The sequence below is a fragment of the Halorhodospira halophila SL1 genome (assembly GCF_000015585.1).
GTDB classification, from domain to species: domain Bacteria; phylum Pseudomonadota; class Gammaproteobacteria; order Nitrococcales; family Halorhodospiraceae; genus Halorhodospira; species Halorhodospira halophila.
The window spans coordinates 1010185-1122108 of record NC_008789.1 but is presented as its reverse complement, the minus strand read 5'-3'; the positions used below and the strand labels follow the sequence as shown (position 1 = coordinate 1122108).

Annotated in this window: 108 protein-coding genes and 2 tRNA genes (2 of these 110 cut by a window edge); 54 read left to right on the top strand and 56 right to left on the bottom strand. The window is 70.6% G+C overall.

Annotated elements, in window-relative coordinates; genetic code table 11:
• The 11 genes from fba to HHAL_RS05255 all read left to right on the top strand — a co-directional run.
• Positions 1-323, top strand: the final stretch of a protein-coding gene (gene fba, locus HHAL_RS05305; RefSeq protein WP_011813838.1) for a class II fructose-bisphosphate aldolase. 742 nt of this gene lie to the left of the window's left edge; 323 of the gene's 1065 nt are visible here — the last part of the coding sequence; its start codon lies beyond the left edge, outside the window; its stop codon occupies positions 321-323.
• A 69-nt stretch (positions 324-392) separates the two neighbouring features.
• A complete protein-coding gene (locus tag HHAL_RS05300) occupies positions 393-1034 on the top strand; it encodes a DUF502 domain-containing protein (protein ID WP_011813837.1) in 642 nt (213 codons plus the stop codon).
• A 137-nt stretch (positions 1035-1171) separates the two neighbouring features.
• Positions 1172-3847, top strand: coding sequence for a pyruvate dehydrogenase (acetyl-transferring), homodimeric type (gene aceE, locus HHAL_RS05295; RefSeq protein WP_011813836.1), 2676 nt, complete (start codon positions 1172-1174; stop codon positions 3845-3847).
• Between the two features lie 2 nt (positions 3848-3849).
• A complete protein-coding gene (gene aceF / locus HHAL_RS05290) occupies positions 3850-5220 on the top strand; it encodes a dihydrolipoyllysine-residue acetyltransferase (protein WP_011813835.1) in 1371 nt (456 codons plus the stop codon).
• Between the two features lie 100 nt (positions 5221-5320).
• Complete coding sequence (gene lpdA, locus HHAL_RS05285) at positions 5321-7102, top strand: dihydrolipoyl dehydrogenase (protein WP_011813834.1); 1782 nt, start codon at positions 5321-5323, stop codon at positions 7100-7102.
• A gap of 444 nt (positions 7103-7546) precedes the next feature.
• Positions 7547-8542, top strand: coding sequence for a ubiquinone anaerobic biosynthesis protein UbiU (ubiU, locus tag HHAL_RS05280; RefSeq protein WP_011813833.1), 996 nt, complete (start codon positions 7547-7549; stop codon positions 8540-8542).
• A 19-nt stretch (positions 8543-8561) separates the two neighbouring features.
• Positions 8562-9464 (top strand): U32 family peptidase, encoded by a 903-nt coding sequence (locus tag HHAL_RS05275; RefSeq protein WP_011813832.1) that lies wholly within the window; start codon positions 8562-8564, stop codon positions 9462-9464.
• A gap of 5 nt (positions 9465-9469) precedes the next feature.
• On the top strand, positions 9470-9934 hold the full coding sequence (ubiT, locus tag HHAL_RS05270; protein ID WP_011813831.1) for a ubiquinone anaerobic biosynthesis accessory factor UbiT: 465 nt from the start codon (positions 9470-9472) through the stop codon (positions 9932-9934).
• A 96-nt stretch (positions 9935-10030) separates the two neighbouring features.
• Entirely contained in the window at positions 10031-14863 is a 4833-nt protein-coding gene (locus HHAL_RS05265; RefSeq protein ID WP_011813830.1) for an NAD-glutamate dehydrogenase, read from the top strand.
• A 15-nt stretch (positions 14864-14878) separates the two neighbouring features.
• Positions 14879-15673 (top strand): alpha/beta fold hydrolase, encoded by a 795-nt coding sequence (locus tag HHAL_RS05260; RefSeq protein ID WP_011813829.1) that lies wholly within the window; start codon positions 14879-14881, stop codon positions 15671-15673.
• 70 nt (positions 15674-15743) lie between these two features.
• The gene (locus tag HHAL_RS05255) at positions 15744-18038 is read left to right on the top strand and encodes an NADP-dependent malic enzyme (protein ID WP_011813828.1); all 2295 of its coding nucleotides are present in this window, start codon (positions 15744-15746) and stop codon (positions 18036-18038) included.
• A 105-nt stretch (positions 18039-18143) separates the two neighbouring features.
• On the opposite strand, the gene HHAL_RS05250 is transcribed toward HHAL_RS05255, so the two are convergent.
• The 4 genes from HHAL_RS05250 to hemC are packed head-to-tail and all read right to left on the bottom strand — an operon-like array spanning position 18144 to position 22849.
• The gene (locus HHAL_RS05250; RefSeq protein WP_011813827.1) at positions 18144-19469 is read right to left on the bottom strand and encodes a heme biosynthesis HemY N-terminal domain-containing protein; all 1326 of its coding nucleotides are present in this window, start codon (positions 19467-19469) and stop codon (positions 18144-18146) included.
• Position 19470: 1 nt separating this feature from the next.
• Positions 19471-21129, bottom strand: coding sequence for a uroporphyrinogen-III C-methyltransferase (locus HHAL_RS05245; RefSeq protein WP_011813826.1), 1659 nt, complete (start codon positions 21127-21129; stop codon positions 19471-19473).
• Entirely contained in the window at positions 21126-21920 is a 795-nt protein-coding gene (locus tag HHAL_RS05240) for a uroporphyrinogen-III synthase (RefSeq protein WP_011813825.1), read from the bottom strand. The genes HHAL_RS05245 and HHAL_RS05240 overlap by 4 nt, the downstream gene beginning before the upstream one ends.
• Positions 21917-22849, bottom strand: a complete 933-nt coding sequence (gene hemC, locus HHAL_RS05235; RefSeq protein ID WP_011813824.1) for a hydroxymethylbilane synthase — start codon at positions 22847-22849, stop codon at positions 21917-21919. Before hemC ends, HHAL_RS05240 begins: the two co-directional genes overlap by 4 nt.
• A gap of 222 nt (positions 22850-23071) precedes the next feature.
• On the opposite strand from hemC, the gene argH reads away from it, so the two are divergent.
• Both argH and rsmA read left to right on the top strand, forming a co-directional pair.
• Positions 23072-24469, top strand: coding sequence for an argininosuccinate lyase (gene argH, locus HHAL_RS05230; protein ID WP_011813823.1), 1398 nt, complete (start codon positions 23072-23074; stop codon positions 24467-24469).
• Positions 24466-25263, top strand: coding sequence for a 16S rRNA (adenine(1518)-N(6)/adenine(1519)-N(6))-dimethyltransferase RsmA (gene rsmA / locus HHAL_RS05225; protein ID WP_011813822.1), 798 nt, complete (start codon positions 24466-24468; stop codon positions 25261-25263). Before argH ends, rsmA begins: the two co-directional genes overlap by 4 nt.
• A gap of 322 nt (positions 25264-25585) precedes the next feature.
• Here rsmA and pdxA read toward each other — a convergent pair whose 3' ends face one another.
• The 3 genes from pdxA to HHAL_RS05210 are packed head-to-tail and all read right to left on the bottom strand — an operon-like array spanning position 25586 to position 30263.
• On the bottom strand, positions 25586-26593 hold the full coding sequence (pdxA, locus tag HHAL_RS05220) for a 4-hydroxythreonine-4-phosphate dehydrogenase PdxA (RefSeq protein WP_011813821.1): 1008 nt from the start codon (positions 26591-26593) through the stop codon (positions 25586-25588).
• A complete protein-coding gene (locus tag HHAL_RS05215; protein WP_011813820.1) occupies positions 26590-27873 on the bottom strand; it encodes a peptidylprolyl isomerase in 1284 nt (427 codons plus the stop codon). Before HHAL_RS05215 ends, pdxA begins: the two co-directional genes overlap by 4 nt.
• A 5-nt stretch (positions 27874-27878) precedes the next feature.
• A complete protein-coding gene (locus tag HHAL_RS05210) occupies positions 27879-30263 on the bottom strand; it encodes an LPS-assembly protein LptD (RefSeq protein WP_011813819.1) in 2385 nt (794 codons plus the stop codon).
• 107 nt (positions 30264-30370) lie between these two features.
• Between HHAL_RS05210 and HHAL_RS05200 the strand changes: the two genes are divergently transcribed.
• The 4 genes from HHAL_RS05200 to HHAL_RS05185 are packed head-to-tail and all read left to right on the top strand — an operon-like array spanning position 30371 to position 34576.
• Positions 30371-31396: an aminoglycoside phosphotransferase family protein gene (locus HHAL_RS05200; protein WP_011813818.1), complete on the top strand. Its 1026-nt coding sequence runs from the start codon at positions 30371-30373 to the stop codon at positions 31394-31396.
• Position 31397: 1 nt separating this feature from the next.
• Positions 31398-32084, top strand: coding sequence for an N-acetylmuramate alpha-1-phosphate uridylyltransferase MurU (gene murU, locus HHAL_RS05195; RefSeq protein ID WP_011813817.1), 687 nt, complete (start codon positions 31398-31400; stop codon positions 32082-32084).
• 14 nt (positions 32085-32098) lie between these two features.
• Positions 32099-33529: a glutamate-cysteine ligase family protein gene (locus tag HHAL_RS05190; protein WP_011813816.1), complete on the top strand. Its 1431-nt coding sequence runs from the start codon at positions 32099-32101 to the stop codon at positions 33527-33529.
• 27 nt (positions 33530-33556) lie between these two features.
• On the top strand, positions 33557-34576 hold the full coding sequence (locus HHAL_RS05185; RefSeq protein WP_011813815.1) for a M14 family metallopeptidase: 1020 nt from the start codon (positions 33557-33559) through the stop codon (positions 34574-34576).
• A gap of 31 nt (positions 34577-34607) precedes the next feature.
• On the opposite strand, the gene lipB is transcribed toward HHAL_RS05185, so the two are convergent.
• The 11 genes from lipB to HHAL_RS05130 form a co-directional block, all read right to left on the bottom strand.
• Entirely contained in the window at positions 34608-35261 is a 654-nt protein-coding gene (gene lipB / locus HHAL_RS05180) for a lipoyl(octanoyl) transferase LipB (protein WP_011813814.1), read from the bottom strand.
• Positions 35262-35271: 10 nt separating this feature from the next.
• A complete protein-coding gene (locus tag HHAL_RS05175; RefSeq protein ID WP_011813813.1) occupies positions 35272-35538 on the bottom strand; it encodes a YbeD family protein in 267 nt (88 codons plus the stop codon).
• A gap of 2 nt (positions 35539-35540) precedes the next feature.
• Entirely contained in the window at positions 35541-36401 is an 861-nt protein-coding gene (locus HHAL_RS05170) for an aminotransferase class IV (RefSeq protein ID WP_011813812.1), read from the bottom strand.
• Between the two features lie 3 nt (positions 36402-36404).
• Complete coding sequence (locus tag HHAL_RS05165; protein ID WP_011813811.1) at positions 36405-37583, bottom strand: D-alanyl-D-alanine carboxypeptidase family protein; 1179 nt, start codon at positions 37581-37583, stop codon at positions 36405-36407.
• Positions 37584-37655: 72 nt separating this feature from the next.
• Entirely contained in the window at positions 37656-38714 is a 1059-nt protein-coding gene (locus HHAL_RS13445; protein ID WP_011813810.1) for a septal ring lytic transglycosylase RlpA family protein, read from the bottom strand.
• On the bottom strand, positions 38711-39694 hold the full coding sequence (gene mltB / locus HHAL_RS05155; protein ID WP_011813809.1) for a lytic murein transglycosylase B: 984 nt from the start codon (positions 39692-39694) through the stop codon (positions 38711-38713). The genes HHAL_RS13445 and mltB overlap by 4 nt, the downstream gene beginning before the upstream one ends.
• Positions 39695-39710: 16 nt before the next feature.
• Positions 39711-40841 (bottom strand): rod shape-determining protein RodA, encoded by a 1131-nt coding sequence (gene rodA / locus HHAL_RS05150; RefSeq protein ID WP_011813808.1) that lies wholly within the window; start codon positions 40839-40841, stop codon positions 39711-39713.
• On the bottom strand, positions 40838-42760 hold the full coding sequence (gene mrdA, locus HHAL_RS05145; protein ID WP_011813807.1) for a penicillin-binding protein 2: 1923 nt from the start codon (positions 42758-42760) through the stop codon (positions 40838-40840). The genes rodA and mrdA overlap by 4 nt, the downstream gene beginning before the upstream one ends.
• Positions 42761-42793: 33 nt before the next feature.
• Positions 42794-43285: a rod shape-determining protein MreD gene (gene mreD / locus HHAL_RS05140; protein ID WP_011813806.1), complete on the bottom strand. Its 492-nt coding sequence runs from the start codon at positions 43283-43285 to the stop codon at positions 42794-42796.
• Positions 43282-44163, bottom strand: coding sequence for a rod shape-determining protein MreC (gene mreC, locus HHAL_RS05135; protein ID WP_081432166.1), 882 nt, complete (start codon positions 44161-44163; stop codon positions 43282-43284). The genes mreD and mreC overlap by 4 nt, the downstream gene beginning before the upstream one ends.
• Positions 44164-44248: 85 nt before the next feature.
• On the bottom strand, positions 44249-45292 hold the full coding sequence (locus HHAL_RS05130; RefSeq protein ID WP_011813804.1) for a rod shape-determining protein: 1044 nt from the start codon (positions 45290-45292) through the stop codon (positions 44249-44251).
• Between the two features lie 120 nt (positions 45293-45412).
• Between HHAL_RS05130 and gatC the strand changes: the two genes are divergently transcribed.
• The 4 genes from gatC (at position 45413) to hslO (ending at position 49578) form a co-directional block, all read left to right on the top strand.
• Positions 45413-45700 carry an Asp-tRNA(Asn)/Glu-tRNA(Gln) amidotransferase subunit GatC gene (gatC, locus tag HHAL_RS05125; protein WP_011813803.1) on the top strand — a complete coding sequence of 96 codons (288 nt, stop codon included), beginning with the start codon at positions 45413-45415 and terminating at the stop codon, positions 45698-45700.
• 16 nt (positions 45701-45716) lie between these two features.
• Entirely contained in the window at positions 45717-47171 is a 1455-nt protein-coding gene (gene gatA / locus HHAL_RS05120; RefSeq protein ID WP_011813802.1) for an Asp-tRNA(Asn)/Glu-tRNA(Gln) amidotransferase subunit GatA, read from the top strand.
• 80 nt (positions 47172-47251) lie between these two features.
• Positions 47252-48691: an Asp-tRNA(Asn)/Glu-tRNA(Gln) amidotransferase subunit GatB gene (gatB, locus tag HHAL_RS05115; protein ID WP_011813801.1), complete on the top strand. Its 1440-nt coding sequence runs from the start codon at positions 47252-47254 to the stop codon at positions 48689-48691.
• Positions 48688-49578 (top strand): Hsp33 family molecular chaperone HslO, encoded by an 891-nt coding sequence (hslO, locus tag HHAL_RS05110; protein ID WP_011813800.1) that lies wholly within the window; start codon positions 48688-48690, stop codon positions 49576-49578. Before gatB ends, hslO begins: the two co-directional genes overlap by 4 nt.
• A gap of 6 nt (positions 49579-49584) precedes the next feature.
• Here the strand turns inward: hslO and HHAL_RS05105 are convergent, their stop codons facing one another.
• Genes HHAL_RS05105 through HHAL_RS05095 form a run of 3 tightly spaced genes read right to left on the bottom strand, consistent with a single transcriptional unit; the run spans position 49585 to position 51546 of the window.
• The gene (locus HHAL_RS05105) at positions 49585-50328 is read right to left on the bottom strand and encodes a HesA/MoeB/ThiF family protein (RefSeq protein WP_011813799.1); all 744 of its coding nucleotides are present in this window, start codon (positions 50326-50328) and stop codon (positions 49585-49587) included.
• Entirely contained in the window at positions 50325-51170 is an 846-nt protein-coding gene (prmC, locus tag HHAL_RS05100; protein WP_011813798.1) for a peptide chain release factor N(5)-glutamine methyltransferase, read from the bottom strand. Before prmC ends, HHAL_RS05105 begins: the two co-directional genes overlap by 4 nt.
• A gap of 25 nt (positions 51171-51195) precedes the next feature.
• The gene (locus tag HHAL_RS05095) at positions 51196-51546 is read right to left on the bottom strand and encodes a Trm112 family protein (RefSeq protein ID WP_242464033.1); all 351 of its coding nucleotides are present in this window, start codon (positions 51544-51546) and stop codon (positions 51196-51198) included.
• Between HHAL_RS05095 and clpX the strand changes: the two genes are divergently transcribed.
• From clpX to dksA, 3 genes are all read left to right on the top strand, one after another.
• A complete protein-coding gene (gene clpX, locus HHAL_RS05090; RefSeq protein WP_011813796.1) occupies positions 51545-52798 on the top strand; it encodes an ATP-dependent Clp protease ATP-binding subunit ClpX in 1254 nt (417 codons plus the stop codon). The two genes, HHAL_RS05095 and clpX, sit on opposite strands and share 2 nt — an antisense overlap.
• 89 nt (positions 52799-52887) lie before the next feature.
• On the top strand, positions 52888-53964 hold the full coding sequence (locus HHAL_RS05085; RefSeq protein ID WP_011813795.1) for a 3-deoxy-7-phosphoheptulonate synthase: 1077 nt from the start codon (positions 52888-52890) through the stop codon (positions 53962-53964).
• Positions 53965-54075: 111 nt separating this feature from the next.
• Complete coding sequence (gene dksA / locus HHAL_RS05080) at positions 54076-54510, top strand: RNA polymerase-binding protein DksA (protein ID WP_011813794.1); 435 nt, start codon at positions 54076-54078, stop codon at positions 54508-54510.
• Between the two features lie 27 nt (positions 54511-54537).
• Here the strand turns inward: dksA and prfA are convergent, their stop codons facing one another.
• Both prfA and hemA read right to left on the bottom strand, forming a co-directional pair.
• A complete protein-coding gene (gene prfA, locus HHAL_RS05075) occupies positions 54538-55629 on the bottom strand; it encodes a peptide chain release factor 1 (protein WP_011813793.1) in 1092 nt (363 codons plus the stop codon).
• Positions 55550-56899 carry a glutamyl-tRNA reductase gene (hemA, locus tag HHAL_RS05070; protein WP_011813792.1) on the bottom strand — a complete coding sequence of 450 codons (1350 nt, stop codon included), beginning with the start codon at positions 56897-56899 and terminating at the stop codon, positions 55550-55552. Before hemA ends, prfA begins: the two co-directional genes overlap by 80 nt.
• A gap of 241 nt (positions 56900-57140) precedes the next feature.
• On the opposite strand from hemA, the gene HHAL_RS12560 reads away from it, so the two are divergent.
• From HHAL_RS12560 to ychF, 8 genes are all read left to right on the top strand, one after another.
• Entirely contained in the window at positions 57141-58394 is a 1254-nt protein-coding gene (locus tag HHAL_RS12560; protein ID WP_049751458.1) for a tetratricopeptide repeat protein, read from the top strand.
• Complete coding sequence (lolB, locus tag HHAL_RS05060) at positions 58384-58995, top strand: lipoprotein insertase outer membrane protein LolB (protein WP_011813790.1); 612 nt, start codon at positions 58384-58386, stop codon at positions 58993-58995. The genes HHAL_RS12560 and lolB overlap by 11 nt, the downstream gene beginning before the upstream one ends.
• Positions 58988-59854 (top strand): 4-(cytidine 5'-diphospho)-2-C-methyl-D-erythritol kinase, encoded by an 867-nt coding sequence (gene ispE, locus HHAL_RS05055; protein ID WP_011813789.1) that lies wholly within the window; start codon positions 58988-58990, stop codon positions 59852-59854. The genes lolB and ispE overlap by 8 nt, the downstream gene beginning before the upstream one ends.
• Before the next feature lie 12 nt (positions 59855-59866).
• Positions 59867-59941 (top strand) — tRNA-Gln (locus HHAL_RS05050).
• A 57-nt stretch (positions 59942-59998) separates the two neighbouring features.
• Positions 59999-60937 carry a ribose-phosphate diphosphokinase gene (locus tag HHAL_RS05045; protein WP_041595063.1) on the top strand — a complete coding sequence of 313 codons (939 nt, stop codon included), beginning with the start codon at positions 59999-60001 and terminating at the stop codon, positions 60935-60937.
• A 25-nt stretch (positions 60938-60962) separates the two neighbouring features.
• Positions 60963-61592: a 50S ribosomal protein L25/general stress protein Ctc gene (locus tag HHAL_RS05040; protein ID WP_011813787.1), complete on the top strand. Its 630-nt coding sequence runs from the start codon at positions 60963-60965 to the stop codon at positions 61590-61592.
• Positions 61593-61599: 7 nt separating this feature from the next.
• Positions 61600-62184 (top strand): aminoacyl-tRNA hydrolase, encoded by a 585-nt coding sequence (pth, locus tag HHAL_RS05035; RefSeq protein WP_011813786.1) that lies wholly within the window; start codon positions 61600-61602, stop codon positions 62182-62184.
• Positions 62185-62253: 69 nt separating this feature from the next.
• Positions 62254-63345, top strand: a complete 1092-nt coding sequence (gene ychF / locus HHAL_RS05030; RefSeq protein WP_011813785.1) for a redox-regulated ATPase YchF — start codon at positions 62254-62256, stop codon at positions 63343-63345.
• A gap of 63 nt (positions 63346-63408) precedes the next feature.
• Here the strand turns inward: ychF and HHAL_RS05025 are convergent, their stop codons facing one another.
• Positions 63409-63756: an HPF/RaiA family ribosome-associated protein gene (locus HHAL_RS05025; RefSeq protein ID WP_011813784.1), complete on the bottom strand. Its 348-nt coding sequence runs from the start codon at positions 63754-63756 to the stop codon at positions 63409-63411.
• Between the two features lie 183 nt (positions 63757-63939).
• On the opposite strand from HHAL_RS05025, the gene HHAL_RS05020 reads away from it, so the two are divergent.
• The 4 genes from HHAL_RS05020 to HHAL_RS05005 all read left to right on the top strand — a co-directional run bounded on the left by HHAL_RS05020 (position 63940) and on the right by HHAL_RS05005 (position 68138).
• Positions 63940-64016, top strand: a tRNA-Met gene (locus HHAL_RS05020).
• A gap of 154 nt (positions 64017-64170) precedes the next feature.
• Positions 64171-65073, top strand: coding sequence for a class I SAM-dependent methyltransferase (locus HHAL_RS05015; RefSeq protein ID WP_011813783.1), 903 nt, complete (start codon positions 64171-64173; stop codon positions 65071-65073).
• A 79-nt stretch (positions 65074-65152) separates the two neighbouring features.
• The gene (dxs, locus tag HHAL_RS05010) at positions 65153-67021 is read left to right on the top strand and encodes a 1-deoxy-D-xylulose-5-phosphate synthase (protein WP_041595417.1); all 1869 of its coding nucleotides are present in this window, start codon (positions 65153-65155) and stop codon (positions 67019-67021) included.
• Between the two features lie 13 nt (positions 67022-67034).
• Positions 67035-68138, top strand: coding sequence for an RNA ligase (locus tag HHAL_RS05005; protein WP_011813781.1), 1104 nt, complete (start codon positions 67035-67037; stop codon positions 68136-68138).
• On the opposite strand, the gene HHAL_RS05000 is transcribed toward HHAL_RS05005, so the two are convergent.
• From HHAL_RS05000 to HHAL_RS04985, 4 genes are all read right to left on the bottom strand, one after another.
• Complete coding sequence (locus tag HHAL_RS05000) at positions 68135-68371, bottom strand: hypothetical protein (RefSeq protein WP_011813780.1); 237 nt, start codon at positions 68369-68371, stop codon at positions 68135-68137. The two genes, HHAL_RS05005 and HHAL_RS05000, sit on opposite strands and share 4 nt — an antisense overlap.
• An 85-nt stretch (positions 68372-68456) precedes the next feature.
• Positions 68457-69362: an MlaA family lipoprotein gene (locus tag HHAL_RS04995; protein WP_011813779.1), complete on the bottom strand. Its 906-nt coding sequence runs from the start codon at positions 69360-69362 to the stop codon at positions 68457-68459.
• The gene (locus tag HHAL_RS04990) at positions 69359-70825 is read right to left on the bottom strand and encodes an FAD-binding oxidoreductase (protein WP_041595415.1); all 1467 of its coding nucleotides are present in this window, start codon (positions 70823-70825) and stop codon (positions 69359-69361) included. Before HHAL_RS04990 ends, HHAL_RS04995 begins: the two co-directional genes overlap by 4 nt.
• A 16-nt stretch (positions 70826-70841) precedes the next feature.
• Positions 70842-72260 carry a phospholipase D-like domain-containing protein gene (locus HHAL_RS04985; protein WP_011813777.1) on the bottom strand — a complete coding sequence of 473 codons (1419 nt, stop codon included), beginning with the start codon at positions 72258-72260 and terminating at the stop codon, positions 70842-70844.
• A gap of 126 nt (positions 72261-72386) precedes the next feature.
• Between HHAL_RS04985 and irrA the strand changes: the two genes are divergently transcribed.
• The gene (irrA, locus tag HHAL_RS04980; RefSeq protein WP_011813776.1) at positions 72387-72830 is read left to right on the top strand and encodes an iron response transcriptional regulator IrrA; all 444 of its coding nucleotides are present in this window, start codon (positions 72387-72389) and stop codon (positions 72828-72830) included.
• Between the two features lie 46 nt (positions 72831-72876).
• Here irrA and gmk read toward each other — a convergent pair whose 3' ends face one another.
• The 3 genes from gmk to HHAL_RS04965 all read right to left on the bottom strand — a co-directional run bounded on the left by gmk (position 72877) and on the right by HHAL_RS04965 (position 76063).
• Positions 72877-73512 carry a guanylate kinase gene (gene gmk / locus HHAL_RS04975; RefSeq protein WP_011813775.1) on the bottom strand — a complete coding sequence of 212 codons (636 nt, stop codon included), beginning with the start codon at positions 73510-73512 and terminating at the stop codon, positions 72877-72879.
• Complete coding sequence (locus tag HHAL_RS04970; protein ID WP_011813774.1) at positions 73502-74383, bottom strand: YicC/YloC family endoribonuclease; 882 nt, start codon at positions 74381-74383, stop codon at positions 73502-73504. The genes gmk and HHAL_RS04970 overlap by 11 nt, the downstream gene beginning before the upstream one ends.
• Before the next feature lie 81 nt (positions 74384-74464).
• Positions 74465-76063 carry a methyl-accepting chemotaxis protein gene (locus HHAL_RS04965; RefSeq protein ID WP_011813773.1) on the bottom strand — a complete coding sequence of 533 codons (1599 nt, stop codon included), beginning with the start codon at positions 76061-76063 and terminating at the stop codon, positions 74465-74467.
• 192 nt (positions 76064-76255) lie between these two features.
• On the opposite strand from HHAL_RS04965, the gene rph reads away from it, so the two are divergent.
• The 9 genes from rph to ubiA are packed head-to-tail and all read left to right on the top strand — an operon-like array spanning position 76256 to position 85416.
• Positions 76256-76972 carry a ribonuclease PH gene (gene rph, locus HHAL_RS04960; protein WP_011813772.1) on the top strand — a complete coding sequence of 239 codons (717 nt, stop codon included), beginning with the start codon at positions 76256-76258 and terminating at the stop codon, positions 76970-76972.
• Positions 76969-77568, top strand: a complete 600-nt coding sequence (rdgB, locus tag HHAL_RS04955) for an RdgB/HAM1 family non-canonical purine NTP pyrophosphatase (protein WP_011813771.1) — start codon at positions 76969-76971, stop codon at positions 77566-77568. The genes rph and rdgB overlap by 4 nt, the downstream gene beginning before the upstream one ends.
• A 13-nt stretch (positions 77569-77581) precedes the next feature.
• The gene (hemW, locus tag HHAL_RS04950) at positions 77582-78808 is read left to right on the top strand and encodes a radical SAM family heme chaperone HemW (protein ID WP_011813770.1); all 1227 of its coding nucleotides are present in this window, start codon (positions 77582-77584) and stop codon (positions 78806-78808) included.
• A 36-nt stretch (positions 78809-78844) separates the two neighbouring features.
• Positions 78845-79216: a DNA-directed RNA polymerase subunit omega gene (rpoZ, locus tag HHAL_RS04945; RefSeq protein ID WP_011813769.1), complete on the top strand. Its 372-nt coding sequence runs from the start codon at positions 78845-78847 to the stop codon at positions 79214-79216.
• Positions 79217-79236: 20 nt separating this feature from the next.
• The gene (gene spoT, locus HHAL_RS04940; RefSeq protein WP_011813768.1) at positions 79237-81426 is read left to right on the top strand and encodes a bifunctional GTP diphosphokinase/guanosine-3',5'-bis pyrophosphate 3'-pyrophosphohydrolase; all 2190 of its coding nucleotides are present in this window, start codon (positions 79237-79239) and stop codon (positions 81424-81426) included.
• Between the two features lie 15 nt (positions 81427-81441).
• On the top strand, positions 81442-81834 hold the full coding sequence (locus tag HHAL_RS04935; RefSeq protein WP_011813767.1) for a RidA family protein: 393 nt from the start codon (positions 81442-81444) through the stop codon (positions 81832-81834).
• A 9-nt stretch (positions 81835-81843) separates the two neighbouring features.
• Entirely contained in the window at positions 81844-83919 is a 2076-nt protein-coding gene (gene recG / locus HHAL_RS04930; RefSeq protein ID WP_011813766.1) for an ATP-dependent DNA helicase RecG, read from the top strand.
• Positions 83920-83951: 32 nt separating this feature from the next.
• Positions 83952-84527 carry a chorismate--pyruvate lyase family protein gene (locus HHAL_RS04925; protein ID WP_049751456.1) on the top strand — a complete coding sequence of 192 codons (576 nt, stop codon included), beginning with the start codon at positions 83952-83954 and terminating at the stop codon, positions 84525-84527.
• 1 nt (position 84528) lies between these two features.
• A complete protein-coding gene (ubiA, locus tag HHAL_RS04920) occupies positions 84529-85416 on the top strand; it encodes a 4-hydroxybenzoate octaprenyltransferase (RefSeq protein WP_041595413.1) in 888 nt (295 codons plus the stop codon).
• Positions 85417-85425: 9 nt separating this feature from the next.
• Here the strand turns inward: ubiA and HHAL_RS04915 are convergent, their stop codons facing one another.
• Entirely contained in the window at positions 85426-86142 is a 717-nt protein-coding gene (locus HHAL_RS04915) for a ComF family protein (RefSeq protein WP_011813763.1), read from the bottom strand.
• 70 nt (positions 86143-86212) lie between these two features.
• Here HHAL_RS04915 and bioB point away from each other — a divergent pair, with 70 nt between their 5' ends.
• Genes bioB through bioD form a run of 5 tightly spaced genes read left to right on the top strand, consistent with a single transcriptional unit; the run spans position 86213 to position 90693 of the window.
• Positions 86213-87193, top strand: coding sequence for a biotin synthase BioB (bioB, locus tag HHAL_RS04910; RefSeq protein WP_011813762.1), 981 nt, complete (start codon positions 86213-86215; stop codon positions 87191-87193).
• Positions 87190-88398, top strand: a complete 1209-nt coding sequence (gene bioF, locus HHAL_RS04905) for an 8-amino-7-oxononanoate synthase (RefSeq protein ID WP_011813761.1) — start codon at positions 87190-87192, stop codon at positions 88396-88398. Before bioB ends, bioF begins: the two co-directional genes overlap by 4 nt.
• Positions 88395-89096, top strand: a complete 702-nt coding sequence (locus tag HHAL_RS04900; protein WP_011813760.1) for an alpha/beta fold hydrolase — start codon at positions 88395-88397, stop codon at positions 89094-89096. Before bioF ends, HHAL_RS04900 begins: the two co-directional genes overlap by 4 nt.
• 2 nt (positions 89097-89098) lie before the next feature.
• Positions 89099-89986, top strand: a complete 888-nt coding sequence (bioC, locus tag HHAL_RS04895; RefSeq protein ID WP_011813759.1) for a malonyl-ACP O-methyltransferase BioC — start codon at positions 89099-89101, stop codon at positions 89984-89986.
• A complete protein-coding gene (gene bioD / locus HHAL_RS04890; protein WP_011813758.1) occupies positions 89983-90693 on the top strand; it encodes a dethiobiotin synthase in 711 nt (236 codons plus the stop codon). The genes bioC and bioD overlap by 4 nt, the downstream gene beginning before the upstream one ends.
• Here bioD and HHAL_RS04885 read toward each other — a convergent pair.
• A complete protein-coding gene (locus tag HHAL_RS04885; RefSeq protein ID WP_011813757.1) occupies positions 90657-91121 on the bottom strand; it encodes a gamma-glutamylcyclotransferase family protein in 465 nt (154 codons plus the stop codon). The genes bioD and HHAL_RS04885 overlap by 37 nt on opposite strands.
• A 67-nt stretch (positions 91122-91188) precedes the next feature.
• Between HHAL_RS04885 and HHAL_RS04880 the strand changes: the two genes are divergently transcribed.
• Positions 91189-91818 carry a YbhB/YbcL family Raf kinase inhibitor-like protein gene (locus HHAL_RS04880; RefSeq protein WP_011813756.1) on the top strand — a complete coding sequence of 210 codons (630 nt, stop codon included), beginning with the start codon at positions 91189-91191 and terminating at the stop codon, positions 91816-91818.
• A 38-nt stretch (positions 91819-91856) separates the two neighbouring features.
• Here HHAL_RS04880 and HHAL_RS13440 read toward each other — a convergent pair whose 3' ends face one another.
• The 12 genes from HHAL_RS13440 to HHAL_RS04820 form a co-directional block, all read right to left on the bottom strand.
• Entirely contained in the window at positions 91857-92027 is a 171-nt protein-coding gene (locus HHAL_RS13440; protein WP_011813755.1) for a hypothetical protein, read from the bottom strand.
• Complete coding sequence (locus HHAL_RS04870) at positions 92024-92452, bottom strand: PilZ domain-containing protein (RefSeq protein ID WP_011813754.1); 429 nt, start codon at positions 92450-92452, stop codon at positions 92024-92026. Before HHAL_RS04870 ends, HHAL_RS13440 begins: the two co-directional genes overlap by 4 nt.
• 18 nt (positions 92453-92470) lie before the next feature.
• Positions 92471-93553, bottom strand: a complete 1083-nt coding sequence (zapE, locus tag HHAL_RS04865) for a cell division protein ZapE (RefSeq protein ID WP_011813753.1) — start codon at positions 93551-93553, stop codon at positions 92471-92473.
• Positions 93554-93561: 8 nt separating this feature from the next.
• A complete protein-coding gene (locus tag HHAL_RS04860; RefSeq protein ID WP_011813752.1) occupies positions 93562-94008 on the bottom strand; it encodes a hypothetical protein in 447 nt (148 codons plus the stop codon).
• Between the two features lie 9 nt (positions 94009-94017).
• Positions 94018-94944, bottom strand: coding sequence for a histone deacetylase family protein (locus HHAL_RS04855; protein ID WP_420842057.1), 927 nt, complete (start codon positions 94942-94944; stop codon positions 94018-94020).
• On the bottom strand, positions 94938-95624 hold the full coding sequence (locus HHAL_RS04850) for a spermidine synthase (protein WP_011813750.1): 687 nt from the start codon (positions 95622-95624) through the stop codon (positions 94938-94940). Before HHAL_RS04850 ends, HHAL_RS04855 begins: the two co-directional genes overlap by 7 nt.
• A gap of 76 nt (positions 95625-95700) precedes the next feature.
• Entirely contained in the window at positions 95701-96315 is a 615-nt protein-coding gene (metW, locus tag HHAL_RS04845; RefSeq protein ID WP_011813749.1) for a methionine biosynthesis protein MetW, read from the bottom strand.
• On the bottom strand, positions 96312-97460 hold the full coding sequence (metX, locus tag HHAL_RS04840; RefSeq protein ID WP_011813748.1) for a homoserine O-succinyltransferase MetX: 1149 nt from the start codon (positions 97458-97460) through the stop codon (positions 96312-96314). Before metX ends, metW begins: the two co-directional genes overlap by 4 nt.
• Before the next feature lie 67 nt (positions 97461-97527).
• Positions 97528-97833 (bottom strand): DUF167 domain-containing protein, encoded by a 306-nt coding sequence (locus HHAL_RS04835; protein ID WP_011813747.1) that lies wholly within the window; start codon positions 97831-97833, stop codon positions 97528-97530.
• An 88-nt stretch (positions 97834-97921) separates the two neighbouring features.
• Positions 97922-98500, bottom strand: a complete 579-nt coding sequence (locus HHAL_RS04830) for a YggT family protein (RefSeq protein WP_011813746.1) — start codon at positions 98498-98500, stop codon at positions 97922-97924.
• Positions 98500-99330, bottom strand: coding sequence for a pyrroline-5-carboxylate reductase (gene proC / locus HHAL_RS04825; protein ID WP_011813745.1), 831 nt, complete (start codon positions 99328-99330; stop codon positions 98500-98502). Before proC ends, HHAL_RS04830 begins: the two co-directional genes overlap by 1 nt.
• A 13-nt stretch (positions 99331-99343) precedes the next feature.
• Positions 99344-100030, bottom strand: coding sequence for a YggS family pyridoxal phosphate-dependent enzyme (locus HHAL_RS04820; RefSeq protein ID WP_011813744.1), 687 nt, complete (start codon positions 100028-100030; stop codon positions 99344-99346).
• Positions 100031-100191: 161 nt separating this feature from the next.
• Here HHAL_RS04820 and HHAL_RS12555 point away from each other — a divergent pair, with 161 nt between their 5' ends.
• Positions 100192-100974: a lytic transglycosylase domain-containing protein gene (locus tag HHAL_RS12555; protein WP_011813743.1), complete on the top strand. Its 783-nt coding sequence runs from the start codon at positions 100192-100194 to the stop codon at positions 100972-100974.
• A 22-nt stretch (positions 100975-100996) separates the two neighbouring features.
• Here HHAL_RS12555 and trxA read toward each other — a convergent pair whose 3' ends face one another.
• The 9 genes from trxA to gshB are packed head-to-tail and all read right to left on the bottom strand — an operon-like array spanning position 100997 to position 108557.
• Positions 100997-101857 (bottom strand): thioredoxin, encoded by an 861-nt coding sequence (gene trxA / locus HHAL_RS04810; RefSeq protein WP_011813742.1) that lies wholly within the window; start codon positions 101855-101857, stop codon positions 100997-100999.
• 23 nt (positions 101858-101880) lie between these two features.
• Positions 101881-103164: a dihydroorotase gene (locus HHAL_RS04805; RefSeq protein WP_011813741.1), complete on the bottom strand. Its 1284-nt coding sequence runs from the start codon at positions 103162-103164 to the stop codon at positions 101881-101883.
• Positions 103161-104147 carry an aspartate carbamoyltransferase catalytic subunit gene (locus HHAL_RS04800; RefSeq protein WP_011813740.1) on the bottom strand — a complete coding sequence of 329 codons (987 nt, stop codon included), beginning with the start codon at positions 104145-104147 and terminating at the stop codon, positions 103161-103163. Before HHAL_RS04800 ends, HHAL_RS04805 begins: the two co-directional genes overlap by 4 nt.
• Complete coding sequence (gene pyrR / locus HHAL_RS04795; protein ID WP_011813739.1) at positions 104144-104656, bottom strand: bifunctional pyr operon transcriptional regulator/uracil phosphoribosyltransferase PyrR; 513 nt, start codon at positions 104654-104656, stop codon at positions 104144-104146. Before pyrR ends, HHAL_RS04800 begins: the two co-directional genes overlap by 4 nt.
• Positions 104653-105081: a Holliday junction resolvase RuvX gene (gene ruvX, locus HHAL_RS04790; protein ID WP_011813738.1), complete on the bottom strand. Its 429-nt coding sequence runs from the start codon at positions 105079-105081 to the stop codon at positions 104653-104655. Before ruvX ends, pyrR begins: the two co-directional genes overlap by 4 nt.
• On the bottom strand, positions 105074-105652 hold the full coding sequence (locus tag HHAL_RS04785; protein WP_011813737.1) for a YqgE/AlgH family protein: 579 nt from the start codon (positions 105650-105652) through the stop codon (positions 105074-105076). Before HHAL_RS04785 ends, ruvX begins: the two co-directional genes overlap by 8 nt.
• A gap of 51 nt (positions 105653-105703) precedes the next feature.
• Positions 105704-106570, bottom strand: a complete 867-nt coding sequence (locus HHAL_RS04780; protein WP_011813736.1) for an energy transducer TonB — start codon at positions 106568-106570, stop codon at positions 105704-105706.
• The gene (locus tag HHAL_RS04775) at positions 106567-107616 is read right to left on the bottom strand and encodes an FAD:protein FMN transferase (RefSeq protein WP_011813735.1); all 1050 of its coding nucleotides are present in this window, start codon (positions 107614-107616) and stop codon (positions 106567-106569) included. Before HHAL_RS04775 ends, HHAL_RS04780 begins: the two co-directional genes overlap by 4 nt.
• Positions 107613-108557 (bottom strand): glutathione synthase, encoded by a 945-nt coding sequence (gshB, locus tag HHAL_RS04770; RefSeq protein WP_011813734.1) that lies wholly within the window; start codon positions 108555-108557, stop codon positions 107613-107615. Before gshB ends, HHAL_RS04775 begins: the two co-directional genes overlap by 4 nt.
• A 47-nt stretch (positions 108558-108604) precedes the next feature.
• On the opposite strand from gshB, the gene HHAL_RS04765 reads away from it, so the two are divergent.
• The gene (locus HHAL_RS04765; RefSeq protein WP_011813733.1) at positions 108605-111109 is read left to right on the top strand and encodes a FimL-related protein; all 2505 of its coding nucleotides are present in this window, start codon (positions 108605-108607) and stop codon (positions 111107-111109) included.
• Here HHAL_RS04765 and HHAL_RS04760 read toward each other — a convergent pair.
• The gene (locus HHAL_RS04760; protein WP_011813732.1) at positions 111106-111828 is read right to left on the bottom strand and encodes a 16S rRNA (uracil(1498)-N(3))-methyltransferase; all 723 of its coding nucleotides are present in this window, start codon (positions 111826-111828) and stop codon (positions 111106-111108) included. The genes HHAL_RS04765 and HHAL_RS04760 overlap by 4 nt on opposite strands.
• A gap of 42 nt (positions 111829-111870) precedes the next feature.
• A protein-coding gene (locus tag HHAL_RS04755; protein WP_011813731.1) for an adenosylmethionine--8-amino-7-oxononanoate transaminase crosses the window boundary here: on the bottom strand, positions 111871-111924 show its end. It continues 1305 nt past the right edge of the window; 54 of the gene's 1359 nt are visible here — the last part of the coding sequence; its start codon lies off the right edge, out of view — the gene reads right to left on this strand; its stop codon occupies positions 111871-111873.

The following is a 111924-nucleotide window of genomic DNA, read 5'->3' as shown; positions in this document are numbered from 1 at the left end:
TCGGCGGCGAGATCCCCGAGACCTACGGCGTGCCGGTCGAGGAGGTCCAGGAGGGCATCCGCAACGGCGTGCGTAAGGTCAACATCGACACGGACCTGCGCCTGGCCTCCACCGGTGCGGTGCGCAAGCACCTGGCCGAGAACCCGTCGAACTTCGACCCGCGTAAGTTCCTGAAGGCCTCCACCGAGGCCATGAAGGAGATCTGCAAGGCCCGCTACGAGGCCTTCGGTTCGGCGGGCATGGCCTCCAAGATCAAGCCGATCGCGCTGGAGACCATGGTCGAGCGCTACGAGTCCGGCGAGCTCGCCCCCAAGGTGAGCTGAGCCCGGAGCGGTCCCCAGTGCCTGGCCGGGGCGCCCTCGCGCCCCGGCGGGTGGGCGGGGAGGATCATCATGCGCAGGATTGGCGGGATATTCCTCAAGGGGCTGCTGGCCGTCCTGCCGGCAGTCGTCACCCTTTATCTTCTCTACTGGCTGATCATCACCGCCGAGCGGGCGCTCGGCAGCATCGTCCAGCTTGTCATCCCCGAGACCTGGTACCACCCCGGCCTGGGTGTCGCCCTGGCGGTGGCCGGCATCTTCGCCATCGGCGTGCTGCTCAATTTCTATCTCCTGCGCCGCCTGTGGGAGTGGTTCGAACAGATCCTCCTGCAGCTCCCGGTGGTCAAGACCATCTACGGCGCCGTGCAGGATCTCACCGGGTTCGTCTCCCGTGCCGAAGAGTTGGGTGACCAGGTGGTCACGGTGCCGCTGCCCGGCAGCGACTACCGGGTCCTCGGCGTGGTCACCCGCAGACAGTGGGAAGGCGTGGCCGAGGGGCTGGGCGACGAGCACACCATCGCCGTTTACACCCCGATGAGCTATCAGGTGGGTGGCTACACGCTGCTGGCGCCGGCCTCCGTGGTCGAGCCGGTGGACATGAGTGTCGAGGACGCCATGCGGTTTGCGGTGACCGCGGGCATGTCGACCCGCAAGAGCGCCTCCCTCGACGAACTGCTCGAGGACTCGGCACACGACCCGGGCAGGGAGGGGTAGGGCATAGGCGATAAGAACAACAATGCTCGCCCGTCTGCGGGGAATGCCCGGGGGCCCACAAGGCCGCCGGGTGCGGCCTGGCCACCCGCCGTGTCGCGCCCCGTGGGCCCCGGCGACTCTTAACCAGGAGGTAGACCATGCAATCGATACCCGAGTTGCGCGACGATCCGGATCCGGAGGAGATCCAGGAGTGGCTCGACGCCCTGGATGCGGTGATCGAACACGAGGGCCCCGAGCGGGCACAGCAGATCCTGGAGCACCTGGTCAGCAAGGGCCGCCGACGCTTGGGGCACCTACCATTCAAGGCCACGACCGGCTACATCAACACCATCCCCCGCCACCTGGAGGTCCGTCCGCCGGAGTACACCGATCACCACCTGGAGTGGCGCATCCGGGCGCTGGTGCGCTGGAACGCCATCGCCATGGTGGTCGCCGCTAACCGTGAGCACGACGGCATCGGTGGGCACATCGCCAGCTACGCCTCGGCCTGCACGCTCTACGAGGTCGGCTTCAACCACTTCTGGCGGGCCCCCAACGAGGAGCAGGACGGCGATCTGGTCTTCTTCCAGGGCCACTCGGCACCGGGCATCTACGCCCGCGCCTACCTCGAAGGCCGGCTCAGCGCCGAGCAACTGGCGGGCTTCCGCCAGGATGTCGACGGCGACGGTGTCAGCTCCTACCCGCACCCGTGGCTGATGCCCGACTTCTGGCAGTTCCCCACCGTCTCCATGGGCCTCGGCCCCATCCAGGCGGTGCAGCAGGCGCGCATGATGAAGTACCTCCACCACCGCGGGATTGAGGACACCAGCGGTCGGAAGGTCTGGTGCTTCATGGGTGATGGCGAGATGGACGAGCCGGAGTCCATGGGCTCCATCGGCCTCGCCGCCCGCGAGCAGCTCGACAACCTGATCTTCGTGGTCAACTGCAACCTGCAGCGTCTCGACGGTCCGGTACGTGGCAACGGCAAGATCATCCAGGAACTCGAGGGCGAGTTCCGCGGCGCCGGCTGGAACGTCATCAAGGTGATCTGGGGCTCGCGCTGGGACCCACTGCTGGAGCTCGACCACGAGGGGCTCCTGCAGCAGCGCATGGAGGAGGCCGTCGACGGCGAGTACCAGGCCTTCAAGGCGCGCGGCGGCGATTACACGCGCAAGCACTTCTTCGCCAAGGATCCAGAGCTGGAGAAGATGGTCGCCGGCATGTCGGACTACGACATCTACCGGCTCAACCGCGGTGGCCACGACCCGCACAAGGTCTACGCCGCCTACCACGCCGCGGTGAACCACACCGGGCAGCCCACCGTGATCCTGGCCAAGACGGTCAAGGGCTACGGCATGGGCGAGGCCGGCGAGGGGCAGAACATCACCCACCAGCAGAAGAAGATGGGCGAGAACGCCCTGCGCCGGTTCCGGGATCACTACGAGATCCCCATCCCCGACGAGCAGCTCAAGGAGACGCCCTTCTACAAGCCCGACGACGACGCCCCGGAGATGCGCTATCTCCACGAGCGTCGCCAGGCCCTGGGCGGCTATATGCCGGTGCGCTACGAACGGGCCCCGGCGCTCGAGGTGCCGGAGCTCTCCGCCTTCGACGCCCTGCTCAAAGACAGCGGCGAGCGGGAACTCTCCACCACCATGGCCTTCGTGCGCGCCCTGACGGTACTCACCCGCGACAAACAGGTCGGCCAGCGGGTGGTGCCCATCATCCCCGACGAGGCGCGCACCTTCGGCATGGAGGGGCTGTTCCGTCAGCTCGGCATCTACTCCAACGTCGGCCAGCTCTACGAGCCCGAAGACGCCGACCAGCTGATGTCCTACCGCGAGGCGCAGACCGGGCAGATCCTCGAGGAAGGCCTCGACGAGGCCGGGGCCATGTCCTCGTGGATGGCCGCGGCCACGTCCTACGCCAACCACGGCGTCAACATGATCCCCTTCTACATCTTCTACTCCATGTTCGGCTTCCAGCGCGTGGGGGATCTGTGCTGGGCGGCTGGGGATATCCAGGCCCGCGGCTTCCTCATCGGCGGCACCGCTGGCAGGACCACCCTCAACGGCGAGGGGCTGCAGCACCAGGACGGCCACAGCCACGTCCTCGCCTCGACCATCCCCAACTGCGTCTCCTACGACCCGGCCTTCGACTACGAGCTGGCGGTGATCGTCCAAGACGGGCTGCGGCGGATGTACGCCGAGCAGGAGAACTGCTTCTACTACCTGACCGTCTACAACGAGAACCACACCCACCCGGCGATGCCGGAGGGGGCCGAGGAGGGGATCCGCCGCGGCATGTACCTCTTCCGGGCCGGGCCCGAGAAGAAGGGGCCGCGGGTGCAGCTGATGGGCTCGGGCAGCATCTTCCGCGAGGTGTTGGCGGCGGCGGATCTGCTCGCCAACGACTTCGGCGTCCACGCCGACATCTGGAGCTGCCCCTCGTTCACCGAGTTGGCCCGCGACGGGATGGTCTGCGCCCGGGCCAATCGGCTCCACCCGGAGGCGGAGCGCCGCCAGTCCTACCTGCAGGCGTGCCTGGAGAGGTACAGCGGTCCGGCGGTCGCCGCCACGGACTACATGCGCGCCTACCCCGATCAGATCCGCCCCTACATCGGGCGCAAGTTCTGGTCCCTGGGGACCGACGGTTTTGGCCGCTCGGATACCCGGGAGAAGCTCCGGCGCTTCTTTGAGGTGGACCGCCACCACATCGCCGCAGCGGCCCTCTACGCCCTCGCCGATGAGGGCACCATCGAGGCCGCGAAGGTCAGCGAGGCCATCGGCAAGTACCAGCTGGCGGCGGATGCCCCGAACCCGTGGGAGGTGTGACCGTGGCGGAACAGGAGCTCAAGGTACCGGATATCGGCGGCTTCGAGGAGGTGGAGGTCATCGAGGTCCTGGTTGCGCCCGGCGACCGGATCGAGGCCGAGCAGTCGCTGATCACACTGGAGTCCGACAAGGCGAGCATGGAGGTGCCGGCCGAGGTCGGGGGCGAGATCCGAGCGGTGCATGTGGCCGTGGGGGATACCGTCTCCGAGGGGAGTGTCGTTGCCACCGTTGATCCTGTCGCCGAGCCGGCGGAACCGGCGACGCAGGCCGAGGCCCCGGCCGCCGCGGGTGGCCCGGCGGAGGAAACGGCCCCGTCGGCCGATGGCGGCGCGCCAGCGACCGCGGCCCCCGCCGCCGCGGCGCAACCGGCTGCCTCCGCGGGCAGTGGCGGGGGCGCTGCAGCCGGAGGTGTCGACGAGTCGCCGGCGATCGACCGCGACGGCCATCGCGCCGCCCACGCCAGCCCCTCGGTACGCCGCTACGCCCGCGAGCTCGGGGTCGATCTCTCCCGCGTGCAGGGCAGCGGGCGTAAGGGGCGCATCCGCCGTGAGGACGTGGAGGCCTACGTCAAGCAGGTGATGCAGGGCCAGGAGGCGCCGCCGGCTGGCGCCGCCGGTGCCCCCGCTGCCGAAGGGGCCGGCATCCCGCCGATCCCGGAGCAGGACTTCAGCCGCTTCGGCGAGGTGGAGCGCGTGCCGCTCACCCGTATCCAGCGCCTCTCGGGGCCGCACCTGCACCGGAGCTGGCTGAATGTCCCGCACGTGACCCAGTTCGACGAGGCCGATATCACCGAGATGGAGGCGTTCCGCCAATCTCTCAAGAAGGAGGCCGAGGCGCGGGGGGTGAAGCTGACCCCGCTGGCCTTCCTGGTCCGGGCGGCGGCCGCCGCCCTGGCGGAGTATCCGCGTTTTAACGCCAGCCTTTCGGCGGACGGGCAGGAGCTGATCCTCAAGCACTACTGCCACATCGGCGTCGCCGTCGACACCCCGGAGGGGCTGGTGGTGCCGGTGCTGCGTGACGCCGACCAGAAAGGCGTCCTGCAGATCGCCGAGGACCTCGGCACCCTCTCGGCCAAGGCCCGGGACGGCAAGCTCGGTCCGGCGGACATGCAGGGCGGCTGCTTCTCCATCTCGAGCCTCGGTGGTATCGGCGGTACCGCGTTCACGCCCATTGTCAACGCTCCGGAAGTGGCCATCCTCGGTGTCTCCCGGTCGCAGACCCGGCCGGTGTGGGATGGGCAGACCTTCCAGCCGCGGCTGATGCTCCCGCTGTCGCTCTCCTACGACCACCGGGTCATCGATGGCGCCATGGCTGCCCGCTTCACCAACTACCTGAGCCAGGTCCTCGGCGACCTGCGCCGGCTGGTGTTGTAGGCAGGCAATCGCTCAGGGGGCGCGGGGGCCGGTGGTCGCCCCCGCGCAAACCACGGCCGGCGCCCTGCGCCGGCGGTCTCGGTAAGGATTGGAGCACGGCATGGCTGAGCAACAGGTCAAGGTACCGGATATCGGCGGCTTCGAGGCCGTAGAGGTTATCGAGGTGCTGGTCGGCCCCGGGGATCGGATCGAGTCCGAACAGTCGCTGATCACGCTGGAGTCCGACAAGGCGAGCATGGAGGTGCCGGCCTCCGCCGCCGGCGTGGTCCGCGAGGTCCATGTGGCGGTGGGCGACACCGTCTCCGAAGGGGCGCCCATCCTGACCCTCGAGGCGGAGGCGGAGGCGGACGCGGCAGGTGGCAACGAGGAGCGCGCGGCGCCCCCGGGCGAGTCGGCCGAGGCGCCGTCGCCGGGTCCGGTCGAGCCGACCGCGCCAGCCCCGGCGGCGGCAGCTGCTGGCGCGCCGCAGGACCCGGACTGCGACGTGGTGGTCCTGGGGGCGGGGCCGGGCGGCTACAGTGCCGCCTTTCGGGCCGCCGATCTGGGCCTGAAGGTGGTGCTGGTGGATCGCTACCCGGTCCTCGGCGGCGTCTGCCTCAACGTCGGGTGTATCCCCTCCAAGGCGCTGCTCCACGCCGCCAAGGTGGTGGACGAGGCCGATCAATTCGCTGCCCACGGGATCGCCTTCGGCAAGCCGAAGATCGATCTGGAGCAGCTCAACGACTGGAAGCGCGGCATCATCAAGCAGCTGACCCAGGGGCTGGCGGGGATCGCCAAGCAGCGCAAGGTCGAGGTGGTCACCGGCGAAGCGGCCTTTGCCGACGCCCACCACCTGCACGTGTCGGGGGACGACGGCGCACGCACGATCAGCTTCCGGCACTGCATCGTCGCGGCCGGCTCGCGTCCGGCGATCCCGCCGTCGCTGGCGGTGGACGATCCGCGGGTGATGGACTCCACCGGTGCGCTCAAGCTTGAGGAGATCCCGGACCGGCTGTTGGTGGTCGGTGGCGGCATCATCGGTCTGGAGATGGCCTCGGTCTACTCCGGGCTGGGTAGCAAGGTCACCGTTGTCGAACTCTCCGACCGGCTCATGCCGGGAGCCGATCCGGACCTGGTCAAGGTGCTGCGCAAGCGCCTGGCCAAACGCTGTGAGGCGATCCACCTGAACACCGAGGTGACCGGGGTCAAGGCCAACAAGAAGTCGCTGACCGTCACCATGAACGGTCAGGACGCGCCGGAGAGCGACCGCTTCGATCGCATCCTGGTGGCCGTCGGCCGCCGCCCGAACAGTGACCGGATCGGGGTTGAGGCCGCCGGCCTGGCGCCGGGGGAGGACGGGTGCCTGAGCGTGGACGAGCACATGCGTACCGCGGTGCCGCATATTCACGCCGTGGGCGATATCGTCGGCCAGCCCATGCTGGCGCACAAGGCGGTGCACGAGGGTAAGGTGGCCGCCGAGGTGATCGCCGGCGAGAAGAGTGCCTGGGACGCCCGGGCCATCCCGTCGGTGGCCTACACCGATCCGGAGGTCGCCTGGGTGGGGCTGACCGAGGAGCAGGCGAAGGCCGAGGGGGTGGCCTACGAGAAGGGGGCCTTCCCGTGGGCGGCCAATGGCCGTGCGCTGTCGCTGGATGCCAGTGACGGTGTTTCCAAGATCCTCTTCGATGCGGAGACCGGGCGGGTGCTCGGCGGCGGCATTGTCGGCCCCGGCGCCGGCGATCTGATCGGCGAGATCGGTCTGGCCCTGGAGATGGGGGCGGACGCCCACGACATCGGTCTGACGGTTCATCCCCACCCGACGCTCTCCGAGACGGTGGCTATGGCGGCGGAGATGGCCAGCGGCAGCATCACCGACCTGCTACCGCCGAAGAAGCGCAAGTAGTCGCCCGTCGTCGCCCCGATTGCGGGGGGGCCGGGGCTGGTGCGGCGTGGTGGTGAGCGTCTCCGGTCCGGGGGTGCCCCGCTGGTGCGGCGTCGAACGAGCGCGCCCCTACGGGGTCCCCTGCGCTGCTCACCGGCGCGGGTCCGCTCGCTTAACTCGCGGCGCTGACGCGCCGCTCGGACAAAACCTCGCTGACCAGCGCGAACCGGTGAAGGTTCGCACTGCCCCCCGCGCCGGCTGCGCGGCTCGGCGCGCTCAATGACGCTGCACCAGCGGGGCACCCCCGGACCAGAGGGGCGTGTCGTTTCGGTGATTGGCTAGCGGCCCCCCCCGGGCGGGGAGCGTGCTGAGGGCAGGCAGCCTGGTAGCCGCGGTCAGCAGGCTTCGCTCAGGCCGGCGATCGGTTAGAATGCATCGGTTAGTCGGTGAGCGACGGAGGAACCCATGGAACTGCTCTGCCCGGCCGGTAACCTGACCGCCCTGCGCGCCGCCGTGGACAACGGGGCCGATACGGTCTACATCGGCTTCCGGGACGCCACCAATGCCCGCCACTTCCCCGGCCTCAACTTCACCCCGGAGCAGGCCGCGCGCGGGGTCGAATACGCCCACCAGCGGGGCGTACGGGTCCTTGTGGCCGTCAACTCCTACGTCCAGGCTGGCGGCTGGTCGCAGTGGCAGCGTTCCATCGACGAGGCGGCGCGTATCGGCGCCGACGCCGTCATTGTTGCCGACCTGGGCCTACTGGAATATACCGCCGAGCAGTGGCCGGATCTCGGCCTGCACCTCTCCGTCCAGGCCTCCGCCACCACCCCCGAGGCCCTCGACTTCTACAAACGGTGCTACGGGGTCAGCCGTGCCGTACTGCCCCGCGTGCTCTCCATCCAGCAGGTCGAGGCGCTGGCGGGCGACACCGACGTCGAACTTGAAGTCTTCGGCTTCGGCTCCCTGTGTGTCATGGCCGAAGGGCGCTGCCTGCTCTCCTCCTACGCCACCGGCGAGTCGCCCAACACCGTGGGTGCCTGCTCGCCGGCCTGGGCCGTGCAGTGGCAGGAGACCCCCGAGGGCCGCGAGGCGCGGCTGGGCGGGTTGTTGATCGATCGCTTTGCGCCGGACGAGCCGGCGGGCTACCCGACCATCTGCAAAGGGCGTTACGAGGTCGAGGGGGCCTTGGAGCACGCCTTCGAGTCGCCCACCAGCCTCGAGACCGCCGAGTTGCTGCCCCGGCTCAAGCGGGCCGGTATCCACGCGGTGAAGATCGAAGGGCGGCAGCGCAGCCCGGCCTACGTCGGCAAGGTGACGCGCATCTGGCGGCAGCTGATCGACCGTATCCCGGAGGCCGAGGGCGACTACACCCCGGATCCGGCGCAGGTGGCGGCCCTGCGAGAGTTCTCCGAGGGGGCGACCACCACCCTCGGTCCCTACGAGCGCAATTGGCAGTGACCGGCGAGAGGGCAAGCCGATGAAGATCGCGATCGGGCCGATTCTCTACCACTGGCCGGCCGCCGAGATCCGGCAGTTCTACGACGGGCTGCGCGGCCAGGTCGATACCTTCTACCTGGGGGAGACGGTCTGCGGCCGCCGCCGCGAGCTGCGCCCCGAGGACTGGATCGGATTGGGTCGCGAGCTGGCCGAGGAGGGCCACGAGGTGGTGCTCTCCACCCTGAGCCTGGTCGAGGCGCGCTCAGAGGCCTCGGTGGTTCGGCGGCTTTGCGACAACGGCGAGTTGCGGGTCGAGGCCAACGACTTCACCGCAGTCAGCGAACTTGAACGCCGGCGCCTGCCCTTCGTCGCGGGGCCGATCCTGAACCTCTACAGCGGACGGGCCCTGCGCGCCATGCAGCGGGCCGGCGCGGTGCGCTGGGTTCCCCCGATGGAGTTGCCCGGGGCGTCCCTGCGCGGGGTCCTGAGCGAACTCACGGAGCTCGGTGGCGAGACCATGGAGACCGAGGTGTTCGCCTACGGCCGTCAGCCGCTGGCCTTCTCCGCCCGATGCTTCTCGGCCCGTCACTACGATCGCCCCAAGGACGACTGCGGGTTCGTCTGTGGTCACCATCCCGAGGGATTGCCAGTCACCACGCGGGCCGGTGAACCGTTCCTGGTCATCAACGGCATCCAGACCCAGTCCTGGGGGTGTGCCAACCTGCTCCCGGCCGTCCCGGAGATGCAGCAGATGGGTGTCACCGCGGTGCGCCTGTCCCCGCGTCCAGGGGCGATGGATCAGGTCGTGGCCGCATTCCGCTCCGCCATCGCCGGCGAAACGGTGACGCTGCGCGAGCCGGAGTCGGCGCAGCAGTGCGATGGCTACTGGTGGGGCGATGCCGGACACACCCGAAAGGCCCTCGAGACGGGGATGGCGGAGTGATACAGATGAAAAGACCGCAATTCGATCAGGCCCTGCCGCTGCTGCTGACGCCGCTGCGCTTCGTGCCGGGGCCGGTCAATGCCGCGGTGGTGCCGGCGCTGCTGCAGCAGGTGCTGGCCGACGCCCTGGCCGACGGTGAGCTGGAGATCCTGGTCGACCGGACCCTGGCTCTGGAGGTCACCGATGCCCGGCTGGCCTATGGCTTCACTCTCCGCGATGGACGGCTGGCCACGGCCGACCCTGCCGGCGCGGATGTCACCATCCGCGGCGACGCTGCTGCCTTCCTGGCGCTGGCCGGTGGCGCGGCCGACCCGGACATGCTCTTCTTCCGGCGGCGGCTCAGCGTCGAGGGCGATGTCGCCCTGGGGCTGTCGGTGAAGAACCTCCTGGAGAGCTACGAGCCCCGTCATCGGCTGCCGGGCCCCCTGTGCCGGGCCCTCGAAGCGGCGGCTGCCCGGGTCAAGGTCTAGCCGGCCGGCTCTCTCTGGCCGCGCTCCCCCCCGAACCACTACAGTGGAGTGGCGGCCCCGCGAAGCGGGGCGGGGCTCGACCAGGGGGAGTAGGCGATGACGGGTGGTGGTGACTGGCAGCAGGACGGCAGCGACGACCCGCGTCGACACCTGCTCGGCCTGATCGGCAAGCGCTGGCCCCAGCAGCAGGCGGACGATCTGGGGCGGTTCCTGGTCCGCTACCACGCCCGAGTGGCCGCCGAGGATCTGGAGGATCGGACCCCCGAGGACCTCTTCGGCGCGGCCGTGGCCCACTGGCGCCTGGCCGGCCGTCGCTCGCCCGGCGAGTCGGCCATCCACGTCTACAACCCGGATCCCGAGCAGCACGGCTGGGAGAGCCGGCATACAGTGGTTGACCTGGTGGTCGACGACCGGGCCTTCCTGATCGACTCTGTGACCATGGCCCTGCAGCAGCAGGGGCTGACCATTCACCGGCTGTTCCATCCGGTGCTGGCGGTGTGGCAGCGCGAGCAGGGCGAGGGCGTCGATCCGGTGGACGATCCCGACGCCCCGCTGACGGCGTTCATGCACTTCGAGGTCGATCGGCGCACAGCCCCGGAGGAGCTCGAGCGCCTGCGGCAGCGACTGCAGGCGGTGCTCGCAGACGTGGCCACCGTGGTGGACGACTGGCGATGCATGCGCAGCCGGCTCCTGGCCGCCGCCGACGAGCTCCAGGAGCGTCCGCCGCCGGCGCTGGCCGCCGCCGAGCGGGCCGAGGTGGACGCCTTCCTGCGCTGGGCCGCCGAGCACCACTTCACGTTCATCGGCTACCGCGCCTACCGCCTCTGCCAGGGCGACGACGGTCTCTGCCTGGTGCCGGAGCCGGAAGGGGCGTACGGGATCCTGCGCGACGCCCCGGCCGACGTCTCGGTGCGTTTCGCGGCCCTCCCGCCAGAGGTGCAGCAGCGTGCCCTGGAGCCCGAGCCGCTGATCCTCACCCAGTCCAATTCGCGCTCGCCGGTACACCGTCCCGGGCCCATGGACTACCTGGGGGTCAAGCGCTTTGACGAGCAGGGGCGGGTGGTGGGGGAGCACCGCTTCCTCGGCCTCTACACCTCGGCAGCCTACTACCGCAGTGCCCAGGAGATCCCGCTCCTGCGGCGCAAGGTGGCGGCAGTCCTCCAGCGTGCCGGCTACCCGCCGGAGAGTCACGCCGGTAAGGCGCTGCTCAACATCCTCGAGACCTATCCCCGGGACGAGCTGTTTCAGATCGACGTCGACGAACTCGAGCGCATCGCCCGCGCTGTGCTGCACCTGCGCGAGCGCCCCCGGGTGCGCCTGCTGGTGCGCTACGACCCCTGGCAGCGCTTCGCCTCCTGCCTGGTCTACGTCCCCCGGGAGCGCTACGACACCGCCAACCGGCAGCGCATCCAGGGTTGCCTGGAGCAGGCCCTGGGGGCGCCGGAGAGCGATTTCAGCGTGCAGCTCGGTGAGTCGCTGCTGGCCCGGATCCGTTTCATCCTGCCGCTGCCGGGGCCCGGTGTGCCCGACGTCAACCTGCGGGCCCTGGAGCAGCGCCTGGCCGAGGCCGTCCGCTCCTGGGCGGACGGCCTCCAGGAGGCCCTGCAGGAGCGCCTGGGCGAGGAGCAGGGGAGCCGCCTGGCGCAGCGCTACGCCGACGCCTTCCCGGTGGCTTACCGGCAGACGGTGCCCACCCGTGTGGCGGCCCAGGATGTCGAGCGGGTCGAGCGCGTCAACGCCGGGGTGGGCCCGCAGATGGTCCTCTACCACCCCCTGGAGGCCGGTGACGGGGGGCTGCGCTTCAAGCTCTTCCACGGGGCCCGGCCGGCCAGCCTCTCCGACGCCCTGCCGGTGCTCGAGCACATGGGGCTGCGGGTGGTCGATGAGCAGCCCTTCGAGGTCCTAGCCGCCGACGCCCCGGTGTGCTGGATTCACGACTTCGGCCTGTCCTGGGAGGGGGCGGGCCGGTTCGATACCCAGTCGGTGGCCGAGCGCTTCCGCGACGCCTTCGCGGCGGTATGGGCGCAGGCGGCCGAGAGCGACGGCTTCAACCGCCTGGTCCTGGCTGCCGGTCTGGACTGGCGGGAGGTGGCCCTGCTCCGCGCCTACGCCCGTTATCTGCGTCAGATCGGCAGCGCCTTCTCCCAGGCGTACATGGCCGAGACCCTGGCCGCGCATCCGCGTATCGCCGCGCTGCTGGTGGCGCTGTTCCACGCCCGCTTCGACCCCGAGCGCGCCGACGCCGAGCGGGCCGCCGCCGAGGTAGTCGCCATCCGCGAGGCGCTGCACGGTGTGGCCAGCCTGGATCAGGACCGGATCCTGCGCCAGCTCCTGGCGGCGCTGGAGGCGACCGTCCGGACGAACCACTACGCCGTCCAGCCGGGCGCACCGCTGGCCCTCAAGCTGCGCCCGGCTGGCATCCCCGATCTGCCCCGGCCGGTGCCTTGGGCCGAGGTCTTCGTCTACGCCCCGGCCTTCGAGGGGGTCCACCTGCGGGGCGGGGAGGTTGCCCGCGGCGGTTTGCGCTGGTCGACCCGGCGGGAGGACTACCGCAGCGAGGTGCTCGGCCTGATGAAGGCGCAGATCGTCAAGAACGCCGCCATCGTGCCGGTCGGGGCCAAGGGCGGGTTCGTGGTCAAGGACCTCCCCGAGGCGGGGGCCGCGCAGCGTGAGGCGGTGCGGGCCGCCTATCGCGCCTACATCGACGCGCTGCTGCAGATCACCGACAACCTGCGCGATGGCCGGGCGGTGGCGCCGCAGGGCGTGCTGCGCCACGACGGCGACGATCCCTACCTGGTGGTCGCGGCGGACAAGGGTACGGCCAGCTTCTCGGATCTGGCCAACAGCGTCTCGGCAGCCCACGCCTTCTGGCTGGACGACGCCTTCGCCTCTGGAGGTTCGGCTGGCTACGACCACAAGGCGATGGGCATCACCGCGCGCGGTGCCTGGGAGTCGGTGCGGCGGCACTTCCGCGAACTCGGCCGGGATGTGCAGCGGGAATCGGTGACCGTGGTCGGCATCGGCGACATGTCCGGCGACGTCTTCGGCAACGGCATGCTCTGCTCCGAGCAGATCCGTCTGCTCGCCGCCTTTGATCACCGCCACGTCTTCATTGACCCGGAGCCCGACCCGGCCCGCGCCTACGCGGAACGCCAGCGGCTTTTCGCCCTGGAGGCGTCGAGCTGGGCGGACTACGACCCGGATCGAATCTCCGCCGGGGGCGGCGTCTATCCGCGCAGTGCCAAGTCCGTCTCCCTCTCTGCCGAGGCGTGCCGGGCGCTGGGGATCGAGACCGCCGAGCTGACCCCGGACGAGCTGATCCAGGCGGTGCTGCGCGCGCCGGTGGACCTGCTGTGGAACGGCGGTATCGGCACCTACGTCAAGGCCCGGGAGCAGAGCCATGCCGAGGTCGGTGACAAGGCCACCGACAGCGTTCGGGTCGATGCCCGGCAGCTGCGCTGCCGGGTGGTGGGCGAGGGGGGCAACCTGGGCTTCACCCAGGCGGCGCGGGTCGAGTACGCCGCCGCCGGCGGCCGGATCAACACCGACGCCATCGACAACGTCGGCGGCGTGGCCTGCTCGGACTACGAGGTCAACATCAAGATCCTGCTCAATGGCGCCCGCGACGACGGGGAGCTGACCGGCCGGCACCGGGACGCCCTGCTCGCCGAGATGACCGAGCAGGTTGCCGAGCGGGTGCTTGAGACCTGTCGCGCCCAGGCCGGTGCCCTGAGCCTGGCCGAGGCCGAGGCCCCGGCACGCCTCGATGAGCACGTCGAGCTGATGCGCCGGCTTGAGCGCGACGGCATCCTCGACCGGAGCCTGGAGGGGCTGCCCGACGACGAGGCGCTGGCGGAGCGGGCTGCCCGGGGGGTGGGGCTGCTGCGCCCCGAGCTGGCGGTCCTCCTGGCGTACGCCAAGATCGTCACCCAGCGCGAGCTGCGTGCCACGGCCCTGCTCGACGAGGCGTTCATGGAGCCGCTGCTGTTCGAGTACTTTCCGCCGGCGCTCGGCGAGCGCTATCCGGAGCGGATCCGTCGCCACCGCCTGCGCCGGGAGCTGATTGCCACCGCCGCCGCCAACCGGGTCGTCAACCGCATGGGCGAGACCTTCTGCGTCCGCATGGCGGCGCGTTCCGGCTGCGCGGTGGCCGAGGTGGTCCGCGCGTGGTACGTCGCCGAGGCCATGTTTGGTCTAGACACCGCCTGGGAGGGGGTTGAGGCGCGGGTCGACGACGTGGAGCACGCTGTGGTGACGGAGCGGCTCCAGGGGCTGCGCGACCTCCACGAGCACGCCACCCTGTGGCTGCTGCGTAACGCGGGGGCCGAGGTGGGCGAGGCGGGCGCTGCAGCGGCGGTGGCCCGGGTGCAACCGAGCCTGCAGCGGCTCAGCGAGCATCTGGTCGAGCTGTTGCCCGACGCCCAGGCTGACGCCCTGATGGCCGAGGGTCAGCGGCTGGAGCAGGCCGGTCTGCCGCCGGCGCTGGCTCGGCGCGTGGCGGCCCTGCCGGCGCTCTACCCGGCCCTGGACTGGGTCAAGGTCGCCGAGGCCACCGGGGCCGACGAGCTGGCCATCGCAGCCAGTTACTTCCAGCTGGTGGAGCGGCTCGGGCTGGCCGAGCTGCGCCATCGGCTGGAGCGGCTCGAGGCGCAGGATGGCTGGCAGGTGCGCTTCCGCGAGGGGCTGGTGGCGGATTACGATCTCCAGTTGCGTGGCCTGACGGCGCAGCTGGTGACCGCCCGCGGGGCCGATCCGGCGGCGGTCGAGCCTCTCCTGGACGAGCGCCGCGTGGCGGTGGAGCGGCTGCAGGCGGTTCTGACCGAGGTGCAGCAGGGCGCGGCGCCGGGGAGCGCCGTGCTGGCGGTGGCGGTCCAGGAACTCAAGGCGCTGGTCCAGGTGGGCGATGCCCGGCGTTTCTCCGAACCCTGAACGACACGAGGTCCTATGAGCGAACCGGTGCAACTCTCCCTGACCACCCGCGGCACGGGGGCGCCGCTGTTGCTGCTCCACGGGCTCTACGGCAGCAGTGGCAACCTCAACCGCTTCACGCGGCGCTTCGCCCACGACTATCGGGTGCTGGCCCCAGACCTGCGCAACCACGGCCGCTCGCCCCATCGGCCCGGCATGGATTACCCGACGCTGACCGAGGATGTCGTGGCGCTGCTCGACCGGGAAGGCATCGAGCGGGTGGCCGTGCTCGGTCACTCCATGGGCGGCAAGGTGGCCATGACCCTCGCACTGACCCGACCGCAGCGGGTAGCGGCCGTGATCGCTGCGGACATCGCCCCGGTGACCTACCAGCATAACCACGGCACGCTGATCGGGGCGCTGCAGCAGGTCGACGTGGCCGGCGCAGGCAATCGGCGCGAAGTGGATGCAGCGCTGGCGGCAGCGATCGACTCGCCGGCGGTGCGCCAGTTCCTCCTCACCAACCTGGTCCCCGCTGACGAGGGCGGCTACCGTTGGCGTATCCCTCTCCAGTTCCTCGCCGACGCGGTCCCGGATATTCAGGGCTTCCCGGAGCTGGAGGGCGCCTACGACGGTCCGGCGCTGTTCCTCTACGGGACCGCCTCCGACTACTTCGATCCCGATCGCCACCGGGATGCCGTGGCGGCGTACTTCCCGAAGGCCGAATACGCGGCTCTCGAGGGGGCGGGCCACTGGCTCCACGCCGAGCAGCCCGAGGCGTTCGCAGCTGCCGTGGAGCGGTTCCTGGCGCACGCCTATCCGGCGCGGTGACGCCACCACCCTGGCAGCAAGCCTGAAGCTCACCCTATACTGGGCTGATCCAATACCCAAGGGATTTTATATGTCCGACGACTTCAAAGAAGCCGCGCTCGAATACCATCGGCAGCCGACCCCCGGGAAGATCGAGGTCATCCCCAGCAAGCCGCTGGCCAACCAGCGTGACCTCGCCCTGGCCTACTCCCCCGGGGTTGCCTCGGCCTGCGAAGCCATCGTCAACGACCCGCGCGAGGCGGCCGCCATGACCGCCCGGGGCAACCTGGTGGCGGTCATCACCAACGGTTCCGCCGTGCTCGGCCTGGGTAACATCGGTCCACTGGCGTCGAAACCGGTGATGGAGGGCAAGGGTGTCCTGTTCAAGAAGTTCGCCGGAATCGATGTCTTCGACATCGAGGTCGACGAGCCGGACGCCGAGCGCTTCGTCGACATCGTCTCCGCTCTGGAGCCGACCTTCGGCGGCATCAATCTGGAGGACATCAAGGCCCCGGAGTGCTTCGAGATCGAGGAGGCCCTCAAGCGCCGGATGAACATCCCGGTGTTCCACGATGATCAGCACGGCACCGCCATCATCACTGCTGCGGCTATCCGCAATGGCCTGCGCGTGGTGGGCAAGCGGCTCGAGGACGTCACCCTGGTCTGCTCCGGCGCCGGTGCCGCGGCCATCGCCTGCCTCGACCTGCTGGTGGCCATGGGGCTGCCCAAGGAGCAGATCACCGTCACCGATCGCAAGGGCGTGGTCTACAAGGGGCGCAAGGAGTACATGGACCCGCGTAAGGAAGGCTATGCCCGGGAGACGGCCTCCCGCAGTCTGCGCGAGGTGATCGAGGGCGCGGACATCTTCCTCGGGCTGTCGGCACCGGGGGTGCTGAATGCCGAGATGGTCCACCTGATGGCCGATCAGCCGATCATCATGGCGTTGGCCAATCCGGTTCCCGAGATCCTCCCCGAGGAGGTGCGCGAGGCCCGGCCCGATGCGGTGATCGCCACCGGCCGCTCGGATTACCCCAACCAGGTGAACAACGTCCTCTGCTTCCCGTTCATCTTCCGCGGGGCGCTGGATGTGGGCGCCAGCGCCATCAACGAGGCGATGAAGATCGCCGCGGTGGAGGCCATCGCCGACCTGGCTACCGAGGAGTCGTCCGAGGAGGTGGTGGCAGCCTACGGCGGCCGGCCCTGGAGCTTCGGCCCCGAGTACCTGATTCCCAAGCCCTTCGACCCCCGACTGATCAGCCGCGTGGCGCCGGCGGTGGCCCAAGCCGCCATGGAGAGCGGGGTGGCTTGCCGGCCGATCGCGGACTTCGAGGCCTACCGCCTGCAGCTGCAGCAGTACGTGTTCCAGTCCGGGCTGGTCATGAAGCCGATTTTCGAGCGCGCCCGGGAGCAGCCCAAGCGGGTGGTCTACACCGACGGCGAAGAGGAGCGGATCCTCCGTGCCGTGCAGCTGGTGGTCGACGAACAGCTTGCGCGGCCCATCGTCGTCGGGCGCCGGCGCGTGGTGGAGAAGCGGCTGCGCCAGCTCGGTTTGCGGGTACAGATCGACGAGGATTTCGAGCTGGTCGACCCCGAGGGCGACCCCCGCTACCGCGACTATTGGCAGGCGTACTACCAGCTGATGGCCCGGCGCGGCGTGACGCCGGCCCGGGCGCGGACGGTGGTGCGTACCCGCAACACGGTCATCGGCGCACTGATGGTCCATCTAGGCGACGCCGACGCCCTGGTCGGCGGTATCGAGGGGCGCTATCAGCGGCAGATGCAGCACGTTCAGGACGTTATCGGCCGTCGCCGCGGGGTGCGCAACCTGGCGGCGATGAACGTGCTGATCATGCCCAAGGGGACCTTCTTCCTGGCGGACACCTACGTCAACCAGGATCCGAACCCCCACGAGATCGCCGAGATGACCTTGTTGGCTGCGGACGAGGTGCGCCGTTTCGGAACGGTGCCGAAGGTGGCGCTGCTCTCGCACTCGAACTTCGGTACCTCGTCGCAGCCCTCGGCGGAGAAGATGCGCCACGCCCTGGAGCTGATCCAGGACCGGGACCCGGCCCTCGAGGTGGAGGGCGAGATGCACGGCGACGCAGCGATCTCCGAGGAGGTGCGACGGCGCATCTTCCCCGATGCGCAGCTCGAGGGGGAGGCGAACCTGCTGATCATGCCGGGGCTCGACGCCGCCAACATCTCGTTCAACCTGCTCAAGGCGACCACCGACAGCGTCTCTGTCGGGCCGATCCTGCTCGGGACCGCGAAACCGGCCCACCTGCTCACCCCGTCGTCCACCGTTCGGGCCATCGTCAACCTCACCGCCCTGTCCGTGGTCGAGGCGCAGATGACCGATGCGGTGGAGCCGGAGAGGCATCCGTAGCGCCGACGCTAGCAGGCGGAGGTGCAACGAGAAAGGCCCCGGGCCGATAACGGCCCGGGGCCTTTTCTCATCCCCCGTCAGGGTGTCCGCCTGCAGGGCCGGGGGTCAGTCCTGGCGGGGCCGACCCTCGGTGTCCTCGTCGGCGGCGTAGTCGGTGGGGGGTGCGCTACTGTCGTCCTCGAGCCCCGGTGTGGCCGTCCGACCCGAAGCGGTCGGGCCCGGCAGACCGGGGAGGGCGTCGCTCCCGGCACCGGAGAGGTCCATGGCCAGCCGGTACGTGGCCCGGGCGCCGTCGTAGTCCCCCAGGTGCTCCTGGAGGGCGCCGAGGGTCCGCAGGTACTCCGGCCGGGCGGTCTGGTCCACGGCGGCCTGCAGGTAGTCCCGGCCCCGTTCCCACTGCTCGGCCTGCAGGGCCAGGACACCGGCGGCGTAGAGGGCCTTGGGGTCGTCCCGGTGGGCCTCGATCCAGCCCTCGGCCTTCTCCAGCCGGGCGGCGTAGGTGTCGATGTCATCCGCCGGCAGGCGCGCGTAGCGCTGGAGCAGGTCGGGGTTCCACTCCTTGTGCAGCTGCTTCTGGATGAGTTCCACGGCGCTTTGTACCTCACCCAGGGTGGTCAGCCCGTCCACGTAGGAGCAGATGACGTCGGGATCCTTGCGCAGGCCCCGGCTCAACTCACGCCAGGCCTCCTGCAGGGCTTGGGTGTCCTCGCCCGCGGCCTGGGCCAGTCGCTCGCGGGCGACCCAGCGGTTGAGCTCGGTGAGCTCGTTCTTGGGCAGGATCCCCTGGCGCTCGATGCGTGGCAGCAGGGGCTCCAGTCGCTCCCAGTCGCCCAGGGCCCGGCAGCAACCAACCATCAGCTCCAGGGCCCGGCGGTGCTTGGGTTCCTTGTCGAGAACGGCCGAGACGCTGGCCTGGGCCTCCTCCCACTGACCGGATTCGGCCTGCAGCTGCGCCTGGAGCAGCCGCACCGCCAGGTTGGCGTCGGGGCCGCTCTTCTCGGCCGTGGTCAGGTAGCCGTCCCGCACCTCCCGGGCGCCGCGACGCTGGGCGGCGATCGCGGCGGTCAGGTAGTTGACCAGCGGTGCCTCGCTGCGTCGGGCGCTATGCACCAGCTGCTGCTCGGCGGTGTCGTAGTCGCCCTCGGCAAAGCGCAGCAGCCCCGAGGTCAGCTCGGTGCGGGCCGACTCCTGTCGGCGCTGGCCCTGCCAGCTGCGCAGCCGGCGCGGCATGCTCCACAACCGCCCCAGGGCGGCCAGGGCCAGGTAGAGCAGGAGGACCAGAAGCCCCAGGACCACAGCGGAGAAGAGCAGGCTCATCTCCAGCCGCCACGGTCCGATGGAGAGCATCACGTAGCCCTCCTGCTGGTTGAAGTACAGCGCCGTAAGTACGGCACCGGCCAGGATCAGTAGGTAGATGAACAGGCGGCGCATGTCAGAACGGCTTCACTGGTTCAAGGAGGGGTTCGATATCCGGCAGGTCGTGCCGGATCGGCTCATCGGCCAGGTCGAGTAGCTCCTCCCTGGCCTCGGCGACGCGCTCGTCGTCAGCATCGAAGCGACGCTCCAGCCAGCTGGCGGCCCGCTCGAGCCCGTCGCGATAGCTCTCCTCGTCGCCGCTGTGCAGCGCCAGCAGGACGCTCTCCAGTTGCAGCCGCAGCCCCTCGCGCAGGAAGTACTGCTGCTCCGGGGTCAGGAGCTCTTCGAGTTCCTCCTCGTGCTGCACCCGGACCAGCTCGCCCAGGCCCTCGCGCAACCGGGTCCAGGCCCGGCTCAGGGCGCGCTGCCAGCCCTCTTCGGCCTCGTCGATCTCCGGGAGGTCCGGGGCGACGCCGTCGCCGGGCTCACCGGTGAGGGCGAGCTCGTCGATCTCGTCCATGCGCGCCGTGATGCGCTCGCGGATGCCGCCGATATCCGGGCCGGAGTAGTCCAGCAGGGTATCGATGGCCTCGCGGATGGCCTGACGCTCGGGGATGCTCTCGCCGCCGAGCTCGGCCAGCAGACCGTCGGCGCCGCGCAGGGCGGCCAGGGCCGAATCCACGTCGTGGTGGTGGCGCACACGGTGGATGGCGATCTGCGCCAGGTAGCCGGCCTCGGCCTTCAGCCAGCCTTCTTCCTCCTGCTCGCTGCGCGCACCGAGCCGCTCCATGTCCTCGCCGAGGCCCTCCTGCGCCGCGGCGAGCTCCTCGAAGCGCTCCTCGAGGCGGCCCTCAATCTCATCCATGCGCTCGCTGAGCCGGGTATCCAGGTCTGCCAGGGCGGCCTCGTCGGCCCCCTCGCCGTTGCCCAGTTCGTCGAAGCGGGCGGCCAGCTCCTCAACGCGGGACTCCAGCGAGGCCAGGCTCTCGGCGGTATCGTCGCTGGCCTGCTTGGCCGCCTCGACGTCCGCGGAGAGCGCTTCGAAGTCCTCCAGGTACGCCTCCAGGCGGGCGGCCGCTTCGGCCTGCTCGCGGGCCTTCTCCAGGGTGTCGTCGAGTTCGGCGTCGCGCTCCTCCTGGGCAGCGACACGCTCATCGAGCTCTTGCTGTGCCGCCTGCAGTTCCTCGTAGAGCTGGTAGCCGTAGACGCCGGCGGCCACGGTGCCGCCGCCGAGTAGCACGATGACGAACCACAGGGTAAAGCGGCTGCGGGGCTCGGGGGTGGAACTCAGCCGGCTGCCGCCGCCGTCCCCGCTGCCGGAGCCGGAGCCGGAGCCGGAGCCGGAGCCGGAGCTGGACTTGCTGCTGCCCGAATCCGTGTCCTTGCTCTCCTGGCCGGCCTCGCCCGCCTTGCTATCACTGCCCGACTCCTTGCTGGACTCGGCGGGCTTATCGGTGCCGGATTGCTGGTCGCTGCCGGAGCGCTCCGGGGGGGCGCTACTGTTTCCGCTCCCGCTGGCGTCGCCCTGGCTGTTCTGCGACTCGGTGGGGCGTCCGTCGTCGGTCCGCTCCTGGCCACTGGCGCTTCCGCCGCCGGGCGGCTGGGTGGACGGGGCACCGGGGCGGGCATCGCCGCGACGCGGGGTTTCGGCACTGCGCGGATCGGAGGGACTCTGCGCGCCGCGGTTCGGATCCTCCGGGCGACTCCGGTCCTCCGGACGGTTGGGGTTACTCATCTTCGCCTACTCCTGATCTCTGCCACGGCCCTGGCGGCGCGTGCGGTGGCCGCCGTGAGCTCTTCTTCCGCCGCGGTTGCCGCGATCTCGACATGTCCGGCGTGGGGGGCTGCCATGGTGGCCACGCGCTCGCCGATGACGACAACGCCGGCCCGGGCGAGCCACCGTCGGCCACGATCCCCGACCAGCTCCAGGAAGTTGTCCAGGACCTCGCCGCTGGTGGCGACGACGACCTGAACCCGATCGGCCTCGGCGGCCTCAAGGAGCGGGGCGGGGTCGGTCGATGGCCGGACGCGCCGATAGACTTCCAGAAAATCCACTTCCGCGCCACGGGCGCGGAGCGCCTCGGCGAGATACGGTCGCCCCCCAACTCCGCGAACTATCATGACACGGCCCGCGCTGATCCTGCCAAGATCTGTTTCCGCCAGCAGATCCTCGCTGGTGGCGCCGTGTCGGGGGTAAAGCACCTCCTCGATGCCGTTGCGACGAAGTGCCTCGGCTGTGCCCTGGCCGACGGTGGCGCAGCGGGCGTGGCCGGCGGGGCCCCCGGCGGCGCGGATGCGCGGTAGCCCATGGGCGACGGCGTTCTGGCTGACGAAGATCAGCCAGTCGGCGCAGGCGGCTCGCCGGGCCGCCTCCTGCCGCGCGGCATCTTCCGGTTCGGCGATGATATCCAGGGTGGGGAACCGCCAAACGCCGGCACCCGCCGCCTCCAGGGCGTGGACCAGACCCTCCGCCTGGTGGGTCGGTCGGGTGACGATAACGCCGGTACCGTCCAGGGGCTGGGTCATTGCTGCTCGGCGACGGCCTTGAGGATGCGGTCGGCACCGCGGGCGAGCAGATCGTCACCCAGCTGTCGGCCGAGGTTCTCGGCCTCCGCGGCGGGGCCGCGGATCTCGCCCCGGATGACCTCGCTGCCGTCGATGGCGCCTACCAGCCCCCGCAGGTGGACCTCATCGCCGTCGAGCTCCGCGTAGCCGCCGATGGGGACCTGGCAGCTGCCCTCGAGTCGGGCGTTCATGCCCCGCTCGGCGTTGATCCGGATGCGGGTGGCCTCGTGATTGAGCCCCTCGACGAGCTTCATCACCCGCTCATCGCCCTCGCGGCACTCGATGCCCAGGGCGCCCTGGCCCACCGCCGGCAGGCTCTGCTCCGGCGTGAGGCGTCCGGCGATGCGGTGGGTCAGCTCCAGGCGGTCGAGCCCGGAGGCGGCCAGGATGATCGCGTCGTAGACGCCGTCATCGAGCTTGCGCAGGCGGGTCTGGACGTTGCCGCGCAGGACCTCGATCTGCAGGTCGGGGCGGCGGTCCATGATCTGGCACTGGCGGCGCAGGCTGGCCGTGCCCACCCGGGCGCCGTGGGGCAGCTCATCCAGGTCGGAATAGTGGTTGGAGACGAAGGCGTCCCGCGGGTCGGCCCGGTCCGAGACGGCAGCCAGGTCGAAGCCCTCGGGCAGGCGCCAGGGGATGTCCTTCATCGAGTGCACGGCCAGGTCGGCCTCGCCGCGCAGCATGCCGTCCTCGAGCTCCTTCATAAACAGGCCCTTGCCGCCGATGCGCGCTAGCGGCTGGTCGAGGATCTCGTCCCCACGGGTGGACATGGGGACCAGCTCCACCTCCAGGCCGGGGTGCAGGCGCTGCAACTCGGCGGCAATGTGCTCGGCCTGCCACATGGCAAGCTGGGAACGGCGGGTGGCGATTCGCAGGGATTCAGCGGCCATTACGGTCCATCCTGACTGGTTAGACTCGGGGAAAAACACGCTAGAGTGTCGTCGCAATGCCGCCCCGTTTTCAACCTGTTGTCGCCGATCACGACGCCGCAGGGGGCGCGCCGAGCCGGCACTCGGCACTACAATGGCGAGCGCGCCGGCGGCCCCGTCGGGCGGGGTGGCCGACCATCGACCCGTTTTTGTCCACCAAACCATCGACCGTGAGCACCCGCTATGAGCCAGAATGACGCAGCCCCCGGCCAGCAGCTGTGGACCGGCCGCTTCACCGAGGCGACCGACGCCTTCGTCGAGCGCTTCTCGGCCTCCGTGCAGTTCGACGCGCGCCTCGCCCTGCAGGATATCCAGGGCTCCGAGGCCCACGCCCGCATGCTCGCCGCGCGTGGCGTGCTGACCGAGGCGGAGCGCGACGCCATCCTCCAGGGGCTGGCCGAGATCCGCCAAGAGGTGGTCGAGGAGCGCTTCCCGTGGTCGCCGCAGCTCGAGGATGTGCACATGAACATCGAGCATCGGCTGACCCAGCGCATCGGCGAGGCCGGCAAGAAGCTGCACACCGGCCGCTCGCGCAACGATCAGATCGCCACCGACGTGCGCCTCTTCCTGCGCGAGGCCATCGATACCATCCGTGCCGAGTTGGCCCGCTTCCAGCACGGGCTGGTGGAACTGGCCGAGCGCGAGGCCGACACCATCATGCCCGGCTTCACCCACCTGCAGGTGGCGCAGCCGGTGACCTTCGGGCACCACATGCTGGCCTGGTACGAGATGCTCGAGCGCGACCGCGACCGCCTGGCGGACTGCCGGCGGCGCCTGAACCAGTGTCCGCTCGGCGCGGCGGCGCTGGCGGGGACGTCGTTCCCCATCGACCGCGAGGCGACCGCCCGGGAGCTGGGCTTCGACGCGCCGACGCGCAACTCCCTGGACTCGGTCAGCGATCGCGATTTCGCCATCGAATTCTGTGCCGACGCCAGCCTGATCCTCGTCCACCTCTCGCGCATGGCCGAGGAGCTGGTGCTGTGGACCTCTCAGCAGTTCGGCTTCATCGAGCTGCCGGATCGCTTCTGCACCGGTTCTTCGATCATGCCGCAGAAGAAGAACCCGGACGTGGCGGAGCTGGTGCGGGGCAAGGCGGCCCGTGCCCAGGGCAGCCTGGTCCAGCTGCTGACCCTGATGAAAGGCCAGCCGTTGGCCTATAACCGGGACAACCAGGAGGACAAGGAGCCGCTTTTCGACGCCGTGGACACGGCGCGGGATGCGCTGACCGCCTTCGCCGACATGGTCCCGGCGCTGAGCGTCAACCGCGAGCGTTGCCGCGCGGCGGCCCGGGCCGGCTTCGCCACGGCCACCGACCTGGCCGACTACCTGGTCCGCCAGGGGCTGGCCTTCCGCGACGCCCACGAGGTGGTCGGCCGTGCCGTGCGTTACGCCACCGAAGCCGATCGGGATCTCGCCGAGCTCAGCCTTGAGGAGCTCCAGCAGTTCTCCACCGCCATCGGGGACGACGTCTTCGCCGTGCTCACCCTCGACGGCTCGGTCGCGGCGCGCTCCCACGTTGGCGGCACGGCGCCGGAGCAGGTCCGTGCCCAGGCCCAGGCGGCCCGGGAGCGCCTGGCTTGAGCCATCGCCCACGCAAGCGCTTCGGGCAGAACTTCCTCCGCGACCCGGCGGTCATCCAGCGTATGGTCACGGCCATCGCCCCGCGGGAGGGGGAGACGCTGCTGGAGATCGGCCCCGGCGAGGGGGCGTTGACCGAACCGCTGCTGGCGCGCCTGGGCACGCTCACCGCGGTGGAGCTGGATCGCGATCTGGCGCCCCGGTTGCAGGAGCGGTTTGCCCCGGCGCTGAGGGTGATCGAGGGCGACGCCCTGGCACTGGATCCGGCCGAACTGGCTCCGGCCCAGGGCCGGCTGCGGGTGGTGGGCAACCTGCCCTACAACGTCTCGACGCCGATCCTCTTCCATCTGCTCGCTGCGGCCGATGTCATCGAGGATCTGCATCTGCTCCTCCAGCGCGAGGTGGTGGATCGGATGGTGGCGCCGCCAGGGGGCAAGACCCGCGGGCGGCTGTCGGTGATGGTCCAATACCGGTGTCGGGTGGAGCGCTGTTTCAATGTGCCCGCCGGGGCGTTCTTCCCGGCGCCGAAGGTGATGTCGTCGTTTGTCCGCCTGGTGCCGCACCGGCCACTGCCGGCGCGGGCACAGGACGAGGCGTGGCTGCAGGAGGTGGTCACGGCGGCCTTCGGCGGGCGGCGCAAGACGCTGCGCAACAGCCTCAAGGGGTTGGTGACGGCGCAGGCGTTCGAGGCGGCCGGGGTCGATCCCGGGGCGCGGGCGGAGACGCTGTCGGTGGAGGCTTTCGTGCGTCTGGCCGATGCCGCACGGAGCGCGCCGGCGGCCGCCGCAGGGCGGTGAGAAGGAAGGGCACGGACAGGCCCGCCTGCTCGACGGGGATGGGGACGCCGGGGGTTGGCCGGGGGCGGACGAGCGCGCCCCGCCTACGGCGCGGTCCCCTGCGCTTCTCGTGCGGGCAGGGCCGCTCGCTTAACTCGCGGCGCTACGCGCCGCTCGGACAAAACCTCGCTGATCAGCGCGAACCGGGAAAGGTTCGCGCTGAACCCCTGCCCGCCCTGCGATGCTCGGCGCGCTCAATGCCCCCGGCCAACCCCCGGCGTCCCCATCCCCGTCGGATCCGGGCCGTGTGCCCCCCTCTTGCCCCGCCCGCCGCGGCGGGGGGTCAGCCCGGCCGGTGCTGACGGCGCAGCGCCAGGTCCGCCGCCAGCTCGATCGCCGCCTGCAGGCTGCCGCCGTCGGCCCGCCCCGTGCCGGCCAGCTCCAGCGCCGTCCCGTGGTCCACCGAGGTGCGCACGATGGGCAGCCCCAGGGTCACGTTCACCGCCCGCCCGAAGCCGGCGTGCTTGAGCACCGGCAGCCCCTGATCGTGGTACATCGCCAGCACCGCGTCGGCCCCCTCCAGGGCGCGCGGGGTGAAGGCGGTGTCTGCCGGTAGCGGGCCGACCAGCCCCAGGCCCGCCGCGCGCAGGCGCTCCAGGGTCGGCTCGATGACGTCGATCTCCTCGCGGCCCAGATGCCCCCCTTCGCCGGCATGGGGATTGAGCCCGGTGACCAGGATCCGTGGCGCGGCGATGGCGAACTTGTCCACCAGGTCGTGGTGCAGCGCCGTGATCACCGCCTCCAGCCGCTCCGGGGTGATGGCCTCCGGCACCGCCCGCAGCGGCAGGTGCGTCGTGGCCAGCGCCACCCGCAGGTCGCCGGCAACCAGCATCATCACCGGCGTCTCGGTGGCGGTCATCTCGGCGAGCAGCTCGGTGTGCCCCGAAAAGGGGAGGCCCGCGTCGTTGATGACCCCCTTGTGCACCGGCGCCGTGACGATGGCGTCCACCTGGCCCTCGGCGGCCAGCCGGACGGCCCGCTTGAGGCTGGTCACCACGGCCTCGGCGTTGGCCGGATCCAGGGTCCCGGGCTGCGCCGGGTGCGCCATCGGCACCGGATCGACGGGCAGGCGGCCGACCCGATGCGCCTGACGCGGGGCATCCGGTGTCCAGGCCGGGGTGTCCAGTTCGGGGCCGTCGAGGACGCGGCTGCGCTCGCGCAGCAGCGCCGGGTCGCCGATGGCGACGAGTTCCGCGGCGTGGCTGCGCATCGCCGCGGCGGCCACCAGCTCGTAGCCGATACCGGCGGGTTCGCCGCAGGTGATCGCGATCCTCGGCCGCTGTTCGCTCACGAGCCCTCCAGCCGGTAGTCGACGTAGGCCTCTTCGCGCAGTTGGCGCAGCCACTGCTCCAGGGCCTCCTGGCTCTTGCGCTCGTGGATCTGCTGGGCAATGCGCTCGCGGCGGCGGTCGTCGGTGACGTCCCGCTCCCGACGATCCTCGACGCGGACGATATGCCAGCCGTACTCGGTGCGAAACGGCTCGCTGACCTCGCCCACCTCCAGCTCATCCATGCGCTCCTGGAAGGAGGCCACCAGCTGACCGCTACGGGTCCAGCCGATATCCCCGCCGCTGGCCTCGGCCCCCGGCTCCTCGGAGTATTGCCGGGCCAGGAACTCGAAGCTCTCGCCTTCGTCGATGCGCTCGCGGAAGCTGTCCAGGCGCTGCCGGACGTCGTCCTCCTCGACCCCGTCGCCGGGGCGCAGGAGGATGTGACGGGCGCGGGTCTCCTCCACGATCTGGGCGTCCTCGCTGCGCCGGTCGATGAGCTTGACGATGTGGAACCCGTCGGCGGCCTGAACGGGCTCGCTGATCTCACCCGGCTCCAGGCCGTCGACCACGTCGGCGAAGGCGGAAGGTAGCTGCCCGGGCAGGCGCCAGCCGATCTTCCCGCCCTCGCTGGCCGTGGCGGCGTCCGAGAAGGTTTCGGCAAGGGTGGCGAAGTCGCTCTCGCCGTCCACCGCCTGCTCGCGGATCTGCCCGGCGCGCTCCCCGGCGGCACGCAGGTCGTCCGAGGAGGCCCCCTCCGGCGTGCCGATGCGGATATGCGCCACCCGGTATTCCATGTTGTCCTGGGCGGCCGCTGCCTCGACGGCCTCTTCGATCTCCTGGGGCGAGACCTCGACCTCCTGCTGCACCACGGCCTGTTGAAGCCGCTCGACGGTGATCTGCTCACGCAGATCCTCGCGGAAGCTGGCCATATCCATGCCCTCCTGGGCGAGGGCGTCACGGAGCTGGGCCAGGGTCATGTTGTTCTGCGCCGCGATGCGCTGCATGGCGGCATCCAGGGTGGCGTCGTCCACCTGGATACCGGCTCCCTGCGCGTGCCCCATCTGCAGGCGCTGCATGACCAGGCGCTCGAGGACCTGCTCGCGCAGCTGGTCGGCCGGCGGCGGCTGCTGACCGCGTTGGAAGAACTGGGCACGGATCTGCTCGATCTCCTGATCCAGCTCCGAGGCGAGGACGACCTCTTGGTCGGCCACGGCCACGATGCGGTCCAGGGTCTCGCTGGCGGCCAGGGTCGGCAGCCCGGCGAGCAGGGTTGCGGCGCAGAGAAAGGCTCGAATCTTCATGGGGTCTAGAATACCGTTTCGTCGTAGTCGGGCACCACGTCCTCGAGGAAGGATGCCGTGTCCTGGCCCAGTCGGCCCAGACCGGTGAGCTCGAATTCGAGCATGAAGGTGTTTTCCGCCTCCTGGGCTGAGCCGCGGCGGTAGCGTCGCGCGACCCCGCGCACGGCCCAGCAGCACTGGCGATACTCAACCCCTCCGACCACTTCCAGGTTGGTGCGTTCCAGCCGTGAGTACTGCCACCCGCCGACACCGCGCCAGCGGGCGTCGATGGGCACCACCGCCGAGGCCTCGATGAGATCCTGGGTGGTCTCCAGGACCAGCTCGTCGTCCTCGTCCTCCTCGGTCTCCTGGCGGACCCGGTAACCGAGATTGACCAGGGCGCCGGGGGCCGGCTGGTACTGCCAGTCGGCGGCGAGGCTGGTGGCCGCGGCTTCTTCGCGTTCCGGGTCGTAGCGGTACTCACCACGGACCGATAGCCCCCCCGGCAGTCGCAGCTCGGCGTCGGCGAAGATGTCCGAGCTGCTGCGCGTCAGAGCCGGGTCATCGGGGTCGGTATCCAGGGTCACACGGCGGTCGCCCCGGTAGTAGACCTGGCCGACGCTGGCGCGCAGCAGCTCGCTGCCCTCGACGATGTCGAGGAAGCGGGTGGTGACCGCCGCGGTGACCTGATCGGCGTCGGCGATGCGGTCGACGCCGGCGAAGCGGTTCTCCTGGAACAGCTGCGCCACCGTGTTGCCCCGTTCGCTGGTATCGAAATCCGGGTAGTCCTGCTGATCGCGGTAGGGGGCGTAGAGGTAGAACAACCGCGGTTCCAGCGTCTGCAGGAAGGGGCGGTTGCCAACCTGGAACGGTCGTTCGAGGAAAATGCCGGCGTCGAGGCTGGCAATAGGCACGGTGCGGCTGAGCTGCTCGTCGCCGGCGGCGCCCTCGGCCCGCTCCAGGTCGTAACGGGTGTGGTGGAGGCTCAGGCCTGGCTCGATGAAGAACGCCTGGCGCTGCAGGGGCCAGGAGAGCTGCGGGTTGATGTGGTAGCGCCGCCCCACCGGGCGCTGTTGGTCATTGTCTGCCTCGGGTCCCTCGGGGAGTTCGAAGCGTACCGCTTCGCCGTCCAGGCGGTATTCCAGGCCGCCGGGCAGCAGACCGGGGGTGTGCTCGTAGGTCACCGCCGGCCAGCGTCGGTAGGGGTCGTCGCGGTCCTCCGGGCGCAGGTTCTGCCAGTGCTGCAGTTCCGCCTCCCACTGGTGACTGCCGCGGGACTGCTCGGCAAGGGCGCGGCTCTCGAGCTCGGCGTCGCTGCTGCCCACCAGGTCCGAGGAGAAGTCCCGTAGGTAGTCCACGTCCCCGACCCGTTCCACATCCAGCTCGTAGCCGATGCCGTAGGGGAGGTCCCCGCGGTGGGACCAGTCCACGGCCCAGCGCTCGGCGTCGACCTCCTCACCGTCTTCGCGCAGCTGCTCGGCGTAGACGTCGTCGTCGGGGAGGTACTCCGCCGACAGCTCCCCGTCGAATCCCGGGCGCAGGTAGCGGAATTCGCTGCCGAGCAGCACCCCGCGCCGGGAGTAGTAGGTCGGCTGCAGGGTCAGGTCGTAGTTCGGCGCCAGGCGGACGTAGATCGGCAGGGTGAAGTAGCCGCCGTCGGTGTCGGACTGCCCGAAGCTCGGCGGCAGCACCCCGGTGCGCGGCCGGTCGTCGATGGGGAACTGCAGGTACGGGGTGTAGAACCAGGGGATCCCGCCGAGCTCCACCCGGGCGTGTCGGGCTTCGCCCAGTCCGGCGTCGTGATCCAGGTCCAGTGACCCGGCGTGCAGCCACCACAGCTCGTCGCCGGGCGGGCAGGTGGAGTAGCGCAGATCGGTCAGCCGCGTTTGCTCCGGCCCGGTGCTCATCAGCTGCCGGGCGGCGCCGTGCATGTGCGGATGGATCCGGAACTCGGCGCCGTCGACCTCCATGCGGTCGGCGTCGAGATCGAATCGCCCCGCCGTGCCCCACAGGTGCAGGCCGGACTCGGAGTAGGCGAACGCCCCGGGGACGTGGGCCTGGCCGGCCGCCTCGTCCAGGTCGAAGGCCTCGGCGCGCAGGTGCTGATCGAGCCGACGCAGTTCGGCGTTGCCCCGCAGTCGGTAGAGGGCCCGCAGGCCGTCGGCGTCGATGGCTTCGGCGTCAAGGATCAGCGGGGTGTCCGGGTGATCCCGCAGCGTGCGGTCCACCGCGTCCGGCGGGGGGGCCAGGGGGGGGCCACAGAGCTGGATCTGCCGCAGTGCGCCGGGGTCCCGGGGCACGTGGTCGGTATCCAGGCGCGCCGCGTCGCCGTCGTCCGTATCGGCGGCAGCAACCACGGAAGCGGCCAGGCCTGTCGCAAGGACGGCGGTGAGTGGGAGTGAGCGGTTCACGGTTCGTTGCGATCCGGCGGCGAGCGCCGTTACCTTGGCACACGGGGGGGCGCCTGGCAACGCACGACGGCTTGCAATCCGCAGCGCCGTGGCGCGCAATGGAGGGCATGAACGGACTGGCCTGGGATGATGCCCGCGCCCGGCGGGCGCGTGAGTGGGCGCGGCGGCAGCTCGGCGCGGCGCAGGAGCCGGCACTGGAGCCGGCGGCGGCCGACGCCAGCAGCCGCCGCTACTTCCGGATCCAGGTGCCCGGCGACGGCAGCCGGATCATCATGGACGCCCCGGAGCAGTCCGAGGCGGTGGCGGCCTTCGTCCGGATCGCCGGACTGCTGGCCGAGGCGGGGATCCACGCCCCGCAGATCGAGGCCGCCGATCTGGAACACGGCCTGCTGCTGCTGACCGACCTGGGCCACCGCACCTACCTGCAGGCACTGCACGAGGGGGACGACCCGCAACCGCTGCTCGACGCCGCCGTCGACGCCCTGATCCGCGCCCAGGCCACGGTGCCGGTGGACGGGCTGCCGGCCTACGATGAGGCCCGGCTGCGCGGGGAGTTGGAGCTGTTCACCGACTGGTATCTGCCGTGCTGCTGCGGGGTGGCTTCCGCGGAGGCCCGCCGGCGGCTCAGGGGTGGGTTGGACGATCTGCTCGAGCGGGTTGGCGGACAGGCCCGGGCCTTCTGCCATCGCGATTACATGCCCCGCAATCTGATGGTATGCACCCCGCTGCCGGGGGTGCTGGACTTCCAGGACGCAGTGGCTGGGCCGGTGACCTACGATGCGGTCTCGCTGCTGCGCGACGCCTTCATCAGTTGGCCGCGGGAGCGCGAGGTCGCCACCCTGCAGCGCTACCACCGCCGGGCACGGGCCGCTGGCGTGCCGGTGCCCGAAGGCTTCGAGGCGTTCTGGGCCGATTGCCAGTGGATGGGCGTGCAGCGCCACCTCAAGGTGCTCGGCATCTTCGCCCGGTTGGCCTACCGCGACGGTAAGCCGCGCTATTTGACCGATGCGCCGCGGTTCTTCGCCTATCTGCGTGCCGCAGCCGAGGAGCAGGCGGCGCTGCGACCGCTGGTCGATGAGGTGCTGGCCCTGGCGGCGGTGCCGGGCCGCGTGTCGTACGCCGAGGTGGACTGAGATGCGTGCCATGATCCTGGCCGCCGGGCGCGGCGAGCGGATGCGACCGTTGACCGACACCACTCCGAAACCGCTGCTGGAGGTGGCGGGGCAGCCGCTGATCGGCTGGCAGCTGCAGCGCCTCGCGGCTGCCGGGGCCGAGACCGTGGTGATCAACACCGCCTGGCTGGGCGAGCAGATCGAGGCTGTCGTCGGGGACGGCCGGGCCTGGGGGGTGTGTGTGCACTACAGCCGCGAGCCGGAAGGTGCCCTAGATACCGGGGGCGGGATCCGCGAGGCGCTGCCGTTGCTGGGCGACGGCCTCTTCTGGGTGGTCAATGGCGACGTTTGGAGCGACTATCCACTGGGGCAGCTGCCGCGCACGCTCAGCGCGGCCGCGCACCTGGTGCTGGTGGACAACCCGGCCCATCACCCCGACGGCGACTTCGCCCTCGACGACGAAGGGCGCGTGGGCACCGGGGGCGGGCGGCGGCTGACCTTTGCCGGGATCGGCGCCTTCCACCCTCGCCTTTGGTGGGACTGCCGGCGCGGGCGCTTCCCGCTGGCGCCGCTGCTGCGCGACGCGGCACGGCGCGGCGAACTCTCCGGCGAGCACTGGGCGGGGGCCTGGTCCGATATCGGGACCCCGGAGCGGCTCGAGCAACTGCGCCGCGAGGTGGCCACCGGCGCCGCACCGGTGCCGGAGTAACGCGGGGGGGCGACGTGGGACAGGAGATCGGTCGGGCACGGTTCGGGAGCGATGACTTCAGCGCCTTTCGTCAGCGGCTCCGGGCGGAGACCCGATTGCTGGGCGAGTGGTTGCGAGCCGGTCGGGTGGCCGAGGGCCCGCCGAGCATCGGCCTGGAGCTGGAGGCGTGGTTGGTGGACGCCGACGGCCGTCCGGCCCCGATCAGTGATCGGGTGTTGAGCCGGGTCGAAGACCCTCGGGTTGAGAACGAGCTGGCCCGGTTTAACCTGGAGATCAACACCGACGTTCACCCGCTGGCCGGAACGCCCCTGCAGGGGCTGCAGACGGAGCTCGCCGAGCGCTGGGCGCGGACGCAACGGGCCGCGGCCGACGCCGGGTGTCGGTTGGCACTGGTCGGCATCCTCCCTTCGGTGCGCGAGGCGGATGTCTGCGTCGAGAACATGACGCCCTCGCCCCGCTACGCGGCGTTGAACGAACAGGTCCTGGCGCTGCGCGGGCGTCGCCCGCTGACCCTCGACATCGAGGGGACGCAGCGCTTTCGCACCGAGCGCCACGACGTCATGCTCGAGGCGGCCACCACCTCCCTACAGCTGCACCTGCAGGTGCCGCCGCAGCGCATGGCGGCATTCTTCAACGCCGCGGTGGCGTTGTCGGCCGCTTCGGTGGCGGTGGCGGCCAATTCGCCGTTCCTGTTCGGTCGCCGCCTGTGGCACGAGAGCCGTATCCCGCTGTTCGAACAGGCGGTGGCGTGCACCCGCCTGGAGCCGCGTGGGGCCGGGACCCTGGCGCGGGTGGGCTTCGGCAGCGGCTACGCCCGCGACGCCCTGTACGGCTTCTTCGTCGAGAATCGGCAGCACCACCCGGTCTTGTTGCCCGAGTTGCAGGATCAACCGGTGGAGGCGCTGGCCCATCTGCGCCTGCACAATGGGACCATCTGGCGCTGGAACCGGCCGCTGGTGGAGGTGGTCGACGGGCAGTGCCAGCTGCGTCTGGAGCACCGGGTGATGGCGGCCGGTCCGACCCTGGCCGACGTGCTGGCCAACGCCGCCTTCTTCTATGGCGCCGTGGCCGAGCTGGCTGAGTCGCGCCCGGGGCTGGTCGAGGAACTGCCTTTCCACATCGCCGAGCAGAACTTCTACGCCGCGGCCCGTTACGGTCTGGAGGCCGAGGTCGAGTGGCTGGATGGCTGGTTCGGCCGGCTGGGCGATCTCGTTACCGAACGCCTGCTGCCCAAGGCCCGCCGCGGGCTGGTACGGGCCGGGGTGGCGGAGGCGGAAGCCACGGCGCACCTGGGCGTGCTGGAGGAGCGGGTTGCCAGCGGTCGGACGGGCGCGGCCTGGCAGCTGGCCTGGGTGGAGCGCCACGGTGAGGACGACCAGGCGCTGACCCGGGCCTACCTGGATCGGGCCGCCGACGGCGAGCCGGTCCACCGCTGGCCGCTGTAGACACCGATCAGGAGGCAAGAACGGCCCATGCTCAAGACCTACCAGGGACTGCCGAAGGGCCTGCTCGGCGCGGCGGCCCCGGAACTGGAGGACCGGCTCGGTGGGCCGAGTCTCATCGAGGTGCCCGGGCGCCGCGAGCCACCGCTGTTTGTGACCGTCTTGCTCCACGGCAACGAGACGACCGGCTGGGAGGCGGTGCAGCGGGTGCTGACCGAGTTCCAGGGACGGACGCCGCCGCGGTCCCTGCTGCTGTTCATCGGCAACGTGCGCGCGGCTCGGCACGGGGTGCGGCGATTGCCAGAGCAGCCTGATTATAATCGGGTCTGGCCGGGGACCAGTCTCCCCGACAGCCCGGAGCAGCACCTGGCCGCCGAGGTGGTGGCGCGGGTGCGCTCGCGGGGCTGTTTCGCCAGCATCGACGTCCACAACAATACGGGCATGAACCCGCACTACGGTTGCGTCAATCGCCTGGAGGGGCCTTACCTGCAGCTAGCGGCACTGTTCTCGCGCACCGTAGTCTACTTCACGCGGCCGCAGGGGGTGCAGTCGCTGGCCCTGGCCCGTCTGGCGCCGGCGATCACGGTGGAATGTGGGCAGCCGGGGAGCCCGGGGGCGGCGGAGCACGCGGCCGAGCTGATCTCCAGTGCGCTGCACCTGTCGCGCCTGCCGGAGGGGGTGCCCGGGGGGATTTCGGTCTACCACACGGTGGCGGCGGTGCGGATCCCGGAGCAGTGCAGCTTCGGGTTCGGCGATGTGCCGGGGGTCGACCTGCAGCTGATGGATGACCTGGAGCGGTGCAACTTCCGCGATCTGCCCGAGGGTACGGTGTTCGCCCGGGCGGCGCCGGAGTCCCGGGCGTTCTTCACGGTAGAGGACAACGATGGCCGCGAGGCGGCGGCGGAGTTCTTTCAGCGCGATGGCGATACGATCCGCCTGCGCCGTCCGGCCATGCCGGCCATGCTCGCCTGCAATACGGCGGCCATCCGTCAGGATGTGCTCTGCTACCTGATGGAGCCGGTCCACCTGACCGGACGGGCCGGCGGTTGATGCAGCGTGAGCGCGCATCGCCGCTGCGCGCTCAGGCTCGGTCGTGCCGTGATGCGCGGGACGCGGCGTCGATGGCCTGCAGCAGGTAGATCCCCAGCTCTACTTCCAGGCGATCCAGCGGCGTGGTGATGCCCAGATCGTGCACCCGCGTGGTCGTCAGACCGGCGTAGCCGCAGGGATGGATGCGCTCGAAGGGGGCCGGGTCGTTACAGACATTCAGCGACAGGCCGTGATAGCTGCAGCCCCGGCGCACCCGAATCCCCAGGGCTGCTACCTTGGCGCCGTCCACGTAGACCCCGGGGGCGTCCTCGCGTCGGTGCGACGGCACCCCGTAGGCGGCCAGCAGCGAGACCACCGACTGCTCCAGAGCGTGGACCAGCGTCCGCACCCCCAGGCCCCACCGCCGCAGGTCGAGCAGCGGATAGGCGACCAGCTGCCCCGGGCCGTGCCAGGTGACCTGCCCACCCCGATCGGTGTGAACCACGGGCGTCTCGCCGGTATCCAGGATGTGCTCCGGGCGTCCCGCCTGGCCCAGCGTGTAGACCGGGGGATGCTGCAGTAGCCAGAGTTCGTCCCGGGTCTCGCTGCTACGCTCCTCGGTGAAGGTGCGCATGGCCGTCCAGGTCGGCTCATACGGCTGTTCGCCCAGGTAGCGGGTATGGATGTGCTCGAGTGCGCAGGGCACCTTCGCCCTCCTACAGGGTCACCATGATGGCGTCATCGGCGTTGAGTTCGCGGTACAGCCCTTCCAGCTGATCACGGCTGTGGGCCTCGATGGTCACCGTCACCGAGACGTAGCGACCGGTGCGGCTTCCGGTGGTCCGCACCTCGAGGATGGTGGCGTGGTCGGCGGCGATGCGCTCGACCCGCGTGGCCAGGTCGGCGCCGGCGTGCCCCATCGCCTTGACCCCGATCTGGCAGGGGAACTCCAGGGGGGTGTTGTCGGCGTTGAATTCACTCATGGTCATCTCCCGCGGGCGGTTTCCTGGCGCAGCCGAGTGAACCAGCCCCGCATCGCCTCGAAGACCGGACCGGGGGTGCCGTGACCCACCGGGTGCCCGTCGATCGTCAACACCGGGGCCACCTCCTTGGTGGCGCTCGACAGCCAGACCTCGTCGGCCTCGTGCAGCTCGTCCCGGGCCACCGGCCGACACTGACAGGGTAGCCCGTGGTGTTCGGCCAGCTCGAGGATAACCTCCCGGGTGACCCCGGGCAGCAGTCCGGGGTGGAGCGCCGGGGTTGCCAGCTCGCCGCCGCGGACGATGAAGACCGTGCTCGCCGCGCCCTCGGTCACCCAGCCATCCCGGTGCAGGATGGCCTCGTCGGCCCCGGCGGCCACGGCCGCCTGGCGCAGCAGGACGTTGGGCAGCAGTGCCACCGCCTTGATATCGCAGCGTGCCCAGCGCAGGTCCTCGAGCAGGGTGGTGGATAGCCCGTCGGCAAAGGCGCCGGCCGCCGGCAGGGGCGAACTCATGACAAACACGGTGGGTTCGCTGCGCGCCGGGAACTCGTGGGTGCGCTGTTCCGGGCAGCCGCGGGTGACCTGGACGTAGAGCGACTGATCACCGCCGCCGTTGGCCTGGCAGACCTGCTCGAGGACCTCCGGCCACCCCGCGGGCGAGAGCGGATCCGGCAGCTCGATGGCCGCCAGGGAGTTGGCCAGGCGGCGCAGGTGAGCGTCGAGCCGGAACGGCACCCCGCCGTAGCAGGGGATGACCTCGTAGACGCCATCGCCGAACAGGAACCCGCGATCCAGGGGCGAGATCCGCGCCGAGCCGAGCGCCATGAGCTCGCCGTTGAGGTAGCAGGTCGCCGGTGTGCCCATCGGCTACTCGAACCGCAGCCAGACCTGGTCGATCATCCGGCGCCACAGGCCGCCCTCTGCGACATCCTCCATGGCGATCAGCGGCTCCTCGTGGATGACGCTCCCGGCCAGCTCGATCTTCAGGGTGCCGAGCTTGGCGCCGGCCTCCACCGGTGCGCGGATCTGGCCGTCCACGCTCACCGAGGCGCTCAGGTTGTCGTATTCCTGGCGCGGGATGGTCACGTAGAGGTTGTCCGGGATGCCCAGGGCCACCGAGTCGCCTTCGCCCATCCAGGCGCGCGCCTCGGTGAGCTGCTCCCCGGCGCTGTAGAGTCGGTGGGTCTCGAAGAAGCGGAAGCCGTAGTTGAGCAGCTGCAGGCTCTGCTGTGCCCGAGCGTCCTCGCTCTCGGTGCCGAGGACCACGGAGATCAGGCGCATGCCGCCGCGCTCGGCGGAGGTGACCAGATTGTAGCCGGCGGAGCTGGTGTAGCCGGTCTTCAGGCCATCGACGGTCTCGTCCCGCCACAGCAGACGGTTGCGGTTGTGCTGATTGATCCCGGCGTACTCGAAGGAGCGCTGCGAATACCAGTCGTAGAACTCGGGGAAATCATCGATCATCGCTCGGGCCAGGCGCGCCGTATCCTGGGCCGTGGTACGCATCTGCTCGTGGGGCATGCCCGTGGCGTTGGTGTAGTGGGTGTTGTCCATGCCCAGGCGGCTGGCGTACTGGTTCATGACCTGGGCGAAGGTCTCTTCGTCGCCGGCCACGTGCTCGGCCAGCGCGACCGCGGCGTCGTTGCCGGACTGGACGATCAGGCCCTGCAGCAGCTCGGCCACGGTGACCTCGGTGCCGACCTCCAGGAACATCCGCGAGCCGCTGGAGCGCCAGGCCTTCTCGCTGACGGTGACCTTGTCCTCAAGCCCGATGTGCCCGGAGGCGAGTTCCTCGAAGACCACGTAGGCGGTCATGATCTTGGCCAGGCTGGCCGGCTCCCAGCTCTCCTCAGGGTCGCGGTGGGCGAGGATGTAGCCGCTGTGCATGTCGACCAGCAGGTGGCTGGGTGCGCCGACGCTCGGCGGGGACGGCGTCGGCACCGATTCGACGATGGGGGTGCCCCAGCGCTCGTCGGCCATGGCCATGGGAATCAGCCCGACGGTCAGCAGGGCGGGCACCAGCACTCGTAGCAGGGTTCGTCTCATCATCGGTCTGGCAGCGGTCTCGACGGATGGCACAACAGGACACCATTGTAACGTGTTTGCGGGTGGGGGCGGGTGTTACGGGCTGACCCTATAGTGATCGATCCCCGCCTCGTCCAGACCCTGCTCCACTCGGTCGATCTCGGCGAGGTTCTCCAGCGGGCCCAGGCGAACCCGGTGGAGGGAGCCGTCGGCGTCGCCGATCTCCTCGACGCTGACCTCGGCCTCGAGGTCGAGGTCAGCGAGCCGTGCCTCCATCCGCTCGGCGTTCTCGCGCTGACCGAAGACCCCGGTCTGCAAGTAGACGGCGATGGGCTGGACCGCCTCGGCGTCCTGCAGCAGTCGGTCGGTGGTGCGGACCCGGACCCCGGCCGGCGGCTCGCTGGAGGGGGTCTCGTCCCCGGGTTCGGCGTCGGCCTCCTCCTGCGCGGCGAGCAGTTCCTCGATGGCGTCGGGCTCCTGCTCGTCGTCCACACTGAAGGTCTCGACACCGCCCTCCGCCGGTGGGTCGCCGGCCTCGGCATCGGCGTCCTTCGCCGGACTCTGGGGCGGGTCGTCCGGGGTGACCACGCGGATCTGGACCGGTGCGGTCCCCTGGTCGGCGATGTCGAGGCGCACTGCAGCGGCGTAGGAGAGGTCGAGGATGCGTTCGTCGGGGTCGACGAAGGGGCCACGGTCGTTGACCTTGACCACGGCGCGGCGGTCGTTCTCCAGATTGACGACCTCCACCCAGGTCGGTAGCGGCAGCTCGCGGTGGGCGGCGGTCATGGCGTACATGTCGTAGGGCGTGCCGCTGGACGTGCGCCGGCCGTGGAACTTGGTGCCGTACCAGGAGGCGCGGCCGCGCTGGGTGAAGCCCTCGGCCTCCTCCCGGCTCATGGTGGCGTAGGTCTCGCCGAAGACCTCGTACTGCTCGGGGTTGCCGTAGCGGCTCGGCGGCACGTCCTGCGGGACGGCGTCGGGGAGTCGGGCCAGCTCCTCGGGGTCCCGGTCCGAGGCCCCGTCGGTGGCCACCCGCTCGGCAGGATCCTCGTCCGGTCGTGGCGGCTCCAGCTCGTCGCGTTCCGGTGCCGCGCAGCCGGCCAGCAGCGCCGCCCCGCCGGCGAGTCCGAGCAGTGCCGTGGCCAGCGACCTCACTCGGCGTGCTCCCTGGCCAGGGCCTCGGCCAGCTGGTGCACGGCCATGGCGTAGAGGGCGCTGTGGTTGTAGCGGGTGAGGACGTAGAAGTTCTGCAGCGTCAGCCACAGCTCCGTGCCGTCCTCGCCCTCGAGCTCGATGAGGGCGGCCGGGGTGTCGCCGTCCAGCTCGTCCGGCACCTCGACCCCGAGACCCGCCAGTTCGTCGACGCTCTGCCGGGGGGCGACGGGACGGTCGGTGGCGGCCAGGGCGTCTCGCCAGGCCGATCCCTCGGCCTCCACCGCCCGGGCTACCGGAGCGTCGGGCTCCCAGCCATGCCGGGCCAGGTAGTGGGCGGCGCTGCCGGCCGCATCCGCTGGGTTGTCGAGGAGGTCGCGGCGGCCGTCGCCGTCCTGATCCACCGCATAGGCGCGGTAGCTCGACGGGATGAACTGCGGCTTGCCCAGCGCGCCGGCGTAGGAGCCGGTGGGCTCAGTGGCGTCCCACTCGTTCTCAGCGCTGAGCAGCAGAAAGGCCTCCAGTTCATCGCGGAAGAAGCCGGCGCGGGGGTGGTCCGAGAAACCGAGGGTGGTCAGGGCGTCCAGGACGCGGTGGTCGCCCCGGCGTGTGCCGTAGTAGCTCTCGACGCCGAGGATGGCCAGGATCACCGGTTCCGGGACCCTGTGCTCATCGTGGATCTCGGCCAACAGGTCCTGATGCTCGGCCCAGTAGCCGAGCCCGGCCTCGAGGCGCTCCTCGGTGAGGAAGATCTCGCGGTAGTCGTGCCAGGGGAGGCCCTCGGCTGGGGAGGCGATGCGCTCGAGCACCCGCTCGTCGTGCTCGGCGGCGGCGAGCACCGTGCGCAGGTGTCCGGCGTCCAGGTCGTGGCGCTCAGCGACTTCGTCGGCGAAGCGCTCGGGCTCGGTGGAGGCCGTGGCGGTGGCCAGCAGCGCGCTGCCGCACAGCAGGGCCACGGTGGCGGAACGGAGGCGTAGGTTCATGTCCGACTACAGGCCCTCACGACCAGAGACGACGGTGGGTATGGATCGACATGAGAATACCGAAAGCCGCCATGATGGTCACCAGTGACGAGCCGCCGTAGCTGACCAGGGGTAGGGGCAGTCCGACCACCGGCAGCAGTCCCGAGACCATCCCGGCGTTGACCAGGACGTAGATGAAGAAGGTCAGCGAGATGCTGCCGGCCAGCAGCCGGCTGAAGTTGTCCTGGGCGCGGGCGGCGATGTAGAGACCGCGGCCGACGATGATCAGGTAGACGGCCAGCAGCTGGGCCACCCCCATAAGACCGAACTCCTCGGCGACCACCGCCAGTACAAAGTCGGTGTGGCGCTCGGGGATGAACTCCAGGTGGGCCTGGGAGCCGTTGAGCCAGCCCTTGCCGAAGAGCCCGCCGGAGCCGATGGCGATCTTCGACTGGATGATGTGGTACCCCGCGCCCAGGGGGTCGTTCTCGGGGTTGAGAAACGTCAGCACCCGTGCGCGCTGGTAGTCGTGCATGACAAAGAACCAGAGCAGTGGCGCAATGGCGCTGGCCAGGGCGGCGCCGCCCACGATCCAGCGCCAGCCCAGGCCGGCCAGGAAGAGGATGAAGAATCCCGATGCCGCGACCAGCATGGCGGTGCCCAGGTCCGGCTGTATCGCGATCAGCGCCGCCGGCACGGTGATCAACACTAGGGCCAGCATGACGCGCCGGGGCCGGGGCGGGATATCGTGGTCGGCGAGCAGCCAGGCGAGCAGCAGCGGCAGGGCGAGCTTCATCAATTCGGCCGGCTGGAAGCGCATGAAGCCGAGGTCGATCCAGCGCTGTGCCCCCTGGCCGATGACGCCCAGGACCATCACCGCTGCCAGCAGCACCATGCCGACGGCAAAGACCCACGGTGCCCAGCGGCGCAGGGTGCGCGGCGGGATCTGGGCGCAGGCGAACAGTGCCAGGAAGCCGAAGGAGACGCGGATGACCTGATTCTGGGTCTGCGCCCAGTCCTCCCCGAAGGCGCTGTAGAGGACCGCTACGCCGAAGGCGGCGACGGCGATCAGTGCGGTCAGCAGCAGTCCGTCCAGGTGCAGCCGCGACTGCAGGAACGAGAGACGGACTCCGACCCCCTGGCTGCCGGGTAGGGCGCTGGTGTTCATGGCATCAGCTCCATGGGCGCATCCTCCTCGTCCTCGACCTCGCTCTCGTCGATGCGGCCGGCCTCCAGGTCCTCGAGGAAGGTGTAATCATCCATCAGCCAGGCGTCGGTGACGGCCCGCGCCACCGGGGCGGCTGCAGCACCACCGCCGCCTTCGGCGTTCTCGACCACCACCACGACGGCGATCTCCGGGGTCTCCGCCGGGGCAAACCCGATGAACAGGGCGTGACTGCGCAGGTGCTCGGGGACGTCCGCGTCGTCGTCCTCGTGGCTCTCGGTGACCTGCGCCGTACCGGTCTTGCCGGCCAGGCTGTACTCGAGGTCGTCGCCGATCAGCCGGGCGGTGCCGCGCGGGTGCTCGACGGCGGCGCGCATGGCCTCGGTGGTGAGCTCCCAGTGCTCCGGGTTGCTCAACTCGATGCGCTCCTGCGGGGTAGTGGCGGCGGTTCGTGATTCGTGCCCCTGCTCGCCGTCGCGGACCGCCTGCACCAGGCGCGGTTCCACGATGCGTCCCTGGTTGGCGAGGATCGAGGTGGCCCGAGCCAGCTGCAGCGGCGTGGTGCTGAAGTAGCCCAGGCCGATACCGGTGATCACCGTCTCTCCGTGGAACCAGCCGCCGCCCAGGGCGCGGCGCTTCCAGTCGCGATCGGGGAGGATGCCGCTGCGCTCGCCCGAGGTGTCTACCTGAGTCGGGGTGCCGAAACCGAACGGTTCCAGGAACGCCGACATGCGGTCAATGCCGAGGCGGAAGGCGGTGTCGTAGAAGAAGACATTGCAAGACTCGGCCACGGCCTGGACGAAGTCGGTGTCGCCATGGCCCCAGTCGCGCCAGCAGCGGAAGGGCTCGTCGCGACCCTCCACATGGTAGGTGCCGTCGCAGTGGACCTCGGTGTCTGGGCGGATGACGTCGTGCTCCAGGGCGGCCAGGCCGACGAACGGCTTGATGGTGGAGGCCGGTGGATAGAGCCCGCGGATCGGCCGGTTGATCAGCGGCTGCCAGCCGGTGTCTTCCAGCTCCTGGAAGCGCTCGGAGGTCATGCCCCGGACGAACTTGTTGGGGTCGTAGTGCGGGCGACTGGCCAGGGCCAGGATGTCGCCGTTGTCCGGATCCATGGCCACCACCGCCCCGCGCTGATCGCCGAGGGCGCGCTCGGCGGCAGCCTGCAGGTCGATGTCCAGGGTCAGGATCAGATCGTCACCGGAGCGCGGCGGGTGGCGGTCGAGGGTGCGTAGCACCCGCCCGGCGGCGTTGGTCTCGACGCGTTCGACGCCCACCTCGCCGTGGAGGACCTGCTCATAGGCGTGTTCGACGCCGCTCTTACCGATGTGGTTGGTGCCGCGATAGGCCGAGCGGTCGATGCGGCGCAGGTCCCGGGCGGTGATGCGCCCTACGTAGCCCACCGCATGGCTGCCGGTGTGGCCTTCCGGGTAGTGGCGCACCAGCCGGGCGTCCACCTCCAGGCCGGGGAAGCGGTGGCGGTGGACGGCGAGCTTGGCGACCTCTTCCTCGTCGAGCCGGGTGCGCAGCGGCAGGGCCTCGAAGTGACGCGAGTTGCTCAGGCGGTTGAGGAAACGCTTGCGCTGGGCGTCGGTGAGCTCGATGATGTCGCTGACCTCATCGAGCATGGTCTCGATATCCGGGATGCGTTCCGGCGTGGCCACTAGCTGGTACGAGGGGCGGTTCTCGGCGAGGATGGCGCCGTTGCGGTCCAGGATCTGGCCACGGCTCGGTGGTATGGCGTTGACCTTGATGCGGTTCTCCTGGGAGAGGGTGGCGTAGTGGTGGTGATCGACCACCTGCAGGCGCACCATCTGGGTCATCAGCCCGGCGACCACCAGGATGCAGAGCACACCGGCGACCACGATCCGTCGCTGGATCCTGGAGGCATCCTGTTGCTGATCACGGATGGAAAGGCTCACCAGCTACCTCGTTGCCCGCCGCCCTTGCCGGTGTCACTGCACCTGGAAGCGGCGCCGCACCCCCCTCATGATGTGAAAGACCAACGGCCAGATGGCAGCGCCGACCAGGATCGCGGCCCACGCCTGCCACTCCGGAGCCGGCCGCCCGATGATGCCGTTGATCCAGAAGACGACCAGCTGGGCGACCACCAGTAGCCCGAGTACCACCACCGCCTGCTGCCAGACCGGCACCAGGCGCAGATGCTGGTGCAGCCGCAGGGCCAGGAAGGCGATCAGGGCGAAGGCCAGGGCGTGCTGCCCGAGCAGGGTCCCGAGCAGGGCGTCCTGGAACAGCCCCACCAGCCACCCGACGCCCACGCCCACCCGCTCGGGCAGTGCCAGGCCCCAGTAGAGCAGGATCAGCGCCGTCCACTCCGGGCGGAACTCCTGCGCCCAGCCCGGCATGGGGACGATGGTCAGCATCAGGGCGATGATGAAGCTGAGCAGGATGATCCCGCCGCCGTTGCGTGGCCGATGCCCGGTCAAGACGCGTCCTCGCTCTCGTTGTCCGCCGCCTCGTCGTCCCCGGCCTGATCATCCGCGTTCTCGGCCACGGAGACCAGCAGCAGCTTACGGCTGCGATCCAGCTCGGCGGCCGGGCGGGCGGTCACCCGGGCGAAGGGCTCGCCGGCCTCGACCTCCACCGAGGTCACCTCGGCAACCGGGTAGCCCCGGGGGAAGGCGCCGCCCAGGCCCGAGGCCGTCAGCAGGTCGCCCTCGCGGAGGTCCGCGTTGCCCGGCACGTTGGCCAGTTCCAGGCGCTGCGGGTCGCCGCTGCCCAGCGCGACCGTGCGTAGCCCGTTGCGGTTGTTCTCCACCGGGATGGCGTGGCTCGGGTCGGAGATCAGCCGCACGCTGGCCGAGTGGGCCCCGACGCGATCCACCTGACCCATGACCCCGTTGGCATCGAGGACCGGCTGGCCGACGAAGACCCCCTGCCGGGAGCCGCGGTCGATCTCCACCAAGTGGGTGTGGGGGTCGAGCTCGACGCGCATCAGCTGGGCGATGGCCACCTCGGTCTCCAGCCGCTCCGAGGAGCCGAGCAGATCGCGGAGGCGCTCGTTCTCCCGCTCCAGGCTGTGCATCCTCTGCAGGCGCTCCTGGTACTCCAGGTGTCGGTCGCGCAGCTGGCGGTTCTCCTCCATGATCTGGTGGCGGGTGGCCAGACGCTCGGAGACCCGCTCGGCGATGGAGAAGGGGGCGTCGACGACGAACCGCAACGGATACACCACCCCGGAGACGGTCTCGCGGACCGGCTCGACGAGGTGCTCGCGGTGGTCCAGACTCATGAGCAGGATCGAGACCGTAGCCAGCAGCACCAGGCGCACGGTGGCCGAGGGACCCTGTGTGAATAACGGCTTAATGGTTCACCGAGCCTCGCAGCATCAGCTTACGGGGCCTGACAGTCTAACGCAGGCCCCGCCGGGGTTTGCAGCTGCGGTGGTCCGCCTACTCGCTGACGAACAGATCGGCGCCCCGTTCGTCCATGAGCTCCAGGGCCCGGCCACCGCCACGGGCGACACAGGTCAGCGGCTCGTCGGCGACGACCACCGGCAACCCGGTCTCTTCCATGATCAGCCGATCGAGGTTGCGCAGCAGCGCCCCGCCGCCGGTGATCACGATGCCGCGCTCGGCGACGTCGGCGCCGAGTTCCGGCGGCGTCTGTTCGAGGGCGGTCTTGAGCGCCGAGACGATGCCCGAGAGCGGCTCCTGCAGAGCCTCGAGGATCTCGTTGGAGTTCAGGGTGAAGCTGCGCGGCACGCCCTGGGCGAGGTTGCGCCCCCGGACCTCGATCTCCTGGACCTCGGTGTCGGGGAAGGCGGTGCCGATCTCCTGCTTGATGCGCTCGGCGGTCGCCTCGCCGATCAGGATGCCGTAGTTGCGCCGGACGTAATTGACGATGGCGTCGTCGAACCGGTCGCCCCCGAGGCGAACCGACGCGGAGTAGACGATGCCGTTGAGCGAGAGCACGGCCACCTCCGAGGTGCCGCCGCCGACGTCGAGCACCATCGAGCCGCTGGCCTCATCGACGGGCATGTTGGCGCCGATCGCCGCCGCCATGGGCTCTTCGATCAGGTGGACCTCGCGGGCCCCGGCTCCCGCCGCCGACTCGCGGATGGCGCGCCGCTCGACCTGGGTCGAGCCACACGGCACGCAGACCAGCACGCGCGGGCTGGGTTTGAAGAAACGGGCCTCGTGCACCTTCTTGATGAAGTGCTGGAGCATCTTCTCGGTCACCGTGAAGTCGGCGATGACGCCGTCCTTCAGGGGGCGGATGGCGCGGATGGTCCCCGGGGTGCGCCCGAGCATGCGCTTGGCCTCGGCACCGACGGCCGCGATGCGCTTGCTGCCGCCGTCACGATCCTGCTGGATGGCGACCACCGACGGCTCGCTCAGCACGATGCCCTGGCCGCGCAGGTAGATCAGTGTGTTGGCCGTGCCAAGATCGATGGATAGATCGTTGGAGAAGAGTCCGCGGATACCCTTAAACATGCCCAGCGTTCCTAAGGTCGAAGGTGGCTCAATCTAGCAGTGCCCCGGGGTTTGGGCAAGCTCGGGGCTATGGTAGGTTCTGCGGTTGCTATCGCGCCAGTTAAGGGGGAGAGAGGCTCTATGGCCATCGACGCAGATGAGGTGCAGCAGATTGCGCACCTGGCACGCATCCGGATCGACGAGGAGGCGGTCTCCGGCTACGCCCGCGACCTGACCGGGATCCTGGCGTTCGTCGAGCAGATGGGGAATGTCGATACCGACGGCGTCGAGCCCATGGCCCACCCGTGGGATGCCACGCAGCGGCTGCGCCCGGACGAGGTCACCGAACCCAATCTGCGCGAGCACTACCAGTCCGGGGCCCCGGCCGTCGAAGCCGGCCTGTACCTCGTCCCCCGCGTCGTCGAGTAACGGAAGCCGAACGCCCATGCATCAGAAGACCGTCGCCGAGATCTCCGCAGCACTGCACGCCGGAGAGATCTCTAGTCGTGAACTCACCGATTCCCTGCTCAAGCGCATCGAGCAGTTCGATCCCAGGCTCAACAGCCTGATCACCGTCACCGCCGAGCAGGCGCGGGCCGCCGCCGACGCCGCCGACGCCCGGCTGCGCGCCGGCGAGGCCGGCCCGCTGACGGGCGTGCCGCTGGTCCACAAGGACATCTTCTGCACCGACGGCGTGGCGACCACCTGCGGCTCGCGCATGCTTGAGCCGTTTCGTGCCCCCTACGACGCGACCGTGGTGCGGCGTCTGGCCGAGGCCGGTGCGGTGATGCTCGGCAAGGCCAACATGGACGAGTTCGCCATGGGGTCGTCCAACGAGACCAGCTACTTTGGTCCGGTGCGCAACCCCTGGGACCTGGACGCGGTGCCCGGCGGCTCCTCCGGCGGGTCGGCCGCTGCGGTGGCGGCGCGCCTGGCGCCAGCGGCTACGGGCACCGACACCGGCGGCTCCATCCGGCAGCCGGCGGCCCTCTCCGGCATCTGCGGGCTCAAGCCCACCTACGGCCGCGTATCGCGCTACGGCATGGTGGCCTTCGCCTCGAGCCTCGATCAGGCGGGTCCGTTCGCCCGTACCGCCGAGGATCTGGCGCTGCTGCTCGGCGGCATGGCCGGCCTGGACGAGCGCGACTCGACCAGTGTCGATCACGTGGTGCCCGACTACAGCGAGTCGCTCAACCGCTCGATCAGAGGTCTGCGCATCGGTGTGCCGAAGGAGTTCTTCGGCGAGGGGCTGGATGCTGACGTCCGCTCCCGGGTCGAGGCAGCGCTGCAGGTCCTGGAGGGCGAGGGCGCCGAGCTGGTCGAGGTGCAGCTGCCCAACATGGAGCTGGCGCTGCCGGCGTACTACGTCATCGCACCGGCCGAGGCCTCGTCCAATCTGGCGCGCTTCGACGGCGTGCGCTTCGGCCACCGCTGTGCCGATCCCCAGGACCTGGAAGACCTCTACAAGCGCAGCCGCGCCGAGGGGTTCGGCGACGAGGTCCAGCGCCGCATCCTGGTGGGTACCTACGCGCTCTCCGCCGGCTACTACGACGCCTACTACCGCAAGGCGCAGCAGGTTCGCCGGCTGGTGGCGGACGACTTCCGCCAGGCCCTGGATCAGGTCGACGTGCTGGCCGGCCCCACCTCACCGACCCCGGCCTTCGACCTGGGCGAGCGCGCCGACGACCCGGTGCAGATGTACCTCTCCGACATCTACACCCTCGGGGTGAACCTCGCCGGTCTGCCCGGCCTGTCGGTGCCCGCCGGTTTCTCCCGCGGGCGGCCCGTGGGGTTGCAGCTGATCGGTGGTTACTTCGATGAGGCCCGGCTGCTCAACGTCGGGCACAAGTACCAGCAGGTCACGGACTGGCACAAGCAGGTTCCCGAAGGGTTCGAGTAGATGCGGGGCGACCCCGGACACCCTGGAACCAACGCCCGCGTCCGCCCGACGCGCCCAAAGCCTACGGAGCGACCTCACCCATGAAGTGGGAAACCGTCATCGGTCTCGAGATCCACGCGCAGCTCGCGACCCGCACCAAGATCTTCTCCGGCGCGCCGACCGCCTACGGCGCCGAGCCGAACACCCAGGCCTGCCCGGTGGACCTCGGCCTACCCGGGGTCCTGCCCGTGCTCAACCGCGAAGTGGTGCGCATGGCCATCAAGTTCGGCCTGGCCGTCGACGCGCGGATCGCGCCGCGCTCGGTCTTCGCGCGCAAGAACTACTTCTACCCCGACCTGCCCAAGGGGTATCAGATCTCGCAGTACGACCTGCCCATCGTCGAGGGCGGGCACCTGGACATTGAGCTCGAGGACGGCGCCAGCAAGCGGATCGGCATCACCCGCGCCCACCTCGAGGAGGATGCCGGCAAGTCCCTGCACGAAGACTTCCACGGCATGACCGGGGTCGATCTCAACCGTGCCGGTACGCCGCTGATGGAGATCGTCTCGGAACCGGATCTGCGCTCGCCGGCCGAGGCCGCCGCCTACATGAAGAAGCTCCACGCCCTGGTGCGCTATCTGGAGATCTGCGACGGCAACATGCAGGAGGGGTCCTTCCGCTGCGACGCCAACGTCTCGGTGCGCCCCGTCGGGCAGGAGGCGTTCGGCACCCGGGCCGAGCTCAAGAACCTCAACTCCTTTCGCTTCGTCGAGCGGGCCCTCGAGTACGAGGTCGAGCGGCAGATCGACCTGCTCGAATCCGGCGGCGAGGTGGTGCAGGAGACCCGCCTCTACGACGTCGACAAGGGCGTCACCCGCTCCATGCGGACCAAGGAAGAGGCCAACGACTACCGTTACTTCCCGGAGCCGGACCTGCTCCCCGTGGAGGTGGATGCGGCGCTGGTCGACGAGGTGCGGGAGACCCTGCCCGAACTGCCCGACGAGAAACGCCGGCGGTTCGAGGAGGAGTACGGCCTGCCGGCCTACGACGCCGGTGTGCTGACGGCCACCCGGGACATGGCCGATTTCTTCGAGCACGCCGTCAGCGAGTCCGGCGGCTTCGCCAAGCGCACCGCCAACCTGCTGATGAGCGAGCTGCTGGCCTACCTGAACAAGGACGGCCTGGAGATCGCCGAATCACCGGTCACCCCGGAGATGCTGGGCAAGCTGGTGGCCCGGGTCGAGGACGAAACCCTCTCGAGCCGCGGTGCCAAGGATGTCTTCGAGGCCATGTGGGCGGGCGAAGGCGAGCCGGACGAAGTCATCGAGAAGAAGGGACTCAAGCAGGTCACCGACACCTCGGCCATCGAGGCGCTGGTCGACGAGGCCATCGCCAACAACCCGCAGCAGCTCGAGCAGTACCGCGCCGGCAAGGAGAAGCTCTTCGGCTTCTTTGTCGGTCAGGTGATGAAGGCCTCCGGCGGCAAGGCGAACCCGCAGCAGGTCAACGAGCTGCTCAAGAAGAAGCTGGACGGATCGTGAGCGACGCCAGTCAACGGTTTCTCTTTGAAAACGCCGACGTACGCGGCGAGATTGTACAGCTGGAGCAGGCGTTCGCCGCCGTCCGCGAGCACCACGACTACCCGCCGGCGGTGGCCCGCCTGCTCGGCGAGGCCATGGCCGCGGCGGCGGTGATGTGCGCCACCATCCGCTCCGACGGCGTGCTCAGCCTCCAGGTGGAGGGGGGCGAGGAGGCCGCCGTGCCGATGCTGCTGGTCCAGGTGGACGCCTCCGAGGGCACCCTGCGCGGTACCGCCCGTTACCAGGGCGAGCCCACCCGGGGCGGGCTCGCTGAGCTGTGTGCCGGCGGTCGCCTGGCCATCACCATCGAGCCGGAGGAGGGGCAGCGCTACCAGGGGGTGGTCGGGCTCGACGACGCCGGGCTGGCCGCCACGCTGGAGGGGTACTTCCGCGACTCCGAGCAGCTGCCCACCCGCCTGCACCTGGCCTGCGACGGCCAGCGGGCCGGCGCGCTGTTGCTTCAGCGGCTGCCGGCCAGCGGCGGCACCCAGCCCACCGAGGCCGACCCCGACGCCTGGGACCGCATCGGTTACCTGGCGGAGACGCTGACCGACCGCGAGCTCCTGGAGCGCCCGGTCAACGAGGTCCTGCACCGGCTTTTCCATCAGGAGACCGTGCGGGTCTTCGAGCCGCGGGCGCTCGCCTTCCGCTGTCGTTGTTCGGCAGGGCGGATCGCCTCCATCCTCCGTAGCCTCGGCCGCGAGGAAGTGGAGCAGGTCCTCGCTGAGGAGGGGGTGGTCGAGGTGCGCTGCCAGTTCTGCGGGGCTACCTACAGCTACGACCGGGTCGACGTGGCGCAGGCGCTCAGCGACGGGAACGCCGCCCCGGGCAGTGATAGCTACCACTGACCCGGTCTAGGGGGCCTCGGCACAGACCGGGCAGTGCGGGTCGCCGTTGACTGTCAGCGTGCGCAGGCGCATACGTAGCGCGTCGACCACCAGCAGGCGGCCGAAGAGAGGAGTACCGGCGCCGGTGAGGATCTTGATCGCCTCGACCGCCTCCAGGCTCCCGGCAACGCCGGGCAGCGGGCCCAGGACCCCGCTCTCACTGCAGGTCAACTGCGGCTCATCCCCCTCGGCGTAGATGCAGCGGTAGCAGGGGCGCCCGCCGGGCCGGAAGGCGGACACCTGCAGCTCCCAGCGGATCACCGCGGCGCTGACCAGGGGGCGGTGGGCCGCTACGCAGGCGGCGTTCAGGGCGAAGCGGGTGGCGAAGTTGTCGGTGGCGTCGATGACCACATCCGCGGCGCCCACCTCCGCGCCCAGGCGTTCGCCGTCCAGGCGCTCCTCCAGGGGGGTGACGGTGATCTCCGGATTACGGGCGGTGACGGCCCGGGTGGCCGAGGCGGCCTTGGGCTGGCCGAGGGCGTCCTGCCGGTGGGCGATTTGGCGCTGCAGGTTAGATAGGTCGACGACGTCGTCGTCGGCGATGCGCAGCTCTCCAACGCCCGCCGCGCCGAGGTAGAGGGCCACGGGCGATCCCAGCCCCCCGGCGCCGACGATCAGCGCTCGGCTAGCGGCCAGGCGCTCCTGTCCGGTGATGTCCAGCTCCGGCAGCATGATCTGCCGGCTGTAACGCATGAGCTGCTCGTCGTTCATGGCCGCCTCCCCAGGGTGAGCCGCTCCAGTCCGGCCAGGTCGCACTCGGTGCGTACCGCTTCCAGCCCGGCAGCCTGGAGCAGTTCGCGCACCGCCCCGCCCTGTCGGGCGCCGTGTTCGAGGATCAGCCAGCCGCCCCGGGCCAGTTCGGCGGTGGCCGGCGGTACGAGGCTGCGGATGTCGGCAAGACCGTCGTGGCCGGCGGCCAGTGCCTCCCGTGGTTCGTGTTCCAGGGCGCCGTTCCCCCACTCGGCGGCGGTGGTCTGCACGTAGGGTGGGTTGCTGACGATGACGTCAAAGGGGCCCGGGGGGATGCCCTCGTTCCAGTCGCCCGGGGTCAGGTGCACCTCGGAGAGCCCCAGGCGGTGTCGGTTTTCCTGCGCCACTGCCAGCGCCGCGGTGCTGCGTTCGGTGGCGGTGATCCGCGCATCGGGGCGCTCATGGGCCACCGCCAGGGCGATGGCGCCGCTGCCGGTGCCCAGCTCCAGCACCTGGCCGCCGGCGGGCAGGCAGGCCACCGCCTGCTCGACCAAGTGCTCGGTTTCGGGGCGGGGGACGAGGACCGCGGGGGTTACGCTCAGGGTCAGATCGCGAAACTCGCAGCGCCGCATCAGGTAGGCCACCGGCTCACCGGTTCGCCGGCGGGCGATCAGGGCGCGATAGGCCTCGATGGTCGCCGCCGGGATCGGCCGCTCCGGGAAGGCGAACAGGTGGCTGCGGCCCACGCCGAGCACCTCGGCGAGCAGCAGTTCAGCATCCAGTCGGGCCGTTGCGCTCGCGGCCCGCAGCGCCTCGGTGCCCTCGTGCAGCGCTGTGCCGATGCTCTGGCCTGCCTCGCTCACCGCGTTCCCGCCGGGGACTCGCCGCTCAGTCGCGCCCGGCGGCAGTGCCGGGGATGCTGCGCTCTTCGAGCATCACCGGGATGCCGTCGTCCACCCGGTAGATGCGGCTGCCGTTGTCGGTGATCAGCCCCTCGTCGAGCGGGGTATCGACCACCGTGTCGTCCAGGTAACGGGCCTGGCCATCGGCAATGTGGCGGTTGAGCGCCTCCAGCTCCTGCGTTGAGAGCGGCTGCAGCGGGCGCTTGGTGATCGGGCAGCAGAGGATGTCGAGTAGTTTCCGGTCCATGGTGGTGAGTATATCACTCTCAAGGTTGTTGCTGGTTGGCCGTTGCAACGGGGTGAGGCCCATGGCAACGAGCAGCGGGGAGAGTGACATGCCGGGATGGTGTGGCGATGTATCCGGGGCCTGGTTGGATGTCCCTGAGAGCGCCGCGGGGGTGCCTACAGACGCTGAGCGGCGCTGCTCGTTCTGCGGGTACGAGGAGCAGATCGCCGGGCCGCTGATCGGCGGTGAGGCGGCCTTCATCTGCGAGCACTGCATCGCCAGTTGCAACGCGACCCTGGAAGCTGATCGGCAGCATCGTCAGGAACGTATCCTCGCCGCGCTGCCGGTTCCGCGCTCGCTGCGACGCTACCTCGACCAGTACGTTGTGGGGCAGGAGCAGGCCAAGAAGGTGCTCTCGGTCGCCGTCTACAACCACTATAAGCGGCTGGTGGCGGCGGCCCGCGGCGAGTCGGTGGAGCTGGGTAAGAGCAACATCCTGCTCGTCGGCCCCAGCGGCACCGGCAAGAGCCACCTGGCCGAGTGCCTGGCGCGCTGTGTCGAGGTCCCCTTCGTGACCGTGGATGCCACCACCCTGACCGCTTCGGGCTACGCGGGCGACGACGCCGAGGCGGTGATCGGGCGGCTGCTCGCGGCCTGTGATGGCGACCCGGAGCGGGCCGCCCGGGGGATCGTCTACATCGACGAGATCGACAAGCTGGCCGCCCGCGACGGGATCGGCGGGGAGCCCGACCTGGCCGGCGAGGGGGCGCAGCAGGGCCTGCTCAAGCTCCTCGAGGGTCGCCGGCTCACGGTCTCCAGCGCTGGCCGCCAGGGCAGTCCGGTCACCGTCGACACGGGTCAGATCCTGTTCATCTGCGGTGGTGCCTTCGAGGGCCTGGAGGCCTTGGCCGCGCAGCGCCCCGGGGTGGGGTTCACCGCCGCCGCCGACGAGCCGGCGGTGCCGGGCGCCGCCGCCGCCTTGCAGCGCTTCGGCCTGTTGCCCGAGCTGGTCGGCCGCCTGCCGGTGGTCGAGACCCTGCAGCCGCTAGCCACCGAGCACCTGATCCGCATCCTCACCGAGCCGCGCAACGCCTTGGTCCGGCAGTACCAGGTGCTGTTCGCCCGCGATGGCTGCGAGCTGGAGATCACCGCCGACGGCCTGGAGGCGGTGGCCCACCGGGCGCGGGCGCGGGGCACCGGGGCCCGTGGCCTGCGCGCGGTGCTGGAAGAGGTGCTCCTCGAGCCGATGTTCGCCGTCCCCGCCGCTGGCGGCGATGTGGTGCGGCTGACCATCGACGCCGCCGCCGTGCAGGGCGGTCAGCCGGGCTACGAATGGCGCGCCGCCGTGCGGCACGCCGTCTAAAGCTCCTTGATGGTCTGAGTCGAGCGCGATTACTATTGATCGGCTAGCCATTCACCACCCGCCGGCGGGCGGGGCGACTCGAGACCGACATGCAAGAGAGCGATCACGTCAACGACGTCAATGTGGCCACCGGTGAACGCCTTCCGTCTCCGGCCGAGATCAAGTCCGAGGTCCCGCTGACGGATGCCGCCCGGCAGACCGTGCTGGACGGGCGGCAGGTCCTGCGGGACATCCTCGACGGCAAGGATCAGCGCATCTTCGCCGTGGTCGGGCCGTGCTCCATCCACGACCCGGAGGCGGCGCTCGACTACGCGCGGCGGCTCAAGGCGCTGCACGATGAGCTCAGCGATCACATCTACTTGGTGATGCGGGTTTACTTCGAGAAACCGCGCACCACCACGGGCTGGAAGGGGCTGATCAACGACCCGGACATGGACGACTCCTTCCGGATCGATAAGGGCCTGCGCATGGGCCGCGAGCTGCTCCGCGAGATCGCCGCCATGGGGCTGCCCACGGCGACTGAGGCCCTCGACCCCTACGCACCGCAATACTACGGCGACCTGGTTTCGTGGACCGCGATCGGCGCGCGTACCACCGAGTCCCAGACCCACCGCGAGATGGCCAGCGGGCTGTCCACGCCGGTGGGCTTCAAGAACGCCACTGACGGCAGCCAGACGGTGGCGATCAACGCCCTGCAATCGGCGGCGTCCCCCCACAGTTTCCTGGGCATCGACCAGGAGGGCCGCATCACCGTCATCCGTACCCGGGGCAACCAGTACGGCCACGTCGTGCTGCGGGGCGGGGCGCAGCCCAACTACGACTCGGTGAGTATCCGGCTGTGCGAGCAGGCGCTGGAGAAGGCCGGCATGCCGCTGCGCGTGGTGGTCGACTGCAGCCACTCCAACTCCAACAAGGATCCCGGGCTACAGTCGATGGTGCTGGAGGACGTGATCCGTCAGCTCCGCGAGGGCAATCGCTCCATCGTCGGGGTGATGCTGGAGAGCAACATCGGTTGGGGCAGTCAGAAGCTCGGTGCCGATCCGGGTGCCCTGGACTACGGCATCTCCATCACCGATGCTTGTATCGACTGGGAGACCACCGAACAGGTTCTCCGGGACGCCGCGGGGCAGCTGCGCGGCAGCCTGCGCGAGCGCGAGCTGCTGTAGTTGACTCTGCGCAATGGCTGATGTATTTCTCTCGGGCCAATGTGCTGTGCTGAGCGCAGTCCGGGGGCTTCGCTGAGGGCGGCGAGGGCCGCAAAGGGAGGAGGACGCGGTATGGCTCCGACAAGACACGCGATGCCGGTCAAGGGCTTTGAGCCGTATCAGGCCGGTGAGACGGAAGAGTACATGAGTGACGAGCAGCTGGAGCACTTCCGCCAGCTGCTGCTGGCGTGGAAGCGTGAGCTCCAGGAAGAGGTGGAGCGCACCGTCCACCATATGCGCGACGACGCCAACAACCACGCCGACCCGTCGGACCGGGCTACCCAGGAAGAAGAGTTCGCCCTGGAGCTACGGGCCCGGGATCGGGAGCGCAAGCTGATCCGCAAGATCGATCAGGCGCTGGACGGCATCCGCACCGGCGACTACGGCTACTGCGAGCAGTGCGGGGTCGAGATCGGTCTGCGGCGGCTCGAGGCGCGTCCGACGGCGACCCTGTGCATCGACTGCAAGTCGCTGGAAGAGATCCGCGAGCGGCAGCGCGTGGCCTGATCCACGCGCTGCGGCGCGGCTACCGCATCAGCCGGAGTCCTCGGCGATCTCGGCGAGGGCTTCGGCCTGGTGTTCCTGGGTGAGGCCGTCAAGGAGCTCATCCATCCCGCCTTCCATCACCTGCTCGAGCTTGTAGAGCGTCAGCCCAATGCGGTGATCGGTCACCCGGCCCTGGGGGAAGTTGTAGGTCCGGATCCGCTCTGAGCGATCCCCTGAGCCCACCGCCAGACGCCGCTGCTCGCTGCGCTCCGACTGCTGCTTGGCCCGTTCCTGCTCGGTGAGGCGCGCCTGGAGCAGCGCTATGGCTTTGGCGCGGTTCTTGTTCTGGGAGCGTTCATCCTGGCACTCCACCACCAGCCCGCTGGGCAGGTGGGTGATGCGGATGGCCGAGTCGGTGGTGTTGACGTGCTGCCCGCCGGCGCCCGAGGAGCGGAAGGTGTCCACGCGCAGGTCGGCGGTGTTGACCTCGATGGCGCTGACCTCGTCCAGCTCGGGGAGGATGGCCACCGTGCACGCCGAGGTGTGAATCCGCCCCTGGGATTCGGTGGCCGGTACCCGCTGCACGCGATGGGCGCCGGATTCGAACTTCAGGCGGGCGTACACGCTGCGGCCGCTGACCCGGGCGATGACCTCGCGGTAACCGCCGTGCTCGCCTTCCCGGGCTGAGAGGATCTCGGTCTTCCAGCCCTGACGCTCGGCGTAGCGCATGTACATGCGCAGCAGATCCCCGGCGAACAGGGCGGCCTCGTCACCCCCGGCCCCGGCGCGGACCTCCAGGAAGATGTTGCGCTGATCGTTGGGGTCGGTGGGCACCAGATGGCGCTGCAGTGCACCCTCCAGCTCCTCAAGACGGCGCTGCGCCTCGGCGAGCTCCTGTTCGGCCAGGGCGCGAATCTCAGCGTCGCCGTCGTTGAGCATCGCCTCCGCGCTGGCGACCGTGTCGGCCTCCGCGCGGTAGGCGTTCAGGTCCTGGACGACGGGCTCCAGCCGGGCGTATTCGCGGGAAAGTTCGGCAAATTTCGACGGGTCGCCGACGACATCAGGATCCGCCAGCTGCGCGCCGATCTCCTCGTGCCGCTCCGCCATCCGCTCCAGCTTGTTGCGAATCGTCGCCTTCACTAGACCTCTCTACCAGCTGTTGGTCGATGGCCAGGGTCTCCAGTGCGTGCTGGATCCGGGTGCGGTCGCCGGTGGCAGCGGCGGCCCGCAGGCCAACGGTGGGGGCGTGGACCAGGCGGCGGGTGAGCGTGTGGGTCAGCCACTCGATCACCTCGAAGGGGTCCTCGCCGCGCGACAGTTGCCGCGCAGCCTGCGCGCGGGTGGCGCGGGCGTAGCTCTCGGCCCGGCTACGGAACGAGCGGATCGCCTCCCCGGCGTCCCGGGCGCGGCGCCACTCGAGGTAGTGGCGGACCTGTTGCTCGACGATGGCTTCGGCCTGGGTTGCAGCGTCCTGGCGCGAACGCATGTTCTCGGCCACGACGCCGCGGAGATCGTCCACCGTGTAGAGGTAGACGTCGTCCATCTCGCCGGCCTCGGGTTCGATGTCCCGCGGCACCGCTAGGTCGAGCATGAACATCGGCTTGTGCCGCCGCGCGCGCACCGCGCGCTCCACCGTGCCCTTGCCCAGGATGGGCAGCGAACTGCCGGTGGAGGATACCACGACGTCGGCCTCGGGCAGCCGCCGCGGCAGGTCGTTGAGGCTCATCGCCTCGCCGTCGTGGGCCTCGGCCAGCCGTTTGGCGCGCTCGACATTGCGGTTGGCCACCAAGACCTGCCCGATCCCCTGCTGCCCCAGGTGGCGGGCGACCAGCTCGATGGTCTCGCCGGCGCCGACCAGCACCGCGGTGCGCTTGGGGAAGTCGTCGAAGATCTGTTTGGCCATGGTCACGGCGGCGAACGCCACCGAGATCGGGTTGGAGCCGATGTCGGTGTCGGTGCGGACCTGTTTGGCCACCGCGAAGGCGTGCTGGAAGAGCCGCTCGAGGACGGCACCGAGGCAGCCGGCGTTGGCGGCCTTGTGGTAGGCGTCCTTGACCTGGCCGAGGATCTGCGGTTCGCCGAGCACCAGGGAGTCGAGCCCCGCCGAGACGCGCATCAGGTGGCGCATGGCCTCGGTGCTGCGGCGGACATAGAGGTGGGGCCGGACCTTGCGCAGGTCCACCCGCTGATGCCGGGTCAGCCAGCCGATGACCACCTCGGGATCCGTGTGCGGCAACCGGATGTAGATCTCCGTGCGGTTGCAGGTGGAGAGGATCGCCACCTCGTCGGCACCGGTCTCGCTGCGGGCACTCTGGAGCGCGTCCCCGAGGGCCTCAGCGTTGAACGCCAGGCTCTCACGGACTGCTACTGGCGCACTGTCGTGGTTGAGTCCAATTGCAAATAATGGCATGAGACTGGCGTCATTAGGCTTCGTTAGGGCACCATCAGGCGTCAACCCGGATTATTACGAAATGCGGACGCCCCGGTAAAGCGTCTTGCCCGCAGAAAAAATGCCCGATCCGACCAAATTCCCCAGGGGCCGCCGCTCCCCGGCCTTTTGTTGCCTGCGGCCTAGTGTCGCGCTGGCCCTCGGTAGCATCCTGGTCGTCGGGTGTGCCGGCCCCCAGCCCGATCCCGAGCCCCGCGCCGACGTGCCGAGCGCGACGTCTGCCCCCGAGGTCGAGCCGTGGGAGCCCTCGCCGCGGGATCGGGCGATCCGCCACGTGCTGGCCGCCGAGATCGCGGTGCGTCGGGATCAACTCGATCAGGCCTTGGTCCATTACGCCAAGGCCATGAGCCTCAGCCGCGACGAGCGGGTAGCGGAGCGCGCCGTCCAGCTCAGCTTCATCCTCGAGGACGAGGGCGTCGCCCAGGAGGCTGCCGAGCGCTGGCAGGAGCTGGCCCCGGAGCGGGTCGAGGCGCACCAGCTGCTCGGCCTGCTGGCCCTGCGCCGGGGCGATGAGCAGGCGGCCCGGGCGGAGCTGGAGAAGGCCATCGAGCGCTGGCCGGGGACCGCCGGGCAGGCCTTCCTGCAGCTCGGCAGGCTGCTTGGGCACGGTGCCGACGCCGGGGCGGCGGCGCGGGTGGTCGCCGAACTGGCCGAGGTGCACGCCGATGTCCCCGAGGCGCACCGGGTCCTGGCCGCTGCGGCGGAGCGGGCCGGCGAAGACGAGCGGGCTGTGGCAGCGGCCGCCCGGGCCTTTGAGCTCGCCCCGGCGGACCGCGAGGCCGGGGCGACCCTGCTGCGCACCGTCTTCCGGGCCGCCCGGGCTGGCACCCTCGAGCGTGACGAGGCCCTGGCGCACCTCGAGCGTGTGCGCGACGGGCAGCCGGTGCTGGTGCCCCGGGTGGCCTTGCTGGAGGGGCAGCTGCTGCGCGAGGCGGGGCGGCCCGAGGCCGCGCTGGCCGCCTACGAGCGGGGGCTGGAGGCCTCTTCCGAAGACCACGACCTGCTCTACGGGCGGGGGTTGGCGCGGGCCGAGACCGGGGATGTGGACGGTGCCGTGGAGGACCTGCGGCGGGTTCTGGAGGCCGACCCCGGGGATCCCCACGCCCAGAATGCCCTCGGCTATACCCTGGTCGACCACAAGCGTGATCTGTCCGAGGCCCGGGAGCTGATCGAGAGCGCCCTGGAGCAGGAGCCGGACAACGCCGCCTTTCTCGACAGCAAGGGGTGGCTGCTCTACCGGGAAGGGGATCCGGAGGCGGCGTTGGAGTACCTGCGCCGCGCCTTCGATCAGGACCCCCATGGGGAGATCGGTGCCCACCTGGGGGAGGTGCTCTGGGAACTCGGCGAGCGCAACGAGGCACGCGAGGTCTGGTGTCGGGCGCTGGATGCCGACGGTGGCCAGCGCGCCCTGAAGCGGACGCTGGAACGCTACGAGGTGGATGTCGATGACCGGTAGATGGAGCCCGCGGCTGCTCGCCGGGCTGCTGGCGGCGCTGGTGCTGTCGGGGTGCGCCCTGTTGGTCCCCGAGGACGAGCGGGAGGCGCAGTACGAGGCCTTTCTGGAGGAGCGTGCCGAGCTGCGAGACTGGTCGGTGGCTGGCCGGGCAGCGCTGCGCGCCGAGGGTGAGGCGGTGAGCCTCTCCTTACGCTGGGAGCAGCGAGGCGAGGTGTACACCATCAACTTATCCGGCCCGTTCGGGGCCGGGGCGGTGCGCATCGAGGGGCAGCCGGGGCGGGTGACCCTGCGGGACGGCGCCGGGCAGAGCGCCACGGCGCAGAGCCCGGAGGAGCTGCTGGCGGCGCAGACCGGCCACCAGCTGCCCGTGACCGCGCTGCGTGACTGGATCGTCGGGCGCCCGGCGGACGGTCTGGAGGTGGACGAGCTGAGCCTGGACCGTGTCGGGCGCCCGGACCGTCTCGAACAGGCCGGCTGGCGGGTCGATTTCCAGGGGTGGACGGACGTCGATGGGGTCGATCTGCCGAGCCGGGTCGATCTGACCCGCGGTTCGACGCAGATGCGGGTCGCCCTCTCAGGCTGGAGTCGCAGCGATGACTGAATGGAGCGTCTGGCCGGCCCCGGCCAAGATCAACCTCTTTCTCCACGTCCTCGGCCGGCGTGCCGACGGCTACCACGAGCTGCAGACCGCCTTCCAGCTGCTCGGCTACGGGGATCGCATCTGGCTGCGCCCGCGTGTCGACGGACGGGTGGAGCGCTGCAGCCATCTGCCCGGCGTGGCCGCGGAGGACGACCTCACCGTTCGCGCAGCGCGGGCGCTTCAGGCGGCCACCGGCAGCGCGGGCGGGGTCGATATCCACGTGGACAAGCGCCTGCCGGCCGGCGGGGGAGTCGGTGGCGGTTCCTCGGACGCCGCCACCGTGCTGGTCGCCCTGAACCATCTGTGGCAGACGGGGCTGGATGAGGAGGCGCTGGCCGGCATCGGTCTGGCCCTGGGGGCCGACGTCCCGGTGTTCGTGCGCGGGCGCAGCGCCTGGGGCGAGGGGGTGGGCGAGCAGCTGCGCCCCATGCCGGTGGACCCGGCGGGTAGCCGCTGGTATCTGGTGGTCGACCCGGGGGCGAGTATCTCCACCGCCGAAGTCTTTGGCGCGCCGGAATTGACACGGGATACGTCTCCGATCACAATACCCGACCTTCGCGCCGGCGCCGTTCGCAACGACTGTGAGCCGGTGGTTCGGAGCCGCTGGCCGGCAGTCGCCGAGGCGCTCGAGTGGCTCGGCCGGCACGGTCAGGCGCGAATGAGTGGTACCGGCAGCTGCTGTTTCGTCGGCTTCCCCGGTGAGGCCGAGGCGCAAGCTGCCCTGGAGCGTCTACCCGGAGCGTGGTCCGGGTTCGTCGCTCAGGCCGTGGAACGGTCTCCGCTGCACCTTACGCTCGCGGAGGCCGCCCGTACCGGCTGACCTGTCAACAACTGGGGCGTAGCCAAGCGGTAAGGCACCGGTTTTTGGTACCGGGATTCGCAGGTTCGAATCCTGCCGCCCCAGCCATATCCGCTACACGCCGAGTTGTAAGGTGGACGTCTAGCCGTGCAAGTAAACGGACCCATGATGGTCTTTGCGGGGAACTCCAACCCGCAACTGGCCGAGGCCATTGCTGCCCATCTGAAGATCCGCCTGGGGCATGCGGTGGTCGGTCGCTTCAGCGACGACGAGATCATGGTGGAGGTCAACGAGCACGTTCGCGGCAAAGACGTGTTCGTGGTCCAGTCCACCTGCCAGCCGGCCAACGACAACCTCATGGAATTGCTGGCCATCGTTGATGCGCTGCGCCGTTCCTCGGCAGCGCGCGTCACGGCGGTGATCCCCTACTTCGGCTATGCCCGGCAGGACCGGCGGCCGCGGTCCCAGCGCGTGCCCATCTCGGCCAAGCTGGTGGCCGACATGATGCAGGCCGCCGGCTACGACCGGGTGGTGACAGTCGATCTGCACGCCGACCAGATCCAGGGCTTCTTCAACATCCCCGTGGACAACGTGTACGCCTCGCCGATCCTGCTCGGCGACATCTGGCGGCAGCTCTATCCACGCAAGGTCGTGGTCTCGCCGGACGTCGGCGGCGTGGTGCGGGCGCGGGCGGTGGCCAAGCGGCTCGACGATGCCGAGCTGGCCATCATCGACAAGCGCCGTCCGCGGCCCAACGAGTCCTCGATCATGAACATCATCGGCGATGTCCAGGACAAGACCTGCATCATCGTCGACGACATCGTGGATACCGCCGGCACCCTCTGCCAGGCTGCCGGGGCCCTTAAGGAGCGGGGCGCACGCAAGGTGGTCGCGTACATCACCCACCCGGTGCTCTCGGGCAGCGCAGTGGACAAGATCGCGGCCTCCGAGCTCGACGAGCTGGTGGTCAGTGACAGCATCCCGCTCGGCGAGCAAGCGGCCGCGTGCCCGAAGATTCGACAACTGAGTATCGCGGAGATCCTCGCCGAGACGATGCGTCGGGTCAGCAATGACGAGTCGGTGAGCGAGCTCTTCGTAGAGTGATTCCCAACCAGGAGTGGAACCAATCATGACGGTGGAAATGAGGCTCGACGCGCATCCGCGCACGGAGACCGGCCGCGGCGCCATGCGCCGTCTGCGTCGTGCCCGGCGCGTCCCGGGTGTCGTTTACGGTGCCGGCAAAGAGCCGCAACCGGTGGCGCTCGAGAACGATCAGCTCTACCGGCTGCTCGAGGAGGAGGCCTTCTTCTCCACGATCCTGAAGGTCCAGATGGGCTCCGAGACCGAGCAGGCCATCGTCAAGGATCTGCAGCGCCACCCGTTCAAGCCGCTGGTCCAGCACATCGACCTCCAGCGCGTGCGTGAGGATCAGCCGATCACCGTGCACGTGCCGCTGCACGTTCACGGCGAGGAGCAGTCCCCGGGCGTGAAGAAGGGCGGCGTGCTGCACCACGACCTGCTCGATCTCGAGGTGGTCTGCCTGCCCAAGGACCTGCCGCCGTTCATCGATGTCGACGTGTCCAGCCTCAAGGTCGGTCAGGCGGTCCACATCAGCGAGCTGACCCTCCCCGAAGGGGTCCAGTCGGCGGCTCTGCAACAGGGCGAGGAGTACGATGCGCCTGTGGTCTCGGTTCAGGCAACTCGTAAGACGCGAGGTGCCAGCAGCGACGACGAGGCCGAGTCCTCCGAGTCCGAGTAACGCCGAAGTGGCCGGCCGGGAAGGTCATTTCCGGCTCATCGCCGGCCTCGGCAACCCTGGCAGCAAGTACGCGGGAACCCGGCACAATGCCGGGTTCTGGCTTGTTGATGAGCTGGTCCGGCGCTACGGCGGTGAGCTGCGGGAGGAGCCCAAGTTCCGCGGCGACTGTGCCCGTGTGCTCATCGATGGCTACGACTGTCGGCTGGTCAAGCCGATGACTTACATGAACCACAGTGGCCAGGCAGTCGGCGCGCTGGCGAACTTCTTCAAGATCCCGCCCGAGGCGATCCTGGTCGCCCACGACGAGATCGACCTGCCCCCGGGCAGCGTCCGCCTCAAGCGCGGCGGCGGGCACGGCGGGCACAACGGCCTGCGCCATATCCAGTCGACCCTCGGTACCCCCGATTTCGCCCGGCTGCGCCTCGGCGTCGGCCACCCGGGGCACAAGGATCAGGTGGTCCCGCACGTCCTCTCCCGTCCGTCCCCCGATGAGCTGCGCCAGCTTGAGCGGGCCATTGACGACGCGGCCGACCAGATACCGCGGCTGCTTGCCGGGGAGTGGGACCGCGCCTGCCAGCAGCTCCACGCCTAGCCGACGCGGGCCGGCGCGCCGGATTGCGGCGCCACCGTCCAGCCACCCAACCTCTTTCAGGATCGCGCCATGGGCTTTAACTGCGGCATTGTCGGGCTCCCCAACGTCGGTAAATCGACGCTGTTCAACGCCCTGACCCAGAACGACATCCCAGCGGAGAACTATCCGTTCTGCACCATCGACCCGAACGTCGGCATCGTCGCCGTCCCCGACCCGCGGCTCTACCGGCTGGCGGAGCTGGTGCGCCCTGAGCGCACCATCCCCACAACCATGGAGTTCGTGGACATCGCCGGCCTGGTCTCCGGCGCCTCCAAGGGCGAAGGCCTGGGCAACCAGTTCCTGGCCCATATCCGCGAGACCGATGCCGTCGCCATGGTTCTGCGCTGCTTCGAGAGTGAGGACGTGCACCACGTGGAGGGGCGGGTCGACCCACGGGCCGACGCCGAGACCATCCACACCGAGTTGGCGCTGGCCGATCTGGACACCGTCTCCCGTGCCCTGACGCGCCAGGAGCGGGCTGCCAAGAGCGGTGACAAGGAGGCGGTGCGGCTTCGCGACCTGCTCGAGCGCGCCCGGCAGGCGCTGGACGAGGGTGAGCCGCTGCGCACCCAGGGGTTCAGCGAGGAGGAGTGCCGGCAGCTTCAGGGTTACCACCTGATTACCCTCAAGCCGCTGATGTATATCGCCAACGTGGCTGAGGACGGGTTCAGCGACAACCCGCTGCTGGCCGATGTGCAGGCGCTGGCCGAAAGCGAGGGGGCGCAAGTGGTGCCGGTCTGTGCGGCCATTGAGGCCGAACTGGCCGTGCTGGACGACGAGGAGCGCGACGAGTTCCTTGCGGAGTACGGTCTGGAGGAGCCCGGGCTCAACCGGGTGATCCGCGCCGGCTACGATCTGCTCGGCCTGCAGACGTTCTTCACCGCCGGCGAGAAGGAGGCCCGCGCCTGGACCGTCCGCCAGGGCGCTACGGCCCCCGAGGCCGCGGGGCGTATCCACACCGACATGCAGCGCGGGTTCATCCGCGCGGAAGTCGTCTCTTACGACGACTACATCGCCCACAGCGGTGAGCAGGGGGCCAAGGATGCTGGCCGCTGGCGGCTGGAGGGGAAGGAGTACGTCCTCGCCGAGGGGGACGTGGTGCACTTTCGCTTCAACGTCTGACGCCGTCGCCTGCCCAAGGCGGCGGGCGGGCGCGGTGGAGGCTGCCCACCGCGCCCGCGGGGCTCACTCCGGCCGCTCCGCGTTCTTGTCGCTCTTGCGCTGCTTATCGGCCAGCTTGCCCAGTCGGCCGTCGAGCACACGCTCAAGCTTCTTGGCCGCGCCGCGGGCCGCGTCGTAGGCATCATCCGCGGTGTTCTCGGCCAGCACCGGGTCCAGGCCGCGGGGACGGGCCTCGATGCGGCAGTGCTTGTTGACTCCGCCCTTCGGGCCATTGATGTCCTGGAAGTGCACCTCGATGCGGGTCAACTGCTCTCCGAAGCGCCGGTCGACTGCGCCCAGTGCCTCACGAATACTCTCTTCCAGCGCGTCGGAGATGTGTACACCGGCGCCAGGATTGATCTGAATCTGCATGGATGCGGGATCTCCCTCCAGGTCGTTGATTACGATTGGGCCTCGGCGCCCGGAGCGTTGAAAACTCCGAGTGCCCCGGTTCGTATTCTGACCGACTCGGCGCGGCGTACCAAGGGCCCCGGCACACGGCGGCTGCAGCCTTGACACGACCTGCGCGGGCTCGGAGAATACGCGTTGCCTTGTGGCTATGTAGCTCAGCTGGTTAGAGCGTCGCACTCATAATGCGAAGGTCGGTGGTTCGACTCCACCCATAGCCACCAGTCCATTCTCCTGTGCCTCTCCGCGACCCGTCCGGTCTCCGTTGCCCGCGACGCGGGTGTTCGTCGCTAAGCTAATCCCTTACTGAAACTGGGGCGCTAAGGGCTGCTCATCTCCTTAAGATGAGTCCTGTATCCACCCGTCCGTGAGCCCCGTATGCCCCCAGTACCCACTTCACCGGATCGCCGCGGCACTGGCGGTCGTGCCCTCAGCTATCTCGACTGGTTGTTCAATCCGTTTCAGCGGCGTGACGCCCAGGCGGTCTACGATCTGCTGGGTACCGGCGCCATCACCGCCGAAGGTCTCTACCTCAACCTGGGCTACTGGACCGGGGAAGAAGACCTGGACGCGGCCAGCGCGGCGCTGGCGCGGCTGGTCGCCGATACGGCCGGCATGGGTCCCGAGGATACGGTGCTCGATGTCGGGTTCGGCTTCGCCGATCAGGATCTGCTCTGGGCGCGGATCCACCAGCCGCAGCGGATCATCGGCCTGAATATCACCGCCTCCCAGGTGGCAGTGGCCCGCGAGCGCCTAGCCGAGGTCGGGCTGGAGGGGCAGATCGAGCTCCACGAGGGATCGGCCACCGCCATGCCGCTGGAGGACGCCTCGGTCGACTGCGTGGTGGCCCTGGAGTCCGCCTTCCACTTCCAGACCCGGGCCGAGTTCTTCGCCGAGGCCTACCGGGTCCTGCGCCCCGGTGGTCGCCTGGTCACCGCGGACATCGTGCCGCTGCCGCGCGCCGCCCGGGTTGCCGAGCGACTGCGCCAGCGCCTGTCGTGGTGGCTGGTCGCCAGTCGTTTTGCCATCCCCGAGGCCAACCGCTACACCCGGCTCGCCTATCCGGGGTATCTGACCGCGGCCGGGTTTGTGGACGTGCACGTGCGTTCGATCCGCGAGGACGTCTATGCGCCGCTGCACGCCTGGCTGCAGGCCCACCCGGAGACCCTCGAGCGGCTCCATCCGATGGCCCGTCTGCCGGCCCGCTGGGCGCGGCGTATGGAGGCTGAGCGGCTCTACGCCGGGCTGGACTACATCCTAGCCCGGGCCGTCCGCCCTTAGGGCCGGGCGATGGGCGAGGCACTTCGACGCCGACCCTAGTCCAGGCCGCGCCTGAATCGGCTATCATGCCCCGATGACCATGGGAACGCACGACGAGGACAAGGTATTGCTGTCGGCCATCGACGATCCGGAGGATCTGCGGCGCCTGCCGCTGGAGCGATTGCCGGCCGTGGCCCAGGAGATGCGCGACTATCTGGTCGAGAGCGTCTCGCAGAGCGGGGGGCACCTCGCTGCCGGGCTCGGGGCCGTGGAGCTGACCCTGGCGCTGCACTACGCCCTGGATACCCCCCGCGATCGGCTCGTATGGGACGTTGGCCACCAGTGCTACGCCCACAAGGTCCTGACCGGCCGGCGCAGCCAGCTGCCCCGCATCCGCCAGGCCGGCGGTCCCGCCGGTTTCCCCGTACGCGACGAGAGTCCCTACGACGCCTTCGGGGTCGGCCACTCCTCGACGAGCATCAGCGCCGCCCTAGGCATGGCGCTGGCCGAGCGCGCCGGCGGCGAACACCGGCGGTGCGCCGCGATCATCGGCGACGGTGGGCTCAGCGCCGGCGAGGCACTGGAGGCACTCAACCACGCCGGCGACGTGAAGGCCGATCTGCTGGTGGTGCTCAACGACAACGAGATGTCCATCTCGGAGAACGTCGGCGCCCTTTCCAACTACCTGACCCGGTTGCTCTCCGAGCCGTTGGCGGGGCAGTTGCGCCGCGGTGCCCGGGACATGCTCCGCTATCTGCCGCCGATTCACGAGTTGGCCCGGCGCACCGAAGGCCATGTGAAGGGGCTGCTGGCTCCGGCCACGCTCTTCGAGGAACTGGGCTTCCACTACTTCGGCCCGGTGGACGGGCACAACGTCGAGGGGCTGGTACGCGTCCTGCGCAACCTCCGTGATCAGCCCGGTCCGCGGCTGCTCCACGTGGTTACCCGCAAGGGCAAGGGGTACGCCCCGGCCGAGGAAGACCCCATCTCCTACCACGGGGTGAGCTGCTTCGACCCGGCCCGCGGGCTCACCAAGGGCACACCGGCCAAGCTCAACTACACCGATGTCTTCAGTCGCTGGATCTGCCGGGCTGCCTGCACCGACGAGCGGGTGGTGGCCATCACTCCGGCGATGCGCGAGGGCTCGGGACTGGTGGAGTACGCCCGGCGCTTCCCCGAACGCTTCTTCGATGTCGGCATCGCCGAGCAGCACGCTGTCACCCTGGCTGCCGGGCTGGCCTGCGAGGGCGCGCGCCCGGTGGTGGCTATCTACTCCACCTTCCTGCAGCGTGGTTACGACCAGGTCATCCACGACGTCGCCCTGCAGCGCCTGCCGGTGCTCTTCGCCGTGGATCGGGCGGGCATCGTCGGCGCCGATGGGGCCACCCACCAGGGCACCTACGACCTCAGCTACCTGCGCTGCATCCCGGATCTCACCGTCATGGCCCCGGCCGACGAGGCGGAGTGCTGGCGGATGCTCGCCACGGGGCTGGTGCTCGAGGGCGCCTCGGCGGTGCGCTACCCGCGCGGGACCGGTCCCGGCGAGGCCCTGCCCGACGACATGGAACCCCTGCCTGTGGGACAGGCCGAGGTGCGCCGAGAGGGCGGCAGTGGGGTGGCCCTGCTCGCCTTCGGTGCCCTGCTCCCGGTGGCCGAGGCCGTTGGCGAAGAGCTTGACGCCACGGTGGTGAACATGCGCTTCGTCAAGCCGCTGGATGAGGCCCTGCTGCGCCGGCTGGCCGGCGAGTGTCGCCACCTGGTGACGCTGGAGGAGAACGTCATCGCCGGCGGCGCCGGCAGCGGTGTTGCCGAGTACCTGTCCAGCATCGGCGTGCATACCCCGATCACCCACCTGGGGCTGCCGGACGCCCCTGTGCACCACGGGGCGCGCAATGACATCCTGGCCGAGCATGGCCTGGACCGGGACGGGGTGCGCCGGACCGTGCAGGGTCTCCTGCAGCAGTCGTAGGGAAGGGGGCGCCATGCCCGAGGCTTCGCTGGTCGAGGACGCGCTGGCCCGCAACAAGGCGCGGCACGAGCACTACGCCGGGCTGGATTACGTCCGGCTCACCGACGGCTTCTCCGGCTGGCCGCGGGGGACCGTCTTCCTCGACGGGCGCGCCGTGCCCGGCTACCCCTCCATCGGTCGTGTGCTGAACCTGGAGCAGGGCCTGGCGCAGCACTTCCGGGCCCCGTTCCACGCCGAGGAGAAGATCGACGGCTTCAACGTTCGCCTGGTCCGCCATCGCGGCCAGGATCTCGCCTTCTCGCGCGGCGGTTTCGTCTGCCCCTTCACCACGGACCGGTTGCCCGATCTCATCGACCCCGCCGTCTTTCAGGCCGAGCCGGATCTGGTGCTCTGCGCTGAAGTGGCGGGGCCGGGGAACCCGTACCTGGAGGGGCATCCGCCGGAGATCCACGAGGACGTAGCGCTGCTGGTCTTCGATCTGATGCGCTGGGACCACGCCGAGTTCATGGCGGTCGAGGAGCGCCGCGCGTTGCTCCAGGAGCACGGACTGCCAGAGGTGCCGTATCACGGCCGGTTTACTGTCGATCAGGCCGGGGCCCTGCGCGAGTTGATCGCCGGGCTCGACGCGCGCGGCGTGGAGGGGGTGGTGCTTAAGGAGGAGGGGGATCGGCGCAAGCGGGCCAAGTACGTCACCCCCGCCTCGGTGGTTCAGGACCTCGGTGCCATGGGGGATGCGCTGCTCGATCTGCCCCCGGAGTACTTCACCAATCGGCTGATGCGCCTGGTGCTGATCCTGGAGGAGTCGCCGGAACTGGACCGCGAAACGCTGCGCGCCGAACTCGGCGCGGCGCTCATCGATCCCCTGCTGAATGCCGCCCGCGAGCACCGCGAGACCCACAAAGTGGCCCACCACTTCTGCAGCCGCTTCCGCCACCGGGCCAATGCCGAGCGGTTTGCCGAGCATCTGCGCCGGGTGCCGCAGAGCCAGATCCACACCACCGTCCGCAGCCTGGAGCAAGCCGCCGACGGCTACTGGGAGCTGCGCTTCGACCGGGTCTTCCCGCGGATCAGCGGGCTGCTGGGCAACTTCCTCAGCGGTGGGCAGGTCTACGACTAGGCGTATTCGTCCACCTGGTGATCGTCATCGCCGGTGCGCGCCCGGCGGGCGCGGGCGCGCTGGCCGCTGCGCAGGCGCTCGTCCACCGCATCCGGTCGCTCGGTCTCATCGCCGGAGTGACCGATCGCCTCGATGCGCGGATACGGGGCCACCGGCTGGATCTCGGCGATCCCCTCCAACTGCTTGAGCCGGGTGTTGCGCTGGGTATCCCGGATTGGCGGTACATTGAACACGGCGCCCTCCTTCGGCACGAGGCCGGGCTGGTTACCCCCTGTTCAGTTTAGCGGCGCCTGTGCATGTCGACTTGAGCTGGCCCGGTCAGTTGTCGTCGTCCTCTTCACCCTCGTCCCAGTCGCCGTTTTCCCATCCGTTGTCATTCTCCCACTCGTCGTCCTCGTCCCAATCGCCGTTGTCCCACTCCTCATCGTCGTCCCAGTCGTCCCACTCATCCCAGTCGTCCTCGCCCAGGCGCTCGCGCCGGTTCTGCAGGTACGACTCGCGCATGAAGATATAGGGGTCGGTGCCGGTTTCGGCCATGAGCTCGTCGAGGGCGAGCAGGTCGACGCGGGTGTCGATCCCCGCCAGGATCGGGGCGGCGTAGCGCTCGGGAGAGGGGATGTCGGTCCAGTGAGTCGGGCTATGGTAATGGCGGCTGAAGTACTGCACAGTCAGGCCGCTGCTGTCTCGGGCGTTGCTCGGGCCGAGCAGGGGCAGGACCAGGTAGGGGCCCTCGGGGGCGCCCCAGTGACCCAGGGTCAGGCCCAGGTCGGTGCGCTTGGACTCCAGGCCGGCGGCGCCGGCGACGTCGAACAGGCCGAGCACGCCGATGGTCGAGTTGATGGCAAATCGGGTGATGCTGCGCGTGCCGTCGCTACCGCGGCCCTGCAGGAAGTAGTTGCCGGCGTGGAAGGGCTCCCGCAGATTGTCGACGAAGTTGCCGAGCGGGCGGCGCACCCCGCGCGGCACGTTGTCCCGATAGGCCACGGCCACGGGGCGGAGCACGTAGCGGTCGGCGGCATCGTTGAAGGCGTGTACCCGGCGGTTGTAGCCCTCCAGGGGGTCCCAGGTGCCCTGGTCCCAGTCGTCGTACTCATTCCAGCCGTCGTCCTCGGCGGCCCACTCATCCTCGGCGCCGTCGTCGTTGGGGTTGTCGGTGGTGGCGCAGGCGCCGAGCAGCGGGAACAGGGCCAGCAGCAGGGTCCAGTGCAGCACGCTCCGTCTCATGAGGGGGCTCCGCTGCCAGGGGGGGCCGCGCTCGCCGCGTGAGCGGCGGCTGCGCCCTTGCCCGGGTTGAGTAGGTTCTCGGGGTCCAGGGCGTGTTTGATCCGGTGCATCAGCTCCAGGCCTACGGGGTCGGCGCAGCGCGCGACCTCGTCGCGCTTGAGCTGGCCGACGCCGTGCTCGGCGGCCACCGAGCCGCCGAACCGTCGGACCACATCGTGCACCGCCCGGTGGAAGGTCCCGGCCCGGGCCTGGAAGGCCTCCGGCGGGGCGTGTTCCGGCTGGCTTAGGTTGAAGTGCAGGTTGCCGTCGCCCACGTGGCCGAAGATGCAGGGGCGTACCGCCGGGTCCAGCTCAGTCACCGCCGCCAGGGCCTCGGGGACGAAGGCGGCGATATAGCCGGGGCGTACCGAGATGTCGTGCTTGATGCTCGCCCCGGCGCGCTTCTGGCCGTCCGGGATGGCCGTACGCAGTCGCCACAGCCGCTCGGCGGCGGCCTCGGTGGGGGCGAGCAGGGCGTCGGCCAGATCGCCGGCGGCCTCCGCCGGCTCCAGCGCCGCGGCCAAGGCCTCGTCCAGGTCCGCCCGCGGGTCGGCGGTGGCCAGCTCCAGCAGCAGGTACCAGGGCGACCCCGGCAGTGGGTTCTCCGGGGTGTCATCGAGCCGTTGCCCCATGCCCAGGGCCTCGGCGCTCATCAGCTCGGCGCCGACCACCGCGTCGCCGCTCTCGGCCTGCGCTGTCCGCACCAGCGCTAGGGCGGGCTCCAGACGGGGCAGGGCGAGCAGCGCCACACGGCGGCTGCGCGGCGGCGGCAGTAATCGCAGGGCGGCGGCGGTGATGATGCCCAGTGTTCCCTCGGAGCCGATGAACAGGTCGCGCAGGTCGTAGCCGCTGTTGTCCTTGCGCAGCCCGCGCAGGTCGCTCCAGACGCGGCCGTCGGCCAGGACAACCTCCAGGCCCAGGGTGAGGTTGCGGGCGTTGCCGTAGCGCAGCACATTCAGCCCACCGGCGTTGGTCGCCAGGTTGCCGCCGATCCGGCACTGCGCCTCGGAGGCCAGGCTCAGCGGGAAAAAGCGCTGGGCCGCGGCGGCGGCCTCCTGCAGATCGGCCAGGGTGCAGCCGGCCTCGGCAATCAGCAGGCCGTCGTCGGCGTCGAGGCTGCGGATGCGCTGCATTCGCTCCAGGCTCAACACGACCTCGTCACCGTGCCGGGGGGAGCCGCCGCCGACGGTACCGGTGTTCCCGGACTGCGCCACCACGGTGGCCCCGTGTTGACGGCATAGGGTCACGGTAGCCGCGACTTCGTCGGTGTCGGCGGGACGGGCCACCAAGCGCCCCTGGCCGGGGAACTGGCCGCGCTGCTCGGTCATGTAGGGGGCGATCCGCGCCGGCTCGGTCAGCACGTCCGCGGCGCCCAGGCGGGCGCGCAGTGCTTCGGCCAGCGGGTGTGCTGAGGTTTTGGACATGGCCGGCATTATGCCCCTACAGGTAGGGTGACGCGAGCCAGCAGGCAGCGTCGCGAACGCGCTCCAGGGGCGGGCGCTGGCGCAATTCCTCCTCGCTGATCCGGCGCGAGTGGGCACGGATGCGCTGGCAGTCGGCAGCCATCTCGCCGGCAATGGCGCGGTCGTAGAACTCGGCGTTGAGCTCGAAGTTCAGCCGCAGGCTGCGCGGGTCCATGTTCGCCGAGCCGACTTGGGCGTAGCGTCGGTCGACGACGAACAGCTTGGTGTGGGCGAAGGGCGGGGGCTGGTAATAGATGTTCACCCCCCAATGGATCAGCTCGCCGAGCATATGCCGCGTGGCCCAGTGGACGAAGGGCAGGTTGTTTCGCGCGGGCAGCAGAACGTTGACCTCCACCCCGCGCAGCGCTGCGGCCTCCAGGGCGGTCATCAACGAGCGCATGGGTAAAAAATACGGGGTGACGAGCCAGATCTCCTCGCGGGCCGCGGATAGGGCGCCGATCAGCGTCATCACCAGGCGGTCCAGGTCCTCATTGGGGCCGTCGGTGATGATCCGGCTCAGGGCGCCATCGACGTGGGGCTTGCCGGGCGGCGATGCGGCGCGGGCCTCGCCGGTGGTGAACGCCCAGTCCTCCAGGAAGACCTGCTCCATCTGGTGCACCACCGGGCCGTCGACCAGGAAGTGGATGTCCGCCACGCGGTGCTCGCGGTCGGACTGAAGCAAGTGGCGGTCGCCGAGGTTCATGCCGCCGGTGAATCCGGTCTGGCCATCGATCACCAGAAGCTTGCGGTGGTTGCGCAGGTTGATCGAGAGTTGGGGTGGCAATAGCCGCGGTGGCAGGAAGCGGGCCACCGGGACTCCGGTCCGGCGCAGTAGCCGGCTGGCCCGGGGCCAGGAGTAGAACTCGCCCACCCCGTCGATGAGCACCCGCACCTCCACGCCGCGGCGGTGGGCGGCGGTGAGGGCGCGGATGAACTGTCGTCCGCTGGTGTTGGTCTCGAAGATGTAGGTGCTCAGGTAGACGGTCTGCTGTGCGGCGTCGATGGCCTCGAGCATGGTCGGGTAGGCCTGCTCGCCGTTGTGCAGCGACTGGACCCGGTTGCCGTACTCCAGCGGCCGTCCGGTGACGGCATCCGAGATGCGGATCTGCTCCGCGTACTCGGGCCCCAGCGACGGGCTGTGGGTCTCCATCGACGGGCCGGGGCTGGGCGGGATGCGCTCCTCGGCCACCAGCTTGCGGGCCCGGGTCTCGACGCGGTTGATGCCGAAGACGTAGTAGAAGAGGGCGCCGCCGACGGGGAAGATGATACACACGGCCATCCACGCCGCTGCCACCTGGGGCTCGCGCTTGGTCAGCAGGGCGTGCACGGCGGCCACCGGACCGACGACCGCGGCGAGCACGCTGGCGGCGGCGACTATCCAGGCTGCGGCATCCATGGGCGCCTAGTCTCGACCTTTTCGCCGCAGTTGGGAAGACGGGGTGGGAGGTTGAGCGGGGCGCCGGCTTTGCATTAGACTAATTCTGTGTTTTTGCGCACAGTCGCCAGCGGGCAAGGATCTGAAATGACGGAAACCCGAGACAATTCGATCCTCAGCGAAGGGCAGGGTGCCGGCTATCTGCGCTCGGTGGGGCTGCGCCCGACCCAGCAGCGGCTGGCCCTGGCCGGACTTTTGTTCTCCGGTGAGGACCGCCACGTGACCGCCGAATCCCTGTACGAGGAGGCCGCGGCGCAAGGGGTCAAGGTCTCGCTGGCCACCGTCTACAACACCCTCAACCAGTTCAAGGAAGCCGGCCTGCTGCGCGAAGTCATCGTGCACTCCGGCAAGTCCTACTTCGACACCAAGACCGAGGCCCACCACCACCTCTACGACGAGGACAGCGGCAAGATCGAGGACGTCCACCTGGAGGTGGATGAGCACGAGGTCCGCCGCAAGGTCCAGGTCCCGGAAGGTAAGCAGATCGCCGGCGTGGACATCGTCGTGCGGCTGCGCGCGGATCGGGGGTAGCGCGCCCGATGTCGCCGCCGGCTGGGCCCCGTGCCCCCGCGGCCGCTTAGCGCGCCAGAAGCTCGGCTAGCCGATCGGCGTGGAGGCATTGCTGACGGCGGCAGGCCAGCCGCTGCGCACCGATCAATGTGCCCAGTTCGCCCAGCGCCCGGGTGAAATCGTCGTTGATCACCAGGTAGTCGTACTCACTGAAGTGGGCCATTTCGTCCACGGCCTCGGCCAGCCGGCGCTCGATCACCTCGGCGCTGTCCTGGCCGCGCTCGCTCAGACGCCGATGCAGCTCCTCCCGGGAAGGTGGCAGGATGAACACCGATACCGCCTCGGGCAGGACCCGGCGGACCTGTTGAGCCCCCTGCCAGTCGATCTCCAGGATCACGTCCGCGCCGGCGTCCAGGCGCGCCTCGACGGCGTCCTGAGAGGTGCCGTAGAGGTTGTCGAAGACCCGTGCGTACTCCAGGAAACGTCCCGACTCGATCCGCTCCAGGAACCGCGCCTCGTCCAGGAAGTGGTAGTCCACGCCGTCGCGCTCGCCGGGGCGTGGCGGGCGCGTGGTGCTCGATACCGACAGCTCCAGGCCGGGGATCTGCTCGAGCAGGGCCCGGACCAGGCTGGTCTTGCCGGCGCCGGAGGGCGCCGAGACGATGAAGAGGGTGCCGCGGGGGGCGGTGGGATCACTCGACATTCTGCACCTGTTCGCGCATCTGTTCGATCAGGACCTTGAGGTCGAGGGCGGCGTTGCTGGTGGCCACGTGGCCCGACTTCGAGGCGACGGTATTGGCCTCCCGGTTGAGTTCCTGCATGAGGAAGTCGAGGCGTCGGCCGACCGGTTCGGTGGCCTCCAGCAGGCGCAGCACCTCCTGGAGATGGGTGCCGAGGCGCTCCAGCTCCTCGTCGATATCCTGGCGCTGGGCGATGTAGGCCAGCTCCTGTTCCAGGCGTCCGGGGTCGGCGGGCTCCGCAAGCTCATCCAGGCGCGCGGTGAGCCGCTGGCGGATGCGCTCGTTGATCGTGGTGCGCTGCTCGCCGAGCTGCCCGACGATGTCCCGGGCCTCCTCAGCCCGGGCACGTAGGTGTGCGGCCAGCTGCTCGCCCTCGCGCTGCCGGGTATCGCGCAGCCCCTCCAGGGCATCGTCGAACAGGGCGAGCGCGGCATCGCGCACCGGTCCGAGGTCCACCGCGGCCTCGCCGAGTACGCCGGGGAAGCGCAGGATCTCCGCCGTGGACGCCGGCCGGGCCGCGTCGCCGAAGCGCGCGCCGATCTCCGCGGTGATCTGCGCCAGCTCCTCGACCCGCTGCCAGTCCACGCTCAGCCCGGTCTGGCCGCCCTCCTCCAGGGTGAAGCGCAGCGTGCACTCCAGCTTGCCGCGGCCGAGCCGTTGACGGGCCCGCTCGCGTACCCCCGGCTCGATGGCGCGCAGCTCCTCGGGTAACCGGGGGTGGACCTCCAGGTAGCGGTGATTGACCGAGCGCAGCTCCCAGGTCAGGCGGCCGGTGCGGCCGCCCCAGTCACCCGGGGCCTCGCGTCGTTCAAAGGCGGTCATGCTGTGGATCAAGGGTGCGCTCTCCGGCCAGCGGGATAGGAGCCAGATGCTACTGGCTCGCGCGGTGTTCACGCCAGGGCACGCCGCCGGTGGTTATTGCTGGTCGGCAAAGCGGCGCACCAGGCGTGCGGCGTGGTCGATCTCTTCCGTCAGGGTCTCCATCCGGTCGCCGGCGCGGTCGGTGCACTCCTGCACCTGCTGGGCGAGCTGGTCGATGTTGTTGATATTGCGGTTCACCTCCCCGGCGGTGGCACTCTGCTCCTCGGTGGCGCTGGCGATCTGTATGCTCATCTCCTGCATGGAGGAGACCGCCTCGTTGATCGCCTCGAGTGCCCCGCGGGCCTCGTCGGAGAGGTTGAGGGTGTGCTCGGCGCGCTCGCTGCTCTCGTTCATGGCGGCCACCGCGCGCTCGGTGCCCTCCTGCAGGGAGTCGATGATCGCCTTGATCTCCTTGGTCGAGGACGAGGTGCGGTCGGCGAGGACCCGGACCTCCTCGGCCACCACCGAGAAGCCGCGGCCGACCTCGCCGGCGCGGGCTGCCTCGATGGCCGCGTTGAGCGCCAGCAGGTTGGTCTGCTCGGTGATCTGCTGGATCAGGTCCAGGGCCGCACCGATGCGGTCGGTCTCCTGGGCCAGCTGATGGGTGATCTCCGCGGAGCCGCGCACCCGCTCGACCAGTTCGCGGACGGCGTCGGCGCTCTGCTGCACCGTTTGCATGCCGTGGTGGGTCTGGGTCTGCGCCTGCTCGCTGGTCTCGGCCCCCATGGAGGCGTTGCGGGCCACCTCCTGGACGCTCTGGGACATCTCCTCCATGGCGGTGGCCACCTGCTGGGTCTCGGACGTCTGCCGCTGGGCCTGACTGCGCGCCTCGCCGATGGCCTCGCCGGCCTGGTTGCGGACCGTCTGCAGCTGCTCGGTGACGCTGGCCAGACGCTTGGGCACGGCGCTCATCTCGGTCTGCAGCTGGAGCATGGCCAGCCGCAGGCGGCCGGCTTCGTCCCGACGGTTGGTGTAGAGCTGTTCGGCTAGCGGGTCGTCGATCAGCAGCCGGGCCTCTTCCACCGCGGCGTTCAGGGGGCGCCACAGGTAGACGGCACCGCCGGCGGCCAGTGCCGTGGCGGTCAGGGTGACCAGCGCCAGGCCCGCGGTGCCCAGTCCGGCGGTGCTGGCCACCACCGCGGCCACAGGCGCCGGCAGGAGCAGGGCGAGCAGCCGTTCGCGCAGTCCGAAGCGGCGCCCCGGGCGCGGCACCGGACCAACCTCGCCCTTGTCCGGTTCGCTGGCGCGGACCTTGGCGTAGGTGGCCGCCGCGCGTTCCACCGCCGCCTCGGAGGGGGGTGCGGTGCGGACCGACTGGATCTCGACGATGGTTCCCCGGGCGTCGAGAATCGGGGTCGCGTAGGCGTGGACCCAGTAGTGGTCGCCGTTCTTGCAGCGGTTCTTGACCAGGCCCATCCAGGAGCGTCCGGATTGCAGCGTGGCCCACATCTCGTAGAATGCCGTGCGCGGCATGTCCGGGTGGCGAATCAGGTTGTGCGGTTGTCCGATGAGCTCATCGTGGCGGTAGCCGCTGATCCGCTCGAACTCCTCGTTGACGTAGGTGATCCGCCCCTTCGGGTCGGTGGTCGAGAGGATGGTGGCGCCTCGGGGGACAGCCACCCTGCGCTGCGTAACGGGTTCGTTGATGCGCATGGGACGCTCCTTGGGCGGCAGACACAGGCGCGCGCCTCCCCGGCTTTCCAGCGCCGGTGCGGTGCGCCACCCTGGCGGCAGGAGCGCAGCGCCACAGAAACCCCAACCCGTATAATCCATTACCTGGGCTGTCACGTCCATACTCACCACCCCGGGGGCGGCGAGCACGCCGCCCCGAATGCAGGAGGCACTATGCGCCCAAGCGGTCGACGGGCCGACGAGCTACGCCCGATCTCCATCCAGCGCCAGTTCACCAAACACGCCGAGGGCTCGGTGCTCATCGGCTTTGGCGATACGCGCGTGCTGTGCACGGCCAGCGTCGAGGCGCGCGTGCCCCCCTGGCTGCGCGGCCAGGGCCGGGGCTGGGTGACCGCCGAGTACGGCATGTTGCCACGCTCGACCCACACCCGCAGCGACCGCGAGGCGGCCCGCGGCAAGCAGCAAGGGCGGACTGTCGAGATCCAGCGGCTGATCGGCCGCTCCCTGCGCGCCGCCGTCGATCTGCAGGCCCTGGGCGAGCGTAGCGTGGTGGTCGACTGCGACGTGCTGCAGGCCGATGGCGGGACCCGGACGGCGGCGATCACCGGTGCCTTCGTGGCCCTGACCGACGCCCTGGAAGGGCTGGTGCGCCAGCGCGCGCTGCCGGCGTCGCCCCTCCACGGTCAGGTGGCGTCGGTCTCCGTGGGGGTCTACCGCGGTGAGCCGGTGCTCGACCTGGACTATGCCGAGGACGGCGAGGCGGAGACCGACATGAACGTGGTGATGAACGACGCCGGCGCCTTCATCGAGCTGCAGGGCACCGCCGAGGGGCACGCCTTCCGGCGCGATGAACTCGATCGGATGCTGGCCCTGGCCGAGAAGGGCGTGGGTGAGCTGTTGCAGCATCAGCAGGAGGCATTGGCGACATGAAGATCGTGCTGGCCACCGGGAATGCCGGCAAGCTTGCCGAGATGACCCGCATGCTCCAGGGCTACGACGCCGAGGTGGTCAGGCAGGGGCACCTGGGCATCGACTCGCCCGCGGAGACCGGGCTGACCTTCGTCGAGAATGCGTTGATCAAGGCGCGCCACTGCGCCGAGCGCAGCGGCCTGCCCGCGGTCGCCGACGACTCGGGGCTGGCCGTTCCGGCGCTCGGCGGCGAGCCCGGCATCTACTCGGCGCGCTACGCCGGCAGCGATGCGGGCGACGCCGCCAACATCGAGCGCCTGCTCGCCGAGCTGAGCGAGCGCGGGCAGGGCGACCGGCGCGGCACCTTCCACTGCGTTATGGTCTACCTGCGCCACGCCGCCGATCCGGCGCCGGTGATCGCCCACGGTAGCTGGACGGGGCGTATCGTCGAGACGCCGCGTGGCCATCACGGCTTCGGCTATGATCCGGTGTTCGAGGATCCCGAACTCGGGCAGACCGCCGCCGAGCTGGATGCGCCCGCTAAGGACGCACGCAGCCACCGCGGGCAGGCGCTGCGCGCGCTGATTCAGGGGATCGCCGCCGAGGTGGCCGGGTGACCCGGCGGCGCCCATGAGCCTCGGCGCCGGGGCGCAGCTGCCGCCGCTGGCGGTCTATATCCATCTGCCCTGGTGTCTGCAGCGCTGCGGCTACTGCGACTTCAACGCCCACGCCCTGCGCGGAGAGCTCCCCGCCCGGGCCTACGTGGACGCCCTGGGGCGCGAGCTGCGCCGCCAGGCCCCGGCGGCGCTCGGGCGCCGCGTGACTAGCGTCTTCATCGGGGGCGGCACACCGAGTCTCTTCCCGCCCGGTCCGATCGGCGAGCTGCTCGACACCCTGGACGCGGTGCTGGGCCTGGAGTCGGGGGCAGAGATCACCCTGGAGGCCAACCCAGGCGCCAGCGAGAACGCGCGGCTGCGGGGGTTCCGGCAGGCCGGGGTGACCCGTCTGTCCCTGGGGGTGCAGAGCCTGGACGACACGCTGCTGGCCCGCCTGGGGCGGATCCACGACGCCGTCGCCGCGCGCGAGGCCGTGGCTGAGGCGTATGCCGTCGGGTTCCGCGGTATCAACGCCGACGTCATGTACGGCCTGCCCGGGCAGGGGGTCACCGGGGCCGAGGCCGACGTGGCCGGAGTCATCGCGCTGGGGGCCGACCACGTCAGCCATTATCAGCTGACCATCGAGCCGGAGACGCCCTTTGGGCGCCGCCCACCTCCGGGTCTGCCCGACGAGGAGACGGTGCTGGAGATGGAGGCGGTGTGCCGGCAGCGGCTGGCGCAGGCCGGTCTGGAGCGTTACGAGGTCTCGGCCTTCGCCCGCCCCGGGCAGCGCAGCGTCCACAATCTCGGTTACTGGACCTTCGGCGACTACCTGGGCCTGGGCGCCGGGGCGGCCGGCAAGCGGACCGGCGCCGACGGCCGGGTGCTGCGCACCCGCCAGCGCCGCTCGCCGCGGGCCTGGATGGCCGCCGTCGGCAGCGCCCGGGTCGAGGCTGAGTGTATTGAGCTGACACCGTCGGAGCAGGCCTTTGAGGTCCTGCTCAACGGGCTGCGCCTGCGTGAGGGGCTTCCGGAACGACTGGCGGTGGCGCGCAGTGGCTGCAGCCTGCCGGCATTGCGCGACTGGCTGGCGCCCCTGTGTGCCGGCGGCTGGCTGGAGTGGCGTGGCGGGCGGATTCGGGCCAGCGCCGCCGGCTACGAGATGCTCGATACCCTGCTGCTCGAGCTGCTCCCCGGCCCGCCGGATCCGGGTTCCGGGGGCAGTGCACCTTCCTCGCACGGCGGCAACGCGCTAAAATAACATGTCAAACTGCTGAATTGTGTCTGGAGGAGCGCGATGGCTCGCGTCACCGTAGAAGATTGCCTGGACAACGTAGACAACCGCTTCGAGCTCGTGCTCGCCGGCGCCAAGCGCGCGCGTCAGCTGGCCAAGGGCATCGAGCCGCTGGTCGATTGGGAGAACGACAAGCCGACCGTGGTGGCGCTGCGCGAGATCGCCGCTGGCCACGTCACCTCGGAGATCCTGACCAGCACCGAAGAGAGCGCGGCGGATAGCCTGAGTCTGGGCGGCTTCAGCACCGCCGACGTCGAGGCCGAAGTGGGTGGCGGCCCGGTGCAGCCGGATCCCGGCGCCAGCCAGGAGCGCGCCTTCGACGAGGCGGCCGACGGCACCGCCCAGGGGTCTGGCGATCCCGATCCGACAACCTGAGAGACCGGTCCGGGAAATGTATGGCGCGCGCCGCGAGTGTCATCAACGCCGGTGAATCGGCGTCGGCTTCCGACCCGGAGCGGCGCGTTCAGGAGGTTTGTGCGCTACTCGAGCGCTACCTCGAGCCCCACCAGATCGAGCAGGTCTACGACGCCTACCGTTTCAGCGCCGCCGCCCACGAGGGGCAGCGGCGCCGCTCCGGCGAGCCCTACATCACCCACCCGATCGCCGTGGCCCGCATCCTCGCCGAGATGCGCCTGGATGCCGAGGCCGTTGTAGCCGCGCTGCTCCACGACGTCATCGAGGATACGCCCACCGCCAAGGAGCGGATCGCCGAGCGCTTCGGCGAGCAGGTGGCCGAGCTGGTGGACGGAGTCTCCAAGCTCGGCGCCATCGACTTCCAGAGCAAGGAAGAGGCCCAGGCGGAGAGCTTCCGCAAGATGATCCTGGCCATGGCCAAGGACATCCGCGTCATCCTCATCAAGCTCGCCGACCGCCTCCACAACATGCGCACGATCTGGATCATGCGTCCGGAGAAGCGCCGCCGCATCGCCCGCGAGACCCTCGACATCTACGCCCCCATCGCCCAGCGGCTGGGCATCAACAGCCTGCGCACCGAGCTCGAGGACCTGGGCTTTGCCGCGCACTACCCGCTGCGCTACCGGGCGCTCAAGGAGAAGCTCGCCCGCCAGCGGGGGCGGCGCGGGGTGATCCTCGACACCGTCTGCGACCAGGTGCGCACCCGCCTGGAGCAGGCTGGGATCCAGGCCGAGGTGGTCGGGCGTGAGAAGCATCTGTGGTCCATCTACTGCAAGATGGCCCAGAAACAGCTCAACTTCCGCGACGTCTTCGACGTCTACGGCTTCCGGGTGGTGGTGGACACGGTGGACGAGTGCTACCGCGTCCTCGGCATCCTGCACGGGCTCTACAAGCCGCGCCCGGGGCGCATCAAGGACTACATCGCCATCCCCAAGGCCAACGGCTACCAGTCGCTGCACACCACGCTGGTCGGGCCGCATCGCATCCGCCTCGAGGCGCAGATCCGCACCCGGGATATGCACGCCGTGGCCGAGTCGGGCATCGCCGCCCACTGGTTCTATAAGGATGCCGGCGAGAGCGGTAACACGGCCCAGGTCCGTGCCCGGCAGTGGGTCAAGGACCTGCTTGAGATGCAGCGCAGTGTCGGCACGTCCGAGGAGTTCATCGAGAGCGTCAAGATCGACCTGGTCCCCGACGAGATCTACGTCTTCACCCCCAAGGGCGACATCCTCGAGCTGCCGAGCAATGCCACCCCGGTGGATCTGGCCTACGCCATCCACTCTGACGTGGGTAACTCCTGCATCGCCGCCAAGGTCGACCACCGCCTCACGCCACTGCGTACGCCGCTGCAGAGCGGGCAGATGGTCGAGATCATCACCGCCCCGGTGGGGCGGCCCAATCCGGTCTGGCTGGATTTCGTGGTGACCGCCAAGGCGCGCACCGCCATCCGTCACGCCCTCAAGCGGCTGCGCGACGACGAGGCCATCGAGCTCGGCCGGCGCATGGTCGAGCGCGCCCTCTCGGCGTTGTCGGTGGATCTCGACGCCCTCGACCCGGCGCGCGTCGACGAGGCCCTGGCCGGCACGGGCCTCGCCAGTCTCGACGACCTGTTCCGCGATGTCGGTCTGGGCAACCGGGTGCCGTGGCTGGTGGCGCAGCAGCTCAGTGGTCTCGAGCAGGGCGAGGCCGAGCTGGAAGAGCGCCCCGAGGAGCCCGAGCCCCACGGGACCCTGACCATCCGCGGCAACGAGGGCACGGTGGTCTCCTTCGCGCGCTGCTGCCGGCCGATCCCCGGCGACCCGATCGTCGGCTTCGTCAGCACCGGTCGTGGCGTGGTCATCCACCACCGTGATTGCAAGAACGTGGCCAGTCAGCGCAAGCGTTCCGAGAGCTGGGTGGACGTGGACTGGGAGGCCGACGTCGATGCCGAGTTCCCCACCCTGATCGGCATCGACGTGGTCAACGAGCGTGGCGCCCTGGCTCAGCTCGCCCACGGGATCTCGGCGCAAGGGGCGAGCATCGAGAACGTGACCATCGAGGAGCGCGACGGCATGATCGCCACCGTCCGCTTCCTGATCCTGGTTCGTGACCGCCGCCACCTGGCGGCCGTGGTGCGCCATCTGCGGGCGATGCCCCCGGTGCAGCGCATCGTGCGCAAGAAAGACGGCTAAGGAGAGAGATCGCGCATGTCCCGAGAAATCATCCACACCGACGCCGCCCCGGCCGCCATTGGTCCCTACAGCCAGGCGGTGCGCGCCGGCGACTTCGTCTACATCTCCGGGCAGATCCCGCTGGACCCGCAGACCGGCGAGCTGGTGGGTGCCGACATGAACAGCCAGGTGGCCCGGGTCTTCGACAACCTCGGTGCCGTGGCCGAGGCCGCCGGCGGCAGCCTGGCCGACGCCGTGCGCATCGCCATCTACCTCACCGACCTGAGCCACTTCGCGCTGGTCAACGAGGTCATGACGCAGTACCTCTCCGAGCCCTACCCCTCGCGGGCAGCCATCGGCGTCGCCGCGTTGCCCAAGGGGGCCGCGGTGGAGATGGACGCCGTCCTCTATCTGCCCCGGGAGGGCTGAAGCCCGGCCGTGGACGGGGCACAGCGGCGGCTGACCAGCCTGCCGGGCGTCGGGCCGCGCCTGGCCGAACGCCTGGCACGGCTGGGCCTGCACACGGTGGGCGACCTGCTGCTGCACCGCCCCATCCGCTACGAGGACCGCACCCGACTGCGGCCCATCGGCGGCCTGCAGCCGGGCGAGCGGGTGCTGATCGAGGGGCGGGTGGAGTGGTCCGAGGTGGCACGGGGTCGGCGCAAGCGGCTGTTGTGCCGGCTTAGCGACGGCACCGGGCAGCTTGATCTGGTCTTCTTCCACTTCCATCCGCGCCAGGCCGAGCGCCTCAGCCGCGGCGTGGTGCTGCGCTGTTTCGGCGAGGTCCGGGCCGGCTACGGCGGCCTGCAAATGGCCCACCCGGAGCACCAGCGGGTGGCCCCCGGGGACGCCGACGGCCCCGGCGAGGAGGCCCTGACCCCGGTCTATGCCAGCACCGACGGCCTTCACCAGGGGCAGCTGCGCAAGCTGGTCGACGCCGCCCTGAGCCTCCTCCCCGGGGCGGCCCCGGAGTGCCTGCCCGATGCCGCTCGCGTGGATCCGCAGTGGCCGTCCCTGGCCGAGGCGCTGCGGACCGTCCACCGGCCGCCGCCGGAGGCCGACACCGAGACCCTGCTCGCCGGCACCCATCCCGCGGTGCGCCGCGTGGCCTGCGAGGAGCTCCTCGCCCACCACCTGACCCTGCGTCGCCGGCGCCAGGCGCTCCGCTCGGAGGCCGGCGCCCCGCCCTTGGACCAGGGCGAGGCGCTGGCCCAGCGTCTGCTGCAGAGCCTGCCCTTCGCGCTGACGGGTGCCCAGCAGCGGGTGGATGGCGAGCTGGCTGAAGACATGGCCCGCTCGATGCCGATGCTGCGCCTGCTCCAGGGCGACGTCGGCTCGGGTAAGACCGTGGTGGCGGCTCTGGCCTGCGCGCGCGCCGTCGGCAGTGGCTACCAGGCGGCGCTGATGGCGCCCACCGAGCTGCTCGCCGAGCAGCACTGCCGCAGCCTGCAGGGCTGGTTCCAGCCGCTGGGCGTGGAGGTCGCCTGGCTCTCCGGGGGTGCCCCGGCGGCCGAGCGCCGGGCGGCGCGTCAGCGCCTGGCCGAGGGGCGGGCCGGGATCGCCGTGGGCACCCACGCGCTGTTCCAGGAGGAGGTGCAGTTCCGCCGCCTGGGGCTGGTGGTGGTGGACGAGCAGCACCGCTTCGGGGTGCACCAGCGCCTGGCGCTCAAGGACAAGGGCGGTGGCGCCGAGCCGCATCAGCTGACCATGACCGCCACCCCCATCCCCCGGACGTTGGCCATGACCGCCTACGCCGACCTGGACGTCTCCTCGCTCGACGAGCGCCCCCCCGGGCGGACCCCGGTGAAGACGGTGGTGGTGGCCGAGCGGCGCCGCGCCGAGGTCATCGCGCGCATCCGCGCCGCCCTCGACGAGGGCCGCCAGGCGTACTGGGTCTGCACCCTGATCGAGGCCTCGGACGAACTCGAGGCCCAGGCTGCCGAGGATACCGCCGCGGAACTCGATCGGGCGGTGGGCGATGCCCACCGGGTGGCCCTGGTCCACGGCCGCATGTCCCCCGCGGAGAAGGAGCGCACCATGGCGGCCTTCGCCCAGGGCGAGGTGGCGCTGCTGGTGGCCACCACGGTGATCGAGGTGGGGGTCGACGTGCCTAACGCCAGTCTCATGGTCATCGATAACGCCGAGCGCCTCGGCCTGGCCCAGCTCCATCAGCTGCGCGGGCGGGTGGGCCGTGGTCGCGCGGCGTCGACTTGTGTGCTCATGTATCATGGGCCGCTGTCCGAGAGCGCCCGGCAGCGGCTCGCCGTGTTGCGAGAGACCGACGATGGGTTCGCCATCGCCCGGCGGGATCTGGACATCCGCGGCCCCGGGGAGCTGCTGGGCACCCGGCAAACCGGGGCGCTGAGCCTGCGCGTGGCCGACCTGCGCCGTGATGCGGACCTGCTGGAGGCGGTCCAGCAGGTGGGGGCCGAACTCCTCGAGCAGGCCCCGGGGACCGCCGAGCAGCTGATCCGTCGGTGGGTCGGCGAGGCCGAGCGCTATGGGCAGGTGTGACCGGTTCCGCAATGACGGGTGATGGATTCGCAGTGGCAAACGGGGTGAGGGAACACGCCGCCTGGCAGCCCCAGGCAGCAGCCTGGCGGCCCGGGGTGGCCGTGGTCCCGGGCCGGCCCGCGCCGGCGGTGCAGCGGTTGCTCACCGAGCGCGGCTCGTTGACGGCGCGTCTCGAGCGTCTGGGGCCGGTCCGCGTCCACGTGCTGCGCGAGGCCTGGCAGCGACCGGCCCCGGATGAGGGGGTCGCCCTCGAGCTCCCGGTGGGGCGACACGCCTGGTTGCGGGAGGTCGTGCTCGACTGCGAGGGTGGTCCGACCATCTACGCCCGCAGCATCGTGCCGGATCGTCTGCTCGGGCCGCTGGCGCGGCTGCCGCGGCTGGGCGAGCGCCCCCTGGGCCGACTGCTCTTCTCGGCGGCCGATGTGCAGCGTGGCCCGCTTGCGGTGGCGCGGCTCAGGGGCCGCGAGCCGCTGGTCCGCTGGCTGCGTGGCCACGGCCTGCCATCGCCGGCCGGGGGCTGGGCGCGGCGCTCGACGCTGTCCGTGGCCGGACGGCGGCTGCTGGTAACCGAAGTCTTTTTCCCGGAGGGTGTTGAGGGTGAGCGGTGAGGTGCATAGCGGGGAGCCATCCGGCCCGGGTCGGGTTGGCGAGCGCTTGCGGACTTATGCACAGCTGGCGCGGCTCGACCGGCCCATCGGCAACTTCCTGCTGCTCTGGCCGGTGCTCTGGGCGCTGTGGATCGCGGCGGCCGGCGTGCCCGATCTGGATCTGCTGGTCATCTTTACCCTCGGGGTGGTGGTCATGCGGGCCGCTGGCTGCGTCATCAACGACTTCGCCGATCGCCACATCGACGGCCACGTCAAGCGCACCCGGCAGCGGCCCTTCGCCACCGGCCGGGTCTCCGAGCGCGAGGCGCTGCTCCTGTTCGTGGTCCTCTGCCTGCTCGCCTTCGGTCTGGTCCTGCTGACCAACCCGCTGACCATCCTGATGTCCCTGGTGGCCGTGGTGCTGGCGGCCACCTACCCCTTCACCAAGCGCTACACCCACCTGCCCCAGGTCCACCTGGGGCTGGCCTTCGGCTGGGCCGTGCCCATGGTCTTTGCCGCGCAGACCGGAACGGTGCCGGTGGTGGCGTGGCTGCTGCTGATCGCCACCGTGCTCTGGGCCACCGTCTACGACACCATGTACGCCATGGTCGATCGGGACGACGACATCAAGATCGGCGTCAAGTCCACGGCCGTGCTCTTCGGTGACCTGGACCGGCTGATGATCGCTATCCTGCAGGGGCTGATGCTGCTGGCGATGGTGCAGGTCGGCCTGCACGTGGAGGCCAGCACGGCCTATTACCTGGGATTGGCCGGGGCCGCCGGCCTGTTCGCCTATCAGCAGTACCTGATCCGACGCCGCGAGCGCCAGGACTGCTTCCGTGCCTTCCTCAACAACGCCTGGCTCGGCGGCGTGGTCTTCGCTGGCCTGGCGGCCGATCTCCACCTCTAGACGCACCGGCTACGGGGTCCGCGCCACCGCCCACAGATCGACCCGGCCGACCCCGGCGTCGCGCAGGGCCTGCGCCGCCTCCTCGGCGGTCGCCCCGGTGGTCACCACATCGTCGAGCAGCGCCACGTGCCCCGGGAGAGGGCCGCGGCGGGCGGTAAACGCGCCGCGTATGTCGCTGCGCCGGGCCTGTGCGGTCCGGGTGGCCTGCCGGGCATCGCCGCGGCGCCGGCGCAGCCCCCGGCATAGGGGCAGGGGGCCGAGCTGGTGGCGTAGCGCCCGGGCCAGCTCCGCCGTCTGATCGAAACCGCGCTGGCGCAGCCGCCCGGCGTGCAGCGGTACCGGGGCCACGGCCTCGGGCAGAGGGGTGGCGTCCCGGCGCAGGGCGGCGGCGAGCAGCGCCCCCAGCAGCTGCCCGTCGGCCAGCCGGCCGCGGAACTTGAAGGCGGTGATCAGGCTCTCCACCGCCCCCTCGTAGCGCAGCGGTACCACGGCGTGCTGGAAGGCCGGAGGCCGCTGTCGGCACGGGCAGGGCGTGGTGCCGTCCGTCGGCAAGGCGCACTGCGGGCAACAGGGTGTGTTCCACGGCAGATCGGCCCGACAGCCACGGCACAGGTCCAGACCGTCGGAGCCGGCGGCATCGCACAGCCGACAGCGCGGCGGGTAGAGGGCAAGGGGAACATTTCGTATCCACTTGTTGACTGAGTGCATAGCGTCATAGTTGACCATGGTCGCCTCCTTGCTACCATAAGCGCCTCCTGCGCGGCACGCCCCGCGGTCAACCTGCAGTGAGCCGATCATGACTGAGACCGACACCTGGCACTGGGATCAGCCGCAGATCCACGCCTTGTTCGAGCTGCCCCTGCCGGAGCTGCTGTTCCGCGCCCAGGAAGTGCATCGCCGTCACTTTAACCCGGGGCAGGTCCAGGCCTGCACCCTGGTCTCGATCAAGACCGGCGCCTGCGCCGAGGACTGCACCTACTGCTCCCAGAGCGCGCGGTACGACACCGGCCTGGAGCGCGAGGCGCTGATCGATGTCGAGACCGTCCGCGAGGCGGCCCAGCGGGCTCGGGCCAGCGGGGCCACCCGGCTGTGCATGGGTGCGGCCTGGCGCGGCCCCAAAGACCGCGACCTGGAGACGCTGGTAGCCATGGTCCGGGCGGTTAAGGCCGAAGGCCTGGAGGCCTGCCTCTCTGCCGGCCTGCTCGCCGAGGGGCAGGCCGAGCGGCTGGCCGAGGCCGGGCTCGACTACTTCAACCACAACCTCGACACCTCGCCGTCGTACTACGACCAGGTGGTGACCACCCGCAGCTACGAGCAGCGGCTGCAGACGCTTGAGCGCATCCGCGACGCCGGGATGCGGGTCTGCTGCGGTGGCATCGTCGGCCTGGGGGAGGCGCGGGCGGACCGCGTCGAGATGCTCGCCACCCTGGCCAACCTGCCGGTGCCGCCGCAGAGCGTGCCGATCAACCGGCTGATCCCCATCCCCGGGACCCCGCTGGAGGCGGCCGAGCCGGTGGATCCGTTCGAGATCGTGCGCACCATCGCCGCCACGCGCCTGGTCCTGCCGCGCTCCTACGTCCGCCTGGCGGCCGGTCGCGAGCAGATGAGCGACGAGCTCCAGGCGCTGTGCCTGAGCGCCGGTGCCAACAGTCTGTTCCTCGGCGAGCGGCTGCTGACCACCGACAACCCGGACGCCGACGCCGACCATCGGCTGCTCCACCGCCTGGGCATGACCCTGGAGCCGCGCACCCACAGCTGCGCCGAGCTGGAGCCGTGAACCACCCGGCGGCCCGACTCGATGCGCGGTTGGCCCCGCGTCTTGCCGAGCGCCGCCAGGCCGGGCTCTATCGCTGCGCCGAAGCCCTAGAGGACTACGATGGCGCCACCGCCGTGCGGTCCGATGGCCAGCGCTGCACGGTCTTCTGCGGTAACGACTACCTGGGCCTGGCCGCCGATCCGCGCCCGGCTCGCGCCCTGGCCGAGCACGCCCGGCGCCAGGGCAGTGGTGCCGGCGCTGCGCACCTGGTCACCGGCCACCGCCCCGAGCACGAGGCGCTAGAGGCGGAGCTGGCGGCGTTCACCGGCCGGGAGGCGGCGCTGCTCTTCTCCACGGGCTACATGGCCAACCTCGGTGTCGTGACCACCCTGGTCCGGCGGGGCCAGGCGGTGGCCGAGGACCGGCTTAACCACGCCTCGCTGATCGACGCCGTGCGTCTGGCCGGCGGACGGCCACGCCGCTACCGCCACGCCGATCCCACTCACCTGGCCCAGCGCCTCGACGATCGCGCCCAGCTCGTGGTCACCGACGGGGTATTCAGCATGGACGGCGATGTGGCCCCCTTGCCCGAACTGGCCGCGGCGGCCGAGGCGACCGGCGCGGCGCTGGTGGTCGACGATGCCCACGGCCTGGGGGTGATCGGCCCGGAGGGCGGCGGCAGCGTCCCCGCCACCGGCTGTGCCCCGGAACGGGTGCCGGTGCTGGTGGGGACGCTGGGCAAGGCCTTCGGTACCTTCGGCGCCTTCGTCGCCGGCAGCCGGACCCTCATCGATGCCCTGCGCCAGTGGGCGCGCCCGTATATCTACACCACCGCGCCCCCGCCGGCGCAGGCGGCGGCGGCCCTGGAGGCGGTGCGCATCGCCCGGGCCGAGGGGTGGCGGCGCGAGCATCTGCAGGCGCTGATCGCCCGCTTCCGCAGCGGCGCCCGGCAGCTCGGTCTCCCGGTGCCACAGCCCGCGGGGCCAAGGACGCCGATCCAGCCGGTGCTGGTCGGCCCTAGTGCTACGGCCACCGCCTGGAGTGCCGAACTCGACCGCCGCGGGCTGCGCGTGGCGGCGATCCGTCCGCCGACGGTGCCGGCGGGGACAGCCCGGCTGCGCGTCAGCCTGACCGCCTGTCACAGTGAGGAGGATGTCGATCGGCTGCTGGAGGCCTTGGCCGCGGCGGCGCGCCAGGCCCCGCCCACCCTGGAGGCGCCGTCGTGACGCCGCTGCTGCTGGTGCCGGGGTGGTCGTTCGATGGTCGGGTCTTTGATCGCCTCCGGTCGGTGCTGGATACTCCGGCGCAGGTGGTCGAGCTGCCCGGCCACGGCGGGGCCGCCGATCCCCGCTACGAAGACCTCGCTGGGGTCGCCACGCCGGTGATCGATGCGGCCCCGGACGACGCCGTATGGGTGGGCTGGTCGCTGGGTGGCACCGTCGCCCTCGAGGCACTGCGCCGCGGCAAGCCCCTGCGCGGTGTGGCCCTGATCGGCGCGACGCCACGGTTTACCATGGATATCGACTGGCCCTGCGCCGTCCCCGCCGCGGAGCTGACGGCCATGCGAGCCGGTCTGGCGCGGAGTCCTGCCGCCACGGTGCGGCGCTTCCGTCGTCGGCTGGGGCAGGTCTCCGCCGCCGATGCAGCCGCCGTTACCGACCCCTGCACGGCGTCGCCGGTCGGGCTGGCGGCGGGGCTCGCCGCGTTGGCCGAGGCCGACCTGCGCCAGGCGCCGGCCGGAGCTGTGCCGTCGCTGTGGCTCGGCGGTGGCCAGGACCCGCTGGTGCCTCCGGCGGCGCTGCAGCGCGCGGCGGAGGGCTGCGACGGCCAGCTGCGGATCCTGGAGGGGGCCGGGCATCTGCCCCACTGCACCCACGCCACCGCAGTGGCGCAGACGATCCACGCTTTCCTTGAGGAGATCTGACCGTGAACCCAGGCGACGCCCAGTCGATTGATCGCCGCTGCGTGCGACGCAGCTTCGACGCCTCGGCGGAGCGCTACGACGAGGTCGCCGTGCTCCAGCGCGAGGTCGCCGATCGCCTGCTCGAGCGGCTCGAGCCGGTCCGGGTCCATCCGCGCCGGGTCCTCGACCTCGGCGCGGGCACCGGCTACGCCACGCGCGGGCTCCTGCGACGCTACCGCAAGGCCGAGGTCCACGCCGTGGATCTGGCCCCGGCCATGCTGCAGCGTGTGCGCCGCCGGGCCCCCTGGCTGCGCCGTCCGCGGTGCGTCTGCGCCGATCTTCACGCCCTGCCGTACCCCGACGACAGCTTCGAGCTGGTCTTCTCCAACCTGGCCCTGCAGTGGGCAGAGGACCTGCCCACCGCCCTGCGCGAACTGCAGCGGGTGACGGCCCCGGAGGGGGCGGTGATGTTCGCCACCTTCGGGCCGGAGACCCTGCACGAGCTGCGCGGAGCCTGGGCCGAGGTGGGGGATCAGGCCCGCGTCCACCGGTTTGCGGACAAGCACGACGTGGGCGACCGCATGCTCGAGGCGGGCTTCGTCGATCCGGTCCTCGACGGCGAGTCGTTCACGCTGACCTACGCCCAGCCGCGCGAGGTGATGCGCGATCTCAAGGCCCTGGGGGCCTCCAACGCCGACCCCGGCCGCCCCCGCGGCCTGCTCTCGCCCCACCGCCTGGCCCGCGTGGAGGCTGCCTACCGTCTGGCCTGGCGCCAGCCCGACGGCCGTGTGCCGGCCACCTACGAGGTGGTCTACGGGCACGCCTGGGGGATGGGCGGAACCCCGCAGCGGGCCGATGACACCGGCGAGGTCCGGCTCGACGTCCACGGCATCCGGCGGAGGCGGCGATGAGCGCGGGGCAGGCGCACGGCGCTGATCCGGCCGGGGTGTTCATCACCGGCACCGACACCGGCGTCGGCAAGACGGTCTACGCCGGCGGGCTGATCCGTCTGCTGCAGCGCCACCAGATCCCGGTGGCGGCCATGAAGCCGGTGGCCGCCGGGTGCCGGCGCACCGCCGAAGGGCTGCGCAACGACGACGCCGAGCAGCTGAAGGCGCTGATCGATCCGGCGCTGCCCTACGAGACCGTCAACCCGTGCGCCCTGGAGGCGGCCGCGGCCCCCCATCTGGTGGCCGACGAGCAGGGGCTGTCCATCGATGGCGCCGGGCTGGTGGCCGCGGCCCGGGCGTTGGCGCAGACGCGCTTCACCGTGGTCGAGGGGGCCGGCGGCTGGCGGGTGCCCCTGGGGCCAACGCAGGACATGGCGGCGCTGGCGCGGGGGATCGGTCTGCCGGTGGTGCTGGTGGTCGGCGTTCGGTTGGGGTGTCTGAACCACGCCCTGCTCAGCGCCGAGGCGATCCGCGCCGACGGCTTGGTCCTGGCCGGTTGGGTGGCGTGTGAACTGGACGCCGACGACCCGCGGCGGGATGCCCAGATCGCCAGCCTGGATGCGCGGCTGCCGGCGCCCCGGCTCGGGCGCATCCCCGTCCTCCAGGAGCCCACGCCGGAGCAGGTGGCCGATTACCTGGAGCCGCCCCCCGGGGTGTTGGAGGCGTAGGCCGGCCGCGCCTGGACATGCCGATGCCAGTCGCCCCTCTCCACGAAGCGAGCGTAGGGCGGCACCCGGTTGATCCAGTAGATCTGACAGGTCAGGGGGCTGTCTGGGTCGGTGGCCGGGTGGACAGCCACCTCCTCGCGGCGGTACATCCCCGCGCGCGGTCGCTGCGGATCGCAGTCCTCGTAGGGATCGAGGACGCGGAAGACCCGGCGCGGGTCGAGGACGGTGAGGATCACCCCGCGTACCCAGGCCTCGCGGGTGTCCCGGGGGAGGCGGGGGACGGCGCCCGGGAACGGCCCCAGGTCGTAGAGGCGTCCGGGGACCCAACCGTCATCGACGCGCTCGGTGTAACGCTGGATGGCTGCCTGGACCTGCGGGTCGTCGGCCCCCGCGAGGATGGTGCCGTACGCGAACAGTCGCTGTTGCATCGTCACGCTGCGCCTGCCGGCTTTACAATCCCTGCGAGGGTAACCCAAACAGCAGGAGGGGCAAGCTATGCGCCTGACCAGTCAGAGCCTCACCGACGGGCAACCGGTCCCCGAGGCGTACGCCTTCGGCATCCCGGACGCCGACAACCACATGGCCCTGGGCCGTAACGTCAGCCCCCATATCGGATGGTCGGATCTGCCGGCCGGGACCCGGTCGCTGGTGCTGGTCTGCCACGACCCGGATGCGCCGAGCCACGCCGGCGATGTGAACCGGGAAGATCGGGAGATCCCCTCGGATCTGCCGCGGGTCGACTTCTACCACTGGCTGCTGGTGGATGTCGATCCGGCCCTGGGCGAGCTGGCCGAGGGCGCCTTCTCCGAGGGGGTGCTCCCCGGTGGCAAGTACGTGCCCGAAGGGCCCCACGGCACCCGCCAGGGGGTCAACGACTACACGGATTTCCTGGCCGGCAGTGACGAGATGCGCGGGACCTATTACGGCTACGACGGGCCCTGCCCGCCGTGGAACGATTCGATCCCGCACCGCTACGTCTTCACCCTCTACGCCCTCGACGTGGGGCAGGCGCCGGTGGAGGCGGGCTTCCGCGGGCCCGATCTGCTCGAGGCCATCCGCCCGCACATCCTCGATCAGGCCAGCATCACCACCACCTACAGCCTCAACCCCCGCGTTCCGGCGTAGGCAGGGGGCCCGGGGGCCGCGCGGTCCCCGGGCCGGTTTCAGTCCTGCCCGTAGGGGTTATTCATGACGTCGAACCACCGCCGATGGTGCTCGGCGGCCTGCTCGCGCCAGCGCTTCACCTCCTCCCGGGAGTGTTTCTCGCGGATGCGGTGATCGGACAGCGAACGCGGGTCGTCGTCCTGGGGGTGCTTGTCGGGATCGGCGCTCATGCCTGTCCTCCTGTTTCGTCCTCATCGTCCACCCCGGCCAGCAGGCCGAGGTCGTGCAGCAAGCCCTCGATGGCGCTGCGGGTCGCCTCGTCCAGGCCCACGAACCGGACCCCGGTGGCCGTGTAGGCCGGGTTCAGATCCGGTGCCGACCAGCGCGCCTCGACGGTGACGTCGATGCGGACATCGCCGGCGATCTCGCTGCCCGGCTCACCGCGGATCTGCAGCTGCAGGCGCTGGCCGGGGGTGAAGGCGCGGTTGCCGATGAGCAGCAGTCCGTCGGCCGATAGATCGCCGAGCACACCAAGCCGGCCCCCGTCGTTGCCATCGTGGACCGGTAGATAGTAGAGCAGGTGCGAGCGTTTTTCCCCGCGCCGCAAACGTTGGATTTGCGGCCGGTAGCCGGTCTTGCCGCCGCTCTGGTTCATGGCGATCTCTCCTTGGCTTCAGGGGCGATGGGGCTCGGCCAGATAGTCGTGGCTTTGCATCTCGTGGAGGCGGCTGGCGGTACGCTGGAACTCGAAGCCCAGCCGGCGGCCGGCGTAGAGCGCCTCCGGGGTGACGGCCGCCGAGCAGATCAGGTTGACGCGCCGCTCGTAGAGCTCATCGATGAGCGCAATCCAGCGCCGCGCCTCGTCCTCGCAGCTGGCATCGAAGCGCGGCACGTCGCTGACCAGCACGGTGTGGAACAGCCGCGCCAGCTCGATGTAGTCCGAGGCGCCGCGCGGGCCGCTGCACAGTGCTGCGAAATCGAACCAGGCGATGCCGTCGGCGCAGCGCCGGGCGGGGACCGGTCGCCCCTCGATGTCCAGCGTCAGGTTGGCCCGCCCCGGCTCCGGGGCCAGTTGCACGAATCGCTCCTCCAGGCTGTCGTCGTGGTCGCCGGCGGGGCCGATCCAGTAGACCGGGGCCTGCTCCAGGCGCTCGAGCCGGTAATCCCGGCCGCCGTCCAGGCCCACCACCCGGCAGTGGCGCTTGAGGGCATCGATGGCGGGCAGGAAGCGGGCCCGTTGCAGGCCGTCCCGGTAGAGGTCGTCCGGGGGCACGTTGGAGGTGGCGACCAAGGTGACGCCCACGCCGATCAGCTGTTCGAGCAGCCGGCCGAGGATCATGGCGTCGGCGATGTCGCTGACGTGGAATTCATCGAAGCACAGCACCCGATGCTCGGCGGCGAAATCCCGGGCAAGGCGGCCGAGTGGGTCGCGATGGTCGCGGAGCTGGTGCAGGGCATCGTGAGTGCGCCGCATGAAGTGGTGGAAGTGCAGGCGCTCTTTATCCGCAAAGGGCAGGGCGTCGAAGAAGGCGTCCACCAGGTAGGTCTTGCCGCGGCCCACCGGGCCGTGGAGGTAGAGGCCGGGGGCGGCGGTGTTCGGCCGGCGGCGCAGCCAGCCCAGCCAGCGGTCGCCGGTCGGTTGCCTGCTCAGCTCGTCGTGGAGCGACTGCAGGGCCTGGACGGCGCGCTGCTGGGCCGGGTCGGGGTGGATGACGCCTCGGGCCAGATCGTCCTGGTAGCGGGTCTGAACCGGCATGGGCGGGCTTAGACGGTCAGGTCCAGGCGGCCGCCACGGCCGAGCACGTCGGGCTGCGCCATGGCCTGGACCTCGACCAGCTGTTGCAGGCCCCGGGGCAGGTCCTCGGTGTCCGGGCGGGGGCTGTAGTGGCCGCTGCCGGCTTGACCGCCCCCGGCGTGCAGGCCGGCCTGGGGTGTGAGGCTGCGCTCCTGGCCGTCGAAGCGGGCGGCGATCAGCTCGGGCGGCTGGAAACCGCCCACCCCGCCGGCTTGCGGTGACGGTGGTCCCACGTTGCCACTGGCCAGGCCCTCGGTGGGCTGGGCCGGGGGACGGACCAGGGGGCTGCTACGGGCGGCCTCGGCGTGGCGGGCAAAGTCCGGCTGCCCGGCAGCCGGGGGCTGCTGGGTACGCTGCCCCCCGCGCAGGCGTTCAGCGGGGTTAAGGTACGGGCTCCGGTTCGCCTCCACGTGCATGCCGTTAGCCTACATCATCAGCGCCTCGAGGTGGGCCGCGGCGCAGCGGCCGACCACGGAGGTGTTGTAGCCGCCCTCGAGGACCGAGACCACCCGCCCCTGGCAGTGGCGCTTGGCCACGTCCACCAGCTCTCGGGTGGCCCAGGCGAAGTCGGTCTCGTCCAGTTGCAGGGTGGCCAACGGATCGGAGCGGTGGGCATCGAAGCCCGCCGAGATCAGAATCAGCTCCGGCTGCAGATCCTCCAGCGCGGGGAGGATGGTCCCCGTGAAGGCCTCACGGAAGGCCTCGGAGCCGTCGCCGTCGGCCAGGGTGGCGTTGACGATATTCGCCGGGGCGTCGCTGCCCGGAGTGCCGGTGCCGGGGAACAGCGGGTGCTGGTGGGTCGAGAAGTAGTAGAACCCCGGGCGGCCGCGGCTGATCGCCTCGGTGCCGTTGCCGTGGTGGACGTCGAAATCGATCATCGCCACCCGCTGCAGGCCGTAGTGCGCCACCGCGTGGCCGGCGCCGACGGCGATGTTGTTGAAGAAGCAGAAGCCCATGGCGCGGTCCGGCTCGGCGTGGTGGCCGGGTGGGCGCACCGCGCAGAAAACCCGCTGCGCCTTGCCCGAGAGCACGCCGTCGACCCCGTGGCAGACGGCCCCGGCGGCCCGCCGGGCGGCCTCGCCGGTGGCCGGGCAGAGCCGGGTGTCCGGGTCGATGTGCCGGGCCCCTTCGGCGGGGACGCTATCGAGCAGCGAGCGTACGTAGGTCGGGTCGTGGGCCAGCTCTAGCTGCTCGACCGTCGCCAGCGGTGCCTCCTCGCGCAGGACGTACTCGAAGGTGGCGTGCTGCAGCGCCTGCAGGATGGCCTGCAGGCGCGCGGCGCTCTCCGGGTGGCCGGTGCCGGCGTCGTGCTCGAGGCACTGGGGGTGGGTGATCAGCCAGGTCGTCACGATTCCTCCCGCGGGATGCGCGCCCAGGCAAAGACCCAGGGCACATCGAAGGACGGCACCTCGTCCTCCCAGTCACCCCAATCAACGAAGGTGTGCGCCAGGCCCGCACGGATCTCCTCGCGCAGGCCGGGTTCGTCGGCGCCACAGCACTGCATGCCCAGCACCCCGCCGGGGCGCAGCCGGGCCGAGACCTTGGCGAGGATCTCGCGGATGTACTCAGTGCGCGGCTGGTCCTCGCGGACCGGGTCCATGGTCAGGTCGTAGATGATGCCGTCCCAGCGCTCCTCGGCGTCGAGGTAGGCGAAGGCGTCGCCGACCACCACCTCGGCGCCGGGGCGGTCGAAGGCGTCGCCGCAGAGATCCGGCAGATACTGCCGCGACAGCTCGATGACCTCGCCGTCGATATCCACCAGCACCGCCCGGCGTGCCCCGGCGTCGAGCAGGGCGCGCAACACCCCGCCGTCGCCACCGCCGAGGATGAGCACATCGCCCAGCGCATTCGACTCGCGCAGGGGACGGGTGATCGCCTGGTTGTAGGGGTCGTCGGCGTTCGCGATCTGGAGGTCGTCGTCGAGGTAGAGCAGGTGCCCCACCGCCGGATCGTGGGCGATCACGATCTCCTGGTAAGCGGAGCGGCGCCGCTCGACGACGGTCTGGTTGTAGCGCACGTACTCGGGCTGCATAGACTTCCCGGTTGCCTGCCAGGTGAGACCGCGGACGGGCCGCCGTAGTGCGGCGACCGCCCACCCCTGCCCGATTCTACAGCGACTCGCTGCCGCGTACGAAGCGGTAGATGGCCACCTCGCCGAGGAGGTTCGGCGCCAGGTCGATGAACGGCGTGGAACGGTGCGCCCGGTCGAGCAGGCGTCGCTCGCGGATCTGCACGCCCATGGTGGCGCACAGCCGCTCGAAGTCGCGCACCGTGCACAGGTGGATGTTGGGCGAGTTGTACCAGGCGTTGGGCAGGGCCGGGCTGCGCGGCATGCGCCCCTTCAGCAGCAACTGCATACGCAGCCGCCAGTAGCCGATGTTGGGGAAGGTCACGATGCCGTGGCGACCGACGCGCAGCATATCCTCGAGGAGCTTGTCCGGGTAGCGCACCGCCTGGACGGTCTGGCTCATGATGACGTGGTCGAAGCTGTCGCGGTGGAAGTCGTCCAGCCCCTCGTCCAGGTCGGCGCGCACCACGTTGACGCCGCGGTCCATACACCGGGTGACCTTGCGCGGGTCGATCTCCAGCCCGTAGGCGGTCACACCCTTGCGCTGGACCAGGTAGTGGAGCAGCGTGCCGTCGCCGCAGCCCAGGTCGAGCACCCGGGAGCCCGGCTCGATCCATTCGGCGACGATCTCTAGCTCGCGGCGCAGCGGATTCACGCCCCCACCTCCCGGGCGACGTTGCCCATGTAGGCGGAGAAGGCCTCCAGGTAGCGCTGGATGGGCATCAGGAAGGCGTCGTGGCCCTGGGTGGCCTCGATCTCCATGTAGCTGACTGGCTTGTTGTGCTCCAGCAGCGCGCGGAGGATCTCGCGCGAGCGCGCCGGGGCGAAGCGCCAGTCGCTGGAGAAGGAGAGCAGCAGCGTCGAGCACTGGATGTGGGCCAGGGCTGCCGAGAAGTCGTCATCGTGGTCGGCGGCCGGGTCGAAGTAGTCGAGGGCCTTGGTCATCAGCAGGTAGGTGTTGGCGTCGAAGTCCTGCACGAAGCGCTGCCCCTGGTAGCGCAGGTAGCTCTCGACCTCGAAATCCACCTGCTCGAAGTCGAAGCTCATGTCGCCACGCAGGTCGCGGCCGAACTTCGCGCGCATGGCGTCGTCCGAGAGGTAGGTGATGTGGCCGAGCATGCGCGCCACCGCCAGCCCCCGCCGGGGCGAGACGCCGTAGTCGTAGTAGCGCCCGCCGTGGAACTCCGGGTCGCTCATAATCGCCTGCCGGGCGACCTCGTTGAAGCCGATGTTCTGGGCCGACAGCCGCGGAGCGGCGGCGATGACGATGGCGTGGCGCAGGCGCTCGGGGTAGTCGATGGCCCACTGCATCGCCTGCATGCCGCCCAGGCTGCCGCCGGCCACCGCCGCCCACTGACGGATACCCAGCTCGTCGGCCAGGCGCGCCTGGCTGCGCACCCAGTCGCGCACGGTGACGATGGGGAACTGGTCGCCGTAGGGTTTGCCGGTCTCCGGGTTGATGCTCGCCGGTCCGGTGGAGCCGTGGCAGCCGCCCAGGTTATTGCTGCAGACGACGAAGAAGCGATTGGTGTCCAGGGGCTTGCCCGGGCCGATACACGTCTCCCACCACCCCGGTTTGCGATCGTGCTCGGAGTGGTAACCGGCGGCGTGGTGATTGCCGGAGAGGGCGTGGCAGACCAGGATGGCGTTGGTGCCCTCGCGATTGAGCTCGCCGTAGGTCTCGTAGACCAGCTCATAACGGGGCAGCTCCCTCCCGCAGACGAGCGGCAGGGGCTCCTCGAAGGTGGCCTTGTGCTGGGTCACCAGTCCGACAGAGTCGGTTGGCGGGCTTCTGACCATGACGCTTCCGCTCGCTGAGCAATAGCCGTGCAGTCTAGCGAGCCGGCTATGGCTGGGACAAGCCGCCTCAGGGTGCCGGCGGCTCCCCCGGGTGCGGCAGCCCGGCCGGCCACTGCTTGGGCGCGGTGATGCGCACCGTCTTGTCGCGGCTGCGCTCGCCACGCAGCAGCGACACCGCCGACTTGGCGACACCGAACTGCCGGGCCAGCAGCTTGCGCAGGGCGGTGTTGGCCTTGCCGTCCACCGGTGGGGTGTTGAGGCGCACGCGCAACCGCTCGCCCTCGACGTCCAGCGACTCGCGTTTGGCCCGAGGGGTGACGCGGACGTGCACCAGCCAGGCGTCTTGTTCCGGGTCCGGGGTGATCCAGGGCATGGCGTCGGCGATACCGGTTCGTGGGGGCGATGGGGCCGCGGCGGCGGCGAGGCCGCCGGCGTCTCCGGCGGCCTCGGGAGCGGGGTGGCTACATCGGCAGCGGCACCTGGCCCCGCAGCGGATAGACGGTGAGCATCCGCACCACGTGGATCAGCACCAGGGCGATCAGCGGCGACAGGTCCAGCCCGCCCATGTCCGGCAGGAAGGAGCGAATCGGCCGCAGGATCGGGCTGACCAGCTGGTGAAGCAGATGCAGCCCCGGGTGGCTGGCGGTGGGGTTGACCCAGCTGACGATCACGCCGATGAGGATGAGGATCGTGTAGAGGTTCAGGAGCAGGCCCAGCAACCGGCCCACGGTCTCGATGGCCAGCGGCCCGAGTGGCGGCTGCTGCCCGTAGGCGAGCAGGAAGATGATGTACAGCGCCGCCAGTTGCAGGACGAACATCAGGACGATGGCCGCCAGGTCGATGCCGCCCACCCCGGGGATGATCCGGCGCAGGGGGTTGAGCACCGGCGAGGTGGCGCGCACCAGGAACTGCGAGATCGGGTTGAAGAAGTCGGCCCGCGCCGTCTGCAGCAGGAAACGCAGCATCACCGCCAGGATGTAGAGTGAGAAGGCGGTGGCGATCAGGAAGATCAGGGCGTCGGCGAAGTGGTTGGATTCCATTACTGCTCCCCTAGCAGGTTGCCAAGCTCATCGGCACGGCTGGCGGCGGCCTCGGCCGCCCGCTGCAGCGCACCGCGCAGATCGGACGCTTCGAGGACTTCCAGGGCGCGCTCGGTGGTGCCCCCTGGTGAGGTCACCCGCTGACGCAGCTGCGCCGGCGGATCGTCGGATTCGAGGGCCATGCGGGCGGCCCCGGTGGCCGTCTCCAGGGTCAGCAGCCGTGCCGTCTCGCGGTCCAGGCCGAGTTCGACCCCGGCCTCCTCCAGCGCCTCCATGACCAGGAAGAAGTACGCCGGGCCGCTGCCGGAGATGGCGGTGACCGCATCCATCTGCTGCTCGTTCTCCAGCCAGCGGGTCTGGCCCACGGCGCGCAGCAGGGTCTCGGCCAGGTCGCGTTGCGCCTCGCTGGTGTGCTCGTTGGCGTAGAGCGCCGTGGCGCCGCTCTGCACCAGCGAGGGGGTGTTGGGCATGGTGCGCACGATGGCTGTGCCGGCGCCCAGCCACCGCTGCAGGTCGCCCAGGCGAATGCCGGCGGCGATGGAGATCGCCACCGCGCCGTGGTTGGCGATGATCGGCCCGAGGGCCTCGGCCACGCCGCGCATGACCTGCGGCTTGACCGCCAGGATCACCGCATCGGCGCCCTCGGCGGCGGTGGCGTTGTCCGCGCAGGTCGCGATGCCCAGCTCGCCGGCGAGACGTTCGCGGCGCTCGGTGTCGGGCTCGCTGGCGACGATATGGGTGGCCGGGTAGCCATCGGCGATCAGCCCGCCGATCAGCGAGCGGGCCATGTTGCCGCCTCCGATGAAGGCGATCCGCGCATCCTGGGCCATGGTGACTCCTCCTCTATTCGCGCGGTCCGAAGATCGCGGTACCGATCCGTACGATGGTGGCCCCCTCGGCGATGGCCGCCTCGAGGTCTGCCGACATACCCATCGACAGCGTATCCAGTCCGTGGTGGCCGCCCTCGCGCAGTGCCTGCTGGAGTTCGCGCAGCCGGGCCAGGGGGCGGCGCTGCGCATCGAACCCCTCCGCCGGGGCGGGGAGGGCCATCAGCCCGCGCAGGCGCAGCTGCGGCAGGCGGTCCACGGCGGCAGCGAGGTCTCCGACGTCGTCCGGGAGACAGCCGGCCTTCTGCGGCTCCTCGCTGATATTGACCTGCAGGCACACGTTGAGGGGTGGGTGGTCCGGCGGGCGCTGCTCGCTGAGCCGCCGGGCGATCTTGGCCCGATCGACGGTGTGGACCCAGTCGAACCGTTCCGCCACCTCGCGGGTCTTGTTGGACTGCACGCCCCCGATAAAGTGCCACTCCAGCGCCAGATCAGCCAGCTCGGCCTGCTTCTCGGTGGCCTCCTGCAGGTAGTTCTCGCCGAAGGCGTGCTGCCCGGCGGTGTACGCCGCGCGCATGGCGGCCGCGGAGTGGCGTTTGCTGACCGCCAGGATCTGTACGCTGCCGGCCGGGCGGCCGCAGTCGGCCTCGGCGGCGCGTACGCGCTCCTGAACGGCCGCGAGGCGGGTGGCAATCTCGCTCATGACCCCTCGGATCCCGTCTATGCTGTTTGGAAGAACCGGCCCTGGGAATGATACGGGGCGCTGACTGCCGCGTCGAACCGCGCCACGGGCGGGGCCCGCTCCTGTCGGTTACCCGTGTTACAGTAGGGAAATTGGCACGGCTTCGTGGAAGGGGGTGCGTCATGCGTATGCACGCCAACTGGCTCATCGGCGGCTGCAGCCTGGTGCTTGCCTCGTTCGGGGCGTACCACCTGCACCACTCGCCGTGGGCGGCCGAGCGCGGCGGCGGCGCCACGGCCGGCGTCGGCGACTCCGAGCAACTCGAGCGCCTGCGCGCCTCGGCGGGGATGCCCGAGGTCTCCCGCGCGGTGGTCGAGACCATTGTCGAAGACCGCCAGGCCGAGCGTCACCTGGAAGTCGGCTCCAACCGCGTCATCCCCCGCAAGCGCCTGGATGAGCTGGTGGACGAGGCGGCCGAGGTGACCGGCCTCAGCGCCGATCTGATCCGCGCCGTCGTGCGCACCGAGAGCGACTACCGCCCGGGGGTGGTGAGCAGCGCCGGCGCCGTCGGTCTGATGCAGGTCCGCCCGGTGGCGGCGGTGGACGTCGGTGATCGGGTGCCCGAGTGGCTGGAGCGCTTCAGCGAGCGCGAGGGGCTGGAGATCGAGGACGAGGATCTGGCCGACCCGCGGCTGAATGTCCTCATCGGCAGCCACTACCTGGCCCATCTCCACGAGCGCTACGCCAGCTACGGCGAGCCGATGGCCACCTGGCTGAGCCTGGCCGCCTACAACTGGGGGCCCGGGAACGTCTATCGCAACCTGCTCTCCAATCCCAACCTGCAGACCCTCGAGGACCTGCGCTGGCTGCTGCACCGCCGGGCCCCGTACGAGACCCGGGCCTTCATCGACCGAGTGCTGGAGCGCAGCGGCGCGGCAGGCGAGGAGGCCGGCGAGGCCATCTGACCCCGCCGGCGCGCCCCCACGGTCAATGGAGCAGCTGGAATAGCCGCTGGCGGTAGCGGCGGGCCTCCGGGTGCTCCGGGCCGAGCATGCCGAGCACCTGCAGCGCCACCTGGTGGGCCTCGTCGCGGCGCTCGCGGTCGCGCTGGACCAGATGCAGCAGGTGATCGAGGGCCTCCAGCTCGCCGCCGGCGACCACCAAGCGCAGGGCGAGCTCCAGGCGGGCCTGGCCGTCCCCGGCGTCGGCCTCCACACGCTGCTCCAGCGTCTCGAGCGGGGGCAGGTCGCGCACCCGCTCGGCGAACTCCTTGCGGGCCAGGATGCCCTGGGCGCGGGGGTCCTGCTGGTCGTTGGTGGAGAGCCCCTCAATCAGGGTGAAGGCCTCGTCGGCGTCGCCGCTCTGCAGCAGCGCACGGGCCAGGTCGATGGTCACCCCGGCGTCATCGGGGCGCTGCTCCCGGGCGGCCCGCAGGTAGGGGACGGCCTCGGCGGAGCGGCCCTCGCTCATCAGCTCGCGGGCCTGCTCGTAGGGGTCGGCCTCAGGCGCTTCCACGTACTGACCCAGCCATTGGCGCAGCTCCCCCTCGGGGACCGCTCCCATGAACTGGTCCACCGGCTGGCCCTCCTTGACCAGCAGGGCGGTGGGCAGGCTCTGCACCCCGACCTGCGCAGCCAGCTGCTGCTGCTGATCGCAGTCCACCTTGGCCAGGCGGAAGCCGCCCTTGTACTCGTCGGCCAGCTTCTCCAGCAGCGGGCTGAGGGTCTTGCAGGGCTCGCACCACTGCGCCCAGAAGTAGATCAGCACAGGCTGCTGCATCGAGGCATCGATGGCCTGTTCCTTGAAGTTCTCGACGGTGACGTCGACGACGTTGGGCGATGCGCTCACGGTTGCCTCCGAATCGGTTCGGTTCACGGGGTGCGCGGGTAGACGATGCGCCCGGCGACCAGGGTGGCGGTGGTGCGTCCGGCCAGCTCCTGGCCCAGGACCAGGGAGTTGCGGCCACGGCTATGCAGGCTCTCCGGGGTTACCCGCCAGGTCTGCTGCGGATCGACGACGGCCACATCGGCCGCCGCCCCCGGTGCCAGGGTGCCGGCCTCCAGACCGAGGGACCGGGCTGGCCCCAGGGTGACCCGGTGGATCGCCTCGGTGAGGGATAGTAGGCCCTCGTCGACCAGCCGCAGGGTCAGGCCGAGCAGGGTGTCGACACCGCTGACTCCAGGCTCGCTATCGGCGAAGGGGCAGATCTTGGCGTCGGGGTCATGGGGCTGGTGATCCGAGCAGATGGCGGTGATCGCCCCCTCGGCCACCGCCCGACGCAGCCCGTCGCGGTCCTGGCCGGTGCGCAGTGGCGGGCGCACGTGGGCGGCGGTGTTGTAGGCGTCGCACTCGTGCTCGGTGAACAGCAGCTGGTGGACGGCCACATCGGCGGTCACCGGCAGCTGCGCGCGGCGCGCGTCGGCGACCATGGTAGCGGCGCGGGCCGTGGACAACCGGCCCAGGTGGACCGGGTTGCCGCTCTCCTCGACCAGGGCCAGGATCCGGCCCACTGCGGCGGTCTCGGTGGCCGCCGGCTGCCCGGGCAGCCCGAGACGGGTGGCCGTCTCGCCCTCGTGGACGCGGCCGCTGTCGGCCAGGTTGGGGTCCTCGGGGGTGAGGATCACCGGTAGCGAGAAGGTGGCCGCGTAGTCCAGGGCGCGGCGCAGGATCAGGGTATTAGCCACCGGCTGCCCACCGTCGGCCACCGCCGGGCAGCCGGCGTCGCGCAGCGCGGCCATCTCGGCCAGATACTCGCCACCGAGTTCGCGGGTCAGGGCGCCAAGGGGCCGCACCCGGGCGGCGTCGGCTGCCTGCGCGCGGCTGTGGATCAGCTCCACCACCGAGGGGGTGTCCACCGCCGGACGGGTGTCCGGGGGTACGAGCAGCGTGGTAATGCCCCCGGCCGCTGCCGCCCGGCTCTCCGGGACGATGCCGCCCTTGCGCGTGGCGCCGGGCTCGCGTAGCCGCGCGGCCAGGTCCACCAGGCCGGGGATGACCAGTTGCCCCGTGGCATCGATGACCTGGTCGGCGGTGAACCCCTCGGGGGCCGCGCCCACGGCGAGGATCCGCCCCTCGGCGATGAACAGGTCACGTGGTTCGTTCAGGCCGCTGGCCGGGTCGATGACGTGCCCGCCGTGGATGTGTATCCGGCTCAACTCGACGCCTCCTCGATCGGTTCCGCGGGCGCCTCGCCGTGCCCGCCCAGGACGATGGACATGACCGCCATGCGCACCGCGATACCGTTGGTGACCTGGCGCAGGATCACCGAGCGGGGACCGTCGGCCACCTGCGGATCGAGTTCGACGCCCCGGTTGACCGGACCCGGGTGCATGACGATGGCCTCCGGGTGGGTGCGCTCCAGGCGTTGTTCGGTCAGACCGTAGCGCGAGAAGTACTCGCTCTCGCTCGGTAGCAAGGCGCCGCGCATGCGCTCGCGCTGGAGGCGGAGCATGATCAGCACGTCGGCGCCGTCGAGCCCGGCATCCATGTCCTCATAGACCCGCACGCCCAGGCGCTGGATATCCCGCGGCAGCAGCGTGCGCGGCCCGATCACCCGCACCTCGCCGGCGCCGAGGCCGAGCAGGGCGTGGATCTGCGAGCGGGCCACCCGCGAGTGGAGGATATCGCCGACAATGGCGATGGTCAGCGGCTCCAGGGGGCCCTTCTCGCGGCGGATGGTGAAGGCGTCAAGCAGCGCCTGGGTGGGGTGGGCGTGGCGCCCGTCGCCGGCGTTGATCACCGCCACCCCGGGGGCGACGTGGCGGGCGATGAATTCGGCGGCGCCACTGTCGGCGTGGCGGACCACGAAGGCGTCGCACTGCATCGCCTCGAGATTGCGCAGCATGTCCAGCAGGCTCTCCCCCTTGCTGGTGGAGGAGGTGGCGACGTCGATGTTGAGCACGTCGGCCGAGAGCCGCTGGGCGGCCAGCTCGAAGGTGGTGCGGGTGCGGGTACTCGGCTCAAAGAAGAGGTTGATGATGGTCCGTCCGCGCAGCAGCGGCACCTTCTTCACCGACTTGCCAAGGACCCCGGAGAACGACTCGGCGGTATCGAGGATGCGGGTCAGCAGCTCGCGGGGCAGCCCCTCGGTGGTAACCAGGTGGCGCAGCTGCCCCTGGGGGTCGAGTTGCACGCTCACGGCGTCTCTCCTTCCAGCATGAAGCGCAGCGGCTCCGGGCCGCGCAGCTTGAGTCGCTGCTCGGCGGGCAGATCGAGTCGCGTGCCGATCACATCCGGCTGGATGGGTAGCTCGCGCCCGCCACGGTCGACCAGGACGGCCAATAACACCCGCCGCGGCCGGCCGTAGTCGAACAGGGCGTTGAGGGCCGCCCGGGTGGTGCGGCCGGTGTGGATGACGTCGTCGACCAGCAGCACAGCGCGTCCGTCCAGGGTGACTGGGACTTCGGAGGTCTGGACCGCCGCCTTGAGCCCCGAGGTCGCGTAGTCGTCGCGGTGGAAGGCGACCTCCAGGGTGCCCACCGGCGGTCGCGCCCCGAGGCGGTCGTGGAGGCCGCGGGCCACCCAGACCCCGCCCGTGTGCACGCCGACGAGGATCGGCGAGCGGATACCGCGGCGCTCCAGTTCGGTGTTGATGTCCGCGGCCGTGGTGTCGAGGAGTTCCGGGACGTCGATCTCGGCGTCTGTCATGCCACCCCTTGCTGGGCAAAGAAGGTCTCGAGGATGACCGCGGCCGCCTCGGCGTGTACCGCGTGCGGATCGCGCTGGCGTTGCCGCGGGTCGAGCCGCTCCTCCGCGACGTGGGAGGAGAGGCGTTCGTCGACGGTGTGCACCGGCAGGCCGAAGCGCCCGTGCAGCCGGCCGGCCAGGCGCCGGGCCAACTCGGTGCTGTCGGCATCGCTGCCGTCGGCGTGGCTGGGCAGTCCCACCACCAGCGCCTCGGGGGTCCACTGGGCGAGCAGCTCGGAGACAGCCTCCCAGTCCGGCTGACCGTGGCGCGCCGGCAGGGTGGTCAGGCCGCGGGCCGTCCCTAACAGCGCCTCGCCGACGGCCACCCCGATATGCCGCGCCCCGGGATCGAAGCCGAGCAGCGTGCCGCCGGGCGGCTCAGGCATGGCCGCTTTCCGAGGAGAGCAGCGCGATGTCCACACCCAGTTGCGCTGCCGCCGCGCGCCAGCGCTGGTTGGTGTCGGTATCGAAGATGACCCGGGCCTCGGCGGGGCCGGAGAGCCAGGCGTTCTGCGCCAGCTCCTCTTCCAGCTGCCCGGCCCCCCAGCCGGCGTAACCCAGCGCCACCAGGAAGCGCTCGGGGCCCTCGCCCCGCGCCAGGGCGGCGAGGATGTCCCGCGAGGTGGTCAGGGCCACGCCCTCGCAGACGGGGGTGGTGGCGTTCCACTGCTCGCCCTCGGGGTGGAGGACAAAGCCGCGCTCGCGCTGCACCGGACCGCCGGCGAAGACGACCTGATCCTCCGGGCAACCGTCGGTGATCTCCAGCTCCAGATGGCGGAACAGATCGCCGAGGGTGACCTCGGTGGGTCGGTTGACGACGATGCCCATGGCCCCGTCTTCGGTGTGCTCGCAGAGCAGGGTGACGGTCTGCGCGAAGTTCGGGTCGTCCAGGGCTGGCATGGCGATCAGGAACTGACTGCCCAGCTGGTCTCCACCTTGTCCGGTTTGCTCGCTCATGCGCTCCAGTATCGGCTACCGCGCACAGCGGGGACAAGGGTGGTGGACCGGTTATTGGGCGCGTACGCGCCGCCCCTCGACGAACTCCCAGGTCCGGGTGATCACCAGGCGATCCTGCCCCTCGAGGACCTCCTCCGGTATATCCGGATACGGGGCGCCGAGTCGCACGATGCGCACCGCCGCCTCGTCAAGCAGGCGGTGGCGGGAGCGTTGGACGATGCGCACGTCCTCGAGAGAACCGTCGGGCATCAGCGTCACCTCGAGGATCAGCCGTCCCGACAGGCCGCGCTCCCGCGCCTCGCTTGGGTAGTTGAGATTGCCCACCGCTTCGACCTTGCGCGTCCACGCCTCCATGTAGGCGGCGGCCTCGTGGGAGCGGGTGCGGGCGTTGAGGAAACGTTTCGACGGTTCCCGCGGCTGGCTCAGTCGCTGCTGCAGTGCCACCGCCTCGGCTGCCGCCGCCTCGCGCCGGCTGTCGAGCAGGTCCTGGAGCGACGGCCGCTCCTCGGCCTGGGTCTCGTCGTCGGTGGGCGGGGTGGGTGTCTCGGCCTGTTCGCTCTCGATCAGTGCCTCGGCCCGCGCCTCGGGGGTGGCCGCGGGCTCGCCCGGTTCGGGGGCCTCGGTGGCCGGGGTCGGTTCACCGGCCAGCGGCGAGGGGATCTGCGCCTGCTCGGCCACCCCGCCGCCGTCCTGATCCAGGTCGGCGAGGTAGTCGGCCTCCTCCGGCGGGGTTTCGGCCTCGTCGTAGGCCAGGGTGACCTCCATCATGGAGGTCTCCGACGGGCGCTCCTCGCCCTCCCAGGTCAGGCCCACCCCCAGGATCAGCAGGGCGTGGACCACCACGGCAAGGAACAGCGCCATGCCCAGACGGTCGTCCGGTCGCACGGTAGCCTCGTTCACGGCGGGGGTCTCACTCACTCGATGTGGACCGCCTCCGGTTCACCCTGGAGCTCGACCCGCTCGGCCATGGCCTCGGTCATCCAGACGGCGCCGTCGCGGTCGACGAGCAGCGCGTAGCCGATCTCCAGCTCCTCGGCCAGGGCCTGCCAGTCGTCCGGGCCGGCGATGAACAGGGCCGTCGCCGCGGCGTCGGCGTGGACCGGGTCGTCGTGGATGACGGTCATCGAACGGCTGCCCATCGCCGGGTAACCGGTGGTCGGATCGAGGATATGGTGGTAGCGGCGGTCCTCGTGGGTGAAGGTGCGCTCGTAGTCCCCGGAGGTGAAGACGGTCTCGTCGGCGTGGGCCTCGACGGCGGCCAGCACCGTGCCGGCGCGCGGGTCGCGCACGCCCATCCGCCAGGGGCGGTCGTCCGGAGCCCCCAGGGCCACCAGGTCGCCGCCGAGGCTGATCAGCGCCGTGCGCACCCCGTGCTCGCGCAGGGCGGCGACGGCGCGCTCGCCGGCAAAGCCCTTGCCGATGCCGCCGAGGTCGATGCGCACCCCGTCGTTGCTGCTGGTGACGCGGCGCTCGGCATCCCAGCTCAGGTCGGCGATGCGCGGGGCCCGCTCCACCCACGCCTCGATCTCTTCGGCCGGCGGCGGCTCCTCCAACGGCCCCTCCTGGGCGGAGAAGCCCCACAGCTCGGTGAGTCCGCCGATGGCCGGGCTGAAGCGCCCGCCGGTGCGCGCCTCCATCTCGCGGGCGCGCTCCAGGATAGCGATCAGTTCCTCGCTGACCTGCATGCCCTCGCCGGCGGCCAGCCGCTCGTTGAGCGGTCCGAGTTCCGTGCCACGGGTCGGCTCCCAGGCCTCGCTGATGGCATCGATCTCCTGGCGGGCCGCCTTGGCGGCCGTCTCGGCGTCGCCGCTGCCGGCATCGAGGATGTGGATCTCCACCTCCGTGCCCAGCGAGATGAACTGCAGCCGGGTCGAATCCGGCTCGGCGGTGCAGCCGGTCAGCCCCAGGGCGGTGGCCAGGGCGGCCAGGGCCAGGGCGCGGGTGGTGGATGCCAGGCACCTCATGCCGAGCCCTCCAGGTGGTCGAAGAAGGCCCCGGCGGTGTTCACGCCACACAGGGCGTCGATCTCCCGAAAGCAGGTGGGGCTGGTGACGTTGATCTCGGTGAGCCGCTCACCGATGAAGTCCAGGCCGACCAGTTCCAGGCCGCGCTCGCGCAGGGTAGGGGCCAGCTCGGCGCAGACGGCGCGCTCGCGTTCGGTGACCGGTGCCGCCTCGCCGCGGCCGCCGGCCGCCAGGTTGCCCCGGGTCTCGCCCCGCGCCGGGATGCGCGCCAGGGCGTGGGGGAAGGGCTCACCACCGAAGACCAGGACCCGCTTGTCGCCCTCGTCGATCCGCGGCAGGTATTCTTGGGCCATGGCGTAGCGCCGTCCGCCGTCGGTGAGGGTCTCCAGGACCACGCTGGTATTCGGGTCGCCGTCGGCGAGGACGAAGATCGACGCCCCGCCCATGGCGTCCAGGGGCTTGAGCACCGCCTTGCCCTGCTCGGCGATGAACCCGCGCAGCAGTGCCGGGTCGGCGGCCACCCGGGTGGCCGGGCAGAGGTGCGGCCAGTGCAGGGCGAAGAGCTTCTCGTTGGCGTCGCGCAGCGCCGCGGGCCGGTTGACCACCCGGACCCCCTGCGCCTCGGCCAGGGACAGCAGCTGCGTGGCGCTGATGTAGCCGGCGTCCACCGGAGGGTCCTCGCGCATGAGGATGGTGTCGAGCTCCGCCAGGGGCATGGCTCGCGGCTCACCCACGGTGTACCAGTCGTGCACGTCGTCGCGGACCGTCAGCGGTCGGCCGCGGCCGCAGGCGGCGCCGCCGTCGGCGTAGAGGTCTGTGGCCAGGAAGTACCAGAGCTCGTAGCCGCGGCGCTGGGCCTCGAGCAGGAGGGCCAGGGTGGAGTCCTTGCGGGGCTTGATGGCGGCGATGGGGTCCATCACCACGCCGAGTCGGGCGCTCATGGGCAGATTCACGGCAGCTGAGTGGTTTGTGGCATTGTAACCAACCCATGGATGAGCGACGAACCAAGGCCTTCGGCGTCGACCCCCGGCGCGAGCTGACCCGGCTGCTGCCCGAACTGCGCGACAGCGTCAGCGCCGCGGCGGTGCGTCTGCAGGAGGCGGGTGACGAGCCCGGCGCCCTGACCGCGCTCCACGGCGAGCTCCAGCGCCTGCACGGCGGTTTCCTGTTCGTCGGCGTACGCGAACTCGAGCACCTCAGTGCCGAGCTGCGCGGCGCCGCGGCCGACCTGGAACGGGCCTACCAGTCGCCGGACGAGGGCGGGGTGGAGGTCCAGCCGCTGCGCGCGGCCCTGATGGATGCCGTGCTGCGGCTGCCCCGGGCCATCGAGCGCATCGCCGTACGGGCCGAGGACCCGGTGGCGGAGCTGGCCAGCCTCATCGACGGGCTGCGCCGCGCCCGCGGTCAGCCGCGCTACGACAGCCTGGCGCTGCTGCGTCAGTGCGTTGACCCGAGCGCGCCCGCGGCCCACGGCGAGGTCGCCGAGACCGCCCGCACCAGCCGTCTGGCCTACCAGCGCGGGCTCCTGGAGCTGATCCGCGGCGACGAACGCCGGGCCCTCGGCCAGCTGCGCGGCGTCCTCGAGCCCCTGGAGGCGGCCCTGGGCGACAGCGCCGCCGGCAGCGCCTGCTGGAGCGCCCTGGCGGTGCTCGATCTGCTGGAGCAGGGCGAGACCCTGGATCCGGGGCAGAAGCGGGCGATTGCCGCCTACGACCGCGAGCTGCGCCGGCTGCTCGAGCACGGTGCAGTGGGCGGGCTCCCCGAATCGAGCATGGCCGAGGCGCTGCTCCAGCCGCTCACCGAGGCGCCGGGCACCGGCCGGGTGGGCCAGGTCCAGGCGGCCGCCCGGCGCTTGCCCGGGGCCACCCTGGCCATGCCGCCCCCGGCCGAGGATGAGGCCGGGGCGGCCTCGCGGGCGCTGGTGCGCAGCGACGTCGATCTGCAGGCGCTGTTCTACGCCGAGGTGGGGCCGGCGCTGTCGCAGATCGGCGCCGCCCTGCAGCGCTGGCGCGCCGGCGACCCAGAGGCGGGGCTGGCCATCCAGCGCATCCTGCACACCCTCAAGGGCGGGGCGCGCTTCGCTGGCCTCACCGAGTTCTTCGCCCACTGCCACGAACTCGAGGGCGAGGTGGCCACGGCGCTGGCGGATGGCGCTACCGCCGGGACCGCTCAGCGCCTGCGCCACGAACTGGAGCAACTGGCCGACCGGGTCGGCGTGCTGCGCCGCGAGGTCCTGGGTCACACCGCGGAGCCGGGCGCCGAGCCGGACGCTGAAGCGGCGGCCTTCGATTACGGCGAGCTGTGGGCCGACGAGGACCCGGAGCCGTCCCCTGCGGAGGATGGCTGGGAGCTGCAGACCGGATCCAGCGCCGAGGTGCTCGGCGACGCCCTGGCCGCCGAATTGGCCGCAACGGAGGACGAGGCCGCCGACGCGGACGCCGACCCGCCGGATCCCGCCACCGAGTCGGCTCCGGTCGCGGAACCGGCTCGTGACCCCGAGCCGGCGCTGGCGACCCTGGAGCCGGACATCGACGCCCTCGATCGACAGGTCCACGCCACCGCCGGCGAGTATGGCCGGCGTGTCGAGCTGGTCGTGGAGGGGGCGTCCCGCGCGCTGCCCGAGGCCTATCTGGAGGCCCTGCGGCCGGCGCTGGAGCACCTGCTGCGCAACGCCGTGCGCCACGGTATTGAACCCCCCGAGGCGCGCAGTGCCGCCGGTAAGCCGGAGGTCGGCCGAGTTGGGCTCAGCCTGCGCTACGGCCAGGACGAGGTGCTGCTGGTGGTCAGTGACGACGGCGCCGGACTCGACACCGAGGCGCTGCAGCGCCAGGTCTCCGACTACGACCCCAACGAGCCCACCGCGGCCCTCAGCGACGATGAGGCGCTGAGCCTGATCTGCCTGCCGGGGGTCTCCACGCTGGGGCCGGAGGGCGACCCGGGGGCCGGCATGGGCATGGACGAGGTCGCCGGCGTGGTCCACGAACTCGGTGGCACGCTGGAGATGCAGAGCGCCCCGGGGGCCGGCGCCCGCTTCACCCTGCGGCTGCCCATGCGCGGGGCGAAGGCCGCGGAGCAGCCCCCCGGCGAGGCCCCCGAGCGGCCTCGCATCCTGGTCCTCGACGACTCGCGCACCATGCGCCGGATCACCGGTCATCGGCTGGCGCGCCAGGGCTTCGACCCGGAGGGCGCCGCCGGCCTCGACGAGGCGCGGCGCGCCGTGGCCGAGCGCGCGCCGCGGGCGGTGCTCATCGACCTGGAGATGGAGATGCTCCAGCACGAGGAGGGGCTCGGCGTGCTCCAGCGCCTGGTGGCCGAGGCCGGGATCGCCGCCGGGGCGGTGGTCGCGGTGAGCACCCGGGCCGTCGATCAGGAGCGGCTCGCGGCCGCGGGGCTGGGCGCGGCGCGGGTGCTGCTCAAGCCCTACGACGAGGGCCAGCTTGCCGACGCCCTGGCCCAGGCGTGCGCTGCACTGGAGGGCGGCGAGCCGGGCTAGAGTTCGCCCAGGGCGAGGCCGACGGCGGCGAGGGCGACCACGGCGGCGGTCTCCGTGCGCAGGACCCGGGGGCCCACCCGCCCGCGGAGGAAACCGTGTTCGCCGGCCGCCTCCAGCTCCGTCGGGCTGAGCCCGCCCTCGGGGCCGATGAGCAGCGAGGTGGCCTGCGCCCCGGTGAGTTCGCTGAGGCGGGGGTCGGCCAGCGGGTCCAGGGTCAGGCGCAGCGGGTAATCCCGGCTGTGCCCCCAGGCCTGCGCCAACGGCACCGGCTCGGCCACCCGCGGCGGCGTGTTGCGCCCGCACTGCTCGCAGGCGGCCCGCGCCACCGCCTCCCAGTGCCGGCGGCGCTTGGCGGCGCGCTGCGGATCATTCAGCCGCACCACGGTGCGCTCGGTGAGCACCGGCACGATCTCGCTGACCCCCAGCTCGGTCGCCTTCTCCACCGCAGTGTCCATGCGTTCGCCCTTGCCTACCGCCTGCAGTAGTTGAACGGCCGCCGGCAGCTCGCGCTCAGTGGGGTCGTGGGCGCCCACGCGTACCGTTACCCGGCGCCGCTCCACCGCCACGACCTCGCTCGGGTGCTCGCCGCCCTCGCCGTTGAATAGGGTCACCGCATCGCCGGGGCGCAGGCGCAGCGCCCGGGCGTGGGCGGCGGCGTCGGCGGTGAGTTCGATCACCGCTGCGGCGCTCAGGGGCTGGGCGATGTAGAGGCGGGGCATGCCGGACTCTCTCCGTCTTGGTGCGTGATCCCTGCCGGGTGCTTAGTCCCGGGTGGCCCGGTCGACGGCCTCGGCGGCCACCTCGCCGAGCAGGGC

What these genes read in the sequence shown, in the direction of transcription:
- HHAL_RS05250 (WP_011813827.1), bottom strand. Translation starts at nt 19,469, where the DNA reads ATGCGCCGCCTGTTCATCTACCTACTGATCCTGGCCGGTGCCGTACTT.
- gatB (WP_011813801.1), top strand. Translation starts at nt 47,252, where the DNA reads ATGAAGTGGGAAACCGTCATCGGTCTCGAGATCCACGCGCAGCTCGCG.
- HHAL_RS04990 (WP_041595415.1), bottom strand. Translation starts at nt 70,825, where the DNA reads ATGTCCAAAACCTCAGCACACCCGCTGGCCGAAGCACTGCGCGCCCGC.
- HHAL_RS05255 (WP_011813828.1), top strand. Translation starts at nt 15,744, where the DNA reads ATGTCCGACGACTTCAAAGAAGCCGCGCTCGAATACCATCGGCAGCCG.
- HHAL_RS05095 (WP_242464033.1), bottom strand. Translation starts at nt 51,546, where the DNA reads ATGTCACTCTCCCCGCTGCTCGTTGCCATGGGCCTCACCCCGTTGCAA.
- HHAL_RS05200 (WP_011813818.1), top strand. Translation starts at nt 30,371, where the DNA reads ATGAACGGACTGGCCTGGGATGATGCCCGCGCCCGGCGGGCGCGTGAG.
- HHAL_RS04880 (WP_011813756.1), top strand. Translation starts at nt 91,189, where the DNA reads ATGCGCCTGACCAGTCAGAGCCTCACCGACGGGCAACCGGTCCCCGAG.
- zapE (WP_011813753.1), bottom strand. Translation starts at nt 93,553, where the DNA reads ATGCCGGTTCAGACCCGCTACCAGGACGATCTGGCCCGAGGCGTCATC.
- HHAL_RS05175 (WP_011813813.1), bottom strand. Translation starts at nt 35,538, where the DNA reads ATGAGTGAATTCAACGCCGACAACACCCCCCTGGAGTTCCCCTGCCAG.
- HHAL_RS04775 (WP_011813735.1), bottom strand. Translation starts at nt 107,616, where the DNA reads ATGAGGTGCCTGGCATCCACCACCCGCGCCCTGGCCCTGGCCGCCCTG.
- HHAL_RS04860 (WP_011813752.1), bottom strand. Translation starts at nt 94,008, where the DNA reads ATGCACGTGGAGGCGAACCGGAGCCCGTACCTTAACCCCGCTGAACGC.
- HHAL_RS04915 (WP_011813763.1), bottom strand. Translation starts at nt 86,142, where the DNA reads ATGGTCAACTATGACGCTATGCACTCAGTCAACAAGTGGATACGAAAT.
- bioB (WP_011813762.1), top strand. Translation starts at nt 86,213, where the DNA reads ATGACTGAGACCGACACCTGGCACTGGGATCAGCCGCAGATCCACGCC.
- ispE (WP_011813789.1), top strand. Translation starts at nt 58,988, where the DNA reads ATGACTGAATGGAGCGTCTGGCCGGCCCCGGCCAAGATCAACCTCTTT.
- HHAL_RS05025 (WP_011813784.1), bottom strand. Translation starts at nt 63,756, where the DNA reads ATGCAGATTCAGATCAATCCTGGCGCCGGTGTACACATCTCCGACGCG.
- HHAL_RS05105 (WP_011813799.1), bottom strand. Translation starts at nt 50,328, where the DNA reads ATGAACGACGAGCAGCTCATGCGTTACAGCCGGCAGATCATGCTGCCG.
- HHAL_RS04885 (WP_011813757.1), bottom strand. Translation starts at nt 91,121, where the DNA reads ATGCAACAGCGACTGTTCGCGTACGGCACCATCCTCGCGGGGGCCGAC.
- hemW (WP_011813770.1), top strand. Translation starts at nt 77,582, where the DNA reads ATGAGCCTCGGCGCCGGGGCGCAGCTGCCGCCGCTGGCGGTCTATATC.
- HHAL_RS05260 (WP_011813829.1), top strand. Translation starts at nt 14,879, where the DNA reads ATGAGCGAACCGGTGCAACTCTCCCTGACCACCCGCGGCACGGGGGCG.
- ruvX (WP_011813738.1), bottom strand. Translation starts at nt 105,081, where the DNA reads ATGCCTGAGCCGCCCGGCGGCACGCTGCTCGGCTTCGATCCCGGGGCG.
- proC (WP_011813745.1), bottom strand. Translation starts at nt 99,330, where the DNA reads ATGGCCCAGGATGCGCGGATCGCCTTCATCGGAGGCGGCAACATGGCC.
- HHAL_RS05005 (WP_011813781.1), top strand. Translation starts at nt 67,035, where the DNA reads ATGCCCGAGGCTTCGCTGGTCGAGGACGCGCTGGCCCGCAACAAGGCG.
- irrA (WP_011813776.1), top strand. Translation starts at nt 72,387, where the DNA reads ATGACGGAAACCCGAGACAATTCGATCCTCAGCGAAGGGCAGGGTGCC.
- HHAL_RS04935 (WP_011813767.1), top strand. Translation starts at nt 81,442, where the DNA reads ATGTCCCGAGAAATCATCCACACCGACGCCGCCCCGGCCGCCATTGGT.
- bioD (WP_011813758.1), top strand. Translation starts at nt 89,983, where the DNA reads ATGAGCGCGGGGCAGGCGCACGGCGCTGATCCGGCCGGGGTGTTCATC.
- HHAL_RS05015 (WP_011813783.1), top strand. Translation starts at nt 64,171, where the DNA reads ATGCCCCCAGTACCCACTTCACCGGATCGCCGCGGCACTGGCGGTCGT.
- HHAL_RS05170 (WP_011813812.1), bottom strand. Translation starts at nt 36,401, where the DNA reads ATGGGCACACCGGCGACCTGCTACCTCAACGGCGAGCTCATGGCGCTC.
- HHAL_RS04965 (WP_011813773.1), bottom strand. Translation starts at nt 76,063, where the DNA reads ATGCGCATCAACGAACCCGTTACGCAGCGCAGGGTGGCTGTCCCCCGA.
- HHAL_RS05215 (WP_011813820.1), bottom strand. Translation starts at nt 27,873, where the DNA reads ATGAAGATTCGAGCCTTTCTCTGCGCCGCAACCCTGCTCGCCGGGCTG.
- gatC (WP_011813803.1), top strand. Translation starts at nt 45,413, where the DNA reads ATGGCCATCGACGCAGATGAGGTGCAGCAGATTGCGCACCTGGCACGC.
- HHAL_RS05245 (WP_011813826.1), bottom strand. Translation starts at nt 21,129, where the DNA reads ATGAGTAACCCCAACCGTCCGGAGGACCGGAGTCGCCCGGAGGATCCG.
- dxs (WP_041595417.1), top strand. Translation starts at nt 65,153, where the DNA reads ATGGGAACGCACGACGAGGACAAGGTATTGCTGTCGGCCATCGACGAT.
- rpoZ (WP_011813769.1), top strand. Translation starts at nt 78,845, where the DNA reads ATGGCTCGCGTCACCGTAGAAGATTGCCTGGACAACGTAGACAACCGC.
- ubiT (WP_011813831.1), top strand. Translation starts at nt 9,470, where the DNA reads ATGAAAAGACCGCAATTCGATCAGGCCCTGCCGCTGCTGCTGACGCCG.
- HHAL_RS04985 (WP_011813777.1), bottom strand. Translation starts at nt 72,260, where the DNA reads ATGGATGCCGCAGCCTGGATAGTCGCCGCCGCCAGCGTGCTCGCCGCG.
- HHAL_RS04765 (WP_011813733.1), top strand. Translation starts at nt 108,605, where the DNA reads ATGGATGAGCGACGAACCAAGGCCTTCGGCGTCGACCCCCGGCGCGAG.
- HHAL_RS05130 (WP_011813804.1), bottom strand. Translation starts at nt 45,292, where the DNA reads ATGTTTAAGGGTATCCGCGGACTCTTCTCCAACGATCTATCCATCGAT.
- HHAL_RS05045 (WP_041595063.1), top strand. Translation starts at nt 59,999, where the DNA reads ATGATGGTCTTTGCGGGGAACTCCAACCCGCAACTGGCCGAGGCCATT.
- gshB (WP_011813734.1), bottom strand. Translation starts at nt 108,557, where the DNA reads ATGAGCGCCCGACTCGGCGTGGTGATGGACCCCATCGCCGCCATCAAG.
- gmk (WP_011813775.1), bottom strand. Translation starts at nt 73,512, where the DNA reads ATGTCGAGTGATCCCACCGCCCCCCGCGGCACCCTCTTCATCGTCTCG.
- HHAL_RS12555 (WP_011813743.1), top strand. Translation starts at nt 100,192, where the DNA reads ATGCGTATGCACGCCAACTGGCTCATCGGCGGCTGCAGCCTGGTGCTT.
- rph (WP_011813772.1), top strand. Translation starts at nt 76,256, where the DNA reads ATGCGCCCAAGCGGTCGACGGGCCGACGAGCTACGCCCGATCTCCATC.
- HHAL_RS05185 (WP_011813815.1), top strand. Translation starts at nt 33,557, where the DNA reads ATGCTCAAGACCTACCAGGGACTGCCGAAGGGCCTGCTCGGCGCGGCG.
- HHAL_RS05265 (WP_011813830.1), top strand. Translation starts at nt 10,031, where the DNA reads ATGACGGGTGGTGGTGACTGGCAGCAGGACGGCAGCGACGACCCGCGT.
- mltB (WP_011813809.1), bottom strand. Translation starts at nt 39,694, where the DNA reads ATGAACCTACGCCTCCGTTCCGCCACCGTGGCCCTGCTGTGCGGCAGC.
- HHAL_RS04760 (WP_011813732.1), bottom strand. Translation starts at nt 111,828, where the DNA reads ATGCCCCGCCTCTACATCGCCCAGCCCCTGAGCGCCGCAGCGGTGATC.
- rdgB (WP_011813771.1), top strand. Translation starts at nt 76,969, where the DNA reads ATGAAGATCGTGCTGGCCACCGGGAATGCCGGCAAGCTTGCCGAGATG.
- ychF (WP_011813785.1), top strand. Translation starts at nt 62,254, where the DNA reads ATGGGCTTTAACTGCGGCATTGTCGGGCTCCCCAACGTCGGTAAATCG.
- HHAL_RS04830 (WP_011813746.1), bottom strand. Translation starts at nt 98,500, where the DNA reads ATGGAATCCAACCACTTCGCCGACGCCCTGATCTTCCTGATCGCCACC.
- HHAL_RS05240 (WP_011813825.1), bottom strand. Translation starts at nt 21,920, where the DNA reads ATGACCCAGCCCCTGGACGGTACCGGCGTTATCGTCACCCGACCGACC.
- dksA (WP_011813794.1), top strand. Translation starts at nt 54,076, where the DNA reads ATGGCTCCGACAAGACACGCGATGCCGGTCAAGGGCTTTGAGCCGTAT.
- ubiU (WP_011813833.1), top strand. Translation starts at nt 7,547, where the DNA reads ATGGAACTGCTCTGCCCGGCCGGTAACCTGACCGCCCTGCGCGCCGCC.
- aceE (WP_011813836.1), top strand. Translation starts at nt 1,172, where the DNA reads ATGCAATCGATACCCGAGTTGCGCGACGATCCGGATCCGGAGGAGATC.
- rodA (WP_011813808.1), bottom strand. Translation starts at nt 40,841, where the DNA reads ATGAACACCAGCGCCCTACCCGGCAGCCAGGGGGTCGGAGTCCGTCTC.
- HHAL_RS05275 (WP_011813832.1), top strand. Translation starts at nt 8,562, where the DNA reads ATGAAGATCGCGATCGGGCCGATTCTCTACCACTGGCCGGCCGCCGAG.
- HHAL_RS05165 (WP_011813811.1), bottom strand. Translation starts at nt 37,583, where the DNA reads ATGATGAGACGAACCCTGCTACGAGTGCTGGTGCCCGCCCTGCTGACC.
- HHAL_RS04850 (WP_011813750.1), bottom strand. Translation starts at nt 95,624, where the DNA reads ATGCAGCCCGAGTACGTGCGCTACAACCAGACCGTCGTCGAGCGGCGC.
- HHAL_RS05040 (WP_011813787.1), top strand. Translation starts at nt 60,963, where the DNA reads ATGACGGTGGAAATGAGGCTCGACGCGCATCCGCGCACGGAGACCGGC.
- HHAL_RS13440 (WP_011813755.1), bottom strand. Translation starts at nt 92,027, where the DNA reads ATGAGCGCCGATCCCGACAAGCACCCCCAGGACGACGACCCGCGTTCG.
- HHAL_RS05300 (WP_011813837.1), top strand. Translation starts at nt 393, where the DNA reads ATGCGCAGGATTGGCGGGATATTCCTCAAGGGGCTGCTGGCCGTCCTG.
- spoT (WP_011813768.1), top strand. Translation starts at nt 79,237, where the DNA reads ATGGCGCGCGCCGCGAGTGTCATCAACGCCGGTGAATCGGCGTCGGCT.
- metX (WP_011813748.1), bottom strand. Translation starts at nt 97,460, where the DNA reads ATGGTCAGAAGCCCGCCAACCGACTCTGTCGGACTGGTGACCCAGCAC.
- HHAL_RS04995 (WP_011813779.1), bottom strand. Translation starts at nt 69,362, where the DNA reads ATGAGACGGAGCGTGCTGCACTGGACCCTGCTGCTGGCCCTGTTCCCG.
- HHAL_RS04870 (WP_011813754.1), bottom strand. Translation starts at nt 92,452, where the DNA reads ATGAACCAGAGCGGCGGCAAGACCGGCTACCGGCCGCAAATCCAACGT.
- lolB (WP_011813790.1), top strand. Translation starts at nt 58,384, where the DNA reads ATGACCGGTAGATGGAGCCCGCGGCTGCTCGCCGGGCTGCTGGCGGCG.
- pyrR (WP_011813739.1), bottom strand. Translation starts at nt 104,656, where the DNA reads ATGACAGACGCCGAGATCGACGTCCCGGAACTCCTCGACACCACGGCC.
- argH (WP_011813823.1), top strand. Translation starts at nt 23,072, where the DNA reads ATGAGCCAGAATGACGCAGCCCCCGGCCAGCAGCTGTGGACCGGCCGC.
- hemC (WP_011813824.1), bottom strand. Translation starts at nt 22,849, where the DNA reads ATGGCCGCTGAATCCCTGCGAATCGCCACCCGCCGTTCCCAGCTTGCC.
- clpX (WP_011813796.1), top strand. Translation starts at nt 51,545, where the DNA reads ATGCCGGGATGGTGTGGCGATGTATCCGGGGCCTGGTTGGATGTCCCT.
- murU (WP_011813817.1), top strand. Translation starts at nt 31,398, where the DNA reads ATGCGTGCCATGATCCTGGCCGCCGGGCGCGGCGAGCGGATGCGACCG.
- lpdA (WP_011813834.1), top strand. Translation starts at nt 5,321, where the DNA reads ATGGCTGAGCAACAGGTCAAGGTACCGGATATCGGCGGCTTCGAGGCC.
- HHAL_RS05085 (WP_011813795.1), top strand. Translation starts at nt 52,888, where the DNA reads ATGCAAGAGAGCGATCACGTCAACGACGTCAATGTGGCCACCGGTGAA.
- HHAL_RS04835 (WP_011813747.1), bottom strand. Translation starts at nt 97,833, where the DNA reads ATGCCCTGGATCACCCCGGACCCGGAACAAGACGCCTGGCTGGTGCAC.
- HHAL_RS04785 (WP_011813737.1), bottom strand. Translation starts at nt 105,652, where the DNA reads ATGAGCGAGCAAACCGGACAAGGTGGAGACCAGCTGGGCAGTCAGTTC.
- HHAL_RS04820 (WP_011813744.1), bottom strand. Translation starts at nt 100,030, where the DNA reads ATGAGCGAGATTGCCACCCGCCTCGCGGCCGTTCAGGAGCGCGTACGC.
- gatA (WP_011813802.1), top strand. Translation starts at nt 45,717, where the DNA reads ATGCATCAGAAGACCGTCGCCGAGATCTCCGCAGCACTGCACGCCGGA.
- hemA (WP_011813792.1), bottom strand. Translation starts at nt 56,899, where the DNA reads ATGCCATTATTTGCAATTGGACTCAACCACGACAGTGCGCCAGTAGCA.